At 73.4% G+C, this 108,935-nt stretch carries 101 protein-coding genes, 2 tRNA genes and 2 pseudogenes; 57 read left to right on the forward strand and 48 right to left on the reverse strand.

Annotated elements, in window-relative coordinates:
* Window positions 1–285 (forward strand): annotated as a pseudogene (locus C4T42_RS21830) (ferredoxin--NADP reductase); the annotation flags it as partial.
* Between the two features lie 25 nt (window positions 286–310).
* Here C4T42_RS21830 and C4T42_RS21835 read toward each other — a convergent pair.
* Window positions 311–604: a helix-turn-helix transcriptional regulator gene (locus C4T42_RS21835; protein ID WP_020096444.1), complete on the reverse strand. Its 294-nt coding sequence runs from the start codon at window positions 602–604 to the stop codon at window positions 311–313.
* Between the two features lie 603 nt (window positions 605–1,207).
* Between C4T42_RS21835 and C4T42_RS32030 the strand changes: the two genes are divergently transcribed.
* The 3 genes from C4T42_RS32030 to C4T42_RS21840 all read left to right on the forward strand — a co-directional run bounded on the left by C4T42_RS32030 (window position 1,208) and on the right by C4T42_RS21840 (window position 3,235).
* Window positions 1,208–1,274 (forward strand) — tRNA-OTHER (locus C4T42_RS32030).
* Window positions 1,275–1,406: transfer RNA gene (locus C4T42_RS32035), tRNA-OTHER, on the forward strand.
* A gap of 224 nt (window positions 1,407–1,630) precedes the next feature.
* The gene (locus C4T42_RS21840) at window positions 1,631–3,235 is read left to right on the forward strand and encodes a TROVE domain-containing protein (protein ID WP_042670081.1); all 1,605 of its coding nucleotides are present in this window, start codon (window positions 1,631–1,633) and stop codon (window positions 3,233–3,235) included.
* A 34-nt stretch (window positions 3,236–3,269) separates the two neighbouring features.
* Here the strand turns inward: C4T42_RS21840 and C4T42_RS21845 are convergent, their stop codons facing one another.
* Window positions 3,270–6,650 (reverse strand): DUF3971 domain-containing protein, encoded by a 3,381-nt coding sequence (locus C4T42_RS21845; protein ID WP_103985869.1) that lies wholly within the window; start codon window positions 6,648–6,650, stop codon window positions 3,270–3,272.
* Window positions 6,651–6,902: 252 nt separating this feature from the next.
* Between C4T42_RS21845 and C4T42_RS21850 the strand changes: the two genes are divergently transcribed.
* The 6 genes from C4T42_RS21850 to C4T42_RS21880 all read left to right on the forward strand — a co-directional run bounded on the left by C4T42_RS21850 (window position 6,903) and on the right by C4T42_RS21880 (window position 12,943).
* Window positions 6,903–7,370 (forward strand): peroxiredoxin, encoded by a 468-nt coding sequence (locus C4T42_RS21850; protein WP_012318789.1) that lies wholly within the window; start codon window positions 6,903–6,905, stop codon window positions 7,368–7,370.
* An 89-nt stretch (window positions 7,371–7,459) separates the two neighbouring features.
* The gene (locus C4T42_RS21855; protein WP_042674489.1) at window positions 7,460–8,689 is read left to right on the forward strand and encodes a M23 family metallopeptidase; all 1,230 of its coding nucleotides are present in this window, start codon (window positions 7,460–7,462) and stop codon (window positions 8,687–8,689) included.
* 172 nt (window positions 8,690–8,861) lie between these two features.
* Window positions 8,862–9,425: a Uma2 family endonuclease gene (locus tag C4T42_RS21860; RefSeq protein WP_103985870.1), complete on the forward strand. Its 564-nt coding sequence runs from the start codon at window positions 8,862–8,864 to the stop codon at window positions 9,423–9,425.
* 47 nt (window positions 9,426–9,472) lie between these two features.
* Window positions 9,473–9,814 (forward strand): hypothetical protein, encoded by a 342-nt coding sequence (locus tag C4T42_RS21865; RefSeq protein WP_020096438.1) that lies wholly within the window; start codon window positions 9,473–9,475, stop codon window positions 9,812–9,814.
* Window positions 9,815–9,934: 120 nt separating this feature from the next.
* Window positions 9,935–10,786, forward strand: a complete 852-nt coding sequence (locus C4T42_RS21870; protein ID WP_103985871.1) for a DUF1206 domain-containing protein — start codon at window positions 9,935–9,937, stop codon at window positions 10,784–10,786.
* Between the two features lie 171 nt (window positions 10,787–10,957).
* A complete protein-coding gene (locus C4T42_RS21880; protein ID WP_020096436.1) occupies window positions 10,958–12,943 on the forward strand; it encodes an SDR family NAD(P)-dependent oxidoreductase in 1,986 nt (661 codons plus the stop codon).
* Between the two features lie 43 nt (window positions 12,944–12,986).
* Here the strand turns inward: C4T42_RS21880 and C4T42_RS21885 are convergent, their stop codons facing one another.
* Complete coding sequence (locus C4T42_RS21885; RefSeq protein WP_042674492.1) at window positions 12,987–14,012, reverse strand: cyclase family protein; 1,026 nt, start codon at window positions 14,010–14,012, stop codon at window positions 12,987–12,989.
* A gap of 325 nt (window positions 14,013–14,337) precedes the next feature.
* On the opposite strand from C4T42_RS21885, the gene C4T42_RS21890 reads away from it, so the two are divergent.
* The 9 genes and pseudogenes from C4T42_RS21890 (at window position 14,338) to C4T42_RS21930 (ending at window position 25,179) form a co-directional block, all read left to right on the forward strand.
* Window positions 14,338–15,597, forward strand: coding sequence for an ABC transporter substrate-binding protein (locus tag C4T42_RS21890; protein WP_042674494.1), 1,260 nt, complete (start codon window positions 14,338–14,340; stop codon window positions 15,595–15,597).
* An 18-nt stretch (window positions 15,598–15,615) separates the two neighbouring features.
* A complete protein-coding gene (locus C4T42_RS21895) occupies window positions 15,616–16,491 on the forward strand; it encodes a branched-chain amino acid ABC transporter permease (RefSeq protein ID WP_020095281.1) in 876 nt (291 codons plus the stop codon).
* Between the two features lie 205 nt (window positions 16,492–16,696).
* Window positions 16,697–17,617, forward strand: a complete 921-nt coding sequence (locus C4T42_RS21900; protein WP_020095280.1) for a branched-chain amino acid ABC transporter permease — start codon at window positions 16,697–16,699, stop codon at window positions 17,615–17,617.
* Window positions 17,614–19,119 (forward strand): ATP-binding cassette domain-containing protein, encoded by a 1,506-nt coding sequence (locus tag C4T42_RS21905; protein ID WP_103985872.1) that lies wholly within the window; start codon window positions 17,614–17,616, stop codon window positions 19,117–19,119. The genes C4T42_RS21900 and C4T42_RS21905 overlap by 4 nt, the downstream gene beginning before the upstream one ends.
* Before the next feature lie 297 nt (window positions 19,120–19,416).
* Window positions 19,417–20,658 carry an acyl-CoA dehydrogenase family protein gene (locus C4T42_RS21910; RefSeq protein ID WP_103985873.1) on the forward strand — a complete coding sequence of 414 codons (1,242 nt, stop codon included), beginning with the start codon at window positions 19,417–19,419 and terminating at the stop codon, window positions 20,656–20,658.
* A complete protein-coding gene (locus tag C4T42_RS21915; RefSeq protein WP_042669644.1) occupies window positions 20,655–21,713 on the forward strand; it encodes a phosphotransferase family protein in 1,059 nt (352 codons plus the stop codon). The genes C4T42_RS21910 and C4T42_RS21915 overlap by 4 nt, the downstream gene beginning before the upstream one ends.
* 2 nt (window positions 21,714–21,715) lie before the next feature.
* Window positions 21,716–22,491 (forward strand): annotated as a pseudogene (locus tag C4T42_RS21920) (SDR family NAD(P)-dependent oxidoreductase).
* Window positions 22,492–22,639: 148 nt separating this feature from the next.
* Window positions 22,640–23,410, forward strand: coding sequence for an SDR family oxidoreductase (locus tag C4T42_RS21925; RefSeq protein ID WP_042669643.1), 771 nt, complete (start codon window positions 22,640–22,642; stop codon window positions 23,408–23,410).
* The gene (locus tag C4T42_RS21930; protein ID WP_103985874.1) at window positions 23,407–25,179 is read left to right on the forward strand and encodes a class I adenylate-forming enzyme family protein; all 1,773 of its coding nucleotides are present in this window, start codon (window positions 23,407–23,409) and stop codon (window positions 25,177–25,179) included. The genes C4T42_RS21925 and C4T42_RS21930 overlap by 4 nt, the downstream gene beginning before the upstream one ends.
* On the opposite strand, the gene C4T42_RS21935 is transcribed toward C4T42_RS21930, so the two are convergent.
* On the reverse strand, window positions 25,146–25,760 hold the full coding sequence (locus C4T42_RS21935; protein ID WP_091926024.1) for a hypothetical protein: 615 nt from the start codon (window positions 25,758–25,760) through the stop codon (window positions 25,146–25,148). The genes C4T42_RS21930 and C4T42_RS21935 overlap by 34 nt on opposite strands.
* A gap of 282 nt (window positions 25,761–26,042) precedes the next feature.
* Here C4T42_RS21935 and C4T42_RS21940 point away from each other — a divergent pair, with 282 nt between their 5' ends.
* The 4 genes from C4T42_RS21940 to C4T42_RS21955 all read left to right on the forward strand — a co-directional run bounded on the left by C4T42_RS21940 (window position 26,043) and on the right by C4T42_RS21955 (window position 30,157).
* On the forward strand, window positions 26,043–26,288 hold the full coding sequence (locus C4T42_RS21940; protein WP_020095273.1) for a ferredoxin: 246 nt from the start codon (window positions 26,043–26,045) through the stop codon (window positions 26,286–26,288).
* Window positions 26,288–27,559 (forward strand): FAD-dependent oxidoreductase, encoded by a 1,272-nt coding sequence (locus tag C4T42_RS21945; RefSeq protein ID WP_103985875.1) that lies wholly within the window; start codon window positions 26,288–26,290, stop codon window positions 27,557–27,559. Before C4T42_RS21940 ends, C4T42_RS21945 begins: the two co-directional genes overlap by 1 nt.
* A 105-nt stretch (window positions 27,560–27,664) precedes the next feature.
* The gene (locus tag C4T42_RS21950) at window positions 27,665–28,918 is read left to right on the forward strand and encodes a cytochrome P450 (RefSeq protein ID WP_020095271.1); all 1,254 of its coding nucleotides are present in this window, start codon (window positions 27,665–27,667) and stop codon (window positions 28,916–28,918) included.
* Window positions 28,919–29,068: 150 nt separating this feature from the next.
* Window positions 29,069–30,157: a phytanoyl-CoA dioxygenase family protein gene (locus C4T42_RS21955; protein WP_043713080.1), complete on the forward strand. Its 1,089-nt coding sequence runs from the start codon at window positions 29,069–29,071 to the stop codon at window positions 30,155–30,157.
* A 35-nt stretch (window positions 30,158–30,192) separates the two neighbouring features.
* Here C4T42_RS21955 and C4T42_RS21960 read toward each other — a convergent pair whose 3' ends face one another.
* The 5 genes from C4T42_RS21960 to bchO form a co-directional block, all read right to left on the reverse strand.
* Window positions 30,193–31,932 (reverse strand): methyl-accepting chemotaxis protein, encoded by a 1,740-nt coding sequence (locus C4T42_RS21960; protein WP_103985876.1) that lies wholly within the window; start codon window positions 31,930–31,932, stop codon window positions 30,193–30,195.
* Window positions 31,933–32,149: 217 nt separating this feature from the next.
* The gene (locus tag C4T42_RS21965; protein ID WP_103985877.1) at window positions 32,150–32,761 is read right to left on the reverse strand and encodes an urea carboxylase-associated family protein; all 612 of its coding nucleotides are present in this window, start codon (window positions 32,759–32,761) and stop codon (window positions 32,150–32,152) included.
* A gap of 41 nt (window positions 32,762–32,802) precedes the next feature.
* On the reverse strand, window positions 32,803–33,555 hold the full coding sequence (gntA, locus tag C4T42_RS21970; protein WP_103985878.1) for a guanitoxin biosynthesis heme-dependent pre-guanitoxin N-hydroxylase GntA: 753 nt from the start codon (window positions 33,553–33,555) through the stop codon (window positions 32,803–32,805).
* Window positions 33,556–33,850: 295 nt separating this feature from the next.
* Complete coding sequence (locus C4T42_RS21975; RefSeq protein ID WP_042672392.1) at window positions 33,851–34,636, reverse strand: gamma-glutamyl-gamma-aminobutyrate hydrolase family protein; 786 nt, start codon at window positions 34,634–34,636, stop codon at window positions 33,851–33,853.
* A gap of 83 nt (window positions 34,637–34,719) precedes the next feature.
* Window positions 34,720–35,628 (reverse strand): alpha/beta fold hydrolase BchO, encoded by a 909-nt coding sequence (gene bchO, locus C4T42_RS21980; RefSeq protein ID WP_091926015.1) that lies wholly within the window; start codon window positions 35,626–35,628, stop codon window positions 34,720–34,722.
* Window positions 35,629–35,838: 210 nt separating this feature from the next.
* Between bchO and C4T42_RS32040 the strand changes: the two genes are divergently transcribed.
* Complete coding sequence (locus C4T42_RS32040; RefSeq protein WP_020095264.1) at window positions 35,839–35,985, forward strand: hypothetical protein; 147 nt, start codon at window positions 35,839–35,841, stop codon at window positions 35,983–35,985.
* Window positions 35,986–36,016: 31 nt separating this feature from the next.
* On the opposite strand, the gene C4T42_RS21985 is transcribed toward C4T42_RS32040, so the two are convergent.
* From C4T42_RS21985 to bchF, 16 genes are all read right to left on the reverse strand, one after another.
* A complete protein-coding gene (locus C4T42_RS21985; RefSeq protein ID WP_103985879.1) occupies window positions 36,017–37,705 on the reverse strand; it encodes a magnesium chelatase subunit D in 1,689 nt (562 codons plus the stop codon).
* 318 nt (window positions 37,706–38,023) lie between these two features.
* Entirely contained in the window at window positions 38,024–39,040 is a 1,017-nt protein-coding gene (bchI, locus tag C4T42_RS21990) for a magnesium chelatase ATPase subunit I (RefSeq protein WP_042673186.1), read from the reverse strand.
* A 183-nt stretch (window positions 39,041–39,223) separates the two neighbouring features.
* Window positions 39,224–40,441: a 5-aminolevulinate synthase gene (hemA, locus tag C4T42_RS21995; RefSeq protein ID WP_020095261.1), complete on the reverse strand. Its 1,218-nt coding sequence runs from the start codon at window positions 40,439–40,441 to the stop codon at window positions 39,224–39,226.
* Between the two features lie 112 nt (window positions 40,442–40,553).
* A complete protein-coding gene (gene puhE, locus C4T42_RS22000) occupies window positions 40,554–41,348 on the reverse strand; it encodes a putative photosynthetic complex assembly protein PuhE (protein WP_020095260.1) in 795 nt (264 codons plus the stop codon).
* A 1-nt stretch (window position 41,349) separates the two neighbouring features.
* Window positions 41,350–42,438, reverse strand: a complete 1,089-nt coding sequence (gene acsF / locus C4T42_RS22005; protein ID WP_020095259.1) for a magnesium-protoporphyrin IX monomethyl ester (oxidative) cyclase — start codon at window positions 42,436–42,438, stop codon at window positions 41,350–41,352.
* A complete protein-coding gene (locus C4T42_RS22010; protein WP_020095258.1) occupies window positions 42,435–42,731 on the reverse strand; it encodes a hypothetical protein in 297 nt (98 codons plus the stop codon). Before C4T42_RS22010 ends, acsF begins: the two co-directional genes overlap by 4 nt.
* Window positions 42,731–43,225: a photosynthetic complex assembly protein PuhC gene (gene puhC / locus C4T42_RS22015; protein WP_085986787.1), complete on the reverse strand. Its 495-nt coding sequence runs from the start codon at window positions 43,223–43,225 to the stop codon at window positions 42,731–42,733. The genes C4T42_RS22010 and puhC overlap by 1 nt, the downstream gene beginning before the upstream one ends.
* A gap of 11 nt (window positions 43,226–43,236) precedes the next feature.
* Window positions 43,237–43,887 carry a photosynthetic complex putative assembly protein PuhB gene (puhB, locus tag C4T42_RS22020; RefSeq protein WP_020095256.1) on the reverse strand — a complete coding sequence of 217 codons (651 nt, stop codon included), beginning with the start codon at window positions 43,885–43,887 and terminating at the stop codon, window positions 43,237–43,239.
* Window positions 43,884–44,663: a photosynthetic reaction center subunit H gene (gene puhA, locus C4T42_RS22025; protein ID WP_020095255.1), complete on the reverse strand. Its 780-nt coding sequence runs from the start codon at window positions 44,661–44,663 to the stop codon at window positions 43,884–43,886. The genes puhB and puhA overlap by 4 nt, the downstream gene beginning before the upstream one ends.
* A gap of 18 nt (window positions 44,664–44,681) precedes the next feature.
* Window positions 44,682–46,109 carry a BCD family MFS transporter gene (locus C4T42_RS22030; protein ID WP_020095254.1) on the reverse strand — a complete coding sequence of 476 codons (1,428 nt, stop codon included), beginning with the start codon at window positions 46,107–46,109 and terminating at the stop codon, window positions 44,682–44,684.
* Window positions 46,106–46,855, reverse strand: a complete 750-nt coding sequence (gene bchM / locus C4T42_RS22035; RefSeq protein WP_020095253.1) for a magnesium protoporphyrin IX methyltransferase — start codon at window positions 46,853–46,855, stop codon at window positions 46,106–46,108. Before bchM ends, C4T42_RS22030 begins: the two co-directional genes overlap by 4 nt.
* Before the next feature lie 16 nt (window positions 46,856–46,871).
* Window positions 46,872–47,765, reverse strand: coding sequence for a ferredoxin:protochlorophyllide reductase (ATP-dependent) iron-sulfur ATP-binding protein (gene bchL / locus C4T42_RS22040; RefSeq protein WP_020095252.1), 894 nt, complete (start codon window positions 47,763–47,765; stop codon window positions 46,872–46,874).
* The gene (locus C4T42_RS22045; RefSeq protein ID WP_020095251.1) at window positions 47,762–51,466 is read right to left on the reverse strand and encodes a magnesium chelatase subunit H; all 3,705 of its coding nucleotides are present in this window, start codon (window positions 51,464–51,466) and stop codon (window positions 47,762–47,764) included. Before C4T42_RS22045 ends, bchL begins: the two co-directional genes overlap by 4 nt.
* Complete coding sequence (bchB, locus tag C4T42_RS22050; RefSeq protein WP_020095250.1) at window positions 51,441–53,033, reverse strand: ferredoxin:protochlorophyllide reductase (ATP-dependent) subunit B; 1,593 nt, start codon at window positions 53,031–53,033, stop codon at window positions 51,441–51,443. Before bchB ends, C4T42_RS22045 begins: the two co-directional genes overlap by 26 nt.
* Before the next feature lie 4 nt (window positions 53,034–53,037).
* Window positions 53,038–54,312 (reverse strand): ferredoxin:protochlorophyllide reductase (ATP-dependent) subunit N, encoded by a 1,275-nt coding sequence (locus C4T42_RS22055; protein WP_103985880.1) that lies wholly within the window; start codon window positions 54,310–54,312, stop codon window positions 53,038–53,040.
* The gene (bchF, locus tag C4T42_RS22060) at window positions 54,309–54,815 is read right to left on the reverse strand and encodes a 2-vinyl bacteriochlorophyllide hydratase (RefSeq protein WP_020095248.1); all 507 of its coding nucleotides are present in this window, start codon (window positions 54,813–54,815) and stop codon (window positions 54,309–54,311) included. Before bchF ends, C4T42_RS22055 begins: the two co-directional genes overlap by 4 nt.
* Window positions 54,816–55,132: 317 nt before the next feature.
* Here bchF and C4T42_RS22065 point away from each other — a divergent pair, with 317 nt between their 5' ends.
* From C4T42_RS22065 to C4T42_RS22105, 9 genes are all read left to right on the forward strand, one after another.
* Entirely contained in the window at window positions 55,133–56,023 is an 891-nt protein-coding gene (locus C4T42_RS22065; RefSeq protein WP_103985881.1) for a cobalamin B12-binding domain-containing protein, read from the forward strand.
* A 29-nt stretch (window positions 56,024–56,052) separates the two neighbouring features.
* Window positions 56,053–57,498: a transcriptional regulator PpsR gene (gene ppsR, locus C4T42_RS22070; RefSeq protein WP_020095246.1), complete on the forward strand. Its 1,446-nt coding sequence runs from the start codon at window positions 56,053–56,055 to the stop codon at window positions 57,496–57,498.
* A gap of 354 nt (window positions 57,499–57,852) precedes the next feature.
* Window positions 57,853–58,737, forward strand: a complete 885-nt coding sequence (gene chlG / locus C4T42_RS22075; RefSeq protein WP_103985882.1) for a chlorophyll synthase ChlG — start codon at window positions 57,853–57,855, stop codon at window positions 58,735–58,737.
* Complete coding sequence (locus C4T42_RS22080) at window positions 58,737–60,068, forward strand: BCD family MFS transporter (RefSeq protein ID WP_020095244.1); 1,332 nt, start codon at window positions 58,737–58,739, stop codon at window positions 60,066–60,068. Before chlG ends, C4T42_RS22080 begins: the two co-directional genes overlap by 1 nt.
* Before the next feature lie 4 nt (window positions 60,069–60,072).
* Window positions 60,073–61,299 (forward strand): geranylgeranyl diphosphate reductase, encoded by a 1,227-nt coding sequence (locus tag C4T42_RS22085; protein WP_020095243.1) that lies wholly within the window; start codon window positions 60,073–60,075, stop codon window positions 61,297–61,299.
* Window positions 61,296–61,793 carry a TspO/MBR family protein gene (locus C4T42_RS22090; RefSeq protein WP_020095242.1) on the forward strand — a complete coding sequence of 166 codons (498 nt, stop codon included), beginning with the start codon at window positions 61,296–61,298 and terminating at the stop codon, window positions 61,791–61,793. The genes C4T42_RS22085 and C4T42_RS22090 overlap by 4 nt, the downstream gene beginning before the upstream one ends.
* The gene (locus tag C4T42_RS22095) at window positions 61,793–62,164 is read left to right on the forward strand and encodes a hypothetical protein (RefSeq protein WP_020095241.1); all 372 of its coding nucleotides are present in this window, start codon (window positions 61,793–61,795) and stop codon (window positions 62,162–62,164) included. The genes C4T42_RS22090 and C4T42_RS22095 overlap by 1 nt, the downstream gene beginning before the upstream one ends.
* Before the next feature lie 78 nt (window positions 62,165–62,242).
* Window positions 62,243–63,802, forward strand: a complete 1,560-nt coding sequence (locus C4T42_RS22100) for a c-type cytochrome (RefSeq protein WP_051123779.1) — start codon at window positions 62,243–62,245, stop codon at window positions 63,800–63,802.
* A 125-nt stretch (window positions 63,803–63,927) separates the two neighbouring features.
* The gene (locus tag C4T42_RS22105; protein WP_012318839.1) at window positions 63,928–64,101 is read left to right on the forward strand and encodes a YqaE/Pmp3 family membrane protein; all 174 of its coding nucleotides are present in this window, start codon (window positions 63,928–63,930) and stop codon (window positions 64,099–64,101) included.
* A gap of 4 nt (window positions 64,102–64,105) precedes the next feature.
* Here the strand turns inward: C4T42_RS22105 and C4T42_RS22110 are convergent, their stop codons facing one another.
* Complete coding sequence (locus C4T42_RS22110; protein WP_020095239.1) at window positions 64,106–65,623, reverse strand: murein L,D-transpeptidase family protein; 1,518 nt, start codon at window positions 65,621–65,623, stop codon at window positions 64,106–64,108.
* A gap of 441 nt (window positions 65,624–66,064) precedes the next feature.
* On the opposite strand from C4T42_RS22110, the gene C4T42_RS22115 reads away from it, so the two are divergent.
* Entirely contained in the window at window positions 66,065–66,316 is a 252-nt protein-coding gene (locus C4T42_RS22115; RefSeq protein WP_020095238.1) for a DUF1640 domain-containing protein, read from the forward strand.
* Between the two features lie 57 nt (window positions 66,317–66,373).
* Here C4T42_RS22115 and C4T42_RS22120 read toward each other — a convergent pair whose 3' ends face one another.
* The 5 genes from C4T42_RS22120 to C4T42_RS22140 all read right to left on the reverse strand — a co-directional run bounded on the left by C4T42_RS22120 (window position 66,374) and on the right by C4T42_RS22140 (window position 71,446).
* Window positions 66,374–67,105: a DUF1796 family putative cysteine peptidase gene (locus C4T42_RS22120; RefSeq protein ID WP_020095237.1), complete on the reverse strand. Its 732-nt coding sequence runs from the start codon at window positions 67,103–67,105 to the stop codon at window positions 66,374–66,376.
* The gene (locus C4T42_RS22125) at window positions 67,102–68,064 is read right to left on the reverse strand and encodes an acetyl-CoA carboxylase carboxyltransferase subunit alpha (protein WP_020095236.1); all 963 of its coding nucleotides are present in this window, start codon (window positions 68,062–68,064) and stop codon (window positions 67,102–67,104) included. The genes C4T42_RS22120 and C4T42_RS22125 overlap by 4 nt, the downstream gene beginning before the upstream one ends.
* 127 nt (window positions 68,065–68,191) lie before the next feature.
* Complete coding sequence (locus C4T42_RS22130; RefSeq protein WP_020095235.1) at window positions 68,192–69,400, reverse strand: DUF2252 family protein; 1,209 nt, start codon at window positions 69,398–69,400, stop codon at window positions 68,192–68,194.
* A gap of 130 nt (window positions 69,401–69,530) precedes the next feature.
* Complete coding sequence (locus tag C4T42_RS22135) at window positions 69,531–70,904, reverse strand: PleD family two-component system response regulator (protein WP_020095234.1); 1,374 nt, start codon at window positions 70,902–70,904, stop codon at window positions 69,531–69,533.
* Between the two features lie 170 nt (window positions 70,905–71,074).
* Window positions 71,075–71,446: a response regulator gene (locus C4T42_RS22140; RefSeq protein WP_007560977.1), complete on the reverse strand. Its 372-nt coding sequence runs from the start codon at window positions 71,444–71,446 to the stop codon at window positions 71,075–71,077.
* 80 nt (window positions 71,447–71,526) lie between these two features.
* Between C4T42_RS22140 and C4T42_RS22145 the strand changes: the two genes are divergently transcribed.
* On the forward strand, window positions 71,527–71,823 hold the full coding sequence (locus tag C4T42_RS22145) for a DUF3572 domain-containing protein (RefSeq protein ID WP_026605257.1): 297 nt from the start codon (window positions 71,527–71,529) through the stop codon (window positions 71,821–71,823).
* Between the two features lie 9 nt (window positions 71,824–71,832).
* On the opposite strand, the gene C4T42_RS22150 is transcribed toward C4T42_RS22145, so the two are convergent.
* Both C4T42_RS22150 and C4T42_RS22155 read right to left on the reverse strand, forming a co-directional pair.
* The gene (locus C4T42_RS22150) at window positions 71,833–72,732 is read right to left on the reverse strand and encodes a cell envelope integrity EipB family protein (RefSeq protein ID WP_020095232.1); all 900 of its coding nucleotides are present in this window, start codon (window positions 72,730–72,732) and stop codon (window positions 71,833–71,835) included.
* An 85-nt stretch (window positions 72,733–72,817) separates the two neighbouring features.
* On the reverse strand, window positions 72,818–74,710 hold the full coding sequence (locus C4T42_RS22155) for an ABC transporter ATP-binding protein (RefSeq protein WP_020095231.1): 1,893 nt from the start codon (window positions 74,708–74,710) through the stop codon (window positions 72,818–72,820).
* A gap of 101 nt (window positions 74,711–74,811) precedes the next feature.
* On the opposite strand from C4T42_RS22155, the gene C4T42_RS22160 reads away from it, so the two are divergent.
* From C4T42_RS22160 to C4T42_RS22170, 3 genes are all read left to right on the forward strand, one after another.
* Complete coding sequence (locus C4T42_RS22160) at window positions 74,812–75,414, forward strand: helix-hairpin-helix domain-containing protein (RefSeq protein WP_026605256.1); 603 nt, start codon at window positions 74,812–74,814, stop codon at window positions 75,412–75,414.
* Between the two features lie 117 nt (window positions 75,415–75,531).
* Window positions 75,532–75,774, forward strand: coding sequence for a type II toxin-antitoxin system VapB family antitoxin (locus C4T42_RS22165; RefSeq protein ID WP_020095229.1), 243 nt, complete (start codon window positions 75,532–75,534; stop codon window positions 75,772–75,774).
* A gap of 11 nt (window positions 75,775–75,785) precedes the next feature.
* A complete protein-coding gene (locus tag C4T42_RS22170) occupies window positions 75,786–76,181 on the forward strand; it encodes a type II toxin-antitoxin system VapC family toxin (RefSeq protein ID WP_020095228.1) in 396 nt (131 codons plus the stop codon).
* Window positions 76,182–76,244: 63 nt separating this feature from the next.
* Here the strand turns inward: C4T42_RS22170 and trpB are convergent, their stop codons facing one another.
* Window positions 76,245–77,486 carry a tryptophan synthase subunit beta gene (trpB, locus tag C4T42_RS22175; RefSeq protein WP_020095227.1) on the reverse strand — a complete coding sequence of 414 codons (1,242 nt, stop codon included), beginning with the start codon at window positions 77,484–77,486 and terminating at the stop codon, window positions 76,245–76,247.
* Window positions 77,487–77,628: 142 nt separating this feature from the next.
* Between trpB and msrA the strand changes: the two genes are divergently transcribed.
* Window positions 77,629–78,357, forward strand: a complete 729-nt coding sequence (gene msrA / locus C4T42_RS22180) for a peptide-methionine (S)-S-oxide reductase MsrA (protein ID WP_020095226.1) — start codon at window positions 77,629–77,631, stop codon at window positions 78,355–78,357.
* 147 nt (window positions 78,358–78,504) lie between these two features.
* Here msrA and C4T42_RS22185 read toward each other — a convergent pair whose 3' ends face one another.
* Window positions 78,505–79,464, reverse strand: coding sequence for a prephenate/arogenate dehydrogenase family protein (locus tag C4T42_RS22185; RefSeq protein ID WP_042673722.1), 960 nt, complete (start codon window positions 79,462–79,464; stop codon window positions 78,505–78,507).
* Window positions 79,457–80,572, reverse strand: coding sequence for a histidinol-phosphate transaminase (locus C4T42_RS22190; RefSeq protein ID WP_020095224.1), 1,116 nt, complete (start codon window positions 80,570–80,572; stop codon window positions 79,457–79,459). Before C4T42_RS22190 ends, C4T42_RS22185 begins: the two co-directional genes overlap by 8 nt.
* Window positions 80,573–80,763: 191 nt before the next feature.
* Here C4T42_RS22190 and C4T42_RS22195 point away from each other — a divergent pair, with 191 nt between their 5' ends.
* The 7 genes from C4T42_RS22195 to cysC all read left to right on the forward strand — a co-directional run bounded on the left by C4T42_RS22195 (window position 80,764) and on the right by cysC (window position 86,110).
* Window positions 80,764–81,057 carry a hypothetical protein gene (locus C4T42_RS22195; RefSeq protein ID WP_026605255.1) on the forward strand — a complete coding sequence of 98 codons (294 nt, stop codon included), beginning with the start codon at window positions 80,764–80,766 and terminating at the stop codon, window positions 81,055–81,057.
* Window positions 81,058–81,228: 171 nt separating this feature from the next.
* Window positions 81,229–81,396: a hypothetical protein gene (locus C4T42_RS32045; protein WP_020095222.1), complete on the forward strand. Its 168-nt coding sequence runs from the start codon at window positions 81,229–81,231 to the stop codon at window positions 81,394–81,396.
* Window positions 81,397–81,517: 121 nt separating this feature from the next.
* Window positions 81,518–81,697 carry a hypothetical protein gene (locus C4T42_RS22200; RefSeq protein WP_020095221.1) on the forward strand — a complete coding sequence of 60 codons (180 nt, stop codon included), beginning with the start codon at window positions 81,518–81,520 and terminating at the stop codon, window positions 81,695–81,697.
* Between the two features lie 162 nt (window positions 81,698–81,859).
* Entirely contained in the window at window positions 81,860–83,065 is a 1,206-nt protein-coding gene (locus tag C4T42_RS22205) for a homoserine O-acetyltransferase (RefSeq protein ID WP_020095220.1), read from the forward strand.
* Window positions 83,066–83,094: 29 nt separating this feature from the next.
* A complete protein-coding gene (gene metW / locus C4T42_RS22210; RefSeq protein WP_051123778.1) occupies window positions 83,095–83,814 on the forward strand; it encodes a methionine biosynthesis protein MetW in 720 nt (239 codons plus the stop codon).
* Between the two features lie 462 nt (window positions 83,815–84,276).
* The gene (locus C4T42_RS22215; RefSeq protein WP_083916261.1) at window positions 84,277–85,371 is read left to right on the forward strand and encodes a hypothetical protein; all 1,095 of its coding nucleotides are present in this window, start codon (window positions 84,277–84,279) and stop codon (window positions 85,369–85,371) included.
* Between the two features lie 79 nt (window positions 85,372–85,450).
* A complete protein-coding gene (cysC, locus tag C4T42_RS22220; RefSeq protein ID WP_020095217.1) occupies window positions 85,451–86,110 on the forward strand; it encodes an adenylyl-sulfate kinase in 660 nt (219 codons plus the stop codon).
* Between the two features lie 184 nt (window positions 86,111–86,294).
* Here cysC and C4T42_RS22225 read toward each other — a convergent pair whose 3' ends face one another.
* From C4T42_RS22225 to C4T42_RS22235, 3 genes are read right to left on the reverse strand one after another with little or no spacing between them, the layout of a single operon-like run.
* A complete protein-coding gene (locus tag C4T42_RS22225) occupies window positions 86,295–87,650 on the reverse strand; it encodes a sensor histidine kinase (protein ID WP_020095216.1) in 1,356 nt (451 codons plus the stop codon).
* Window positions 87,647–88,315, reverse strand: coding sequence for a response regulator transcription factor (locus tag C4T42_RS22230; RefSeq protein WP_020095215.1), 669 nt, complete (start codon window positions 88,313–88,315; stop codon window positions 87,647–87,649). Before C4T42_RS22230 ends, C4T42_RS22225 begins: the two co-directional genes overlap by 4 nt.
* A 12-nt stretch (window positions 88,316–88,327) precedes the next feature.
* Window positions 88,328–88,642, reverse strand: coding sequence for a PepSY domain-containing protein (locus tag C4T42_RS22235; RefSeq protein WP_020095214.1), 315 nt, complete (start codon window positions 88,640–88,642; stop codon window positions 88,328–88,330).
* A gap of 112 nt (window positions 88,643–88,754) precedes the next feature.
* Between C4T42_RS22235 and C4T42_RS22240 the strand changes: the two genes are divergently transcribed.
* Window positions 88,755–89,333, forward strand: a complete 579-nt coding sequence (locus tag C4T42_RS22240; RefSeq protein ID WP_020095213.1) for a thermonuclease family protein — start codon at window positions 88,755–88,757, stop codon at window positions 89,331–89,333.
* An 85-nt stretch (window positions 89,334–89,418) separates the two neighbouring features.
* Window positions 89,419–89,667, forward strand: coding sequence for a hypothetical protein (locus C4T42_RS22245; RefSeq protein WP_020095212.1), 249 nt, complete (start codon window positions 89,419–89,421; stop codon window positions 89,665–89,667).
* A gap of 59 nt (window positions 89,668–89,726) precedes the next feature.
* Here C4T42_RS22245 and C4T42_RS22250 read toward each other — a convergent pair whose 3' ends face one another.
* Window positions 89,727–90,713, reverse strand: a complete 987-nt coding sequence (locus C4T42_RS22250; RefSeq protein WP_020095211.1) for a catalase family peroxidase — start codon at window positions 90,711–90,713, stop codon at window positions 89,727–89,729.
* Between the two features lie 197 nt (window positions 90,714–90,910).
* Window positions 90,911–93,259, reverse strand: a complete 2,349-nt coding sequence (locus C4T42_RS22255; protein WP_020095210.1) for a transglycosylase SLT domain-containing protein — start codon at window positions 93,257–93,259, stop codon at window positions 90,911–90,913.
* Window positions 93,260–93,459: 200 nt separating this feature from the next.
* Here C4T42_RS22255 and dapA point away from each other — a divergent pair, with 200 nt between their 5' ends.
* From dapA to C4T42_RS22270, 3 genes are all read left to right on the forward strand, one after another.
* Window positions 93,460–94,359, forward strand: coding sequence for a 4-hydroxy-tetrahydrodipicolinate synthase (dapA, locus tag C4T42_RS22260; protein ID WP_020095209.1), 900 nt, complete (start codon window positions 93,460–93,462; stop codon window positions 94,357–94,359).
* A gap of 15 nt (window positions 94,360–94,374) precedes the next feature.
* On the forward strand, window positions 94,375–94,848 hold the full coding sequence (gene smpB / locus C4T42_RS22265) for an SsrA-binding protein SmpB (RefSeq protein ID WP_020095208.1): 474 nt from the start codon (window positions 94,375–94,377) through the stop codon (window positions 94,846–94,848).
* Between the two features lie 220 nt (window positions 94,849–95,068).
* A complete protein-coding gene (locus tag C4T42_RS22270; RefSeq protein WP_020095207.1) occupies window positions 95,069–95,638 on the forward strand; it encodes a peroxiredoxin in 570 nt (189 codons plus the stop codon).
* Between the two features lie 4 nt (window positions 95,639–95,642).
* Here C4T42_RS22270 and C4T42_RS22275 read toward each other — a convergent pair whose 3' ends face one another.
* The 3 genes from C4T42_RS22275 to rpoZ form a co-directional block, all read right to left on the reverse strand.
* Window positions 95,643–96,284: an NYN domain-containing protein gene (locus C4T42_RS22275; protein WP_020095206.1), complete on the reverse strand. Its 642-nt coding sequence runs from the start codon at window positions 96,282–96,284 to the stop codon at window positions 95,643–95,645.
* Window positions 96,285–96,645: 361 nt separating this feature from the next.
* Entirely contained in the window at window positions 96,646–98,919 is a 2,274-nt protein-coding gene (locus C4T42_RS22280; RefSeq protein ID WP_026605253.1) for a bifunctional (p)ppGpp synthetase/guanosine-3',5'-bis(diphosphate) 3'-pyrophosphohydrolase, read from the reverse strand.
* A 205-nt stretch (window positions 98,920–99,124) separates the two neighbouring features.
* On the reverse strand, window positions 99,125–99,535 hold the full coding sequence (rpoZ, locus tag C4T42_RS22285; protein ID WP_010685409.1) for a DNA-directed RNA polymerase subunit omega: 411 nt from the start codon (window positions 99,533–99,535) through the stop codon (window positions 99,125–99,127).
* A 329-nt stretch (window positions 99,536–99,864) separates the two neighbouring features.
* Between rpoZ and fabD the strand changes: the two genes are divergently transcribed.
* The 4 genes from fabD (at window position 99,865) to fabF (ending at window position 103,594) form a co-directional block, all read left to right on the forward strand.
* A complete protein-coding gene (fabD, locus tag C4T42_RS22290; protein ID WP_020095204.1) occupies window positions 99,865–100,809 on the forward strand; it encodes an ACP S-malonyltransferase in 945 nt (314 codons plus the stop codon).
* A 30-nt stretch (window positions 100,810–100,839) separates the two neighbouring features.
* The gene (gene fabG, locus C4T42_RS22295) at window positions 100,840–101,577 is read left to right on the forward strand and encodes a 3-oxoacyl-[acyl-carrier-protein] reductase (protein WP_020095203.1); all 738 of its coding nucleotides are present in this window, start codon (window positions 100,840–100,842) and stop codon (window positions 101,575–101,577) included.
* Window positions 101,578–101,909: 332 nt separating this feature from the next.
* A complete protein-coding gene (locus tag C4T42_RS22300; RefSeq protein ID WP_007559070.1) occupies window positions 101,910–102,149 on the forward strand; it encodes an acyl carrier protein in 240 nt (79 codons plus the stop codon).
* Window positions 102,150–102,331: 182 nt separating this feature from the next.
* Window positions 102,332–103,594 carry a beta-ketoacyl-ACP synthase II gene (gene fabF / locus C4T42_RS22305; protein WP_020095202.1) on the forward strand — a complete coding sequence of 421 codons (1,263 nt, stop codon included), beginning with the start codon at window positions 102,332–102,334 and terminating at the stop codon, window positions 103,592–103,594.
* Window positions 103,595–103,902: 308 nt separating this feature from the next.
* Here the strand turns inward: fabF and C4T42_RS22310 are convergent, their stop codons facing one another.
* The 4 genes from C4T42_RS22310 to C4T42_RS22325 form a co-directional block, all read right to left on the reverse strand.
* Complete coding sequence (locus tag C4T42_RS22310) at window positions 103,903–104,616, reverse strand: YidB family protein (protein ID WP_020095201.1); 714 nt, start codon at window positions 104,614–104,616, stop codon at window positions 103,903–103,905.
* Window positions 104,617–104,692: 76 nt separating this feature from the next.
* On the reverse strand, window positions 104,693–104,893 hold the full coding sequence (locus C4T42_RS22315; protein ID WP_020095200.1) for a hypothetical protein: 201 nt from the start codon (window positions 104,891–104,893) through the stop codon (window positions 104,693–104,695).
* 84 nt (window positions 104,894–104,977) lie between these two features.
* Window positions 104,978–105,247: a hypothetical protein gene (locus tag C4T42_RS22320; protein WP_020095199.1), complete on the reverse strand. Its 270-nt coding sequence runs from the start codon at window positions 105,245–105,247 to the stop codon at window positions 104,978–104,980.
* 97 nt (window positions 105,248–105,344) lie between these two features.
* On the reverse strand, window positions 105,345–107,372 hold the full coding sequence (locus C4T42_RS22325) for a BON domain-containing protein (RefSeq protein WP_244603257.1): 2,028 nt from the start codon (window positions 107,370–107,372) through the stop codon (window positions 105,345–105,347).
* 199 nt (window positions 107,373–107,571) lie between these two features.
* Between C4T42_RS22325 and C4T42_RS22330 the strand changes: the two genes are divergently transcribed.
* Window positions 107,572–108,594: a hypothetical protein gene (locus C4T42_RS22330; RefSeq protein WP_042672486.1), complete on the forward strand. Its 1,023-nt coding sequence runs from the start codon at window positions 107,572–107,574 to the stop codon at window positions 108,592–108,594.
* 79 nt (window positions 108,595–108,673) lie between these two features.
* On the forward strand, window positions 108,674–108,922 hold the full coding sequence (locus C4T42_RS22335; RefSeq protein WP_020095196.1) for a hypothetical protein: 249 nt from the start codon (window positions 108,674–108,676) through the stop codon (window positions 108,920–108,922).
* Window positions 108,923–108,935: the final 13 nt, after the last annotated feature.

Consider the following 108,935-nt stretch of genomic DNA (forward strand, 5'->3'; position numbering starts at 1 on the left):
GAGTTCCTGGGCGAGATGATCTCGAACCAGCTGGTCTACTACCCGACCGTGACCCGCGAGCCGTTCCGCAACCGCGGCCGGATCACCGACCTGATGGTCTCGGGCAAGCTGTTCGAGGATATCGGCCTGCCGCCGATGGCGATCGAGAACGACCGCTTCATGCTCTGCGGCAGCCCCGACATGATCCGCGACACCCGCGAGCTCCTGACGTCCCGCGGCTACGAGGAGGGCAACCACGGCGAGGCCGCCCACTACGTCATCGAGAAGGCCTTCGTCGAGAAATAGCGCACCCGCGCAGGCCGGTTCGGCTTCAGCCCGGTGCGGTCCGCCGTGCCGGGCTTTTCTGTGCCGGTGCGTCTCCGGACCCGGTCGCGGGGGCGGGGCGCAGGATCGCCCCGTAGCCCTCCTGCGCGTCGCCGACGAAGCGGATGCCCGCCCCTTCGAGGACCGTGCGGATCGCCGCGAGGGTCCGGCTGCGGGGCTGGACCTGCTCGCTCTCGATCATGTTCAGGGTGACGACGGAGACCGCGGCGCGGCTCGCGAGAACCCCTTGCGTCCACTTGAGAAGTCCGCGGCCGGCGCGGATCTGAGCGGCAGTGATCATGGGCCGGAGATCGCCCGAACTGAAAGAATTTTCAAGTTTTCGGTTGACGCAGGCCGAGCGCGACCGTATCCACCGCGCCATCGGCCTGCCGGGCCGGTGATCTGAAGTGACCGCACGCTCCTCGTATCCGCGGCCCGCGCGCCGCGGCGGACGAGTCCGGTTCCCTTCGCAACGGTCGCCGCTGGCAGCCCATCGCAGTTCACCGGCGCGGGCCGGAGACGCTCGGTTATCCCTGTCACGGATCCCCCCGAGCCTCATCGACACGCCCGCGTCACCCGAAGCCCCGTTCGGACGGAGCATGGCATGAAACAGCACGACGGCATCGACGTCGCGGCGTTCGCCCGTTCCGGGCTGATGCGACCGTTACGGTCGTATCGCGGGGCTCTCGGCCCGAGAGGCTGAGCGCGTCTCGAGGACCCTGCGGGCCGGCAGGGGACGGTTATCATCGGTAGAGCGCCGCGGGCTTGTCCCGCGGAGGTTGCGGGTTCGATCCCCGTCGGGGGCCGCGAGGTCGCCGGAGCTCATGCCCGTCTCCGACACCACGACCGCAGGGCCCCGCGAGACGACCGGGGCGCCGACCGTGCGCGGATCCCGGCCGACAATGCGGGCCGGAGAGGAACGGTTATCTTCACCGAAGGGAGGTCGCGGGTTCGAATCCCGCCGGGCCGCGAGGCCCGTAGCTCAGACCGGATAGAGCGCCCGGACACCGTTCCTCACCCCACGCCCGCATCGCCCGGACGCGGGCCGGAAGACGAAGGTTATCGGGATCCGAGGGGTGCGGGTGCGAGTCCCGCCGGGTCGTCAGGCCCGTAGCTCAAGCAGAGCATCGGATAAGCCCCTCGTCGCCGCCACGCCCGCGCCCGGCCGGACGGAACCCCGCCACCGACCATACGAGAGACCGGCCGCGCGCGAGCGGCGGTGGACGACGCGCCGCGGCCGCGTCCCCGCCCGACCGCGCGCGCCGGGACGCGCCACCGGCCGGCGATCGGCCGCGATGGAGAGAGGAGAGACCGAGAGGAGCCCGCCATGACGAAGCTCGCACAGATGTTCCGGCTCCGCGCCACCCCGCAGACGGAGCCGATCCCCGGCACGGTGCCGAACGCCGCCGGAGGCCACGCCTTCGCGGTCGGCGACTGGGCGCGGCTCGACCGCTTCCTGGTGCTCGGCTCCGAGGGCGGCTCGTACTACGCGAGCCCGCGCGCCCTGACCGCCGAGAACGCGGCGGCGGTGCAGCGGTGCATCGCGCAGGACGGCGCCCGCGCGGTCGCCGCCGTCGTGGCGGTGAGCGAGGGCGGCCGGGCTCCGAAGCCGGATCCGGCGATCTTCGCCCTGGCGCTGGCCGCCGCGTCGGCGGACCTCGCGACCCGGCGCGCGGCGCTCGCGGCCCTGCCGCGGGTCTGCCGCACCGGCACGCACCTGTTCCAGTTCGCCGCCTCCGTCGAGGCGATGCGCGGCTGGGGCCGGGGCCTGCGCCGGGCGGTCGGTGACTGGTACTGCGCCAAGCCCGTGGAGGCCCTGGCCTTCCAGGCGGTGAAGTACCGGACCCGCCAGGGCTGGTCGCACCGCGACCTCCTGCGGCTGGCCCATCCGGAGACGGAGGAGCCCGCCCGGAAGGCGCTGTTCGACTGGATCTGCCGCGGCACCGTGACCGAGGCCGCCCCCGGGCTCGTCCACGCCTTCGCGCGGGTGCAGGCGGAGGGCCTCGACGGGGCGGTGGCCGCCGCCCTGGTGCGCTCGCACGGCCTGCCGTGGGAGGCGCTGCCGACCGGGCTGATGGGCAGCCGCGCGGTGAACGAGGCCCTGATCGAGCGGATGCCGGTCGGCGCCCTCGTGCGCCAGCTCGGCCGCCTGACGGCCGCGGGGGTGCTCGCGCCCTTCTCGGAGGGCACCGAGCACGTCCGGGCAGTCCTGTCGGACCGGGAGCGGATCCTCCGGGCGCGCCTGCACCCGATGGCGCTGCTGCTGGCCCTCAAGACCTACGCCTCCGGGCACGGTCAGCGGGGCAAGCTCGCCTGGGAGCCGGTGGCGGCGATCGTCGAGGCGCTGAACGCCGCGTTCTACACGGCGTTCGGCGCGGTCGAGCCCACGGGCCGGCGCCTCGTGCTGGCGCTGGACGTCTCGGGCTCGATGGGCGCCAGCACGGTCGCGGGCTCGACGCTCACGGCCCGGGAGGCGGCCGCCGCGATGGCGCTCGTCACCGCGGCGACCGAGGAGCACTGGCAGGTGCTGGGCTTCACCGCCGAGGCCGGCCGGGCCTGGAGCCAGGGGGCCGCGATGACGCCGCTGCCGATCGGGCCGTCGACGCGGCTCGATCAGGCGGTGCGGGCGACCGCCGACCTGCCGTTCGGCGCCACCGACTGCTCCCTGCCGATGCGCTGGGCGCTGGAGCGGGGCGTCAAGGCCGACGCGTTCGTGGTCTACACGGACTCGGAGACCTGGGCGGGGCCGGTCCACCCGGTCCAGGCGCTGCGGGCGTACCGGGAGAAGACCGGGATCCCGGCGAAGCTGGTGGTCGTTGGGCTGGTCTCCAACGGCTTCAGCATCGCCGACCCGGAGGATCCCGGCATGCTCGACGTGGTCGGCTTCGACACCGCGGCTCCGGCCGTGATCGCGGATTTCATCCGCGCGTGAGACAGGGGCGGGCGGCTCTTCCGGGCCGCCCGCCCTATTGCTGCGGGACGCCCGGCATCCCGTCCGCGAAGGGGCCGCCGCCGGCGCTGAACAGCTTGCGCAGGAAGCCCGGGGCGATCGCCGAGAGCGGGTTCACGCTCACGTCCGGCGAGGCGAGCTTGCCGGAGACGCGGAAATTGACCGCGAACAGGCCCTCGTTGTGGCCGCCGCCCAGCAGCGGCCCGAGCAGCGGCAGCTGCGAGGCCACGTTGTTCAGGCCGTAGAGCGGCACGAAGGTGCCGGTCATGTCGGTGCGCTCGCGGCCGGTATCGAGCCAGCCCGACAGGGTGAAACCCATGGCGGCGTTCGAGATCGCCGCGTCGGTGAAGTCGACGCGGGTGCCGGTGCGCACGAAATTGGCGCGCATGCGGTCGAAGGTGACGTCGCCCGCGCCCCGGCCCGGGGCGACCCGTCGGCCGCGGGCCGTCTCCGCGTCGGACGGCTCCGGGCCCTGCGCCATGATGCTCGACAGCGCGGGCTCGTTGCGCAGGATGAAGTCGCGGATCTGCACGACGCCGGATTGCGGGCCGTCGTTGAGGCCGATCCCGGCCGTGAGCCGGCCGCCATACATCCGCCGGTACACGTCGACGAACCGCAGCGTCGCGCCGGCATCGGCCGATTCCACCGACAGGGTCGGCACGCCGCGCTCGCCGCGGGTCACCGTGGCGGCGAAGGGGGCCGCGCGGAAGCGCCCGGTGATGTTGGCGGCCCGCAGGGTCTTCCCGTGCAGGGAGAGCTTCAGGTTGGCGCCGGTCAGCGCCTCCTCGTTGAAGCCGGTGACGATGGGCACCTGGATGTCGGCGTCGATATCCTTCGGATTCGCGTCCCGCGCCTCTCGGCCTCCCTTCGGGTCGGGGGCGCCCAGCGATTTCAGGAACGGCCGGGCGTCGGCCACCGCGCCCCGGACCACGACCTTGTAGCCGCCGCCGGTCCGGTCGAGGCTCACGCGCAGGTCGTCGCCGGGGGAGAGCTTGACGCTGGTCAGGTCCGCCCGCTCCAGGCCGCCCTCCTGGGTGATCGAGACGGTGCCGCGCGCGCTCGCCGGGGCCGCGTCGAGGGCGAAGTCGCGCAGGTCGAAGGTCTGGCCGCTGTCGACGAGGGTGAAGGTCAGCCGCCCGGGCTTGCCCGGCGGCTTGGTCAGCCCCGGGATCAGCCCGTCGATCCCGGCCTTCGCCAGATCCGCCTCGACCCGGATCGGCGGCTTGCCGGATCCCGGCCGGCCGATCTGCACCACCGCGCGGACCGGGATCGTCCCGGTGAGCTGCGGCGCGGTCGGCAGGCCCTTGCGGCCGCGGACCGCCTCGTCGAGCGACACGTTGACCACCGCCTCGCCGGGCTGCCCGACCTTCGGCTGGCGCAGGTCGACCGACATGGGCGCGCCCGCGACCCGGCCGTCGCCCTTCAGCGTGAAGGCGCCCCGGTCGTAGACGAGGTTGAACCGGCCCGACTCGAGCCGGTCCCGGCCCATCACCTTGTCGACCGCGAGGTCGGCCAGCGAGCCGGTCAGCGTCACCGGCAGGTCCGGCAGGTCGGGGATGTGCTTGAGGTCGAGGGGGAAGTCGACGCGCAGGTCGGCGCTGCCCTTGATCGTGGCGGGGTCGAGGTCGACGCTCATCACGCTCTTGAACAGCTTGGCCTGGAGCACGGAGGCCATGCCGTCGGCGCCGCCGGAGAGCCGCATCCCGATCTGGGCCACGACCCGGTCCGGGGTGATCTGCGGGATGACGAAGCTGCCGTCCGAGATGGCGAGCCCGCGCCCGTCCGGCCCGTGGACCTCGGCGGTCACGTTGCGCACCGTGGTCGAGCGCCCGGTGATCACGCCGACGACGTTGCCCTTGGTCACCGGCGGGGAATCGGCGGTGACGTCGATGGCAGCGTCCGAGACGTGGAAGTCGATGTGGACCGCGTCGTCCGGGGCGGGGTCGCCCCGGGTGGCGGCCGCCAGGACCGCCCCGGACATCTTCACCTTGATGTCGACGGAATCGACCCGGCCGCGCCGGAGCTGGTCCACCAGGTAGGTGCGGGCCGGCGGCGCGATGTGCTCCGGCCAGAGCCGCAGCCCGGTACGGACCTCGCCGTCGTGGCCGGCGAGGTGCAGGGTCAGGCCGCCGTCGTCGGCGCTCGTGCCGATCGTCCCGGTGATGGCGCCCTTCACGCCGGGCCCCGACAGGGTCAGCGCGTCGATGGAGATCCCGCCGTCGCGGCCGGAGAGCTGCGCGTCCAGGGCGTCGATCTTCACCGGCGCGTCCTGCGGGGTCGCCCCGCGTAAGGTGGCGTCGCGGCTCGCCAGCGTCGCGGTCCAGCTCGTGCTCGCCCCCGCGGGGCTGCCCGTCCACGTCCCCGCGAGGTGCACGGCGTTGCCGGCCCCGCGATAGTCCAGGCCGGTCAGCGACATCACGCGGTTGGCCTCGTCCCAGTCCAGGGAGGCGTCGAGGCTCTCGACCGTGACCGGGTTGAAGTCCTTCTCCTCGATCAGGAACGTGCCGTCGCCGGTGTGGAGCTTGGCGTTCATGGTCCGGATGCGGCCGGCCGTCAGGCTCACGTCGGCGCGGGCCGAGACCTTCAGGTCCGTGGTCAGCGGCAGGCCGGACTGGCCCGAGAGCAACAGGAGATCCGTGACCGGCAGGTCGTCGAGGGTGATGACGCCCGAGCGCTCCTGCCCGTCCGCGCCGTCGCGCAGCGTGCCGCCGAAGCGCCACTCGCCGTGCGGCCCGTCGAGCCGCAATTCGAAGTTCCGGGTGCCGTTGACCGGGTCGCGCCCGAACAGGCCGTTGACCCGCGCGAAGACCGCGCGCTCGCGGCCGTCCTCGTCGATCAGCCGCAGCCGCGCGTCGGTGACGCGCGCGCGGTCGAGGGCGCCGACCACGCCGCCCGGATCGAGGACGACCCCGAAGATCGACGCGATCGCGGCCGAGAGCGGCGAGACGGTGCCGCGCACCCCGTCCACGCTCGGCGGCGTGTGCGGCGCGACGTCGACCGGGTGGTTGGCCTCCGAGGCCGCGAAGGCGATGGAGCCGTCCCGGTGCAGCAGCGCGGTGGTCTGCGTCTCGCGGAACTCGATCGAGCGCGGCTGCAGGTTGAGCCGCAGGAGCCCCCAGGGGTCGAGGCTGACGAGCGCCAGGGGGGCGCGCACCACGAGGTCGCCCTGCGGGTTGCGAATGTCGAGGCCGGAGAAGCGCAGGCTGAGCGCGTTCTCGCGGTCGAGCTCGAGGCTGCTGCCGCGCAGCCCGATGCTCCAGCCGGGCCCGATCCTCTCGGCCACGGCGGCGGCGACGCGGCGCGACAGGCCGTCGATCTGGAGCGGCCCGTTCGACAGGCGCAGGGCCACGAGGCCGACACCGGCGCCGACGAGCAGCACCAGCGCGAGGGCGCTCACGAGGCAGACGCCGCCGACGCGTCGCGCCTTCCCCCGAGGCCTGCATGCCGGCGTTGTCTCGTCCGCCATCGGGACCTTTGTTCCGGGGTCTCTGCGCGCGGCGCCCTCGGGCTCCGCGGCCGGTGGATCGAAGCGCACCCGCGCTTTACAGCGGCCGCGACTCCGGGCTTGGCTCGGACGTGCGCGGTGCCATCGCTCGAGCCCGCGCACGAGATCGGTTGCACATCATCAATCGGCCGAAAGGAAGGCACGATGCCGCTGTCAGAGGGGGATCCCGCCCCCGATTTCGACCTTCCCGCCTCGGGCGGAGGGCGTGTCGGACTGTCCGCGCTCCGCGGTCACAAAGTCGTGCTCTACTTCTACCCGAAGGACGACACGAGCGGATGCACGCTGGAGGCGCAGGACTTCAACGGCCTGCTGCCGGCCTTCGCGGAAGCGGACGCCAAGGTCGTCGGCCTGTCGCCGGACCCGGTGAAGAGCCACGACAAGTTCTGCGGCAAGTACGGGCTGACCTTCCCGCTCGCCGCCGACGAGGACAAGACCGTGCTCGAGGCCTACGGCGTCTGGGTCGAGAAGAGCATGTACGGGCGCAAGTACATGGGCGTGGAGCGCACCACCGTCCTGGTCGACCGGGAAGGGCGCGTCGCCAGGATCTGGCCGAAGGTGAAGGTGCCCGGCCACGCCGAGGCCGTCCTGGCGGCCGCGCGCGCCCTGCCCTGACGTCCCCTTGACGTCCCCCTGACGCCCGGCGCGCGACGGATCCTTAACCCTACTGAGGCCTGAATGGCGGCTCCTCCGGTGCCGTCCCGATGCAGCTTCCGAAGTTCCCCGCGCGTCTCAGGCCGCACCGGCCAGCTCCCTGGCTCGCCGCCGGCCTCGCCCTGGCGGTGGCCTGGGCGCTCGGGGCCTCCTGCCTGATCGTGTTCCACGACGAGGTGCTCGCCGGGTTCGTGGCCAGGCAGGCCGCCCTGCGCGACGCCTACGAGGCGCGCATCGGCGAGCTCCAGGACCGCCTCGACCGCGACCGGAGCGACCGGGCGGGGAGCGAGGCGGGTCTGGCCGACCGGGTTGCGGCCGCCCTGGAGCGCCAGGCCGAGCTGGAGCGGCGCACGGCCGCCCTCGCAGACCTGGAGCGGCAGGCCCTACCCGAGCCGTCCACGACCGGCGCCCTGCCCGGGCGGCCCGGCGCTGCGCCCGGTGGGAGCTACGACGATCTCTTCCTGCGTCCGACTGAGGGTGCGGCTCCGGCGCCGCGCTCCGCCCGCGATCCCCTGCCCCGCCGCGGCGCGCGCGAGGCCGAGACCGGCCTGATCCGGCTGGAGGCCCGGCTCGACGGCCTGCAGGCGGCCCAGGGCGAGCGCCTCGCCGGGCTGGCCGCCCGGGCCGGGGACGCGGTGCGGCGGCTGCGCGGGCTGATCGGCCGCACCGGTCTCGACCCCGACCGCCTCGATCCCGACCGCACCGGCGCGGCCGCGCCGGCCGCCGGGCTGGGCGGACCGTTCGTGCCCCTCGACGGCCGCGCCCTGGACGGAACCGGCTTCGCGGAGGGCCTCGCCCTGGCCCGGCGCGCGCTCGACGACGGCGAGCGCCTGCGCCGGCTCGCCGCCACCCTGCCCCTGGCCCGCCCGATCCGGGGAGGCGCGACCGTGTCGAGCCCGTTCGGCACGCGCCTCGACCCCTTCACCCGCGGCCTCGCCCTCCATACCGGGCTGGACCTGAAGGCGGAGTACGGCGAGCCCGCCCGCGCCACCGCGCCGGGCCGGGTGATCGCCGCCGAGGCCGCGGGCGGCTACGGCAACATGGTCGAGATCGACCACGGCCACGGCGTCACCACGCGGTTCGGCCACCTCGCCCGCATCGCGGTCCGCCCCGGGCAGCGCGTGGCCGCGGGCGACGCGGTCGGCGCCGTCGGCTCGACGGGGCGCTCCACCGGGGCGCATCTCCACTACGAGACCCGCATCGACGGCGAGCCGGTGGATCCGCAGCGCTTCCTGGAGGCCGGCGCCACCGTCGCGGCGGCCGGACCCGGCGCCGACTGAGTCCGTCGCTGCGCCGGTCGCCCTGTGCCGGTCGCCCTGTGCCGGCCTCCGAGTCCCCGAGGGAGGCCGGCCTGGCATCGGCCGTGACGCCCGCGCGGGGATGGCCTTCCGGGCCGGACCTGTTGCGGGCGGCCGGCCCGGTGCTACGATCCGGCCGAGGTGGGGATCGGCGATGGCTCTGGCCGCGAAGCGCGACGCGCGGATGGATGTGTCCGAGTTCAGGCTCTGGGTGGAGGGCCGGCCCGCGCACGAGCGCTGGGAGCTGCTCGACGGCGAGCCCGCGCTCATGGCGCCGCCGCGGGAGCGGCATCAGCGAATCGTCATGAACCTGGCGGGACGCCTCGACGCCCTGGCGGAGCCGCGAGGCTGCCGCGCCATGCCGGGTCTGGCGATCCTCAGCGCCGCGATGGACGATTTCGCCCCGATCCCCGACGTGGTGGTGCGGTGCGGGCCGCCGCTGCCGGAGGGCTACGCCGCCGACCCGCTCCTCGTCGCCGAGGTGCTCTCGCCCTCGACCATGAGTCTCGACCGCGGTCGGAAGATCGACTTCTACCGGACCGTGCCGAGCCTCGCGGTCCTGCTGATCGTCTATTCCGACGAGGCGCGGGTCGAGGTCTGGCGACGCGCGGGCGACGACTGGAGCGTCGCGGCCCTCGGTCTCGACGGCACCGTGTCGCTGCCGGAGCTCGACGGCGCCGTGCCGGTGCGCGACCTCTACCGCGGTCTCGCCTTCTGAGCGGCCGCACCCCACCTGATCGAACGGCGAAGCATCAAGGCACCGACTTGCCCCATTTCGAAGATTTCTACGCGGCCAAGCTGCGCGGCTCCCTCGGCGTGACCGACGCCGAGTCGGTGCTCGACCTGCGCGGCACCAACCGGGCGACCGCCGAGGCCTCGCTCAAGGACATGCTGGAGCGCAGCCGCTTCGCCAAGGGCAAGACCGTGGCGATCCGGCTCGATCCGCCCCCGGAGGGCGGCGGCGAGACCCTGTTCCAGCCGGCCGGGCGCCTGCTCCTCGACGCGAAGCGCCGCGGCCTGATCGAGCGCCTGCAGACCCTGCCGGCCCAGGACGGGCTCGGCTTCTACGTGGCGCTCACCGGCCGCGCCGACCGGACGCCCATGTAGGGCGGCCACGGAGGTTGTGCCGGCAACGGATCGGGTGCGCGCCGCCGGGCGTTGAACGCTCCCGCTCCACAGGATGCCGCCCGTGCCCGACACCCGATTCCCCGAAGCCGGGTCCCGCCGATGAGGACCCTTCCCGGCGGCCGCAACGCGATCGAGCGCATCGCCCGCTTCGGCTACGGCGCCCGCGGCGTGGTCTACATCGTGGTCGGCGCCCTGGCCCTGCTGGCGGCCCTGGGGCATGGCGGCCAGGCCGGCGACAGCAAGGACGCGCTCCGCGCCGTCATGGCCGGGCCGTTCGGCGCGGCCGTCGTCGGCCTGATCGCCCTCGGCCTCGCTGGCTTCGCCCTCTGGCGCCTCGTCGAGGGCATCACCGATGCCGACCGGCGGGGCACTTCCGCCAAGGGCCTCGCGGTGCGCGGTGCCCACCTGATCAGCGCCGGGCTCTATCTCGGGCTCGCCGCCAGCGCGGCCTCGCTCAGCCTCGGCCTGGGCATGAGCGGCGGCGACGGCGTGCATGACGGCACCGCGTGGCTCCTGAGCAAGCCCTTCGGCCGCTGGCTCGTGGCCCTCGTCGGCCTCGCGGTCGTCGGCGGCGGGTTCGGCTTCCTCGGCAAGGCGTGGCGCGGGGACGTCACCGACCGGCTCGCCCTCGACGCCCGGGCCCGGGACCGCTGGGCCGGCCCGATCGGCCGCTTCGGCTACGCGGCGCGGGGCCTCGCCTTCCTGATCATCGGCGGGTTCCTCGTGGCCGCCGCGTGGCACCAGCGCTCCTCGGATGCCAAGGGTCTGGCCGAGGCCTTCGCGCTGCTGCGCGCACAACCCTACGGCTGGATCCTCCTCGGGCTCGTGGCGGCCGGCCACGCCGCCTTCGGGGCCTTCGGGCTGATCCAGGCCCGCTACCGGCTCATCGACGCCCCCGACATCGACCGGGTGGACGACGCGGCCGGTGCGGCGGCCCGGGCGCTGGGCTGAGGCCGGCGCCGCCTCCGGCCCCGGCTCCGGCCCCGGCTCCGGCCCCGGCTCCGGCCCCGGCTCCGGCCCCGGCTCCGGCCCCGGCTCCGGCCCCGGCTCCGGCCCTGGGCGGGCCGCGTTGACAGGGCCGGTGCCGCGGCGGATACCCCGCGGCATCCCATCCGGCTCCCGATGCAGCAGCGCCTCTACAAGACCGCGGTGATGGTGACCCACGACCTCGCGGCGACCGCTGCCGCCGTGGTGCTCACCTTCCTGTTCCGCTTCCAGGGCGGCATGCTGGCCGAGCGTCTGCACGCCCTGCCCCTGCTGCTGCCGCCGTTCCTCGTCCTCGCCGGCCTCGTCTACGGCCGCTTCCGGCTCTACCGGACCAAGTGGCGCTTCGCCTCGTTGCAGGACCTCGCCGGCATCGTCCGGGCGGCCAGCGTCCTGGCCCTGGCGCTCCTGGTGATCGACTGGGTGCTGGTCTCGTCCGACCTCTACGGATTCTACTTCTTCGGCAAGATCGCGATCCTGCTCTACTGGGTGCTGCAGATCTTCTTCCTGGGCGGCACGCGCCTGGCGTTCCGCTACCTGAAAGACACCCGCTCCCGGCAGTCGAGCGCGCGGGCCGCCACCGTCCCGACCCTGCTCCTCGGGCGCGGCGCCGACATGGACGTGCTGATCCGCGCCATCGAGGCGGGCTCGGTGCGGAAGCTCGCGCCGCGGGGCATCCTGTCGCCCCGAGCGGACGAGCGCGGCCAGTTCATGCGCGGCGTGCCGGTGCTCGGCGGCTTCCCGGATCTCGAGCGCGTGGTCGCCGACCTCGCCGCCCGCGGCGAGCCGGTGCGGCGGCTCGTGGCCGCCCCGAGCGCCCTCGTGCCGGAGGCGGCGCCGGACGACCTGATCGCCCGCGCCCGGCGCCTCGGCCTGCCCCTCGCTCGGGTCGTCGGCCTCGGTGAGGGCGTGCAGGGTCCGGAACTGGCGCCGCTGGAGATCGAGGACCTGCTGCTGCGGCCGACCGTCGCCATCGACCGGCCGCGTCTGGAGGCGTTCCTCGCCGGCCGCCGGGTCGTGGTGACCGGCGGCGGCGGGTCGATCGGCTCGGAGATCTGCCTGCGGGCCGTGGCCTTCGGGGCCGCCGCCGTGCTGGTGCTCGAATCCTCCGAGCCGGCGCTCCACGGCATCCTCAGCCACCCCGCGATCCTGGCCGCCGAGACCGCCGTGACGGGGGTGCTGGCCGATATCCGCGACCGTGAGCGGACGCACGCGGTGATCGCGGCGTTCCGGCCCGACTACGTGCTCCACGCCGCCGCGCTGAAGCAGGTGCCCTACCTGGAGCGGGACTGGCAGGAGGGCATCAAGACCAACGTGTTCGGCTCGATCAACGTCGCCGAGGCGGCGGTGGCGGCGGGCGCGCGGGCGCTCGTGATGATCTCCACCGACAAGGCGATCGAGCCGGTCTCGCAGCTCGGGGTCACGAAGCGCTTCGCCGAGATGGTCGCCCAGGCCCTCGACGCCGCGCAGTCGGCGCGGCCGGACCACCCGACCCGGCTGATCGCCGTGCGGTTCGGCAACGTGCTGGGCTCCGTGGGCTCGGTCGTGCCGGTCTTCAAGGCGCAGATCGCCCGGGGCGGCCCGGTCACCGTCACCCACCCGGACATGGTCCGCTACTTCATGACCGTGCGCGAGGCCTGCGACCTCGTGCTGACGGCCGCCTCCCACGCCGACGGCGAGGCCCGGGCGGGCGCGGAGCGCGCCGCGGTCTACGTGCTCAAGATGGGGCAGCCGGTGCGGATCGCCGACCTCGCCGAGCGGATGATCCGGCTGGCCGGCTTCGAGCCCGGCACCGAGATCGAGATCGCCTATACCGGCGCCCGGCCCGGCGAGCGGCTCAACGAGATCCTGTTCGCCCGCGAGGAGCCCCGGATCGCCCTGCCGGGCATCGACGGGGTGATGGCGGCGCGGCCGGTCTTCGCCGATCGGGACCGGCTCGACGCCTGGGTGGCGCGGCTGCGCGACGCCGTGGCGGCCGGCGACCGGGCGGCCGCCGAGGCCGTGTTCGAGGCGGCCATCCCGCATTTCCGGGAGCGCGCCGTCCTCCGCCCCGGGCCGCCCCAGGACGCCGCGGAGCCGGTCGGCGACCCGCCGCGCGCCGCCGCACCCGCCGCCCTCGGCTGATCCGGGCGACCCCGGGAGCGCGCCGCGGGGCCGTTCCCGATCGTCACACCGTGGCGATCGGCGTCGTCGGCGAGCCGACGGCGCCGGGCAGGCGCAGCGGCGGGGCGGTGAGCAGGAAGCGGCTGCGGCCGCGGGCCCGCAGCCAGTCGGCCAGCGGCGTCAGGTGCCACAGCTCGCCGAGATTGACCCCGAGCTTGAACAGGCAGTGCTCGTGGAGCGGCAGCGTCGCGCAGCAGGCGGGGCCGGGGCCAGCCGGGTAGGCCTCCACCGCGTAGTTGTCGGCGATCAGCGCGCAGAGCCCGGTGCGGGTGATCCAGTCGAGGAGGCGCGGGTCGCGCCCGTCGAGGCCGGCGCAGAGGGTGTGGACGAGCTTCGGGTCCGGCGCGCCGCCCATGGCGATCAGCCGCTCGGCGAAGCCCGTGTGCAGGCAGACCATGTCGCCCGGCTCCACCACGACGCCGTCGGCCTCCAGGATCCGGGCGAGCTGGTCGTAGCCGACGCGTGTCCTGGCGTCGCCGAGATGGGCGCGCAGGTCGATCATCACGGCCCGGCCCTGCATGCCGGTCTCGGCGAGGCGCTCGATCCCGAGGCGCTTCGCCCGGGACGGCTCATCCGCCGCCTCCGGCGCGCTCGGCCCGACGATGTCGCGGCCGCCGCGGAACCCGTTGTAGAAGGTCGGCGCGGCGCCCGCCCCGTCCGCGTCGAACAGCGAGCCGACATGGGCTAGCGAGTCCCACTGCGTCGAGTATTGCAGGTGGATCAGCGCGCGGTCGTCGCAGATCACGTCGGTGGCGCCGTCGACCTCCTCGCAGACCGGGAAGTTCATGTTCGGCCGGCCGTTGGCGCGCCGCGTCGGGGTGATCTGCGGCGGGTGGCGGCGCGGGTTCAGGACGTTGCCGCCCGGCAGGTCCAGCGGCAGGCTCAGACAGAAGGTCAGCCCTTCGCGCACCTCGGCGACCCCCTGCAGCACCTTCTCGGGGGTGAGCAGGTTCAGCCGGCCCAGCTCGTCGTCGGGGCCGAAATCCCCCCAGGTCGAGCCCTCGGGCCGCCGCGTCCAGCGCAGGGTCATGCCTGTGGTTCCCCTGCCCGTGCCGGCCGCGGAGCGGACCGCTTCCCGAGGCTCCGGGGCCGCGGTCCGGGGCGAACCCCGGCCGCGGCCGAGCGTGCGTTCCTCACCGGACCGTGCCCTTCTTCGAGGCCGCCGGGCCCGCGCTTCGCAGGGCCGCGGCGAGCCTAGGATGCGGCGGCGCGCGGCGATACCCCGGGCGGAAAACGACTCGGTGCAAACGTCACCGGCCGGTCCCGACCGGCCCCTTGTGATCCGTCGGAGCCCGGGTACAGTCCGGGCCAAGCCCGCGAATATAAAATTCGGGCACTGGGATGAGGGAACGCCGATGTCCGAGACCGTGCGCGCCGCCGCCCGGGTTGCCCCGATTCGGCGCACGCTGCCCGCCCTGATCGCCGCGGGGCTGGTCGCCGCCGGGCCCGTCCGGGCCGCGGACCCGATCAAGATCGGGGTGATCGCCGAGGCGCAGTCGGTGGCCGGGGCCTCGATCCCGCAGGCGGTCCAGCTCGCCGCCGACGAGATCAACGCCCAGGGCGGCGTCGATGGCCGCCAGATCCAGGTCGTCACCTACGACGACAAGTCCTCGGCCTCCGACGCGGTCCGCGCCTTCCAGCGGGCGGTCTCCGAGGACAAGGTCAACCTCGTCATCGCCAGCTACATCTCGGAGGTCGTGCTGGCGCTGATGCCCTGGGCGGCCCGGCTCAAGACGCCGATGATCACGCCCGGCGCGGCCTCGAACGAGATCAGCGTCGCGGTCCACAAGGACTACGCGCGCAACAAGTACACCTTCCACGGCTACCTGACCTCGCACGCCCTGGCGCAGGCGGTGTGCGACTCGGCCAAGGAGGTGCTGGTCGAGAAGCTCAAGGCCAAGACCGCCGCGATCATGAGCGAGGACGCGGCCTGGACCCGGCCGCTGGACGCCGCCTACCAGGAATGCCTGCCGAAATCCGGGCTCAAGGTGGTCGAGCACGTCCGCTTCTCGCCGGACACAGGCGACTTCACGCCGATCTACAACAAGATCGAGGCGGCCAAGCCCGACCTGATCGTCACCGGCATCGCCCATGTCGGCGTGCAGCCGACCGTGCAGTGGCAGAACCAGCAGGTGCCGATCGCCATGACGGGGATCAGCGGCCAGGCGACCTCCTCGACCTTCTGGGCCAACACCAACGGCGGCACGCAGGGCGTGCTGTTCGACAGCGTGGCGGTGCCGGGCGTGGCGCTCACCGAGAAGACGATCCCGTTCGCCGAGGCCTTCACCAAGCGCTTCGGCGGCGCGCCGTCCTACGCGGGCTACATGGCGTACGACGCCACGCACTACGCGGCGGAGGCGGTCAAGCGGGCGGGCTCCACGGAGGCCGACAAGCTCGTCGACGCCCTGGAGAAGACCGACTACGTCGGCACCGTCGGGCGCCTGAAATTCTACGGCAAGGACGAGCCGTTCACGCACTCGATCCAGTACGGGCCCGGCCTGATGACCAGCGTCCTCGGGCAGTGGCAGAACGGCAAGCAGGTGGCGATCTGGCCGGCCACCACCGCCAACGGGACCATGATCCTGCCCCCTGCGGTGAAGGCGGCGGGACGGTAACCGGGCGGGGAGAGCGCGATGATCGGCCTCCAGATCCTCGTCGACGGTTTCGCGATCTCGTCCCTCTACGCGCTCGGCGCGATGGGCTTCACCCTGATCTTCGGGGTCTCGGGCGTCCTCAACCTGACCCACGGCGCCCTGATGGTCATGGCCGCGGTGGCGGCCTGGGCGGCCTCGGCGCTGTTCGGGCTCGGCTCCTACGCGGGCGCGGTGATCGGCATCCTGTGCGGGCTCGCGGGCGCACTCGTCACCTACTTCGCGGTGGTCGCGCCGATCGAGCGCAGCCGGGCCATCCCGCGGGAGGAGAAGGAGATCTTCGTGCTCACGGGGACGCTGCTCTGGGGGATCATGATCCAGGAGCTGGTGGCCTACTTCTTCACCGATAACCCGAAGACCGTGCTGCCGATCGTCGAGGGCGTCTTCGAGATCGCCGGGGTGCGGACGCCGAGGAACCAGGTCTTCACCGCGGTGATCTGCTGGGTGGTGATCGGCCTGCTCTGGCTGTTCGTGAACCGGGCGCGGGCCGGCAAGGTCCTGCTCGCCGCCTCCATGAATCCGCGGGGCGTCACGCTGCTCGGCCACGACATGGGCAAGATCTACGTGGCGGTCTGGGCGATCTACGGCCTGCTCGCCGGCACCGCCGGGGTGCTGCTCGGGATGTTCCTCGGGGTGTCGTCGTACTCGGTGGGGCCGCTCACCGCGAGCGCCTTCTCGATCGTGGTGCTCGGGGGCCTCGGGAGCGTCACCGGCTCGCTGATCGCCGCCTACGTGGTGGGCTACCTCGAGACCGCCACCGCCTACCTGATCTCGCCGGCCTACCGGGTGATCCCGGCGCTGCTCCTGCTGGTCGCCGTCATGTACCTGCGCCCGCAAGGTCTGCTGGGGCGGCGGTGATGGTTCTTTTTGCACCCCGGGTGTCCAGCCCGCGCCCTCATCCTGAGGTGCGGCGAAGCCGCCTCGAAGGAGCCCTCCAGCCGGCCGCGCGATCCCTTGAGGCCTCCTTCGAGGCCGCTGGCGCGGCACCTCAGGATGAGGGGCGTGGGTGGGAAAGGCCTCTGCGCCGAACGAGCCGGATCGCTGCCGTGTGCGAGGCCAATCCATGAAGCTCCTCACCACCCCCGGCTTCTGGATCGCGATCCTCGCCGTCCTGGCCGCCGCCACCCTGCCCTGGTGGGTCTCCGGCTACATCCTCGGCCTCCTGACCATCGCCTACTATTTCGGCGTGTTCTCCATGGCCTGGGACCTGCTCTTCGGCTTCGCCGGCGAGGTGAATTTCGGACCGACCTTCCTGATCGGCCTCGGGGCCTACGGCGCCGGCATCCTCAACAACCGCTACGAACTGCCGATCCCCTACTGCCTCGCGGCCGGGACCGTACTCGCCGTGGTCGGCGGCCTTGCCCTGGCGCTGCCGGCGCTGAAGGTCCGCGGCCCCTATTTCGGGCTGATCACCCTGGTGGCGGTCCTGCTCCTGCAGAACATGATCGTGGTCTTCTCCGGCCTCACCGGCGGCGAGATCGGCCTGACCGTGCCCGACGTCATCTCGATCGACGCCGACACCAATTACTGGCTGGCGCTGGGCTTCATGGCGGTCTCGGGCCTGATCCTCACCGCCATCGCCCGCTCGCCCGCCGGGCTGATCCTCCAGGCCGCCGGCCAGGACCCGGTGGTGACCGGGGCGCTCGGCTTCAACGTCGCCAAGCACAAGCTCGCGGCCTTCGCGGTCAGCGCCGCCTTCTCGGGCCTCGCGGGCGGGCTGGTGGTCTTCTACATGGGCACCGCCTCGGTCGGCACGCTGATCAACACGTCGGTGGGCGTGCAGGTGATCATCGCGGCGGTGCTCGGCGGACGGCGCACCATCGTGGGCGCGGCGCTCGGCGCCGTGTTCCTGATCGCGGCGGGCGAGCTGCTGCGGCCGCTCGGCGGGCTCTCGACCTTCGTGGTCTCGGCGGTGGCGCTGCTGGTGATCCTGTTCGTGCCCTCGGGGCTGCTCGGCCTCGGATCGCTCCGGAGAGCCCGATGACCGTCGCCGTCGCGCCCCCGCCGACCGTGTCCCCCGTCCTGGCCGAGCCCTGCCTCTCCGTGCGCGGCCTGACCAAGCGCTACGGCGGCCTCGTCGCCGTCAAGAACATCGACCTCGACCTGCGCCCGGGCGAGATCCTCGGGCTGATCGGCCCCAACGGCTCGGGCAAGTCCACCGTGATGAAGCTGATCATGGGGCTGGAGCGGCCGAGCGCCGGCTCGATCCGCCTCGACGGCACGGAGATCGGCGGCATGCCGGCCCACCGGGTCGCCCGCTCCGGGATCGGCCTCGTGTTCCAGCACGCGCGGCCGCTCCAGCGGCAGACCGTGCTGGAGAATATCAGCCTCGCGCTCCTGCCCGACAGCCTGATCCGGCTGGCGGCCGATCCCCACGTGGCGCGGCGCGCGAGGGAGATCGCCGAGCGCGTCGGCCTCGGCGCGGTCGTCGACCGGCGCCCCGGCACCCTTCCCTTCGCGGATCTCCGCCGGCTGGAGCTCGCCAAGGCCATCGCCCGCGACCCCCGGGTGGTGCTGGTCGACGAGCCCTTCGCGGGCCTGACCGGCGGCGAGGTCGCGGCCTTCTCCGAGCTGATCCGCGGCTTCCGCGACGAGGGCAAGGCCGTGCTCCTCGTCGACCACAACGTGAAGAGCGTCGCGGCCATCGTCGACCGGGTGTTCGCGATGTATCTCGGCGAGCGCATCGCCGAGGGCTCGGCCGAGTCGGTGATGGCCGACCCGACCGTGCGCCGGGTCTATCTCGGCGGCAGCATCGAGACGGCGGCCCGGCCCGAGGCGGCGTTCAAGCCCGACTCGCTGCTCACCGTCGAGGGCGTCGACGTGCTCTACGGCAAGGCGCAGGCCCTGCGCGCCGCCTCGATCCACGTCCACGAGGGTGAGTTCGTCTCGGTGGTCGGCCTGAACGGCGCCGGCAAGACCACGCTGTTCAACGCCATCTCGGGCCTCGTGCCGCACACGGGCACGATCCGGTTCGACGGCCGGGATCTCTCCCGGATGAAGCCCGCCGCCATCGCCCGGGCCGGCATCGTCCAGGTGCCCGAGACCCGGGAGCTGTTCGGCGACCTCAGCGTGCGCGAGAATCTCGACCTCGGCGGCCAGCATTTCCCGAAGGCCGAGAGCGCCAGGCAGCGCGACTGGCTCTACGAGCTGTTCCCGATCCTCAAGGACCGCGAGTCGCAGAGCGCCCGCACCCTGTCGGGCGGCGAGCAGCAGATGCTGACCATCGCCCGGGCGCTGATGATGCGCCCGCGCCTCCTGATCCTCGACGAGCCGACGCTCGGCCTCGCCCCGGTGATCCTGGAGCTGCTGTCGAAGGCGCTGGAGAAGCTGCGGCAGACCACGCCGATCACGGTGCTGCTCGGCGAGCAGAACGTCACCTTCGCACTCCCCCACGCCGACCGGGTCTACGTGCTGGAACAGGCGCGGATCGTCTGGGAAGGCCCGCCGCAGCGCTTCGCCAGCGAGATGGGATCGGCCTATCTGTGAGCGGCGGCGTGATGTGGGTCGATCGAGCGCCACGTTCGATTCGGGTCGGAGCGCGGGTCCCCTCTCCCGTGCGGGAGAGGGACAGGGTGAGGGATCAGGTCTGTCCAGAGAGGGCTCGACCTGACTGCGCGACAAGGGCGGGCTCGATCCTGTGGCTTCTCGTCCCTCACCCCAACCCTCTCCCGCACGGGAGAGGGGGCGCGTCGCGCCGTGGGTGAAGGCAATGGGAAGGCGGGCAGCCCGCGCACGCAAGCTCGGTGCGCTCGCCCGGCAGAGAAACCCTAGGGAGCGGACAAAGTGGACTTCACCCTCTCCCAATCCCAGACCCACTGGCTGACCCGCGTGCGCGCCTTCATCGCCAACGCGATCCTGCCGGCCGCCGCCGCGGTGGCGGCCGAGCGCGCGCAGAGCCGCGAACCCTCCCCCACGATGGAGCGGCTGAAGGAGAAGGCACGTGCCGAGGGCCTGTGGAACCTGTTCCTGCCGCCCTCCGCCGAGCACGACACCGACGCCTATCGCGGCGCCGGCCTGACCAACCTCGACTACGCGCTGTGCGCCGAAGAGATGGGCCGGGTCGGGATCGCCTCGGAGGTGTTCAACTGCGCGGCGCCCGACACCGGCAACATGGAGGTGCTGCACCGCTACGGCACCGCGGCCCAGAAGGACCGGTGGCTGAAGCCCCTGATGGCGGGTGAGATCCGCTCGGCCTTCCTGATGACCGAGCCGGAGGTCGCCTCCTCGGACGCCACCAACATCAGCACGTCGATCCGCCGAGACGGCGACCACTACGTCGTCGACGGCCGCAAATGGTGGTCGACCGGCGTCGGCGACCCGCGCTGCAAGATCGCGATCCTGATGGGCAAGACCGACCCGGAGGCCCCGCGTCACCGCCAGCAATCGCAGATCCTCGTTCCCATGGACACGCCCGGGGTTCGCGTCGAGCGCCTGCTCCCGGTCTTCGGCTACGAGGACGCCCCCAAGGGCCACGGCGAGGTGGTGCTGGAGGAGGTCCGGGTCCCGGCCGGGAACCTGATCCTCGGCGAGGGGCGCGGCTTCGAGATCGCGCAGGGGCGCCTGGGTCCGGGCCGCATCCACCACTGCATGCGCACCATCGGGGCCGCCGAGGTCGCGCTGGAGGCCATGGCGCGCCGTCTCGTCTCCCGGGTCGCCTTCGGCAAGCGGATCAGCGAGCAGTCGGTCTGGGAGCAGCGGGTCGCGGAGGCGCGGATCGACATCGAGATGACCCGCCTCCTCTGCCTGAAGGCGGCCGACATGATGGACAAGGTCGGCAACAAGGGCGCCAAGCTCGAGATCGCCATGATCAAGGTGGCGGCGCCCCGGGTGGCGCTGAAGGTGATCGACGACGCCATCCAGGCCCATGGCGGGGCCGGCGTCTCGGAGGATTTCGGGCTCGCCAGGATGTACGCCCATATCCGCACCCTGCGGCTCGCCGACGGGCCGGACGAGGTGCACAACCGGTCGATCGCCCGGCTGGAATTCGGGCGCTACACCAACAGAAGCGAGGCGGAGCGCGCATGAGCGACGCCGACATCTTCTCCGGCGTGAAGCCGATCGAGCCGCGCCACCGGATCGACGAGGCGCGGCTCGCCGCCTGGATGGAAGCGCATGTGCGCGGCTACGCCGGACCGCTCACCGTGCAGCAGTTCCGCGGTGGCCAGTCGAACCCGACCTACCGGCTCGACACGCCGGGCCAGGCCTACGTGCTGCGGCGCAAGCCCTTCGGCCCGCTCCTGCCCTCGGCCCACGCGGTGGAGCGCGAGTTCCGGGTGATCGGCGCCCTCTACGGCGAGGGGTTCCCGGTGCCGCGCCCCTTCGCGCTGTGCGAGGATCCCGACATCATCGGCGCTGCCTTCTACGTGATGGAGGCGGTGGACGGCGCCGTGCACTGGGACGGGGCGTTGCCCGGCCTCGATCCCCACGCCCGCCACCGGCACTATGCCGGCATGATCGCGACGCTCGCTCGGCTCCACGCCATCGACCCGGAGGCTGCGGGGCTCTCCGATTACGGCCGGCCCGGCAACTACTTCGCCCGGCAGGTCGACCGCTGGACCCGCCAGTACCGCGCCGCCGAGGACGGGCGCCTGGAGGATGTCGAGCGACTGATCGCGTGGCTGCCCCGGACGGTGCCGGAGCAGCAGGGCGCCTGCGTGGTCCACGGCGATTACCGTCTCGACAACCTGATCTTCTCCCGCGACGGCGGCGTCAGCGCGGTGCTCGACTGGGAGCTGTCGACCCTCGGCGATCCGCTGGCCGATTTCAGCTACCTGCTGATGCAGTGGGCACTGCCGGCCGACGGGCGCAGCGGGCTCGGCGGCCTCGACCTGACGGCTCTGGGCATCCCCACCCGGGACGAGGCGGTGGCGCTCTACTGCCGGGCTGCGAACCGGAAAAACCTGCCCGACCTCGACTGGTACTTCGCCTACAACCTGTTCCGGCTGGTCGGCATCCTCCAGGGCGTGGCGGCCCGCGCCAAGGCCGGCAATGCCGCGAGCGAGCACGCCGCCGCCATGGCGGCGCGCGTGCCGAAGCTCGCCGAAGCGGCCTGGCGCTTCGCCGAACGGGCGGGGGCCTGAAGATGGAGCTGTCCGGCCGCGTCGCCGCCGTCACCGGGGCCGCGAGGGGCATCGGCCGGGCGCTCGCGGTCGCGGCCAGGGCCCGGGGCGCGACGGTCGTGGCCCTCGACCGGGACGGGGCCGGGGCGCAGGCCGTGGCGGCGGAACTCGGCGGGCGGGCCTTCGCGCTCGACGTGGGCGACGCCGAAGCGGTCAGTGCGATCCTGGCGCGCATCGAGGCCGAGACCGGGCCGATCGCGCTCTACTGTTCCAACGCGGGCATTTGGAGCGCGACCCCGATCCGGATCTGGCCACCTCCGCCGACCCGGAGAGCTGGGCGCGCGCCTTCGCGGTGAACGTGATGGGTCACGTCCACGCCGCGCGGGTGCTGGTCCCGCTCTGGCGCGCCCGCGGCGATGGCGCGTTCCTCGGAACGGTCTCGGCGGCCGGGCTCTTGAGCCAGATCGGCAGCGCCACCTACGGGGCGACGAAGCACGCGGCGCTCGCCTTCCTGGAGCATCTCGCGATCGCCCACGCCGAGGACGGGATCCGGGTCGCGGCCCTGTGCCCGCAGGGCGTCGACACCGCCATGCTGGGGGAAGCCAGCGCCGCGTCGCGCGACGGCGTGCTGGCGCCGGAGGCCGTGGCCGAGGCCGCGTTCGACGGGCTGGCGGCGGGGCGTTTCCTGATCCTACCGCATCCGCAGGTGGCCGAGTACGCCCGCCGCCGGGCCGAGGACCCCGAGCGCTGGCTCACCGGCATGGCGCGACTGCGCCGCTCGATGCGGGTGGGGGCGTGAGGATGGGCGGCGTCCGGCGACAGCGTCCGCGGCCGGATGCGGCGCGGGTGCCCTCTCCCGCACGGGAGAGGGGGCGCGTCGCGACCTTCCTATCCTGTGGAACGAGGATCGAAGCCGTTCGCCGCTTCATCCAGCGCGGAGCCGTGCCATGTCGCTGTTCGATCTGACCGGCAAGACCGCCCTCATCACCGGCTCGTCGCGGGGCATCGGACGGGCGATCGCCCTGCGGATGGCCGAGCACGGCGCCCGGGTGGTGATCTCGTCGCGCAAGCGCGAGGCCTGCGAGGCGGTCGTGGCCGAGATCGAGGCCGCGCACGGCGCCGGCCGCGCCGTGGCGATTCCGGCCAGCATCTCGGTGAAGGCGGAGCTGGAATCCCTCGTGGCCGAGACCGAGAGCCGGCTCGGCCCGGTTGACGTGCTGGTCTGCAACGCCGCCAGCAATCCCTATTACGGGCCGCTCGCCGGCATCTCCGACGCGCAGTTCCGAAAAATCCTCGAGAACAACGTCCTGTCGAACCACTGGCTGATCCAGATGGTCGCCCCCGGCATGGTGGTGCGGCGGGACGGCGCGATCGTGATCGTCTCCTCGATCGGGGCGCTCAAGGGCTCGCCGGTGATCGGCGCCTACAACGTCTCGAAGGCCGCCGACCTCCAGCTCGCCCGCAACTACGCGGTGGAGTACGGGCCCGCCAACGTGCGGGTGAACTGCCTGTGCCCGGGGCTGATCCGCACCGATTTCGCCCGGGCCCTGTGGGAGGATCCCGAGATGCTCGCCGCCACCACGGACGCCGCGCCGCTCCGCCGGATCGGCGAGCCCGACGAGATCGCGGGCGCGGCCGTGTTCCTGGCCTCGGCGGCCGGCCGGTTCGTGACCGGCCAAGCGCTCGTGATCGATGGCGGCGTGACCATCGCCCGATGAGCCCCGATCCCCGCATCCCCGCCGGCTGGCCGGCCCTGACGTTCCGCGAGGCCGAGGCGCGGCTCACCGCCTCAGGTGGGCCCTTCGCCATCGCCACGGTGCCGATCCGGGGTGTGCCGACCCGGATCTGGGAGAAGGCACCGCCGACGCTGGGCGACCTGTTCCGGATCGCCCGGGGGCACGGGGACAAGACCTTCGTGGTCTACCAGGACGAGCGCGTGACCTTCACGGGCTTCGCCCGCGCCGCCACCGCCCTGGCGCGGGCTCTGGTCGAGGCCGGCGTGCGCAAGGGCGACCGGGTCGCCATCGCGCAGCGCAACCTGCCCGAATGGCCGGTGAGCTATTTCGGCGCGCTGCTCGCCGGCGCCATCGCCACGCCGCTCAACGCGTGGTGGACCGGGCCCGAACTCGCCTACGGCCTGCAGCATTCCGGGGCGCGGGTGCTGATCGCCGACGGCGAGCGCTTCGACCGGATCGCCCCGCACCTGCGCGAATGCCCGGCCCTGGAGCGGGTCCTCACCACCCGGACCGCGCCGGACCTCCGGGCGACGCCGCTCACCGACATCGTCGGCCGGGTCCACGACTGGGGCGCCCTCCCCGACCTGCCCACGCCGGACGTCGCCCTCGACCCGGAGGACGACGCGACCCTGTTCTACACCTCCGGCACCACCGGCAAGCCGAAGGGCGCGGTCGGCACCCACCGGGCGGCCGCTACCACGGTGATGGCCTACCCCTACTCGGCGGCGCGCAGCGCCCTGCGCCGGGGCGAGGCGCCGCCGAAGCCCGACCCGGCCGCGCCGCAGCGGGCGGCGCTGCTGGTAATCCCGCTGTTCCACGTCACCGGCTGCCACGCGAGCCTGGGGGCGGCCCTCTACGGCGGCCACCGGCTGGTGATGATGCACCGCTGGGACGCCGCCGCGGCCCTCGACCTGATCGAGCGGGAGGGCTGCACCAGCGCGGGCGGCGTGCCGACCATCGCGTGGCAGCTCGCCAGCGCGGCCCGGGAGGCCGGCCGGCCGCTGCCGACCCTCGAGGGCGTCACCTACGGCGGCGCCCCGGCCGCCGGCGACCTCGTGCGGGCGCTGGGCGAGGCCCTGCCGCGGGTCGTCCCGGGCACCGGCTGGGGCATGACCGAGACCTCGGCGACCTTCACCCACCACCAGGGCGAGGATTACCTCGCCCACCCGGAATCCTGCGGACCGCCCCTGCCGGTCTGCGAGGTGCGGATCCTCGATCCCCTCGGGCAGGATCTGCCGCCGGGCAGCGTCGGCGAGCTGTGCGTGAAGGGCCCGAACGTGGTCCGCGGCTACTGGGACGACCCGGCCGCCACCGCGGAGGTCCTCTCCGAGGGCTGGCTGCGCACCGGCGACCTCGCCCGCGCCGACGAGGAGGGCTTCCTGACCATCGTCGACCGGATCAAGGACATGCTGATCCGCGGCGGCGAGAACATCTACTGCTGCGAGGTCGAGAACGCCCTTTACGCGCACCCGGACGTGATCGACGCCGTGGTGCTGCCGGTGCCCCACCCGACGCTGGGCGAGGAGCCCGGCGCCATCGTGGTGCTGGCCGAGGGCGCCGAGACCGACCCGGAGGCGATCCGCGCCTTCGCGGCCGAGCGGCTCGCGGCGTTCAAGGTGCCGGTGCGGATCGAGATCTGGGACGGGCTCCTGCCCCGCAATCCCGCCGGGAAGATCCTGCGGGCGCCCCTGCGGGCGGTGTTCGCGGCGGGCTCAGCTCAGAACGGCTCGCCCTCGTCGTCCGGGCGATAGACCCGCAGGGTCCGGCCGTCGGGGAACTGCACCGTCCGGCGGTGGACCACGACGTAGCCGGCGGCCTGGGCGCTGCTCAGGCGGTCGAGGCGGTCGTCGGTGTAGCCCTGGGTGTAGCCCTGGGCGTAACCCGGCTCGTAGCCGTAGCCCGGCCCGTAATTGTAGGCCCGGTAGCGGGCGTAGCCCTCCGGGGGCGGCGGCGCGGCGGCGACGGCCTGCGGGGCGGCCCGGACAGACCGGGCCGGCGCGGCGGCGACGCGGGCCCGGCGCGGCGCGGCGGCGATCCGCTTGGGCGCCACCGCCGCGCGCGCGGCCTTCCGCTCCGGCGCGCGCCGCACCGCCACGGCCTTCCGCCGGGCGGTGGCCGGCCGTGTCTCGGTCGCGGCGGCCGGCGTCCCGGTTGGAGTCGCGGCGGACGGTGCCGGCGGGGCGGCCTTCGTGTCCGTGGCCGGCGCCTTCGGGGACCCGGCCTTGTGGGCCGGCGGATCCGTCCATGTCGTGGCGACGGATTCGGCGGAGGCGCCGCCGATCCCGAGGACCAGCATGAGGGCGGCGAGGCTCGTTCGCGCACCGTGCGGCATGGCGCCCTCCTGTCATCGCGGGGTTTCGGACAGATCCGCGGAGCAGCGCGACAATAGATCGAACCGCTGCGCAGGGGAATCGCGTCGCTGCATTTCCACCAGGATCGCCGAAACACGTTTAATACGGATGACGCTCGGCGCCGGACGCGGCCGAGCCGTCCGACGACCGGTCGCGGGGTACGGCGCGCGACGTGCCCAGCGCCGTCCCCCGCGACGTCCCCCGCGACGTGCCCCGCGACGAGAGCCCGCGGAACCCGCGGCGCCGCGCGCGGTTGCCCCGCCATGTCCGCCCCTGCCGATGCGTCCTCCGGCCCCCCGCCCGGCCTGCGGGTGAGCGTCGATCTCAACCTGTGCCAGGCCTATGCCCAGTGCTGCTACGCGGCGCCGCGGCACTTCCGCATCGAGGGGCACGAGGCCCTGTTCTACGATCCCGCCCCCGCCGCGCGGGACAGGGACGACATCGAGCGGGCGCGCGTCGCCTGCCCGGTCCAGGCGATCCGGGTCGAGGATCCGGAGCGGGGCGCCTGATGGCGCGCGATTCCGAGCGCGTCCTGATCGTCGGCGCCGGCCTCGCGGCCCTGCGCGGGGCCGAGGCCCTGCGCGAAGCGGGCTTCTCCGGCCCGCTGACGATCGTCGGCGACGAGCCGCACCGGCCCTACGACCGGCCGCCGCTCTCGAAGCACGTCCTCACCGGCGCGATCCCCGCGGATGCCACGACCCTGCCGGGGGTCGGCGCCCTCGCGGCGGAGTGGCAGCTCGGCAGCGCGGCGCGGCGCCTCGACCGGCAGGCGCGCACGGTCGGCCTCGCGGACGGGCGGATCCTCCCCTACGACCGCCTGCTCATCGCCACCGGCACCCGCGCCCGGCCCTGGGCGAACCCGCACGAGGGCCGCCTCGCCGGCGTCTTCACCCTGCGCGGGCGGGACGACGCCGCCGCCCTGCGGCGGGCGCTGGCCGCCGGCCCCGACCACGTGCTGGTGATCGGCGCCGGCTTCATCGGCTGCGAGGTCGCGAGCCTGTGCCGGCAGCTCGACCTCCCTGTCACCCTGGTCGAGCCCGGCCTGACGCCGCTGGCCCGCATCCTCGGCAGCACCGTCGGGGCGTTCATTGGCGCGATCCACGAGGGCCACGGGGTCGCGCTGCGCTGCGGCCGCGAGGTCGAGTGGCTGGAGGGTCGGGACGGCCGGCTGGTGCGCGCCCACTTGGTCGACGGCAGCAGCCTCGCGGCCGACGTCGCCGTCATCGCCCTGGGGGCCGTGCGCAACACCGAGTGGCTCGACGGGTCCGGCCTGTCGGCGGATCCGGGCGGGGTCGATTGCGACGCGCGCGGCCACGTCCTCGATACCGAGGGCCGGCCCGACCCGCACATCGCCGCCGCCGGCGACGTGGCGCGCTTTCCCCACCCCCTCTACGACGGCCGGCGCGTCGCCCTGGAGCACTGGAGCCACGCGGTGGCGCAGGGCGTCCATGCCGGCCGTCTGCTCGCCGGCGCGGAGCCTGAAGTCCCTTACGGCGCCCTGCCGACCTTCTGGTCGACGCAGGGCGACCTCGTGGTGAAATCCGTCGGCCTGACCGAGGGCGCCGACGCGGTGGCGATCACACAGGGCGATCCGGCGGCCGGCCGCTTCGTCGCCACCTACGGCCGCGACGGGCGCTGCATCGCGGCGGTCGCGGTGGATTCCGCCCGCTGGCTGCCGGCCCATGCCGAGCTCGTGGAGGCTCGCGCGCCGTTCCCGCCCGAGGACGCCGCGACCGACCGGCCGAAGCGCGTCACGGTCCACGAGCCGGGCTTTCCGTAACGCGTCGGGAAACGGAACCGGCCCATCGGGCGAAGCCTTTGTCGTTGCAGCATCTTTCCCGAGGGCCGGTGGCCGCCATCCGGGTCGATGCGTGAAGGAGACCGCATGCCCGACGCCACCCTCCTCGACCAAGTCAAGGACTTCGCCAACCGGCCGAACCCCTACCCGGTCTACGCGAAGCTGCGGGAGAATCCCGTCTCGCGCCAGGACGACGGCACCGAGGCGGGCACCTGGGTGGCGGCGACCCACGGCACCATCGCGCGCCTGCTGCAGGACCCGCGGGTCAGCTCCGAGACCCTGCCCCCGGCCGACCGGCCGCGCACCGGCAATCCCCTCACCGACCTGATCGTCAAGCCGCTCAAGGACTGGATGATGGACCGGCACCGGGTCTTCATCTTCCGCGACCCGCCGGACCACGACGCCCTGCGCTCGGCGGTGATGCACCAGTTCTCCCGCGAGCGCGTCCAGGCGATGCGCGCCCGCTCCGACCGGCTGGTGGCCGACCTGCTCAACGAGAAGTGCGGTGCCCGGGAGATCGACGCAGTCGACGACCTCGCCTACCCGCTGCCCGTGACGGTGATCTGCGAGCTGTTCGGCGTGCCCCGAGAGGACGAGCCGAAATTCCACGGCTGGGCGACGCAGCTCGCCACCGCGCTGGAGCCCGACAGCCTGTCCGACCCCGAGATCCGCGCCGCGAACAGCCGGACCTTCGACGCGATCGGCGGCTACATGGGCGACCTGATCAGGGAGAAGCGCAGGCACCCGCAGGACGACATGCTGTCGGGCCTCGCCAACCACGCCACCCCGGCCGGCGTGAAGATGGGCGATTACGACCTGATCGCCACCTCGATCCTGATGCTGGTCGCCGGGCACGAGACCACCGTGAACCTGATCACCAACGGCCTGCTGACCCTGCTGCGGCATCCGGACGAGCTGGAGCGCCTGCGTCAGGACCCGCTCCGGGCCCCGCGGCTGATCGAGGAACTGCTCCGCTACGAGCCGCCGGTGCAGTTCCGGACGCGGCGGACGCTGTCGCCCATCGACATCGCCGGGGTCACGATCCCCGAGGGGGCCGATCTCGTGCTGCTGCTGGCCTCCGGCAACCGCGACGCGGCCGTCTTCCCCGATCCCGATCGGTTCGACCCGGACCGCAGCGGGATCCGCCATCTCGGCTTCGGCGGCGGCCTGCACTACTGCGTGGGCGCGCCGCTGGCCCGGTTCGAGGCCGAGGCGGCGCTCACCGCCCTCGCCCGCCGGCTGAAGGCGCCGCGCCTGGTCGAGGACCCGCCACCCTACCGGCCGGGCGCCGCCCTGCGCGGCCCGGAGCACCTGCGGGTGGCGATCGACGGGATCGCCTGAGCCGCGGGCGGACCGGACGGCCAACCCGAGCATCGATGAGACCGCCGACGCGACGAAGACGAAAGTCCGTCGCCGTAAAGTTGTTTGCCTCGCTAAAGTCGCGATCGTCCGGCCTGGTTACGCTGGAGACGGAACCGGCGGGTTGAGACGATGGCTCAGGGGTTTGCGCGCGCTGCATCGCTGGCGCGCACGGTGGGGACCACGGTGCGCAACCTCGCCCTCGGGCGCGACGACGTCCCGCCCCTCGCGCCCCACCTGCCGCCCGCGCCGTCCCACACGGTCGACGCCGACATTCCGGTCGATATCGGCTGCATCAAGGTGTTCCGGGCCGAGAGCTTCCCGGAATCCGGGCCGAGCCCCTGGCTCGATCAGCCCGACGCCCTCGACATCGTCGCGCGCCGCGTCGCGCGCCGGGAGATCACGCCCCGGCAGGCCGAGATCTGCCGGTCCTGGGTGGAGCACGGCTACTACGTCCTGCGCGGCGCGATCGATCCCGACACGATCGACGAGGTCTGGGCCGCCTACGAGGCCGCGATCGCCGGCGGCGACCTGACCCTCGCCCCCGAGAAGGCGGCGCCGGACGATCCCCATCCGGGCCGCTACCTCAACCCGCACCTGAAGGTCGAGGCGATCGACCGGCTGCTGAAGCACCCCGTGCTGATGAACTTCAGCAGCATGGTGCTGGGCCGCCCCGCGATCCCGTTCCAGACCATCGCGTCCCACAAGGGCAGCCAGCAATCCGAGCACTCGGACTCGATCCACATGACGACCTACCCGCTCGGCTACCTGGCCGCCTGCTGGGTCGCCATGGAGGACATCCACGCGGATGCGGGGCCGCTGGTCTACTATCCCGGCACCCACCGCCTGCCGTACCTGTTCAGCCACGACGTCGGCATCACCACGGACGAGTTCCGCGAGCGCGGCTACGGTGCCTATTCCGAGCGCTACGAACCGGCGATCAAGCAGGAGATCCGGGAGCACGGGGCGACGCCGGCCTACTTCACGGCGCGCAAGGGCGACGTGCTGTTCTGGCACGCGAACCTGCTGCACGGCGGTTCCGCGCGGGCCGACATGCAGCGCTCCCGCAAGGCCCTGGTGCACCACTACTTCGCGGAAGGCTGCATCTGCTACCACGACCTCTCGGCGACGACGTCGGCGGTGCACGGCCCCGTCGAGAGCCTGCCGACCTGCGGCGCGTCGAGCCCCGACATCGCGGTGCGCGAGCGGATCAGCCTGTAAGGGCGGGGTCGCCGGGCGGTCCGGCGACCCCGCCCTCAGGCGGCCTTCACGGCGGCCAGGAAGGTCGTGACCTCCTGGCCGAGGCTCGTCGAGTAGCGGGCCAGCTCCTGCGCGGCGCTGAGCACCTGGTCGGAGGCCGCGCCGGTCTCGCGGGCCGCCTGCCGGACGTCGGCGATGTCGGTGCTCACCGCCTGGGTGCCCTGCGCCGCCTGGGTGACGTTGCGGACGATCTCGCTCGTCGCCGCGCCCTGCTCCTCCATGGCGGCGGCCACGCTGAGCGCCACCGTGCGCATCTCGTCGATCGTGCCGCCGATCGTCCGCATCGACTCGACCGCCTGGCGGGTCTCGTTCTGGATGGCGGCGATCTGCGTCGCGATGGTCTCGGTCGCCCGGGCCGTCTGCGAGGCCAGCGCCTTCACCTCGCCCGCCACCACGGCGAAGCCCTTGCCGGCCTCGCCGGCGCGCGCGGCCTCGATGGTGGCGTTGAGGGCCAGCAGGTTGGTCTGCCCGGCGATCCCGGCGATCAGGCCCATCACCTCGCTGATCTGGTCCGTGCCGCGGGCGAGCACCTGCATCAGGGCGTTGGTCTGGGCCACGTCCGTGCCGGCCCGGTCGGCCATCGCGGAAGACTGGGCGACGCGGGACGCGATCTCGTTGATCGAGGCGGCCATCTCCTCGCTGGCCGCCGCCACGGTCTGCACGTTGCTGGAGGTCTGCTCGGAGGTCGCGGCGACGCGCACCGACTGGTCGGTGGTCCGCGCGGCGGTGCGCGTCATCTCCCGGGCCGTGGCCTCCATCTCCACCGCTGCCGCCGACAGGCCCTGCGTCAGCGCGCTGACCTGCGCGTCGAACCGGGCGGTGACCGTGTCGAGCATCTGGGCGCGGCGCATCTTCGCGTCGTTCTCCGCGAAGGCGGCCGCGTCGGCGGCGCGCTTGGCGATCAGGGCGTCCTTGAACACCTGGACGGCGCGCGCCATGGCGCCGACCTCGTCGCCGCGGCGCTGGTCGGCGACCGTCACCGCGAGGTCGCCGTCCGCGAGGCCGCGCATCGCCGCGGTCAGGCGGGTGATCGGGCGCGACAGGCCGTTGCCCACGAGCAGGAGCAGCGCCAGGATCGGCAGGGCGAGGCCGGCGGACCAGAGGCCGATGGTGATCGCGCGGTCGCGCACGGCCGCGTGGACGTCGTCCCGGTACAGGCCGGTGGCGACGATCCAGCCCCACGGCTTGAACATCTGCACGCTCGCGACCTTCTCCACCGGCACGGAGCCGCCGGGGCGCGGCTTCATGTAGTCGACGAAGCCGGAGCCGTCGCGCTTGGCGGTCTCGACCATCTCGGCGAAGTAGCGCTTGCCGCCGGGGACGTCGGTCTGGTCCACCACCTGCTTGCCGACGTTCTTGGCGTTGAAGGCGTTGGCGATCAGGTAGCCCCGGTCGTCGAGGACGAAGAAGTAGTCCTCGCTGCCGAAGCGCAGGGCGGTGATCGCCGCGAGCGCGGCCTTCTGCGCGTCGGCGACGGGCATCTGGCCTGTCCGGGCCTGCGCCTCGTAGTGGACGAGCAGGCTCTGCGCGACCTCGGTCAAGCGCTTGGTCATCAGCGCGCGGTCCTCGAGCGCCGAGCCGCGCATGTCGAGGAAGCTCAGGGCGCTGAGGGCGCCGATGGCCAGGAGCACCAGGGCCATCACGGCCGCGAGCTTGTGGCGAAGCCGGAGATCGGCGAGGCGCTGCCACGGCGCGGCACGGTCGGCGGGCGGGCGGCTGGTCTGCGTGGGGGTCATCCGAGCACCGGAAGAGGGGCCTGCGGCCGGCGGGGACTCGCCGTGGGCGCCGTACGGGCTCAACCTCGTGCATTCGGGTTAGTAAATCGCAAAGACCTGCGGCCGTTCGCCGGCAGTCAGTGGGCGAATATCGATGTCAAGTCATTGAATGCGGTACAGTCTACAGCTTTGCATGGATTAATATCGGGATCGGGCCGGGGCTTTTGAGGGCCCGCAGCTAGGCGCTCACGCTGTAGTGGATCGGCTTGAAGCTGCCGTTGTTCGACTGCAGGGCCGAGCAGGCGGTGAGCCCGATGATCAGGTCGGTCTCGGCCACGAACACGATCCGGTCCCCCGCCCGGCTGAGGGGCGGCGCCACGGAGAGCGCCCCGGTCGCGCCGTCGATCGGCACGTTCATGAAGCAGTTGAACGCCACCGGGATCGCGTCCGGCGCGATGCCGTAGGGTGCGAGCGCCGCCGCGAGGTTGCCGAAGCAGCCGCGATGCGGGTTCGCGTCGCCGTAGATGATGCGGAACGTGTCGGCCGAGCACGGCGTCAGCAGGAAATCGTGCCGGCCGACCGTATCCTCGAGGATCCGCAGCAGGATCTTCGAGCGGTTCGAGTAGAGCGGGTCGCCGGTGGTGAGGTAGATCCGGCTGGCGTAGTCGAGGGTCCGGCCCGACGAGATCACCTCTCCCGTATCGTGGCGGTTGAAGGCGAGGAGGTCGGCCACCTGCTCCCCGCACGGGTCGATCACCGTGAGGCGCTGGCCCCGGTCGAGGGTGAAGGCGACGCCGGAGCGCGGCGCGATCGTCTGCACGTCGGCCTGGCACAGGGTGGGTTGGCACATGGGGGTGGCTCGCTCCGTACTGGGGACCGGATCCGACCGGCTCAGGCGCCGCTGCCCGGCAGCCCGCAATCGAAGGGCAGGGCCGGCGGGTTCCAGTCCCGGGCCTCCGGGGCCGGTGCCGGCCGGCCCTTCATCGGGCAGCGCCAGTCCGCGTCGACCGCGCGGCCGCTGTACTGGCGCGCCTCCGAGGCCTCGCCGTGGCGCGCCAGCATCGGGTTCACGCTGCCGGCGAGGGCCTCGTCGCGCTCCAGGATCGCGGCGCGCAGCTTCTCGTAGCGTCCCTCCGCCCGCAACCGCTCGAACTGCGCGTGCAGGTTGAAGACCAGGACCGGCGACGAGAAGCGCCGCGCCGGCCGGCTCGCCTGCGGGTGCAGCCCGACGACGAAGAACGCCTCGCCGCCGAAGCTCAGGGAGAAGTGCGGGTTGTCGGGATCCTCGGCCACGCGGGCATCGTGGGGCTGGCCGAGCCAGGCGTCCTTGTCGGTCAGGGATTGCGCGCGCGCCCAGAGGTTGTGCTCGAACGCCTCCTCCGAGAGGTCGCTCGGCCCCTCGAACACGACCGCGAAGCTCTGGAACAGGTCGGGCTGCGCGCGGTACTGCGCCACGAAGGCGAGCAGCGCCGGGTAGATCCGCATGTCGTCCCAGCCCGAGGTGATGTCCCGGGCCACCACGATCCGCATCCGCCCGCGGGACAGGGCCGACTTGGCGCCCACGCAGGGGAAGGGCGGGTTCCGGATGAAGTCGCGGAAGGCCTCGGCACGGGGGTGCTCTCGGTCGTCGCGGGGGAGATGCATGCAGGGCCTGCCCGGTCTCTGCGCGGCCGGCCTCCACGCGAGGCGGCCGCTGTTCGGGACTCCGGGAACACCAACGGGAGGCCACTGTTCCGTCCTGCGACAGGTCGTCCGGGGGATAAGGTGAATCCGGCCGCGTGTGGCCAAGATCTGTGCGGATGGGTGGCCAATATTCCGTGGATCAGCGCCAGCGAATAAACATAGGTTAAGTCCGGAAAGACTCCCGGTGTCGGCGGTGTGCCGGCGCTGTGCTGCCGCGCGCGGCCTCTGCACTGGGCCGTCCCAGCGCGCGAGCGGCTCATCCCCGGCCGGCCCGCCGCGCCCGGTGCCGCGTCGCCGCCGCGGCCCCGAAGGCCTCGAACAGCGTGCGGTTGATCGGGTTGGTCGCCGGATCGTGCTCGGCGTGCCACTGGACGCCCAGCGCGAAGCCCGCCGCGTCGCGGACGCGGATCGCCTCGACCGTGTCATCCTCGGCGAGGCCCTCGATCACGATCCGGCCGCCCGGCTCCAAGATGCCCTGGCCGTGCAGGGAGTTCACTCGGATCGTCTCGCGCTCCAGGAGGCGGGCGAAGGCGCCCCCGGGCGTCAGCCGGACCTCGTGACGGTCGGCGAAGATCAATTCCAGGTCCGGGTGGATCTCGCCGTTCGCGAGGCGCGGCATGCGGTGGTTGAGCCGGCCCGGCAGATCGCGGATCTCCGGGTGCAGGCTGCCCCCGAAGGCGACGTTCATCTCCTGGAAGCCGCGGCAGATGCCGAACAGCGGCACGCCCCCCGCCACGCAGGCCTCGATCAGGGGCAGCGCCACGGCGTCGCGATCCTCGTCGTAGGGCTCGTGCGCCGCGCAGGGCTCCGTGTTGAAGCGCGCCGGATGGACGTTGGCGCGGCCCCCCGTGAGCAGGACGCCGTCCACGGTGTCGAGGAGGTCGCCGAGGTCGGTGACCGCCGGGACGGCGGCGAACATGAGCGGCAGGGCGCCGGCCACCGCGGCGACCGCCCGCATGTTGTTCTCGCCGACGATCTGCGCCGGGAAGCGGCTGTCGATCAGGCGCGCGTTGCCGATGACGCCGATCACGGGTCTCGCCATCGTTCCGGCCGCTCCTCGATCCTGCCCTGCCCGCCGCGGCAGGCTCTACGACCCACGCAAGGCCGGCGCCAGTCCCGTCCGGCTCACGGCGGCGACAGAACGCCCGCGTCCGAAGCCTCGGCGCGGAGCACCTCGGCCACGCGCTCCGGCGCCTCCTCGTGGGCGAGGTGGCCCAGCCCCCGGATCAGGCGGACGCGGGCGTCGGGCATGCGGTCGCGCAGGGCGAAGGCGGTGTCCGGCAGGATGGCCTTGTCGTCGCCGCCGACGATCAGCAGGGTCCGGGTGGCGAGGCCGGGCAGCGCCCGGTGCAGCCCGGCGAGATCCCAGTTCGCCATCATGCCCAGCGCCCCGCGGACATGGCCGGCCCGGGCGAAGAGCCGCCGGTAGAGGTCGACCCCCTCCGGGTCGAGGCGCGAGCCGGTCCCCTCGATCAGGCGCTTGGCCGCGGACCGGTCCGCCGTCCAGGCGAAGATCCGGGGGGTGAAGGGGTTGAGGAACAGGAGGCGCGCCATGCTGGGGAACAGCAGGTTCGCCGCCCCCGGCAGCGGCGCGAGAGCGCCGTTGAAGGCCGCCAGCAGCCGGGGCGCGATGGCGCCGTCGAGGCACATCCGCGCGAGGACGGCGGCGCCGGCCGAGTGGCCGGCCGCCAGGACCGGCGGCCGGCCGAGTGCCGCAACGAGGCCCGCCACGGCCCGGGCCATGCCGGGCAGCGACAGGTCGGCGTCGGGCAGCGGGTCCGTGAAGCCGTGGCCCGGCAGGTCCGGGGCGATCACGGAGAAGTCGCGCGCGAGGAGCGGCGCCAGCCCGCGCCACGAATGCGTGGCCGCCCCGGTCCCGTGCAGGAGCAGCAGCGTCGGGGCGTCCGGAGACCCGTATTCCTGGACGTGCCAGCGGAGGCCGGCCGCCTCCACGAAGCGGCTGGCCTCCCGATGGGGCCAGTCCCGGCCCTCCACGGCCCAGTCGGGCCGGTCCGCATCGAAGCCGGTCAGCATGCGCGCGTATCCTGCACTGCGGCATAGCCGGACGATCCGGGGGCGACGGCGGCGCTATCGTTCATAGCCGGAAGTATTTCGTAACACTGAACAATCCTATGCGGCGGCCGCATGCCACCGGTGAGCGGAGACCGATTGCTGCGCTGCAACAGCAACGGCATATCTCGGGCGAGCAAGAACAAGACGCGTCCACCAACTCCGGAGAAGGTCATGATCCTCTTCACCTCCTCGACCCAGAACATCGCCGCTCCGGTCTCCGGCGGCTGGAGCCTCAAGGCCATCGTCCGCGAGATGCTGAGCTCCTGGCTCGCCCACCACCAGCGCCTCGCCGACAGCGGCATCGGCGGCGACCTCTGACACCCTGTCGCGGGGGTGACGGGCGCGGCGCTCAGAGCGCCGCCCGCACCGCCGCGCTGAGCTGGCCGGCCTCGGCCCGGGGCAGCTTCAGGTAGCGGGCGCCCATCGCGTCCGCCACCGAACGGGCCTCGTCGCCCCGCGTGCCGGTATCGACCACGAGGGCCGGCAGCCCGGCCGCACGCAGGGCTCGGGCCGCCTGCAGGGCCTCCGCGCCCGCCCGGGCCCGTCCCCCCTCCCCCGACCGCGCGACGTTGGCGCGCCCGTCGGTCAGCAGCACGATCGCCGGCCGGCTGCCGCCGCGGCGCACGCCCAGAGCCACCGCGACCGCGGCGTCGATCCCCGCCGCGAGCGGCGTCCCGCCCCCGCCCGGCAGTCCCGAGAGCCCGCGCTTGGCCCGGGTGAGCGACCGGGTCGGCGGCAGGACAAGATCCGCGCCGGTGCCGCGGAACGCCACCAGCGCCACCCGGTCCCGCCGGACATAGGCCTCCGCCAGCAGCAGCTCGACCGCGCCCTTGGCCTCCGCCAGCCGCTCCAGGGCGGCCGAGCCCGAGGCGTCCACGCAGAACACCGTGGTGGTCTCGGTCCGCTGCTTGAGGATCCGGATCCGCAGATCGTCCCGCCGCACCACGATGCGGCGCGCCTCCCCCTCTACTCTGCGGACGGCCTGCCAGGGCGCCGCCGCCCGCAGGGTGGCGAGCAGGTCGAGCCGTCCCCGCCGCGGGTCGCCCCGCCGGCTGCCCACGGGGCGGCCGGTGCGGGCCGAGGCCGCCTGCCCGACCCGGCCGGCCTTCGCGGCCGGGAGACGCTGCGCGCCCGCCAGAAGCTGGTCGAGGAGGTTCGGCGGGATCGCGGCGCGCACCGCCTCCAGCACGACGTCGTCGGGTGCCTCTGCGGCCGGACCCGACGCCTCCTCCGCGTCGTTCGGCTCGGGCGGCTCCGCCGGCGCCTCCGCGGTCTCGGGGGCGGGCTGCTCCGGTGCGGGCAGGCGCGTCGCCCGCGGCGCCAGGACGAGGCGCCCGGCCGCCACGATCGCCCCCTGGCCGATCGGCCCGTCTCCCGCGAGGGCGCGCGCCACGCGCGCCGCCAGGATCGGGCCGCGCAGCGACGCGATCCCGAAGGCCTCGGCCAGGGCGCAGAGGCTCCCGACCGGGTCGGGCTCCGGCGCGCCCGGGGCGGGTTCCGGCTCGGCCGCCGCGGCGTCCGCGAGGCCGAGCCCGCTCAGGTCCAGCCGGAAGGCGAGGCGATCGGCCAGCGCCTCGGCGACCGTCTCGTCCGCCACGCCCTCGTCGAGGAGGATCAGGCCGAACCGGGCGCCGCGGTCCGAGACCGTGCCGGTGTCGAGGGCGGCGGCGAGCCGCGACGCGGTGCCCGGAGGCAGACGCTCGGCCATGGGGACGACGACGATCCCGCCATCGGCCTCCGCCAGCAGGCCGGCCCGCGCGACGGGGCGGCCCGCCGCCAGGGTCGCGGCGAGATCCAGGCCGCCGAGCAGGCCGTCGTCGCCGATGCCGGGCGGCAGGCGCCGCCAGGGCGTTCCCGGGGGCAGCGCCGCCCGCACGCTGTCGAGCCAGCGCTCGCGCACGGGCCCGGCGGGGGCCCGCAGCACCGCGCCGCCGAGCCCGTGCGGGTTCGCGGCGAGAAGCCGGGCGGCCAGGCGGGCATCGGCCCAGGCGCAGGTCGGTGTCCCTCCCTGCTCTGCGGGACGGCGATGTTCAGGCATCGGCTCGAGCGGGGCGCGACAGGGCCCCGCTCCCGAGCGGGTGCCGAGGGTCAGACACGTCCATCGGACCCCGACGCGGGCGACGGAGCGCGACCGGCCCCCTCTCCCGGGCGGGAGAGGGTCGGGGTGCGGGATGCGGAGTTCCAGGACTGAGCAGACGCGCGCGACGCGTTCGGGCCGAGCCTCGTCCGGCCGGTCCCCGTCCTCCACCCTGTCCCTCGCCCGCACGGGAGAGGGGCCCCGCGCTCCGTTCCGCGCCGACTCGGCCGGAGCCGCGCGATGAACGCCCTCGCGCTCGGGGCGCGCGCAGCGGCGCCGTCACGCGAAGACCTCCGCCAGCGCCCGCTCCACCCGGGCGGTGGATCCGGATTCGTCGAGCGGGTTGCGCCGCAGCCGGTGGCGCAGGGCGGCCGGGGCGATGCGCCGGAGGTGATCGTCGGTGACCATCGCGGCGCCGTCGAGCGCCGCGAGCGCCCGGGCCGTGCGCATCAGGGTCAGTTCCCCGCGCAAGCCATCCGTCCCGAGGGCGAGGCAGAGCCGCGCGGCGCGCTCCAGGGCGGCATCCGGCACGGTGACCGATGGCAGGCGCTCCCGTGCCAGCAGGATTCTTTTTTGAATCTTTCGCTCTTCGCCTTCACGGGCAGCACAGAACCCCTCCGGGTCGCGCTCGTAGGCGTCGCGGGCGCGCACCACCGCGATGCGGGTGGGGATGTCCCTCGGCGTCGCGACCTCGCAGGCCAGCCCGAACCGGTCGAGGAGCTGCGGCCGCAGCTCCCCCTCCTCCGGGTTGCCGGAGCCGACGAGGACGAACCGCGCCGGGTGGCGGAGCGACAGGCCCTCGCGCTCGACCGTGTTGACGCCGGAGGCCGCCACGTCGAGCAGGAGGTCCACGAGGTGGTCCTCGAGGAGGTTGACCTCGTCGATGTAGAGGAAGCCGCGGTTGGCGCGGGCCAGCAGCCCCGGCTCGAAGGCCTTCACGCCGGCGCCGAGCGCCCGCTCCAGGTCGAGGGTGCCGACCACCCGGTCCTCGGTGGCGCCCAGCGGCAGGTCCACCACCGGCACCGGTTTTTTCTCGGACTTTCTCCGCGCGCCCGGCAGGCTCGCGCAGTGCGGACAGGATTCTGCGGGACTTTCGGGATCGCAATTGTACGGGCAGCCGACCACCGCCCGCATCGGCGGCAGCAGGGCGGCCAGCGCCCGGATCGCCGTGGACTTGCCGGTGCCGCGGTCGCCGAAGACCAGCACGCCGCCGACCGCCGGGTCCACCGCCGCGATCAGCAGCGCCTGGCGCATCTCGTCCTGGCCGACGATGGCCGAGAAGGGGAAGGTGGGCACGCGATGACTCGATGCTGCGGGGGCATCCAACCCACCCCCTCATCCTGAGGTGCCGCAGCGTAGCGGAGGCCTCGAAGGAGGTCTCCAGAAGACGTGCGATGGCTGGAGCCCTCCTTCGAGGCCCGCTGACGCGGGCACCTCAGGATGAGGGCGAAGGTGGGAGAAGGGAACCCCCGCCCGCGCTTACTCCGCCGCCTTCTGCCGGAGCCCGATCCGGCCCCAGATCGTGGTGAGCGCCTCGACCAGATGGGCGATGTCGGCGTCGGTGTGCAGCGGCGACGGGGTGATCCGCAGGCGCTCGGTGCCGCGGGCGACCGTCGGGTAGTTGATCGGCTGCACGTAGATGCCGAACTCGTCGAGCAGGGTGTCGGAGATCCCCTTGCAGAGCACCGGATCGCAGACCATCACCGGCACGATGTGGCTGTCGTTCGGCATGGTCGGGATGTCGGCGGCCTCCAGCGCCTGCCGGACCTTCGCCACCCGCTCCTGATGCCGGGCCCGCTCGACGCCGCTCTCCTTGAGGTGGCGGATCGACGCCGCCGCGCCCGCCGCGACGGCCGGCGGCAGCGAGGTGGTGAAGATGAAGCCCGACGCGAAGCTGCGCACGAAGTCGCAGAGTTTTTCCGACGCCGTGATGTAGCCGCCGTGCACCGCGAAGGCCTTGCCGAGCGTGCCCTCGATCACGTCCAGCCGGTGGGCGACGCCGTCCCGCTCCGAGATGCCGCCGCCGCGTGCGCCGTAGAGGCCGACCGCGTGGACCTCGTCCAGGTAGGTCAGCGCCCCGTGGGCCTCGGCCACGTCGCAGATCTCGGCGATCGGCGCGATGTCGCCGTCCATCGAGTAGACCGACTCGAAGGCCACCAGCTTCGGCCGGGCGGGATCGACCAGCGCGAGCTTGCGGTTCAGGTCCTCCGGGTCGTTGTGGCGGAAGATGTGGCGCTCGGCCCGCGAGAACCGGATCCCCTCGATCATCGAGGCGTGGTTCTCGGAATCGGAGAAGACCGCGCAGTTCGGCAGGCGCGACGCGAGGGTCCCCAGCGCCGCCCAGTTCGACACGTAGCCGGAGGTGAACAGCAGGGCCGCCTCCTTGCCGTGGAGGTCGGCGAGCTCGCGCTCCAGCAGCACGTGGTAGTGGTTGGTGCCCGAGATGTTCCGGGTGCCGCCGGCGCCCGCGCCGCAGCGGTCGATCGCCTCGTGCATCGCCCCGGTGACGGTCGGGTGCTGGCCCATGCCGAGATAGTCGTTGGAGCACCAGACCGTCACGGGCCGGGTGCCGGCCGCGTGGTGGTGGGTGGCGTGCGGGAAGTTGCCCGCGTGGCGCTCGAGGTCGGTGAAGACCCGGTAGCGGCCCTCGCGGTGGAGCCCGGCGATCTCAGCCCCGAAGAAGGTCTCGTAATCCATGTCGCCTCTCCCCGAACAAATCCTGCGGGTTGATCCCGCCTGTGACACCGGACTTCGCACAAGACCAGTTCCAGATTGGTGGACGTGCGTCGCCCGCTCGTGATCCCTCGGCCTACATGTGGTCCGGCGGCCCGGCCGCTTCCCCGGGCGCCCGGGCCGGCAGGCTCCAGCGCCACAGCTCCGCTGAGGGCAGCGGCAGCATCAGGAACCAGTGCTCCAGGGTGGCGAGCGCGGTCAGCGTCGCCAGGACCGTGAAGCCGATCAGCTCGTGCTCCAGCAGGTCGGCACCCAGCGCCGCGCGCCCGAGCAGGGCCGCCGCGATGGTCCCGAGGCTCACCGAGACCGGGAACAGCAGGTTCATCGGCTTCCGGGACAGGTAGCAGGCGAGGTAGCCGAGATGGTCCGGCAGGAACTCGGCGTGGAGGTTGCGCACCCCCAGGAACAGGTTGAGCCGCGCCGACAGGTTCATCACCACCAGCGTGCCGTAGGTCCACAGGGCGAAGCGGTTGGGGCTGCCCCAGACCAGCGCCAGGATCGCGAGGCCGCCGACCACGATGGCGAATTCGTGCCACAGGCTGGTGGCGAGCGCGGCGAAGAACCGGTCGAGCCCGCGCACGCTCGGCGCGCAGGCGACGGGCCGCGGGCCCGACAGGAAGCCCATGTAGTAGCTCATCTCCTGCCAGCCCCAGACGACGAGCGCCGCCGTGAAGGCCGTGTAGGCCCCCGTGGCGCTCGTGTCGGCGGCGCTGGACCGGATCGCCACCAGGGCGCCGGCGAGCAGGAGGGTCGCCCCGGCCATGCTCCACGGATGCGTCCGCCGCGGGGCGTGATCGAGCAGCAGGATCAGCCCGGTGGAGAACCACCAGAGCAGGACCGCATACAGGACCGGGGCGGCGTAGGTCCCCATGCTACCAGACCGGCTGGAGGCGGATGTCGGCCGGCAGGGCGTTGGCCTTGACGGGCAGGAGATAGAGCCGCGCGAAGGTCACGGCCGCCCGGGCGGCGTGGAGGCCCTGCAGGGCCTTGCCGACGAGGCCGCCCCGCGCCTTGGCGTCGGCGATCGCCCGGGAGCAGGCGAGCAGCCGGTCGAGGCCCGCCTTGAACTTCGGGTTGTCGATATCGAGTTCCAGCGGGAAGGTCTGGCGGGAAATCTCCGAGGTGATCCGGAAGACCTTGAAGTCGTAATCGCTGGGATCGACGCCGAGCGCGGCGTGGAAGGCCGGGCGGTGATGGTCGCGCACGTACATCGTGGCGAAGACGGCGAGCAGGAAGAACCGGATCCAGTAGCGGTTCACGCCGCTCGTCAGCTTCGGGTTGGCGCGCATCAGCAGCGCGAAGGCCTCGCCGTGGCGGAACTCGTCGTTGCACCACAGCTCGAACCACTTGAAGATCGGGTGGATGCGCCGCTCCGGGTGCCGCTCCAGCTCGCGGAAGATCGTGATGTAGCGGGCGTAGCCGATCTTCTCGGACAGATAGGTGGCGTAGAAGATGAACTTCGGCCGGAAGAACGTGTACTTCTTGGACTTGGTGAGGAAGCCCAGGTCCACGCCGATGCCGAAATCCTTGAGCGTGTCGTTGATGAAGCCGGCGTGGCGGGCTTCATCCCGGCTCATGAAGCCGAACAGCTCCTTGATGTCCTTGTTCTTCGCCCGCTTGCGCATCTCGGCGTAGAGGACGCAGCCGGAGAACTCGGCGGTGATGGACGACACGAGGAAGTCCAAAAACTCCTTCCGCAGCTCCGGCTCCATCTTCGACAGGTCGCAGTCGAACTCCTCGTTGCGGGTGAAGTGGCGCTTGTTCGGGTCGGAGCGCAGCTCGGCGATCAGGATGTCCCAGTCGCGCCGCACCGGCTCGACGTTCGTGCGGTCGAGCTCGTCGAAATCGGTCGTGTAGAAGCGCGGGCTGAGGAAGGTCGTCTCCTGCGCCGAGCGGGTCGATTCATTGATCGGCGTCTTCGGGACGGGCTGGCCGGAGGGTGGCGGGACGGGTGCGTTCACAGCTTCCTCCTCTCGGAAAAGCTGACCTCGTAGAGTTCGGTCAGCTCGAGATGCGCGATGAGCTTGGTCCAGGCCCGCTCCAGCGCGCCGGCCCGCGTCACGGTGGCGGTGCGCCGCACGGTGAGGCGCTCGCCGTAGGGCACCGAGGTCGGCGCGTCGTGGACCTGGACCTCGTCGCCGGGCTCGATCTCGAAGCCGGCATCGAGGGTCACGTGCGCGTGCAGGCTCTCGGGCGTCTGCTCGATCTCCACCGTGCAGGGCACGGTGACGGTGCGGCTGCCGAACAGGCCCATCACCGCGTCTCCGCGGCGGGGGCGCCCGGCACGGGCATCAGCCGCGCGAAGGCCCCGGCATTGGTCGGCCCGAAGGCCTCCAGGGGCACCCGGCGGCCGGTGGCCTCGTCGGCCAGCGCGAGGCGGCCGTCGTCGTAGCGGGTCAGGCTGAAGGGCTTCTCGGGGCCGAGGCCCTCCCGCTGGCGGGCCTGGGCGAGGCCCCGCAGGGTCCCGCGCAGGAACCCGTCCTCGCCGGGACGGATCCAGGCGACGATGTGCCGGTCGGCGACGTCCCGCAGGGCGATCGAGCCGTCGACCTGATCCTCGGCGCGGAACTCGAGGCGCTCCACCACCTTGGCGGGCGGCAGGGCGACGAGGCCGACCTTCTCGCTCCGGCCGATCAGGACCGCCAGCATGGTGAAGCCCATCAGCGCGCCGGCGCCGATCATCAGCAGCGCCGGTGCCGGTCCCGCGACCGCCATGGCCCGGCTGGCGCCCTCCGCCCGCTCGCCCATCGTGCCCCTCCCTATTCGGCCGCGACGAGGCGGCCGGGATTCTCGTCCGCTCGGCCGAGACGCGCCACCCGAACCGGCGGCGCGGTGCCGTCGGCATGGGCCTCGAGGGCGCGTGCCAGCAGCGCCGCCGCGGCGTCCGCGTCCGGCACCGAGCGCAGCATGGGCTCGGTCCGGGCGAGATGCCAGGGCCGGACATGCGGCCAGATGTGAAGGTAGGCGATCCGGAGGCCCGGCCGCAACCGCAGCGGCAGGTCGCCGCTGCCATCCGTGAAGGCCCGCAGGGCCGCCGTCTCGATCTGCGCGAAGGGCAGGTTGTGGGTCACCGGCAGGGCGATGCCGGCCTGCAGCACGACGCGGCGGTTGGTCACCGTGTAGAGCGTCGTCCGGTGAGTGAGCCAGGCGAGCAGCCAGAGCAGCGCGACGGCGCCGGCGCCGATCACCAGGGTCGGCGCCACCACCTTGATCGCCGCCGCGGGCGAGCCCGCCGCGAGGCCGAAGGCCACGGCGCAGACCGAGAACCACGCGATCACCAAGCGGGCGTGGAACACCCGGACCAGCAGGCCCGCGGTCGTCGGCGCACCCTGCCAGAGGATGCGCTCGCCCGCCGGCAGCGGGCCGGGCAGACCCCGCAGGGTGCCCTCGGGGAGGAAGTCGCCGCTCATATCAGGGGCTCCGCCCGGGCCGGCGTCGCGTAGAGCGTGCCGGCGCCGAAATACGAGATGATCCGCTCCTCCTCGAGGAAGGTCACGCTGTCGGGGTCGCGGGTGCTGGGGATGTCGGCGAACTGGCTCGCGAGCAGAGCCTCGGTCGTCACCGTCTTGGTGAAGCCGCCGGCCCGGCAGAACGTTGTCGGCATCAGCCGGCGCCCGCCCGTCGGGAGCTCGACTTCGTAGTAGCGGATCAGCGACTCGCCGCGGTCGACCCAGACGTCGCTGATCACGCCCGCGACCGCGTTGTCGGTGCCGAACACCGTCATGCCGATCGGGTTCGGGCCGTCCTCGTGGATGACGAAGTTCTTCGCCACCCGCAGGGGCACGATGCGGATCTCGTCGTCCCAGGTCCGGTCGTGCACGTCGTGCCGCAGCACCCAGGAGCCCGGGCCGACGCCGGCCTGGAGCGACGTCTCCGTGCGCTCGTAGGGGGCGCCCGGCCAGGGTTCGACCTTGCGGGCCGGGATCCCGGTCTCGATGTCGTCCCGGCCATGAACCGCCTGCGGCGCGTAGGTCGTCTCGCCGCCCGGCAGATGGAACGCCTTGGACCGGGGGATCAGGATCGGGTCGTCCGCCTTGCGGCGGCCGACCGTCTCGTTCTCCAGCGGGTAGCCCTCGCGCCGGTCCTCCCGGCGCAGCCAGAAGACCAGCCCCGCGAAGAAGAGGAAGAACGCGTAGAGTACGACCTGGGCGACGTCGACGTAACCCGTAAGTGCGCCGGTTGGCATGGCTGTCCTCCCCAAGTCTCAGGCTGTGCGGCCGGCGAGGCCGTCGGTGATGCTGTCTCGAACTCGTATCCGGGCGTCCTCACGCACCAGCGGTCCGAGCGCGAGCAGCGCCGCGAACAGCAGGGCGATCTCGATGTGGTAGACGATGAGGTAGCCGATGGCGGGCTCGTTCATGCCCTCGCCGAGCACCCCCGACTGGGCGATGGCGCCGCCGACGTCGCGCACGAGGCCGCTCGCCGCGATCGACAGCCCGGCCGCGGTCGCCTGCACGGCGCCCCAGGCACCGAGGGCGAGCCCGGTATCCTCGGGGCCGGCGCGGTTCATCGAGGCGGTGAGCGTGCCGTGGGCGAACAGGCCGCCGCCGAGGCCGATCAGGCTCACGCCCGCGGCGAACAGGTCGGCCGAGGCGAGCGGGGCGGCGAAGACCACTGCCGAGAAGGCCAGGATCCCGATCCCGACGCCCACCGCGGAGACGCGGAACGGGTCGCCCCCGCGCCCGAGCCAGCGCGCCGCGACCAGCAGGCCGAGCCCGCCTCCAGCGGCCAGCAGCGCGGTCAGCGCCGTGGTGGCCGCCACCGAGAGGTGCAGGATCTGACCGCCGTAGGGTTCGAGCAGGATGTCCTGCATCGAGAAGCCCGCCGTGCCGAGGCCGATCGCCACGAGGCGTCGCCGGGCGGTGCCCTGCCCCGCATAGGCCTGCCAGGAGGACCGGAAGTCGCGCTGCGGTGCCGTCCGCGTCCGGTTCGGATCGCGGGGCTCCTGCTTCCAGAGGGCGAACCCGTTGAGGATGATCGTGACCAGCGCCGCGCCCTGGATCACCTGGATCAGCCGGACGGGTGAGAAATGGGCGAGGAACAGGCCGAACAGCACCGCGCTCGCCATCATGCCGAACAGGAGCGCCGCGCAGAGCAGCGCCACCACCTTCGGGCGCGCGTGCGCCGGGGCGAGGTCGGTGGCGAGCGCCAGCCCGACGGTCTGGGTCGTGTGCAGGCCCGCGCCGACCAGGAGGAAGGCGAGCGCCGCCGCGAGGTTGCCGACCCAGAGCGGCCCGGTCGTGTCGCCCGACAGGATCAGCAGGGCGAACGGCATGATCGCGAGGCCGCCGAACTGGAGCAGCGTGCCGAACCAGATGTAGGGGACGCGCCGCCAGCCCAGCACCGAGCGGTGGGTGTCCGAGCGGAAGCCGACCAGCGCCCGCAGGGGCGCGAAGACCAGCGGCAGCGCCAGCATCATCGCGACGATCCAGGCCGGAACGCCGAGCTCGACGATCATCACCCGGTTGAGGGTGCCGATCAGCAGCACCGCGGCCATGCCGACGGTGACCTGGAACAGGGCGAGGCGGAGCAGCCGTCCCAGCGGCAGCTCGGCGGTGGCGGCGTCCGCGAAGGGAAGCAGCGCCGGGCCGAGGCGCATCAGGGCCTCGGTGAGCTTGCGGGCGGGGGTCATGGTCGCGCCCCGGGTGTCATTGGCCGACCATCCGCGCGGTGAGGCAGGGCGCGCGTCAGCGCCACCGCGTTCGACAGGTAGAATCCGCTGTTGATCCGGTGCGACCGCGCCCAGGCGAAGCCGTCGAGGGCCCTCTCCGAGGCGATCCGCCGCCGCAGCCCGCCCTCGGTCACCGGCACGATGGCGGGCGAGCGATCGCCGCGCGGGAAGAACTTCCCGGCCGCGTGCATCACCGTCAGGAGCGCCGTGCGCGGCGCTACGGTGAACAGCACCGAGCCGTCCGTGCGCGCGCCTAGCACCGCCAGCGCCCGGGCGATGTCGGCGGCGCGGTAGTGGATCAGCGAATCCATCGCCACGACGTGGTCGAACCGGCCGAGCGCCGGATCGAGCATGTCGCCCACCCGGAAGTCGATGCGCCCCGCGCCCGCGATCGCCGGCAGCCGCTCCTGCGCCAGCCCGATCAGCGTCGGCGAGACGTCGATCGCCACCACCTCGGCGCCCCGCCGCGCCGCCTCGACGCTGAGCGCCCCGGTGCCGCAGCCGGCATCGAGCAGGCGTGAGCCCGTCATGTCGGCCGGGAGCCAGGACAGCAGCGTCGCCCGCATGGCGTCGCGCCCGGCCCGCACGGTGGCGCGGATCCGGCTCACCGGGGCGTCCGAGGTCAGGCGCGACCACGCCTCGACCGCGGTGCGGTCGAAGTAGGTGGTCAGCTCGCCCCGGCGGGCGTCGTAGCTGGCGCTGGCCATCGGTCGAACTCCAGACTCAATCGAAACCGAGGAACTCGAACAGGTCGCGGTCCTTCATGGGGATTGCCTCGCAGGGCTCGCCCCCGGCCCAGAGCGTCTCGGCGAGCCGCATGTACTCGGCGGTCACGGCGTCGAGCTCGGGCGACGAATCCATCTCGAACAGGGTCGACTTCTTGAGCCGCGAGCGCCGGACCACGTCGAGGTCGGGGAAGTGGGCGAGGCGCTTCAGGCCGACCGCGTCGTTGAACCGGTCGATCTCGTCGGTCTTGGCCGAGCGGTTGGCGATGACGCCGCCGAGCCGCACGCCGTAGTTCTTGGACTTGGCGTGGATCGCCGCGACGATCCGGTTCATCGCGAAGATCGAGTCGAAGTCGTTGGCGGTGACGATCAGCGCCCGGTCGGCGTGCTGGAGCGGCGAGGCGAAGCCGCCGCAGACCACGTCGCCGAGCACGTCGAAGACGACGACGTCGGTGTCCTCCAGGAGGTGGTGCTCCTTGAGGAGCTTCACGGTCTGGCCGACCACGTAGCCGCCGCAGCCGGTGCCGGCGGGCGGGCCGCCGGCCTCGACGCACATCACGCCGTTGTAGCCCTCGACCACGAAATCCTCGACCCGCAGCTCCTCCGAGTGGAAGTTCACGGCCTCCAGGGCGTCGATCACCGTGGGGGCGAGGCGCTTGGTCAGCGTGAAGGTCGAGTCGTGCTTCGGGTCGCAGCCGATCTGCAGCACCCGCTTGCCGAGCTTCGAGAAGGCCACCGACAGGTTCGACGAGGTGGTCGACTTGCCGATCCCGCCCTTGCCGTAGACCGCGAAGACCTTGGCGGTCTCGATCTTCAGGTCGGGGTCGAGGGCGACCTGAAGGCTCCCCTCCTCCTTCCGGGCGACGACGGGATTGCGGATCGCGATGTTCATGCGGCCACTCCTGCGGTGACGCCTTCCAGGCGGTCCTCCAGCTCCTCCTCGGCCCGGTCGAGGGCGTCGCGCATCTCTGCGTCGGGGGTCCAGAAGCCGCGGCGGTGCGCCTCGATCAGCCTTTGGGCGACCTTGGCGGAGGCGGTGGGGTTCAAGGCGGCCATGCGCTCGCGCATGTCCTTGTCGAGGACGTAGGTCTCGGTGATCCGCTCGTAGATCCAGGGCTGGACCGCGTTGGCGGTGGCCGACCAGCCGACCGTGTTGGTGAGATGCGTCTCGATCTGGCGGACGCCCTCGTAGCCGTGGCCGAGCAGGCCCTCGTACCATTTCGGGTTGAGCATCCGGGTGCGCGTCTCCAGCGCCACCTGCTCCTCCAGGGAGCGGACGCGCCCCTCCCCGCGGGTCTGGTCGCTGATGTAGATCGGCACCGACTCGCCCTTGGCCCGGGCCACCGCCCGGCCCATGCCGCCGAGCCCGTCGAAGTAGTGATCGACGGAGGTGACGCCGACCTCGACCGAGTCGAGGTTCTGGTAGGCCATGTCGACGGAGGCCAGCACCGCCTGCATCAGGGCGCGCTGCGGCGCCGGGCGGCCGGTGCGGCCATACGCAAAACTCTTGCGGCGCGAGAAGGTCTCGCAGAGTTCCGCGTCGTCGTCCCAGTTCCCCGAATCGACGAGGTGGTTGACGTTGGCCCCGTAGGCGCCCTCGGCGTTGGAGAAGACCCGGAGCGCCGCCGTCTCCAGGTCGCAGCCCTGCTCGGCCTGGATGGCGAGGGCGTGCTTGCGGACGTAGTTCTGCTCGAGCGGCTCGTCGGCGATCGCCGCGAGGTACGAGGCCTCGGCCAGGAGCTTCGTCTGCAGCGGCAGCAGATCCCGGAAGATGCCGGACAGGGTGACCACCGCGTCGATGCGCGGGCGGCCGAGGGTCTCCAGCGGGATCAACTCGGCGCCGCTCAGGCGGCCGTAGCCGTCGAAGCGGGGCGCGGCGCCGATCAGCGCGAGCGCCTGGGCGATCGGGCCGCCCTCGCTCTTGAGGTTGTCGGTGCCCCACAGGACCAGCGCGACGCTCTCCGGGCAGGGCTTTCCGTCGGCGGCGAAGCGCTCGAGGATCCGGGCGACCTGCCGGGCGCCGTCCGCCACCGCGAAGGCCGAGGGCAGGCGGTAGGGGTCGAAGCCGTGGAGGTTGCGGCCGGTCGGCAGCACGGCCGGGTTGCGCAGGATGTCGCCGCCCGCCACCGGCGGCACGAAGCGGCCGTCGAGCGCCCGCAGCAGCGCCGGAACTTCATGGTCGCGGGACAGCAGCCGGTCGGTCTCGGCGAGGTTCTTGAGTGTCTCGCGGTTGGTCTCGTCGGCGGAGAGGCCGGAGGCCTTGAGCGCCGCCTCGATCCCCCGCCCGGCCACCAGGGCCTCGATCCCGGCCCGCTCCGGCTTCACGCCGTGCGCCGACTCGGCGAGCGCCAGGAGCAGATCGACCCGCTCCTCTTCCGGCGTCCCCTGCCCGACCACGTGCAGCCCGTGCGGGATCAGGGTCTGCTCCAGCTCCTGCAGCGCGGTCCAGAGGCCTGAGACCCGCGCCTCCAGATCGCCGCTCCAGCCCGGATCGGCCGCCACGAGGTCGACCGCCGCGCCCTGATCCTGGATCAGGCGGGCCAGGGTCTCGCGCTCGCCCGCCGCCTCGGGGCCGAGGCCGCGCCAGCGCTCGATCGAGCTCTTCAGGTCGATCAGCCCACGGTAGAGCCCGGCAGCCGCGAGGCTCGGGGTGAGGTAGCTCACCAGCGTCGCGGCCGAGCGGCGCTTGGCGAGCGTCCCCTCCGAGGGGTTGTTGGCCGCGTAGAGGTAGACGTTCGGCAGCGCCCCGATCAGACGCTCCGGCCAGCAGGCCTCGGACAGGCCGGTCTGCTTGCCGGGCATGAATTCGAGGGCGCCGTGGGTGCCGAAATGCAGCACGGCGTCGGCAGAAAAATCCTCGCGCAGGTAGCGGTAGAAGGCCGAGAACGCGTGGGTCGGCGCGAAGCCGCGCTCGAACAGCAGCCGCATCGGATCGCCCTCGTAGCCGAAGGCCGGCTGGACCCCGACGAAGACGTTGCCGAACTGCGCGCCGAGGACAAAGATCTCGGCGCCGTTGGTCTGGTGGCGGCCGGGCGCCGGGCCCCACTGGGCCTCGATCTCGGCGAGGTAGGGCTCGCGGCGCAGGTGATCCTCGGCCGGGATGCGGGCGTGGACGTTGGCCTGGGTGCCGTAGCGTTTGGTATTGCCCTCCAAGATCGCCGCGCGCAGGGCATCGACGTCTTCCGGGATCTCGACCGTGTAGCCGTCCGCCGCCAAGCCCTTCAGGGTGTTGAGCAGCGAGGCGTAGACCGACAGGAACGCGGCCGTGCCGGTGGCGCCGGCATTGGGCGGGAAGTTGAACAGCACCACGGCGAGCTTCCGCTCGGCCCTCGCGGTCCGGCGGAGGGAGACCAGACGTGCGACCCGCTCGGCGAGGCGGGCCGCCCGCTCGGGATGGACCCGCATGTCCCGGGCGTTGTCGCTGCCGGAAGCGGAGGACCGTCCGCCGAACACCATCGGGGCGGTGGCGCCGTCGAGTTCGGGGATAGCGACCATCATGGTCGCCTCGACCGGCGACAGGCCGCGGTCGCCTGCCTCCCACTGCTCCAGGGTCTGGAATTCCAGTGCCTGGGCGGCGAGGTAGGGCACGTCGAGGCGGGCCAGCATCGACTCGGCCGCGGCGGCGTCGTTGTAGGCGGGGCCGCCGACCAGCGAGAAGCCGGTGAGCGAGACCAGCGCGTCGATGCAGGCGCGACCGTCCTTCATGAAGAAGGAATCCACCGCCGGGCGGTTGTCGAGGCCGCTGGCGAAGGCCGGCACGACGTCGAGGCCCTGCGCCTCCAGGGCGGCGATCACCCCGTCGTAATGGGCGGTGTTGCCGGCGAGCACGTAGCTGCGCATCACCAAGAGGCCGACGCGGCCCTTCGCGCCCGCGAGGCGGGGCAGCCGTGACGGGTCGGCGCCGATCCGGCCGGGCAGGCGCGGGTGGTAGAGGCCGGTCTCGGGGTAGTCGAGGGGTGCGGGCGCCGCCGGGCCGTCACGCCAGGCGGCCCGCTCGCCGGCCGCGTAGCGGTGCACGAGGAAGCGCACCAGCGCGGCGACGTTCTCGTCCGAGCCCGCGAGCCAGTATTGCAGGGTGAGGAAATAGGCGCGCACGTCCTGGGCCGAGCCCGGGATGAAGCGCAGGATCTTCGGCAGCTTGCGCACCAGGGCCATCTGCCGTCCGGCATTGCCCTGCTGGCCCGGCTTGCCGCGCAGCTTCTTGAGGAAGTCGAGGGCGCTGCGCTTGGTGCCGCTCATGTCGAAGCGGCCGAGCTTCGTGGTCTTCACCACCTCGCCGGCCGAGAGGCAGCCGACCATCGCGTCGCAGGCGTCGCGCCGCGCCGCCAGCGCCGGCAGGATCGCCCGCACGTGCTCGTCCATGAACAGCATGGCCGAGAGCACGATGTCGGCCTGCGCGATGTCGGCCCGGCAGGCCTCCAGGGTCGCGGGGTCGTTGTCCCATTCGGCCGCCGCGTGGAAGCCCAGAACCAGCCCGGGCATCTCGGTCCGGAGGCGCAGGCGCGCCCGTTCCACCGCGCTCGCCAAGTGATTGTCGAGCGTGACGATGACGATGCGGATCGGCGGCCTATCGGCCGAAATGCGCTTTGGCATCGTAGAGGGTCTCGACGGTGATGAGCGGCAGATGCCGCTCCCGGGCGAAGGTCTCGGTGTTGGTGCGCGCCTTGCCCCGCACGAAGAACGGGATCTTCTTGAGTTCCTTCTCGGCCTCGGGCGACCACGCTGCGGCCCGGTCCAGAAGAATCGGAACGGGCGCCGGCGTCGGAGGGGTGTCGGCCGGCGCCCGTTCCGCGGCCTCGAACGCCCCGTCCGCCGGAGTCCCGTAGGACTTGCCGCCGAGATGCGAGGGGCCGACGCCGTCGTGGAATTCGGGATCCTCCCGGAACATGCCGAGGAGGTGCTCTTCGAGGCCCATCATCAGCGGATGGACCAGGGTGTCGAACAGGACGTTGGCGCCCTCGAACCCCATCTGCGGGGCGTAGCGGGCCGGGAAGTCCTGGACGTGCACCGGCGCGGAGATCACCGCGCAGGGGATGCCGAGCCGCTTCGCGACGTGGCGCTCCATCTGGGTGCCGAGCACCAGTTCCGGCGCGGCCGCGCGGATCGCCGCCTCGACGTCGAGGTAATCGTCGGTGATCAGCGCCTCGATGCCGTGCTCGGCCGCCTCGGCGCGAACCTCGCGGGCGAATTCGCGGCCGTAGGTGCCCAGTCCCACGACGGTGAAGCCGAGTTCCTTGGCGGCGACCCGGGCGATACCGATGGCGTGGGTCGCGTCGCCGAAGACGAAGACGCGCTTGGCCGTGAGATACGTCGAATCGACCGAGCGGGAGTACCAGGGCAGCCGCGAGCCGGGGCCGTCGAGCACCGGTGCCGGGTCGATCCCGGCGAGGCTCGCAACCTCCTCGACGAACCGGCGGGTGCCGCCGACGCCGATCGGGACGGTCTGCGTGAACGGCTGCCCGAAACTCTTCTTCAGGTAGTCCGCGGCCGACCGGGCGGTCTCGGGGTAGAGCACGACGTTGAAATCGGCCTCGCGCAGCCGGCCCAGATCGGCGGGCGAGGCGCCTAGCGGTGCCACGACGTTGACCGCGATGCCGAGGGTGTCGAGCAGCCGGCGGATCTCGATCAGGTCGTCCCGGTGGCGGAAGCCCAGCGCCGTCGGTCCCAGGATGTTGCAGAGCGGGCGCTGCCTGGGTTCCCGCGCCGGATGCGGGGCGGGCGGACCGGCGAGCGCCCGGACGAGGCGGTAGAAGGTCTCCGACGCGCCCCAGTTCTCCTTCTTCTGGTAGGCGGGCAATTCCAGCGGAATCACCGGGATCGGCAGGTCGAGCGCCTTGGCGAGGCCGCCCGGATCGTCCTGAATCAGCTCGGCGGTGCAGGAGGCGCCGACGATCATCGCCTGGGGCTGAAACCGCGCGTGGGCGGCCGAGACCGCCTGCTTGAACAGCTCGGCGGTGTCGCGGCCGAGATCCTGGGCGCGGAAGGTCGTGTAGGTGACGGGCGGGCGGGCGTCCCGCCGCTCGATCATCGTGAACAGCAGGTCGGCGTAGGTGTCGCCCTGCGGCGCGTGCAGCACGTAGTGCAGCCCGGACATCGCCGTGGCGACGCGCATCGCGCCGATGTGAGGAGGTCCCTCGTAGGTCCAGAGCGTGAGCTGCATGGCTCTACACCTCCAGCAGGGCGCGGCGGCGGAGCGGGCGCACGAACAGCTCCGCGAGGTCGCCGGCCTGCTCGTAGCCCTGCACGGGCGTGAACAGCAGCTCGATCGACCACTTGGTCGTCAGCCCCTCCGCCTCCAGCGGATTGGCGAGGCCGAGGCCGCAGACCGTGAGATCCGGCCGTTCCGCCCGGCAGCGGTCCATCTGGTCGTCGAGGCTCTGGCCCTCCGTCACCCGCGTGCCCGCGGGCAGCAGCTCGATCTCGGCGGCGAGATGCCCCCGGTGCAGGTACGGCGTCCCGACCTCCACGAGGTCCGCGCCGAGCTCCCGGGCGAGGAAGCGGGCGAGCGGAACCTCCAGCTGCGAATCGGGGAAGAAGAACACGCGCTTGCCGCCGAGCCTCTCGCGGTGGGGGGCGAGCGCGGTCTCGGCGCGGGCGCGGCCCGCTTCCGTGGCCTGTTCGAAGGCGGCCTCGGAGACGCCAAACGCCTCGGCGGCTGCCCGAAGCCAGCCGGTAGTGCCTTCGGCGCCTAGAGGGAACGGCGCGGGCAGCCGGCGGGCGCCACGCTCGTCGAGGGCCCGGGCCGTGTCGGTCAGGAAGGGCTGGGCCAGCAGATAGCGGGTGTTGCGCCCAACAGCCGGCATCGCGTTCGCCCGGCGGGCGGGCAGGAACCGGACATCCGCGATCCCCATCGCGGCGAAGAGCCGGAGAAACTGATCCTCCACCACGTCGGCCAGCGCCCCGACCACGAGGAGCGAAGGGACCGCCGTCTCGGCCTCGCGGGGCAGGTCGGGCACGAGGGCGGCGAGGCAGGCATCCTCCCCTTGCGTGAAGGTCGTCTCGATGCCGGAACCCGAGTAGTTCAGCACGCGTACGGGGGCGAGCCGTCCCGACAGGCGCTGGGCCGCCCGGGACAGGTCGAGCTTGATCACTTCCGACGGGCATGAGCCCACGAGGAACAGGAGCTTGATGTCCGGCCGGCGCTCGATCAGCCGGGTCACCACCCGGTCGAGCTCCTCGTTGGCGTCGGCGAGGCCGGCGAGGTCGCGCTCGTCGATGATCGCCGTGGCGAAGCGCGGCTCGGCGAAGATCATCACGCCGGCGGCGGACTGGATCAGGTGCGCGCAGGTGCGCGAGCCGACCACCAGGAAGAAGGCATCCTGGATCTTCCGGTGCAGCCAGACGATGCCGGTCAGCCCGCAGAACACGGCCCGCTGACCCTGCTCCTGGCGGAGCTCGATGCCGCCGCAGGGTGGCTGATGGACCAGGGGAGCGTTCACGGCAGCGCCTCCGCGAGGCGCGGCGCGCGACTTCCGGCACTCTCCATGCGCGCGGCCCGGAGCTTCAGGAGGAACTGGGCCGCGTTGATCACGTAGGTCGCGTAGGCCGCCAGCGCGAGGAGCAGCAGCGCCTGACCCCTGAGCGCGCCCGTGGCGAGGGCCGCGAGGTAGGCGGTGTGGAGAGCCAGCACCAGCATGCTGACCACGTCTTCCCAGAAGAAGGCAGGCGCGAAGAGCCACCGCCCGAACACGACCTTCTCCCAGATCGAGCCGGTGACCATGATCGCGTAGAGGGCCAGGGTCTTCACGACGACCGAGATCTCGGCCGCGCGCAGGCCGTCGTCGGTGGCCAGGGCGCGCAGCACCAGGACGAGGCTCACCAGGAAGATCGCGAACTGGAGGGGCGCCAGCACTCCCTGGACCACGGTCCAGAGCGACGAATCGCGCCGGCGCCGTTCGGCGGGCGTGTAGAGCGGTCGTGCCGGCCGGTCCTCGGGACCCATGCATCCGCTCCCTGGTCGTCGGCGGCGCCTCAGGCTCCGTCGTGGACAGAGGCTAGGGCGGGGGTCCGGGAAGTGTCAAGTGCGCTTGACGCTTCCACGACATGACAGTGGCAGGGATATTTTTTCTTCGAATAAGATCATTGCCAAGATCGTCAGGAAGCGTATCGTCGGCCGTGGCGGCAGAGATTGCTGCCGTTCGGCTTGTCAGACTCAGGAACTGACGGACACGAAGAATAGACGGGCGAGCAACGCCACACCGAGCGCGCGAGCGGATCCGCCGGCCCTTCCGGGACGGGGCCGTCTCAGGGAGGATGCCGATGGGAAACTGGAGGCATTTCGGTGGCCGTCTGGATCACGGTCCGTCCGCGGCCGGCTGCAGCCCCGTGAGCGACGGGCTCCCCGTGTTCCGCGAGGCGGCCCTCGGCTGGCCCGACCTGCACAGGCCTGTGCCCGACGCGCTCGCCAAGGTCGTCGAGGCGGAGATCCTGCCCCGCCTGATGCTGGCCTACCGGCCCGCCGGCCGCGCCGTCCCGGCGGACCGGGCGCCGAGCGCGCGGGAGATCGCCGACTTCAGCGCCCTGCTCCTGGCCTCCGGCCCGGTCGACCTCGACGCCCGCGTGGACGCCCTGCGCGACGGCGGCCTGCCGCTCCCGCGCCTGCTCCTCGACCTGCTCGCCCCGGCCGCCCGGCACCTCGGCGCCCTCTGGGAGGAGGATGCCTGCGACTTCCTGGCGGTGACCGAGGCCCTCGGGCGGCTCCACACCGTGAGCCGCCGCCTCTGCGCCGAGCTGGAGAGCGAATCGGTCCCGGCCAACGGGCGCAGCGTCCTGCTGCTGCCCTGCCCGGGCGAGACCCACGTCTTCGGCCTGTCGCTGGTCGCGAGCTTCTTCCGGGAGGCCGGCTGGGACGTGACCACCGCGGTGCCCGGGCCGGGGGTCGACCCCCTGGACCTGCTCCGGTCCGACTGGTTCGACGTGGTCGGCCTGTCGCTCTCCTGCGACGTCCTGCTGCCGGTCCTGACGGCGACGGTGGCGGAGGTGCGCCGCGATTCGCGCAACCGGGACGTCCGGGTGCTGGTCGGCGGCCCCTTCTTCGCGCGCCACGGCGGCGAGGCGGGGATCGTCGGGGCGGATGCCTGCGCGTCGGACGCGTGCCTCGCGCCCGCCGCGGCCGAAGCTTTGCTGGACAGACAGGCCTTGGCCTGCTGAAAGGGCCTCCAACCGACTATCACATTGCGGTGACCGTGACCCCTCAGCCCCGCCCCTCCCCGCAGTCGCCGCCCGCGGCCCTGCAGCAGGTGGCCGGCCTCCTCCAGGGTGAGGCGGTCGGGCGCATCGTCGCGGCGTCCGCGGACCTCTCCCTGGTGATCGACGCGGACGGGGTGATTCGGGACGCCACGGTCGGCGCCGATCTCGCGGCCGAGACCGTGGCGGGCTGGCTGGGCCGGCGCTGGATCGACACCGTCACGGTGGAGAGCCGCCCGAAGGTCGACGCCCTGCTGCGGGACGCTGGGGCCGACGGCATCACCCGCTGGCGCCAGGTGAACCACCCCTCGCCCGACGGCGCCGACCTGCCGATCCGCTACGCGTCGATCCGGCCCTCGGAGGGCGGCCCGATCCTCGTGCTCGGGCGCGACATGCGGGCGGTGGCCGCCCTGCAGCGCCGGCTGGTGGAGACCCAGCAGGCCCTGGAGCGGGACTACGACCGGCTCCGCGCCGCCGAGACCCGCTACCGGCTCCTGTTCCAGATCTCCGGCGAGCCGGTGCTGGTGGTCGATGCCGGCACGCGCCGGGTGGCCGAGGCCAACCCGGCCGCGGCGCGCCTCCTCGGGCGCCCGGCCAAGCGCATCGCCGGGCAGGACGCCGTCGAGCTGTTCGACCCCGCCAGCACCCGGGCCCTGGAGGCGCAGTTCGCCGCCCTGCGGGCGACCGGGCAGGCGGGCGAGATCCGGGCGGCGCTGCAGCACGGGCGCGGGGAGGTCACGGTCTCGGCCTCGCTGTTCCGGGGCGAGGGCGGCGCGAGCGCGCTGCTGCAGCTGGTCGCCGACCCGGCGACGGCGGCGCCCGGGCCCGACCAGGAGGCGCCCACCGCCGCGGTGATCGAGGCGATGCCGGAGGGCTTCGTGGTCACCGATTCGGCGCGGCGGATCCTCATGGCCAACGCCGCCTTCCTGGAACTGGCGCAGCTCGCCACGGTGGGCCAGGCCCGCGGGCGCACCCTCGACCACTGGCTCGGCCGCGACGAGACCGAGGCGCAGGCGCTGTTCGCGACCCTCGTCGACCACGGCGCCGTGCGCCGCTTCGCCACCGTCGTCCGCGGCGCCTACGGCGGCATGGAGGACGTGGAGGTCGCCGCCGTGTCGGTGGCTGGCGCCCGCCCCTGCCTGGGCTTCGCCATCCGGTCGGGCCCGCGGCGGATCGCCGAAGGGCGCCCCGGGGTCGGGCGGGAGGTGCCCCGCTCGGTGGAGCAGATGACCGAGCTGGTCGGCCGGGTCTCGATGAAGACCCTGGTGCGCGAGACGACCGACCTGATCGAGAAGCTCTGCATCGAGGCGGCGCTGCGGATCACCCGGGACAACCGGGCCTCGGCGGCCGAGATGCTCGGCCTGAGCCGGCAGGGCCTCTACGCCAAGATGCGGCGCTACGGCGTCGGCGACCTGGACGGCCCGGTCGAGGACATCTGAGGATCCGGGCGCGGCCTCCGGGCGCGGCGGGACCCGTCCCATCCCATCCCATCCCATCCTTTCCCATCCCCCGAAGGTGCGCGCGGCGGGGCGCCGGACCCCCTCGGATCCTGGCACCGAAGGCCTCGAAGATCCCGGAATCGTCCTCGCGGACGGGGGTCGCCGGGAACGCCCGGGGCGCCGCCGGAGCGCCGGAAAGCGCCCGCGCGGGCGGTCCCGCCGGCACGGTTTCTCGGTGTTTCGGATAATGTATTTCTGGTCCGCCGCTGTATTTATTCGACAAACGTCGCGCACATGCTGGCGCGCGGTGTAAATCTGGCTTGACACCCCGCCGGGCGCCGGTAGCCTCCCGTCATGACCGCTACGCCCGCCCCGAGCGCAGTCATCGAGCTGCTGAAGCCGCTCACGTGGTTCGCCCCGATGTGGGCCTTCGCCTGCGGGGTGATCTCCTCGGGCCAGCCGGCCAGCGGCCAGTGGCCGGTGATCGCCGCCGGCATCCTGCTGGCCGGCCCGCTGGTCTGCGCCACCAGCCAGGCCGCCAACGACTGGTTCGACCGCCACGTCGACGCGATCAACGAGCCGAACCGGCCGATCCCCTCCGGGCGGATCCCGGGCCGCTGGGGGCTCTACCTCGCGCTTGCCTGGACGGCGCTGTCGCTGGCGGTGGCCGCCGCGCTCGGGCCCTGGATCCTCGGGGCCGCGATGTTCGGGCTGGTCCTGGCCTGGATCTACTCGGCGCCGCCGGTGCGGCTGAAGCGGAACGGCTGGTGGGGCAACGCCGCGGTGGCGCTCTGCTACGAGGGGCTGCCCTGGTTCACCGGCGCCGCCGTCATGGCCGCCGCCCTGCCCGACCGGCGGGTGCTCCTGGTGGCGCTGCTCTACGCGGCCGGGGCCCACGGCATCATGACCCTCAACGACTTCAAGTCCGTGGAGGGCGACCGCCGGATGGGGCTGCTGTCGCTGCCGGTGCAGATGGGCTCCGAGCGCGCCGCGCGCTTCGCCTGCCTGGTCATGGCCCTGCCGCAGGTGGCGGTGATCGCGCTCCTCGTCGGCTGGGAGCGCTACTGGCACGCCGGCCTCGTCGCCGCGCTGCTCGCCGGGCAGTTCGCCCTGATGGCCCGGTTCCTGGAGAATCCCCGGGAGCGGGCGATCTGGTACAACGGCACCGGCACCACCCTCTACGTCCTCGGCATGCTGGTCGCGGCCTTCGCGCTGCGCCCGCTGGTGGGAGGGGCGTGATGGCACCGGACCCCGGCACGGGCCTCGGCTGGCCCCAGATCGTCCGCCTCGGCCTCGTCCAGACCGCGCTGGGCAGCGTCGTCGTGCTGATGACCGCCACCCTCAACCGGGTCATGGTGGTGGAATTGGCGCTGCCCGCCCTCGTGCCGGGCCTGCTGGTCGCCCTGCACTACGCCGTGCAGGTCCTGCGCCCGCGCTGGGGCTACGGCTCCGACCGCAGCGGCCGGCGCACCCCCTGGATCGTCGGCGGCATGGCGGCCCTCTGCCTCGGCGGGTTCGGCGCCGCCTGCGGCACCGCGCTGGCGGCCGAGAGCCTCGCCCTGGGGCTGGCGCTCGCCGCCCTCTCGTTCCTGTGCGTCGGCATGGGCGTCGGCGCGGCCGGGACCTCGCTCCTCGTCCTGCTGTCGGGCGGCGTCGCGCCGGCCCGGCGGGGCGCGGCCGCCACCGTCGTCTGGGTGATGATGATCGTCGGCTTCGCCGTCACGGCGCCGCTCGCCGGGCACTTCCTCGATCCGTTCTCCGGCCCGCGCCTCGCGGCGGTGTCGGGCACGGTCTCGCTCGTCGCCTTCTGCGTGGCGGCGCTCGCGGTCGCCGGCGTCGAGCGCCGCCTGCCGGTCCGGGCGCCCGAGCCCGCGGAGGCGCGCCGCCCGTTCTTCACCGTGCTGGCCCACGTGCTGGCCGACCCCGTGAGTCGGACCTTCACGATCTTCGTCTTCGTGTCGATGCTGGCCTACAGCGCCCAGGAGCTGATCCTGGAGCCCTATGCCGGCCTCGTCTTCGCGATGAGCCCCGGCGCCACCACCAAGCTCGCCGGCCTCCAGCACGGCGGCGTGCTCGCCGGCATGCTGCTGGTGGCGGCGGTGACGCTCCTCGCCCGCGGCACCGTCCTCGCCTCCCTGCGGCTCTGGATCGGGATCGGCTGCGCCGGCTCGGCCGCCGCCCTCTTCGCCCTGGCGAGCGGCGCGGCGGCGGGATCGGACTTCCCCCTGCGCGCGACGGTCTTCGCCCTCGGGGTGGCCAACGGCGCCTACGCGGTCGCCGCCATCGGCTCGATGATGGCGCTCGCCGGCCGCGGCGACGCGCGGGAGCGCGGAACCCGCATGGGCGTCTGGGGCGCCGCGCAGGGCGTCGCCTTCGGGGCCGGCGGCTTCCTCGGGGCCGTGGCGGTCGACGCCGTCCGGCTGGTCACCGCCGAACCCGTCCAGGCCTACGCGGCGGTCTTCGCCGCGGAAGGGCTGCTGTTCCTCGTCGCGGTCGTCCTGGCGGCGCGGCTCGAACCCGCTCCGGCACCGGACACGGTGCCGCTCGATCCTGCCTTCAGCGCGAGGTGAGGCCATGGCCCGGTTGGATGATGGCGGCCCCGGCCGCGACAGCTACGACGTCGTCGTGGTCGGCGGCGGGCCGGCGGGCGCCACGGCGGCGACCGACCTCGCCCGGGCCGGCCACGCGGTGCTGCTCCTCGACAAGCCCGGCCGGATCAAGCCCTGCGGCGGCGCGATCCCGCCCCGGCTGATCCGGGACTTCGCGATCCCGGACGCGCTCCTGGTGGCGAAGATCCGGTCCGCCCGGATGGTGGCGCCGAGCGGCAAGGCCGTCGACATGCCGGTGGGCGAGGGCTTCGTCGGCATGGTCGACCGCGAGCACTTCGACCCGTGGCTGCGCGAGCGGGCCGCGGCGGCCGGCGCCGACCTGCGCGCGGCGGCCTACGACCGGATCACCCGGCCCGACGACGGGCCGCCGCTGGTCCACTTCACCACCGGCGCGGGGGCCGGCCTCGCCCGCCACGCCGTCCGGGCCCGCCTCGTCCTCGGCGCCGACGGCGCCTGCTCGCCGGTCGGCCGCGCGGAGGTGCCGGGCCACGCCAGGATGCGGCAGGTCTTCGCCTATCACGAGATCCTGCGGGTCCCGGAGGCCGGCGCCCCCGGGGCCGGGTCGGTCGACGCCACCCGCTGCGACGTCTACTACCAGGGTCGCCACTCGCCGGACTTCTACAGCTGGATCTTCCCCCACGGGGACACGCTGAGCATCGGCACCGGCAGCGCGCGGAAGGGGTTCTCGCTGCGCTCCTCGATCCGGGCCCTGCGCGCCGCCACCGGCCTCGACCACGCCGAGACCGTCCGCCGCGAGGGGGCGCCGCTGCCGCTGAAGCCCCTGAAGCGCTGGGACAACGGCCGGGACGTGCTGCTCGCGGGCGACGCCGCGGGCGTCGTCGCGCCGGCCTCCGGCGAGGGGATCTACTACGCGATGCTCGGCGGCCGGCTGTCGGCCGAGGCCGCCGCCGCCTTCCTGCGGACCGGGGACGCGCGCGCCCTCGCGGGCGCGCGGAAGCAGTTCATGAAGCTGCACGGGCGCGTGTTCTGGATCCTCGGGATGATGCAGTGGGTCTGGTACCGCAGCGACGGCCTGCGCGAGCGCTTCGTCTCGATCTGCCGGGACAAGGACGTCCAGCAGCTTACCTGGGACAGCTACATGAACAAGGAGCTGGTCCGCGCGAAGCCCGCCGCCCACGCGCGGATCTTCTTCAAGGACCTCGCGCACCTGTTCCGCTGGGTCTCGCCGTGAGCCTCGCCGCCGCCGATCTGGGGCCGCCCGCGGTGGCGGCGGTCGCGGCCGTGCTGGTGGCCGTGGCCGGCGGCCTCGCGACCACGACGGACACGTGGTACCGGCGCCTGCGGGTCCCGGCCTGGAAGCCGCCGGACTGGGCCTTCGGCCCGGTCTGGGCGGTGATCTTCGCGCTCACCACCACGGCCGGCGTGCTGGCCTGGAACGGCGACGCCGACCCCGTCGCCCGGGGCGTCCTGCTGGCCGCCTACGCGGTGAACGGGGTGCTCAACATCGCCTGGAGCGTGCTGTTCTTCCGGTTCCGCCGGCCCGACTGGGCGCTGGCCGAGGTCGCGGTCCTGTGGCTGTCCATCGCCGTGCTGGTGCTGGTGACCGGCCGGGTCTCGGGCGCGGCGGGGCTCATGAACCTGCCCTACCTCGCCTGGGTCAGCGTCGCCGCCTGCCTGAACCTGCGGATCGTCCGCCTCAACGGGCCGTTCGCGGAGCCCGCCTGATGGGGGCGCTCCTCGACCCGGTCCTCGGCCCCGCCTTCGCGTCGGGCCGGATCGTCGACGGGATCCTGCTGCTCGTCGCCCTGGAGGCGCTCGCCCTCGCGTGGCTCGCCCGCCGGGGCGGCCCGCCGCTGCCGTCCCTGCTGGCCAACCTCGCCTCCGGCGCCGCGCTGATGCTGGCCCTGCGGGCGGCGCTCGTGGGGGCCGGCTGGGTCGCGGTCGCCGGGTGGATGCTCGCCGGGCTCGTCGCCCATCTCGCCGACCTCGGCCTGCGGGTCCGGGCGGCCACGGCACAACGCCGCAGCGCGGCGCCGGCCGGAACAACGCCCGCGACGGCCGCGTTCACGCGCGTCACAAGTTTCAAACAGCTCTAAAATCGGGATGGGAGACGCGGCATGCAGCGCACGAGAGCCCTCTCCTCCGGCCGCGCGGCCCCGGCGCGGCTGGCCCCGATGCGGGCCGCCCCCTTCCTCGCGGGCCTGCTCCTGGCCGCGCCGGCGCTGGCGCAGGACGGGTCGGCCGACCAGATCGAGCGCGGCAAGTACCTCGTGACGATGGGCGACTGCGCGGCCTGCCACACGGCGCCGGGCGGCAAGTACCTCGCCGGCAACTACGCGCTGAACATGCCCTTCGGCGTGATCATGACCCCCAACCTCACCCCCGACAAGGAGACGGGCCTCGGCAACTGGAGCTACGCCGACTTCGACCAGGCGTTCCGGCACGGCTACAGCAAGAACGTCGGCTACCTGTACCCGGCCTTCCCGTTCGCGTGGTTCACCAAGGTCACCGACGAGGACACCAAGGCGATCTGGGCCTACCTCCAGTCGGTCCCGGCCGTGAACGAGAAGCGGAAGGAGAGCCAGATCCCGTTCCCGTTCAGCGTCCGCACGGCGCTGGTGACGTGGCGGACGGCCTTCTTCACCGAGGAGCGCTTCAAGCCCGACCCGAAGGCCAGCGCCGAGGTGAACCGCGGCGGCTACCTCGTGGAGGGGCTCGGCCACTGCGCCATGTGCCACAACGAGAACAAGCTCGTCGGCAACTCGAGCTTCGCGGGCCGGTTCGGCGGCGGCGTGATCGACGGCTGGTACGCCCCCAACATCACCCCGGACGGCCACCAGGGCATCGGCGCCTGGACCGACGAGCAGGTGGTGACCTACCTCAAGACCGGCACCGCCCCGGGCGACCGGCCGGGCGTCGCCGCCGGGCCGATGCGCCAGACCATCATGGAATCCCTCTCCAAGGTGAAGGAGGAGGACCTGAAGGCCATGGTGGCGTACCTGCGCACCGTGCCGGCCAAGCAGACCTACAAGCCGAAGGACCTCACGGCCTTCGACACGCCCGACGCGCCCGGCGCCTCCACCTACCTGACCTACTGCTCCTCCTGCCACCAGCCCGACGGCAAGGGCATCGAGGGCGCGGTCCCGGCGCTCGCCGGCAACACCTCGGTCCAGTCCGAGGGCCCCGAGACGGTGCTGCGGGTGATCTACGGCGGGCTCGGCGCCCAGAGTGGGCTCGCCCCGATGGTGGCGATCGGCCAGCAGATGACCGACGTCGAGGTGAAGAACGTCACCGACTACATCCGCAATTCCTGGGGCAACAAGGCGCCGGTCGTGACCGGCGAGAAGGCCTCGGAGGCGCGCGCCGCCACCAAGACCATGCTGGCCGGCACGGCGCCCTGCGCGGAGATCGAGCAGGACAAGCTCAAGGCCGCCTTCGACAAGATCGGCCTGCAGGCGAGCCTGAAGGGCCTGAAGCAGCAGGACTTCGTCCCGACCCTCGCCCGGCTGGTGCAGCAGGTGAAGGCGGAGCCGACCGGGGTCACCGACGACGACATCGTCAACGGCCTGACCACGGCCTTCTGCAAGGTCGGCCGCGACGACCCGCAATACGGCAACCCGAGCTGGCCCGCGGTGATCGGCACCTTCGCGAACGTCGCCTACAGCCAGGTGAAGCACCCGGAGAAGCAGGCCGCCAACGTCCCCTCGGCCACCACGCCGCCGGCGAAGAACTGAGGCGCCGCCCCCGCGGCCCCGGCCTGCCGGGGTCTTCGGGGCCGGTTCGGGGTCAGATCGGGCGGAACGGATAAAACCGTGTTTCGTTGGAGCCGGGACGTGCCGACCTCACGCCCGGAGTCCCCGTGTCCAGCCTCGTCCGCATCCTGCTCGCGATCTTCTTCCCGCCGATCGCCGTGCTCGTCACCACGGGCTTCGGCCTTCAGTTCCTGCTGAACATCCTGCTGTGGATCCTGGGCTGGCTGCCCGGCACGGTCCACGCCCTGTGGCTGATGAACCGCGACCGGCCGCTGGTCTGAACCGTCAGGGCTTCCGGCCCTCGGGCTCGCCCTTCCGGAGGGCGGGCTTCTCCGCCTTCGCGTCGGCCTTCGACTCACCCTTGCCCTCGACCTTCGCGGTCTTCACCGCGTGGGCCCTGGCGGCCTTCGGCGCGACCGTCTCGGCGGCGTGGGCGACCTTCGCCGGCTCCGGCGCCGCCGCGGGCACGACCGCGGCGGCGACCGCCGGGGCCGCGGGCGCCGCCGGGGCCGGCTTGTCCTTGGCGAAGAGCTGGCCGAACAGCTTCTGGTAGCTGCTCGCATCGCCGTCCGCGTCCGCCACCGCGATGCGAGCGGGCTTGTCGGGCAGGGCCGCCGTGGTCTCGACCTGCGCGTCGGGATCGGCGCGGTTCGCCATGAGCGTCGTGGGCGTCGTGGGCGCCGCTGGCTCCCGCCCGTGCCCCTTGCCGCCGGCCTTCGCGGCGCGGGTCGCGGCCGCCGGCTCGGCGCCGGCCAGCATCGTGGGCTGGCCCTTCGGCGCGAGCTCGATCTCCTGCGGGCCGGCCGCCAGGGTCTCGGGTCGGCTCACGTCGCCGAGATTGTGCCGGCCGTACTCCTTGGCGTCGTAGGGCAGGACCGTCTCGGTGCCGCCGAGGCTCGCGAAGGCGCTGGCGTTCTGCGGGCGGAAGACCGGGTTCTGGCCGCCGTCCTGGTAGACGACCCGCACCGCCGGCGTGCCCTTGGCGACGAGGTCGGCGACCGCGTGCGTGTCGCGCGCGCTCTTCTCGGCCACCAGCGGGTCGACCCGCGGCTTGCACGAGCCGGCGGCCGCGTCGGCCCCGCCGAACACGTACTTGGTCCCGCACTGGCCGACCTTCGGCTCCTCGTGCAGGGCCTCGAAATAGTCGGAGCCCTCCTTGAGGTTCTGCCAGAAGGCGATGTTCGGATCGTTGCGGAACTTGGCCATGTTCTCGGCCGTCATCCGGAACGGGTAGGACTGGAACTGGAAGCTGCGCTGGCCGCCGATGAACGCGTCGCGGGCGACGGCGTAGATCTCCGCGATGGTGGCGTCGGTCATGGCGAAGCAGCCCGCCGACGAGCAGGTGCCGTGCACCATCAGGTACTTGCCGGTGCGGCCGTTGGCCCGGTCGACGGCGTTCGGGAAGCCCGTGTCGAACGAGAGATAGTACGACGAGTTCGGGTTCATCAGGCCCGGGGTGATCGTGTAGAAGCCCTCGGGCGCCTGCCGGTCGCCCTCGCGGGTCTTCGGCCCGAGCTGGCCGGACCAGCGGCAGATCGGGTAGGTCTTCAGGAGGGCGTAGCGGCCGTCGCTCCCCCGCTTCCAGATCTCCATCTCCGCCTCCTTCTTGAAGGTGCGGATCAGGATCGGGTCGGAGGGCTGCATCCCCTTGGACTGCATCAACGCGACGGTCTGGGGGGCGATCGGCGCGAGGCTGCGCGCGCTCGGGCCGTTGATCCCGGAACCGTCCTGGCAGGCGGCGAGCGACAGGGCCAGCAGGGACGCCGCCGCCAGCAGTCGCGCGGTCGCGAGACGCGCCGTCATGGGGAACCTCGATCGTCTTACGCGCGCCCGCGGGCCTTGCTGGCCGCGTCGGGTGCCACTCCCCAACCCAATAGGCTCGTTAAGCTTGCGCCTTCCTTACCGCAAGGACCCGGCTGCAACACTGGATTGTTCTCGGGTGTGGAGAGCCCGCGCATGCGCGCTATCCACAGCGCGCCGCGGCGGGGTCGCGGGACGGCGCCGTTCGAGCCGCAGGGCCGCGCGGCGATCCATGCTGTGCTCGTGCGCGGTCCCGCCCGCGGTCCGGCCTGCCGGCCCGGTGCGCGGACCGGTGGGCTCCCTGGCGGAGCGGACGCGTGCGACCGCGCCGGGCGCCCAACTTTGAGCTGCTTGCCTCGGCGGGATGAAGGCGCCACGTTCGCGGAGGCTGCCATCCGGATTCGGCCGATCGACCCGGACGGCTCGAACACGCGAACGTCGCCCATGACGGCCCTCTCGCTCGACACGCACGCCCTCGTCCGTCGCCTGCGGGCGACCGGCCTGTCAGAGGATCAGGCCGAGGCGATCACCGCGGCGATCCGCGAGAGTCGGGATTCCGATCTGACGAACCTCGTCACCAAGACCGATCTGGCCGAAGCGAAGTTCGACATCATGAAATGGGTGATCGGCTCGATCGGCTTCCAGACGATCGTCATCGTCGGCGCGATCGTTGCCCTGTCGCGCGCCGCGCATTGACGGCCGCCCCGGGAGCCGACCGTCCGCCGCCCCGCAACGTCGCCCCCGGGCGCCCGCTCAGGCGAACAGAGCCGGCCGCCGCGCCGCCTCGGCGCGGATGATCGCCACCAGCGCCGCGTCGTCGGCCGGGTCGGCGAGCCGCAGGCCGACCGGCTCCGAGGGCGTCTGCACGGTGAGCCAGCGCAGGGTGGGCCGGAGGTCGAGCGCCTCGACCACCGCCATGCGCGGGTGCCCGGTCTCGAGCTGCACGAAGGTCAGGTGGTTGCGGCTGGCGCGCTGCCCGAGCAGGTCGTCGATCGCCTCGACCACGTCGCGGGGCGTGTGCAGATGGGTCATCATCCAGAGGCGGTTGTCGGTGCCCGGCGTGTCGAGGGCCCGGCGCAGCCGGCGCACGCCCTCGGTGAGGAAGGCGTAGTCCGCCTCGCTCGTCGCCGGGTCGTGGTGGTTGAACACGCACTCGAGGCCGTGCCGCTCCCGGTAGAGGCGGTGGCGTCCCCGCCAGATGCCGGGGCCGCGCCGCTCGGCCTCCGGGATGCTCTCCAGCTGGCCCCGGTCGACGAGCGCCGCGAAGTCGTCGGCGAGGCAGTCCCGGGCCATGCCGGGCATGGAGAAGATCCAGTCGAGGGGCCCCGACCACTGGCGCAGGTCGAGCGTCTTGAGGACGTGCGCCATCTGGCAATTGCAGCCCAGGGAGGCGTGGTTGTGCCGGCCCGGCTCCCGCGCGTCGCGCCGGCCGAGCAGCCGGCCGAGCGCGCCGAACAGGCCCCCCGTCGCCCCGGGCTCGCTCACAGGGTCCGGCCGATCGCCAGGAACTTCTCGGCGCGCCGGTCGCGGACCTCGACGGGCGAGAGGCCGTCGAACTGCGCGAGGGCGTCGGCGATGGCGTCGCCCGCGGCCCGGATCGCCGCCTCGCGGTCGCGGTGCGCCCCGCCGGTGGCCTCCGGGATGATCGCGTCGATGACGCCGAGCCGCAGCAGGTCCTGGGCGGTGATCTTCATGGCGGTCGCGGCGTCCGACGCGCGGCCCTGGTCGCGCCACAGGATCGAGGCGGCGCCCTCCGGCGAGATCACCCCGTAGATCGCGTGCTCCAGCATCAGCACCCGGTTGGCGGTGGCGAGCGCGATCGCGCCGCCCGAGCCGCCCTCCCCGATCACCACGGCGACGTTGGGCACGCCGAGCGCGAGGCAGGCCTCGGTCGAGCGGGCGATGGCCTCGGCCTGGCCGCGCTCCTCCGCCTCGATGCCCGGATAGGCGCCGGCGGTGTCCACGAAGGCGAGGACCGGCAGACCGAACCGGTCGGCGGTCTCCATGAGCCGGACCGCCTTGCGGTAGCCCTCGGGCCGGGCCATCCCGAAATTGTGGCGCAGCCGCGCCTCGGTCGTCGCGCCCTTCTCCTGGCCGAGCACCAGGACCGGCCGGCCGCGGAACCGGCCGAATCCGCCCAGGATCGCCTCGTCCTCGCCGAAGCTGCGGTCGCCGGCCAGCGGCGTGAACTCGGTGATGAGCCCGTCGCGGTAGTCCACGAAGTGCGGCCGCTGCGGGTGGCGGGCCACCTGGGTCTTCTGCCAGGGGGTCAGATTCGCGTAGATCTCGGCGAGCGCCTGGCCGGCCTTGGCCTCGAGCCGGCCGACCTCCTCGGCGATGGAGACCGCGCCGTCGCGCGCGCTCACGGCGCGCAGCTCCTCGAGCTTGGCCTCCAGCTCGGCCACCGGCTTCTCGAAGTCGAGGTAGGTGCGCGTCACCGCCATCGTATCACAGGTCTTCCCGGGGTCCGCCGCGCGAGAGGCGGCGGGCGGGAGGTGTTGGCGATGGCGGGGATGGTGTCAACCGGCGGCGTGGCGGAAGCGCCCCGGGTCCGGGTCGGTCCGGGCCGCGTCAGGCCGCGTCCAGCGCCTCCCGGGCGATCCGGCGGCAATGCTCTAGGTAGCCGCGCTGGTGCGCGCCCATCAGGTCGGTGACCACCGACCAGAGCCAGCCGGGGGCGTCGGGGCCCGGGCCCGGCGCCCGCACGGCGTCGATCCAGGCCCGGCGGTCGGCCGCGCCCATCTGGCGGCCGTGGGCCCGGCCCAGGATGGCGGCGAGGTGCCGGGAGACGCGGACCGCCTCGCCGCGGGAGAACTGCTCGGCGTCGATCTTGAGATCCTGCGGCAGCAGCTCGCGGACCGTGACGGGCGTGCCGCCGATGTGGCCGGCGACCATCCGGTCGCCGAGGTTGGGCGACAGCGCCCGCGCGCCCGCGACGACGCGTTCGGCGTGGTCCGACGGCACCGCGATCCCGGCGGCGGCCGGCGCGAGGTGCGGCACCGCCTCCTTGACGTCGAGGAGGGCGAGGTTCGGACGGTCGCCGCCCAGCACCTCCACCAGGGCGGCGTAGCGCAGGCGCCCGAGGGAGCTGCAGCCCTTGATCCAGTAGGCGGCGTCGAGCAGCCGGATCTCGGCGTCGTCGGCCGCGCTGCCGAGCGCCAGGACGAGGCGGCGGATCTCCGGATCGCGGATCAGCGCCGTCAGCGAGTCTTGCTCGTCGGCGTCGAGGTCGAAGAACCGGCTGCCCCGTGGGAGCCGGGCGGCCTTGCCCTTCAGGCGCTCGCGCGAGAGGTGGCGCCAGCGCCGGCCGAGCGCCCGCCGCTTCGTCGTGACGACGATCTCGGACGGGTCGACGCCCCGCTCGGCCCCCTCGGGATCGGCGATCCCGTCGGCGTAGCCGTCCGCCATGGCGTCCATCATCCGGGCGGTGACGATGCCCGGCAGGGTCGCGTTGAGCGCCGCGGTGACCAGGGAGAGCGCGAGCCGGACGAGGTCGAAGGCCGGGTTCGCCACCACGGTCTGGTCGAGGTCGCGGATCTGGATGTCGATCCCGCCGTCCGGGCCGGCGAGCGCGCCGAGATTGCCGAGATGCGCGTCGCCGCAGATCCAGACGGGCGGCCCCTCGGGCAGGGTGCCGGCCGGCATCCCGGCGAGCAGCTCGTAGAACCGCGCCGTGCTGCCGCGGACGTAGGCGTGCGGCGAGGACGCGATCTTGCACAGGCGGCGGTGGTTCAGCACGCTCGCGTCGCGGCCGGATCGGGCCGGTACCTGCATGTCCATGGGTTCGGTCCCGCGCGCCGCTCCGCCGGCCTCGACGGGCCGGCCGAATCCGATAACACGGCGAGGCCGGCCTTTTCATCCGCGCGCGCGGGCGCGCGTATTGACGCGGGGACGCCTGTCAGGCCGCCGGTCAGGCCGCCTGCGACTCGACCCGGTTCCGGCCCGCCGCCTTGGCCCGGTAGAGGGCGAGGTCGGCCCGGCGGAGCATGTCGGCGGGGCCGAGATCCTCGCCGCGGCGCACGGCGACGCCGATCGAGACCGTCACCGACACGGTCCGGGTCGCCCCCTGCACGGTGAACGGCACCGCCTCGACGCGCTCGCGGATGCGCTCGGCGATGCCCTGCGCCTCGACGAGGCCCGCCTCCGGCAGGATCACCACCACCTCCTCGCCGCCGTAGCGCGCCACGATGTCGATCGGCCGCGTGTGATGGCGGACCCGCTCGGCGAAGCCGCGCAGCACCTCGTCGCCGGCCTCGTGGCCGAAGCTGTCGTTGATCCCCTTGAAGTGGTCGATGTCGAGGATCAGCGCGGCGAGGCTCGCCCGGCGGGCGGCCTCGTCGCCGAACAGGGTGCCGAGGTGGCTGTCGAGGTAGCGCCGGTTGTGCAGGCCGGTGAGCGCGTCGGTCACGGCCATCTGCAGGGAGGCCTGCATCGCCCCCCGGAGCGCGTCGGTGAAGCGCTTGCGCTTCACCTGGGTGCGGACCCGGGCCATCAGCTCGTTGCGGTCGACCGGCCGCATCAGGAAGTCGTGCACGCCGAAATCGAGCCCGCGGACCACCCGGGCGCGGTCATACTCCTCGGCGAGCATGATCAGCGGCATCGCCCGGGTCCGGTCGAGGGACCGGAGCTGGCTGCACAGGCGCAGGCCGTCGAAGCCGGTGAGGTCGAGGCTCACGAGGGCGAGGTCGAAGGACTCCTCGGCGGCGAGGCGCAGGGCCTCCTGCGGGTCGGGCTCGACCGTGACCACGTGGTGCTGGCGCAGGGCCCCGGCGAGGCGCTCGGCCGAGCCGGGCCGGTCCTCGATCAGCAGGATCCGGGCGTCGAGGCCGGTCTCGGCGGTGGCGAGCGCCAGGGGATCGCCGATCCCGAACTCCCGGGAGGCGAGCGCGCGCTGGCGCAGCTCGTCCGTCACGGCCTTGAGCCGCACGAGGCTGCGCACCCGGGTGAACAGGGCGGTGTCGTCCACCGGCTTGGTCAGGAAGTCGTCGGCCCCGGCGTCGAGGCCGCGCAGGCGGTCCGCGGGCTGGTCGAGGGCCGTGACCATCACCACCGGGATGTGGGCCGTGAGCGGGTTGTTCTTGAGATGCCGGCAGACCTCGAACCCGTCCATGCCGGGCATCATCACGTCGAGCAGGACGAGGTCGCAGAGGCCCTTCTCGCAGATCGCGATCGCGTCCCGGCCGTTCATGGCCGCGAGCGTGTCGAAATATTCCAGGCCGAGCTTCGTCTCCAGAAGCCTGACGTTCGGGAACAGATCGTCGACGATCAGGACACGGGCCGACATGGTTCCTCGTGCGGGCGCGGGTGAGCGGCCCGGACCGGGCGCCGTGTGCCGTGGGGGCGCGCCGCCGGTCGGCCGCCGGGGCCGGGGCGGACACGACGGGACGGACGGTTGAACCGGTCACCCGGCCCGGCGCGGCCGGGGGTCCGGTTCAACGGCACGCCTCGCCGGCGTCAACGCGGTTCAAGATAGGCCCGAACCGTTGCCAAAAACTTCGCGACCGAGATCGGCTTCGACAGGTAGGCCTCGCAGCCGCCCTCGCGGATCCGCTCCTCGTCGCCCTTCATGGCGAAAGCCGTGATGGCGATCACCGGGATGCTCTTGAGGTCGTCGTCCTCCTTGAGCCACTTCGTCACCTCGAGGCCGGAGACCTCGGGGAGCTGGATGTCCATGAGGATCAGGTCGGGGTGATGGGCGCGCGCCAGCTCGATCGCCTCGATGCCGTGGGCGGTCTTGAGCGTCGCGTAGCCGTTCGCCTCCAGGAGATCGTTGAACAGCTTCATGTTCAACTCGTTGTCCTCGACGATCAGCACCGTCTTCTTCATGATCCGTTGTCCCGGTGCGCGCCGATCATGATTAGCGGGCCGTGAAGCCCCTCCGTCACCTTTGTAGCGTTCACATGTTGATGAATGGCAAACCTCTTCAAGGGCATGAGTCGGCCGAACGGCTCGCCCTGGACGTTCTGTTGTGGATCGCTGGGGACGACGACCGTCTCCTGCCCTTCCTGGCGGCGAGCGGCCTGAGCCCCGACACGCTCCGCGCGAGCGCCCGGGAGCCGGCCTTCTTGGTCGGCGTCCTCGACCACGTGATGGGCGACGAGAACGTGCTGGTCGCCTGCGCGAACGGCCTCGGGATCAAGCCGGAGCGGATCGCCGCGGCCTGGCAGGCGCTCTCGCCGCGGCCGGACGACGCATGGGCGTGAGGCGGGGCCTCAGGGCGTGCAGCCCTTGCCCGCCTCCCTGTCGGCCCGCCCCGCCTTGGCGTCGATGTCGAGGGCGGTCATGTCGCCCAGGATGGCGAAGTCGCCGTAATCGAGCTTGAGCGCGCCGCTGACGCCGTTCTCGTAGAGGTCGAAGCCGAGGGTGTAGATCGGCGTCCGCTCCCCGGCGCCCTCGGTGTAGTAGCTGAGGCGGACCGGCCAGCGCGGCATGGTGGCCAGCGACCCGTCGCGCAGGGGCTTGTCGCGGGTCGAGCCGGAGGCCGGGGCCGGGCCGGTCGCGGCGTGGCCGATCACCGCGAAGGTGTCGTAGACCTTCCGGCCGTCGTCCGAGCCGTCGAAGACCTTGACCGCGAGGGTCGACTGGCCGGCCCGCGCTGCCTCGATCAGACGGCGCATGTGCTCGCTCGGGAACAGGACCGGCCCCTCCACGGTGAACGGCTTGGGGCCGCCCTTCAGCTTCACCGTCAGGGCGTCGCCCTGCTCGGAGGCGGTCCCGTCCACGGGGGCGGCGGGCTTGTTGTTGGTGAGCGTCGTCGTCTTGAACCGGAACTCGCGCCCCTGCCCGCCCTCGAAGGTGGTGCTGCGCATGTCGGACAGGCGCGCGCCGGTCTCGCCGGAGGACAGCTCCGTCACCTGGCGGGTCTGCATCGTGTAGCCGCGGCAGGCGTCGCCCCGGAAATCGATGACGATGCGCCCGCGGGCGCTCTCCACCGAGCGGGTGCCGCCGCCCTCGGCCAGCGACAGGTCGTAGACCGCGCGGTGGTTGGCGAGCACGATCTCGGGCGCCGGCGGCTTGGCCTCCGGTTCGGGCGCGGCGGGCGGGGCCGCGCGGGTGGGCCCGGCGCAGACGAGAAGACCGGCCGTCAGCAGTGGGAAGAGGCGCAGGCGCATGGACAACCCCGGTTCGGTCCGCCGCAGATAGCAGGCTCAGGGAATCGGGCAATGCTTGGGCCGCCCCGGCGACGCGCCGGCCGGCCTACCGGTAGCCCTCGGCCTGGAGGGCGAACAGCTCGGCGTAGCGGCCGCCCCGCGCCATGAGGGCGGCGTGGCTGCCCTCCTCCAAGACCCGGCCGCCCTCCAGGACGAGGATGCGGTCGGCCATGCGCACGGTGGAGAAGCGGTGCGAGATCAGCACCGTCGTCCGCCCGGCCGACAATTCCCGGAACCGGGCGAAGACGTCGTGCTCGGCCCGGGCGTCGAGGGCGGCGGTCGGCTCGTCCAGGATCAGGATCTCGGCCTCGCGCATGTAGGCCCGGGACAGCGCGACCTTCTGCCACTCGCCCCCGGAGAGGTCGAGGCCGCCGGCGAAGCGCTTGCCCAGCGGCTGGGCGTAGCCCGCGGGCAGGCGCTCGATCACCGGGGCCGCGAGCCCGCGGGCCGCCGCGGCGGCGATGCGGTCCGCGTCGTCGGCGGCCGCGATCCGGCCGACCGCGACGTTCTCCCCGGCGGTGAGGTCGAAGCGGACGAAGTCCTGGAAGATCGCCCCGATCCGCGCCCGCAGGTCGTCGAGGTCGTAGGCGGGCAGCGGCACGCCGTCGAGGAGCACGCGGCCCTCGTGCGGCTCGTACAGCCGGGTCATCAGCTTGACGATCGTGGTCTTGCCGGCGCCGTTGCCGCCGACCAGCGCCACCGTCTCCCCGGCCCGGACCGCGAAGGAGAGGTGGCGCAGGGCCCAGCCCTGCGCGCCCGGGTAGCGGTAGCCGACATCCTCGAAGACCAGCCCCTCCCGGATCGGGCTCGGCACCGGCACGGGCCGGGCGGGCGAGCGGATCTGCGGCCGGATCGCGAAGAAGGCGTAGAAATCCTCGAGATACTGCGCCTGGCCGGTGATCTGGGTCAGCCCGAGGAGCAGCCCCTCCAGGCCGCCGCGCAGCCGCTGGAACGCGCCGGCCAGGAAGGCGAGGTCGCCCACCGAGAAGGCGCCCGCCACCGTGCGCCAGACGATCACCGCGTAGGCGGCGTAGTAGGCGAGCGTCCCGAGGCTCGCGAAGGCGAAGCCCCAGCCGGCCCGGGCGACCGCGAGGCCGCGGTTCTCGGCGAGCAGCCGCCCCGCCACCGCGGCGTAGAGCCCGGTGACGTAGCCCGCGAGGCCGAAGAGCTTGATCTCCTTGGCGGTCTCGACGCTGGCGCCGAGGTAGCGCAGGTAGTCGATCCGCCGCCGCTCGGGGCTGCGGATCCAGGCGAGGCGGTAGCCGGCCTTGGTGAAGTGCCACTCGTTGAGCACCGCCGGGACCAGGGCGGCGGCGATCAGCACGACGAGCCAGGGCGTGAAGGCCGCGACCCCGACCGCCAGGGTCGCGAGGGTCAGGAGGCCCTGCAGCTGGCCGAACACCGTGCCGATGAGGCCGGTGCGGCCGCTGACCTGCCGGCGGGCCCGCTCCAGCCGGTCCTGCTGGGCGCTGTCCTCGAACTGGGCGAGGTCGAGCTCGGCGGCGTGCGCCATCAGCCGCAGGGAGGCCGCGTTGGCGTAGAGGTCGCCGATCAGGGTCTCGACGAGGCTCGAGAGCCGGCCGGTCAGGTCCGAGAGCAGGGCGAGGCCGAACTCGGCGGCGACGAGGCCGGCGAGCCGCGCCCGGCCGGGATCGGCGAGCCACGAAGCGAGCCCCGCCTCCGGCGCCGGCCGGGCGTGCTCGGCCACGATCCCGTCGAGGATGAGCTTAGCGAGGTAGAGGGTCAGGACCGGCAGGCAGGCCGCCACGAGGCGCAGCGACAGGCTCGCCGCCAGCAGGCGCGGGCTCGCGGCGGCGATCTCCCGGAACAGGGTCGGCAGGTAGCGCAGGGCGCCGACGCGCGCGCCCAGGCGCTTGCCGAGTCGCTCACCCAGCCGCCGACGCAGTCCCGCCCCCGGCCGCGGTACGGGCCCGCTCATACCCTGGGGATGACCCGCCGGGTTTGGGGCGTGGATTGGACGACGTGCAAGGATATCATTAACTGTAGATGCATATAGTTTTAATCCTCGTCGAGTGGTGCGTGCTCAGCGGTCCTGCAATCCTCAGAGTTTCGGTTCTCCTCATCATTGCCGGCATCCTCGCGGCGGTGGTGCAGGCCCTGCTGCCGAGCCCCGCACCCGGACCGGCGATTCCGCCCGCGTCCGCTCCGGAAACACCGGCGGCCCCCCAGCCCTCGGCCACGGTCCGGCGCGTCGAGCCGCCTCCCGCGGCTCCTGCGGCGCCGCCCGCCCCGGCCGCTCCGTCCGCCCCGCCCGCGGCGGCGGTCGAGCCTGCCCCCGCCCCGCCCGGCGGCGCTCCGGCGCCGACGCAGATGCCCTCCGACGCGACGGCCTTCCCCGCCGAGCCGCTCCCGCGGGAGGCGCAGCCCGATCCGTCGGCGCAGGAGGCGGCCGGTCAGGCCGAGGTCGACCGGGCGGAGGACAGCGCCGGTCCCCGGGCCCTGGCCATCCTCGATCTCAACACCGCCTCGGTGGCGGATCTCAATCACCTGCGCGGCGGCGGCGCCATCGGCCGGGCGATCGTCGCCAAGCGGCCCTACACGTCGGTGGAGCAGCTGCTGTCGAAGCGCGTGCTCAGCCGGTCGGTCTACGAGAAGATCAAGGATCAGGTGACTGTGCGGTGACCGTGCGGTGACCGTGCGGTGAGCGGCCGCGGCCCGGCGACCCGCTCCGGCCCGCTCCGCCTTGCGGCGTCCGAGGATATAAATTAGCGCTGTGCGGGATATCCCAGGGGTCCGCGCATGCCGCTCTACGTCAAGGATCCGCAGGTCGACGCCCTCGCGGCCCAGCTCATGGCGTTGCTGGGCACGAGCAAGACCGACGCGGTGCGCCGCGCGCTTCAGAACGAGATCGCCCGCCAGACGAACCGGCCCGATCTCGTCGAGCGGACGGCCGACTTCGTCCGTGCCCTGCACGAGCGTGCCGGTCCGGACCGGAAGCCCGCCGACGCGGCGTTCATCGACGGTCTGTACGAGCGCACCTGAGGCGGGACCCGATGTTCGTGGATGCGTCGGCCCTCACGGCGATCCTCACCGACGAGACGGATGCGGCCGCCCTGGCGGCCCGGCTTCAGCGGGCGCTGCGCCGCGTGACGTCGCCCCTGGCGGTCTGGGAAACCGGCGTGGCCTTGGCGCGCCACCTCGATCTCCCGGTCCCGGCCGCCCGCGAGGCGGTGCACGCCTATCTCGACCTCGCCGGCATCGAGATCGTGGCCGTCCCGCCGGAGGCCGAAGCGGGCGCGCTGGACGCCTACGACCGCTTCGGCAAGGGCCGGCACCCGGCCGGCCTGAACTTCGGCGACTGCTTCGCCTACGCCTGTGCCCGCGCCCACGGCATCCCGCTGCTCCACAAGGGCAACGACTTCCCGCTCACGGACATCGAGACCGCCTGAGGCCGACGGTCCGCGCGCGGGACAGGCGGGGCGCGGCGGGCGGAGGACTGCCGCCGCGCGCCCTCAGATCTTCGTGCCGAAGATCTCGGCCACCTGCGGGATGTCCTTGTCGCCGCGGCCCGACATGTTGAGCACCATGAGGTGCTCGGCCGGGCGCTGCGGCGCGAGCTCCAGGATCTTGGACAGGGCGTGGGCCGGCTCCAGGGCCGGGATGATCCCCTCCAGCATCGAGCAGAGCTTGAACGCCTCCAGCGTCTCGGAATCGGTCGCCGACAGGTACGTGACCCGGCCCATCTCGTGCAGCCACGCGTGCTCGGGGCCGATGCCCGGATAGTCGAGGCCCGCCGAGATCGAGTGCGCGTCGGCGATCTGGCCGTCCCCGTCCATCAGCAGGTAGGTGCGGTTGCCGTGCAGCACGCCCGGCTTGCCGCCGGTGAGCGAGGCCGCGTGCAGGCCCGACTGGACGCCGTGGCCCGCGGCCTCGACGCCGAAGATCTCGACCTCGCGGTCGTCCAGGAACGGGTGGAACAGCCCCATGGCGTTCGAGCCGCCGCCGATGCAGGCGACGAGGGAATCCGGGATCCGGCCCTCCTGGGCGATCATCTGCTCGCGGGTCTCGCGGCCGATCACCGACTGGAAGTCGCGGACCATGGCCGGGTACGGGTGCGGGCCCGCCACCGTGCCGATGCAGTAGAACGTGTCGGCGACGTTGGTGACCCAGTCGCGCAGCGCCTCGTTCATGGCGTCCTTGAGGGTCTTGGTGCCGGATTCCACCGGGATCACCTCGGCGCCGAGCATCTTCATGCGGAAGACGTTGGGCGCCTGCCGGGCGACGTCGACCGCGCCCATGTAGACGACGCACTTGAGGCCGAAGCGCGCGCAGAGCGTGGCGGTGGCGACGCCGTGCTGGCCGGCGCCGGTCTCGGCGATGATCCGCGGCTTGCCCATGCGGCGGGCCAGCAGGATCTGGCCCAGCACGTTGTTCACCTTGTGGGAGCCGGTATGGTTCAGTTCCTCGCGCTTGAAATAGACCTTGGCGCCCTGCCCCGCCGGCGCCTTGGCGCGCAGGTGCTCGGTGAGGCGCTCGGCGTAGTAGAGCGGGCTCGGCCGGCCGATATAGTGGGTGCCGTAGCTCTCCATCTCGGCCTGGAAGGTCGGGTCCTGCTTGGCCGCGTCGTAGGCCGCCTCCAGCTCGAGGATCAGCGGCATCAGCGTCTCGGCGACGAAGCGGCCGCCGAAGATGCCGAAGCGGCCGCGCTCGTCGGGGCCGGTGCGGAAGGAGTTGGGCTCGGGGGCGATGGTCACGGGACGGATCCTGCGCGCGCGTGTCGATCTGTTGCCGGGTGCCTAGACCCATGTCGCCGTCACCGCAATGCGGCCAGCCGCGCGCGTAACCGGATCGGGCGCCGGCGCGAACGGGCTGTCAGCATCCGGCAGGAGGTTGACCATGGCCCTTCGCGACACGTTCCGCACCCTCTCCCGCCCGGTCCTCGGGGCGGGGCTCGGGCTCGGGCTCGCGGGCGCCGTCCTGCTCCCCCGGCTCCCGGCCTTCGCCGAGGAGGCGCCCCGGCGCCTGCCGGAGGCCGTGACCCGCTCCGCCGAGCCGCCGGGGCCGCGCGTGGCCGTCTTCGCCGGCGGCTGCTTCTGGGGCGTGCAGGGGGTGTTCCAGCACGTGCGCGGGGTGAGCGGCGCGGTGTCGGGCTACGCCGGCGGCACCCGCGCGGAGGCCGATTACCGCACCGTGAGCGGCGGCGGGACCGGCCACGCCGAGGCCGTGTCGGTCACCTACGACCCGTCGGTCATCCGCTACGACGAGCTGCTGCGGATCTTCTTCTCGGTGGCCCTCGACCCGACCCAGGTGGATCGCCAGGGACCCGATGCCGGGCGCCAGTACCGCTCGGCCCTGTTCCCGCAGGACGCCGACCAGGCGCGGGTGGCCGGGGCCTACATCGCCCAGCTCGACGCGGCCCAGGCCTACGCGCGGCCGGTCGCCACCCGGATCGAGCCGGGCGCCGCGTTCTACCCGGCGGAAGGCTACCACCAGGACTTCATGGCCCTGCACCCCGGCCACCCGTACATCGCCGCCAACGACGCGCCGAAGCTCGAGGCCCTGAAGCAGCTGTTCCCGGAGCGGACGGCCGCGCAGCCGGTGCTGGTCAACCGCCCGCCGGCTTGAGCGCTCCCCGTCATCGCGAGCGCAGCGAAGCGACCCAGGGCAGCGCGACATCCCCCACAGCGTAGAGCCACCCTGGATTGCTTCGCTGCGCTCGCAAAGACGGCGCTGAGGGACCCAGTCCGTGTGAGGGTCGGTCCGCTGCCTTCCCTATTCCTCCGGCGGACGCGGCCGGCCGAAATCCGGGGCCGCGGTCTCCTGGCCCTGCGCCACGATGCTGCGCCGGATCGCCCGGGTGCGGGTGAACATCGCGTGGAGCGCGTCGCCGTCGCCCCAGCGCACCGCCTTGGCGAGCGCCGACAGGTCCTCGTTGAACCGGCCGAGCATCTCCAGCACCGCCTCGCGGTTGTTGAGGAAGATGTCCCGCCACATGGTCGGGTCCGACGCCGCGATGCGGGTGAAGTCGCGGAACCCGCTCGCCGAGAACTTGATCACCTCGGACTGCGTCGCCGCCTCGAGGTCGGCCGCGGTGCCGACGATGTTGTAGGCGATCAGGTGCGGCAGGTGGCTGGTGATGGCGAGCACGTGGTCGTGGTGCTCGGCGCTCATCGTCTCGACGTCGGCGCCCATCCCCGCCCACAGGGCGCGGACGGTCTCGATCGCCGCCGGATCGGTGCCCTCGGGCGGGGTCAGGATGCACCAGCGGCCCTGGAACAGGGTCGCGAAGCCCGCGTCCGGCCCCGAGAACTCGGTCCCGGCGATCGGGTGCCCGGGGACCAGCGCGACGCCCTCGGGCAGGTGCGGCCGGACCGCCGCCACCACGGCGCCCTTCACCGAGCCGACATCCGACACGATCGCGCCGGGCTTGAGATGCGGCGCCATCTCGGCCGCCGCCGCCCCGATCGCGCCCACCGGCACGCACAGGATGACGAGGTCGGTGCCGGCGGCGCCCTCCGCCGGGTCGCCCGTGACGACGTCGGCGATGCCGAGCTCGCGCACCCGGGCGCGCACGGCCGCGTCGCGGTCCACCGCCACGATGGTCCGGGCGAGGCCGTAGCGGCGCGCCGCCCGGGCGATCGAGGAGCCGATCAGCCCGAGGCCGACGATGGCGAGGCGGCCGATAGCGGGCGCCTCGGTCCCGGGCGCCCCGGCCACGGACGTCTCAGCCATGCCGGCCCCGCACGAAGTCGCCGAGCGCGGCCAGGAAGGCTTTGTTCGCCTCGGCCCCGGCGACCGTCACCCGCAGGGCGTTGGGCAGGCCGTAGGCGGTGACCCGCCGGGTGATGAGGCCGCGCTCGGTCAGGAACGCGTCCGCGTCCTCCGCCGAGCGGCCCGGCGCGTCGGGGAAGTGGATCAGCAGGAAGTTCGCGACGCTCGGCGTGACCTCCAGGCCGAGCGCGCGGGCGCCCTCGGTGAGCTTCGGCAGCCACTCGGCATTGTGGGCGGCGGCGGCAGCCATGTGCGCCTCGTCGGCGATGGCGGCCGAGCCCGCGGCGATCGCCGGGCCCGAGACGTTGAACGGGCCCCGGATCCGGTTGACCGCGTCCGCCACGTGCGCCGGCGCGACCATCCAGCCGATCCGCACGGAGGCGAGGCCGTGGATCTTCGAGAAGGTGCGGGTCATCACGACGTTCTCGGCCTCGAGGGCCAGCTCGAGCCCGGCCGAGTAGTCGTTCGCGCGGACGTACTCGGCGTAGGCGCCGTCGATCACCAGCAGCACGTGCGGCGGCAGGCCGGCGTGGAGGCGGCGGATCTCGTCGAAGGGCAGGTAGGTGCCGGTCGGGTTGTTGGGGTTCGTGACGTAGACGATCCGGGTCCGGTCGGTGACCCGGGCCAGGATCGCGTCGACGTCGACGGTGAGGTCGCGCTCGGGCGCGACCACGGGCTCGCCGCCCGAGGCCAGGATGGCGATCCGGTAGACGAGGAATCCGTGCTCCGAGTAGATCCCCTCGGTGCCCGGCCCGCCATACGCGTAGGCCAGCAGCGACAGGAGCTCGTCCGAGCCCGCGCCGCAGACGATCCGCTCGGGGTCGAGCCCGTAGCGCCGGGCGATGGCGGTGCGCAGCACCGTGGCGCGCCCGTCCGGGTAGGTCTCGAGCTTGGAAGTCGCCGCGTGGAGGGCGGCCAGCGCCGCCGGGCTCGGGCCGAGGGGCGTCTCGTTGGAGGACAGCTTGTAGACCTTGCCGCCCCCGGGCCGCCCGCTCTTGCCGGGCACGTAGGTGTCGATCGCCAGGACGCCGGGACGCGGTTCCGGACGGGCGGGTCGGGGGGCGGACATTGCGGTGCGACTCGGGATGCGCGGGGTTCGGTCGGTTCCGCGCCCGTCTACAGCATTTCCTCGGCCGGTGAACCCGGGGCCGACTCCGGAGGTGGCGGCCCGACCCTGCCGGGGCGACTTGTCCGGCCCCACGGAGTCGTGCCTGTATGCCGGCGCTCCGCCGAAAGGCGCCCAACACGAAGGATCCCCGCATGCCCCTCGAACGCTACCTGGACGGCGGCGCCCACATCCTCCCCGCCGACGACTCGCTGATCCGCTTCGCCATGACGAACGGCCAGCGGGTGATCGCGGTCGAGGTCCCGGTTCCCGTGCTGCGCCAGCAGTTCGGCGGCGCCGACCTCGCCCCCCTGGAGCTGTTCGCCCGCAATCAGCCGGTGATCGAGGCCGCGGCGAGCCAGGCCTACGACCGCACCGAGACCCCCAACGACCTCCTCGATCTGGGCCCGGAGGATTTCGACACCCGGCCGGCCTCGGCCAGGACCTGATCGGCGGGACTTCATCGGCGGGACTTCAACCAGCGCGATCCATCCGGGGCGCCGCGGCAAATCGGCGACGCGCAAATGCCGCGGGGCACTCGCCACGTTTCGGCCTGTTGAACCGGGAGAACAGGGGCGCGTCGGGCGTGCCCCGACCCGCAACCCCTGGATGGATCGACGATGCCCGGTGACCTGATCCCCTGCAGCCTCTTCCTGATCGGGATCCTCGTTTCGGTCGCCGCGGATTGCCGCCTGCGGCGCGCCGAGGCGGCGCCCTGGGCCAACGGCTGCATCACGGCCGCCGGCGCCGCCCTGGTCTTCGCGGCCTGCGCGGCCGCCATGCGCTGAGGCGCCGGCTGAGGCGTCGGCGAGGAACCGTCAGACACCGGACGGACTTTCCCAGCGGCAACCGGGGGCGCGCCGAGACGCGCGGCGCCCCCGGTCGCGCGGCTGTCCGGGCGAGGTTCCCATGGTTTCGATGCAGGCCCTGATCGGCTGCGGTCTCGTGCTCGCCGGCATGCTGATCGAGAGCGCGGCGAGCCGGCACTGGCGGGCGGGCGTCCGCGCGGACCGTCTGGATGCCCGGGCCGCCCTCGCGCTCGGCCTGCCCGCCCTGGGGCTCGCCGTGATGGCCGCCCCGATCGCGTGAGCGACCCGACCGGGCCTGACCGTCCGGCCCGCCCGCGTTGACGCTCGGCCCCCCGCGCATTACCTCGGCGGGGCTGGCCGCGTCGGGCGAGTGCGGCGCGTCAGGCGATCCCGTGCTCTCCCGGTTCGGATCCGAACCGATACACGGTCGTCAAGACCCGCCATGGACACCCAAACGGACACGGCCCTGAGGCCGGACCCGATCGACGAGCCGGCGCGGCGCGCGTCCGAGCGCTCGCAGGCGCTCGACCCGAGGAGCCCGGTGGCGCGCTTCGCCGCCGACACGCCCCTGCTCACCGACGCGGGCGTCGAGCTCGCGCCCTTCCAGATCGCCTACCAGACCGCCGGCACGCTCAACGCCGCGCGCTCGAACGCGGTCCTGATCTGCCACGCGCTGACCGGCGACCAGTACTTCGCCCACACCCACCCGGTGACCGGCAAGCCCGGCTGGTGGGAGACGCTGGTCGGCCCCGGCAAGCCGATCGACACGGACCGCTACTTCGTCGTCTGCTCGAACGTCATCGGCTCGTGCATGGGCTCCACCGGCCCGGCCTCGATCGACCCGGCGACGGGGCGGCCCTACGGGCTGAACTTCCCGCTGGTGACGATCCGCGACATGGTCCGGGCCCAGGCAATGCTGCTGGAGCATCTCGGCATCCGGGACCTGTTCCTGTGCATCGGCGGCTCGATGGGCGGGATGCAGGTGCTGCAATGGGCGGCGCTCTATCCCGAGCGCGTCTTCGCCGCGATGCCGATCGCCACCGGCGCCCGCCACTCGGCGCAGAACATCGCCTTCCACGAGGTCGGCCGGCAGGCGATCATGGCCGACCCCGCCTGGGCGGACGGGCGCTACCTCGAGGCGGGCACCCGGCCCGCCAAGGGGCTCGGCGTCGCCCGGATGGGCGCGCACATCACCTACCTGTCCGAGCCGGCGCTGCACCGGAAGTTCGGCCGGCGCTTCCAGGGCGGCACGGCGCCGACCTTCTCGTTCAACGCCGATTTCCAGATCGAGAGCTACCTGCGCCACCAGGGCCTGAGCTTCGTCGAGCGGTTCGACGCCAACGCTTACCTCTACCTGACCCGGGCGATGGACTATTTCGACCTCGCCGAGGACCACGGCGGCGTGCTCGCCAACGCCTTCCGGGGCACCAAGACCCGCTTCTGCGTGATCTCGTTCACCTCGGACTGGCTGTTCCCGACCCGCGACTCCCGGGCGATCGTCCACGCGCTCAACGCCGCTGCGGCGCCGGTGGCCTTCGTGGAGGTCGAGAGCGACAAGGGCCACGACGCCTTCCTGCTCGACGAGCCGGCGATGTTCTCCGCGGCCCGCGGCTTCATCGACGCCGCCGCCCGGGCGCGCGGGCTGTGACGCGGATGGCGAGCGGCGGGCCCGGCAAGATGACCTTCGGCAAGCTGCCCCTGGGCAAGATCTCCTTGGGCAAGGTCCGCCACGGCGCCCCCTGGGAGGGCGCGGACGCCCTGCCCCACGCGGCCGAGGGCGGCGGCGCCCGCGTCGACCACCTCGTCGTGCTCGGCCTCGTCCCGGCCGGCGCCCGGGTGCTCGACATCGGCTGCGGCGACGGCTCGCTGCTGGCGCTGCTGCGCGACCGCCGCGCCATCGACGGGCGCGGGATCGAGCTGTCCCGCGAGGGCGTGAACGCCTGCCTCGCCCGGGGCCTGTCGGTGATCCAGGGCGACGCCGACACCGACCTCGCCAACTACCCGGACGGGGCCTTCGACGTCGTGGTCCTGTCCCAGACCATCCAGGCGACCCGCAATCCCCGGGTGGTGCTGGAGCACCTGCTGCGCATCGGCCGGCAGGTGATCATCTCGTTCCCGAATTTCGGGCACTGGCGGGTGCGCTCCGAGCTGGCCTTCCGCGGGCGGATGCCGGTCACCGAGATCATGCCGGACGCGTGGTGGGAGACGCCCAACATCCACCACTGCACGATCCGCGACTTCGTCGGCCTGTGCCGCCTGATCGGCGCGCGGATCGAGCACGCCACGGCGCTGGACGCCCGCGGCCGGCCGATGCGGTTCTCCATGCCCTGGTGGGTCTGGAACCTGTTCGGCGCGCAGGGCGTGTTCCTGCTCCGGCGCGAGGATGCCGGGCCCTAGAACCGCTCCCGAGCAAGGCGAGGCGGTGGCGCGTCGAGCCCGTGCCGGACGAGGCGCGGGTCCCCTCTCCCGTGCGGGAGAGGGGGCGTGGCGCGGATGTCTCGACCGGGGTCGTCGTCCTTCCCAACCGTTGCAACACGATCGGAAGCGGCCCCAGCATCGCGCCGCTGTTGTCCGGCGCTCGAGGGTCGCCGCGCGGCGCTGTCTCTCCCGGGCGCACCCGCGGCGCCCCGGCCCGGCGATTCCGCAATCCGTCTGAAATAGAGCAGAAACGGAGCTTGGCTATTTCTGGTCGCGTTCCCGTGATCGGACCGTGATTACGGATTCGTCCGGCGTTCATCCCGAGACGTGCGCGTCCACGAGGGGTCGTGGACTGTGCCCGGCTGCGCGGAAGACTTGCCGCAACCGCGAATTCCAGCAGGGTCGACAGGACACGTGCGCCGCGCGATCGTTCACATCGGGATGCCCCGAACCGGCTCCACCGCGTTCCAGGAGGTGCTGGCCCGCCTGCGCCCCCGCCTCGCCGCGGCCGGGATCTGCTACCCGAACCTCGCCCCGCCGGGCGCCCCCGGCAGCGACGACGTCAACCACTACCGGCTCGGCCAGGCGCTGGACCGGCGCCGCGGCGCCGCGGAGCGCCGCGAGGCCCTCGCGCGGCTCGACGCGATCCTGGCCGCCACGCCGGCCGACACGGTCCTGCTCTCCTACGAGGACTTCTCCGTCCAGCGCCCGTTCTGGCGCGTTCCCGAGATCCTGTCCGACCTGTTCGCGCGCCGCGGCTTCGCCCTGGAGGCGGCGCTCGTGGTCAAGCCGCAGGCCGAGCAGGTGGCCTCGGCCTACGCCCTGCGGGCGCAGGTCGTCGCCGAGGGCCGCACGTTCCGCGGCTTCCTGCGTTCCGAGGGCGGGTCCCGGCGCTACGACTACGCGGACCGGCTCGAGCCCTGGCGCCGCGCCGCCGCGGGGCGCGTCACCGCCCTGCCGTACCGCGACCGGCGGTCCGACGCGCCGCTGCTGGCGCGGCTGGTCGACGGGCTCGGGCTGGGCGAGCGCCTCGCGCCGCTCCTCGGCCCGGCCGACCTCGCCTACCGTACCAACCGGAGTTCCGGGCCGGTCGCGGTCGAGGCGTCGCGCCGCCTGTACCGGCTCGGCGTGCACCGTCAGGTGACCGGGCATCGCCGGCTGCTCGGCCACGTCCTCGACGACTGGGCCTGGGCGCGGGGGCTCGACGCGGAGCGGTTCCGCGGCGCCGCCCCGGAGGGGCTGGCCCGCGTCGCGGCGCGCTACGCGGCCGGGAACGCGCGCTTCGCCGCCGCCTGCTGGGGGCAGAGCTGGGACGCGGTGATCGCGGCCGCGCCCGCCGCCCCGCCGAACGAGCTCGCCGCCGGGCCGGTCGCGCCCGAGACGGAGGCCGCGGTCGAGGCGCTGGTGCGGGCGGCGGCGGCGCGGGCCGCCTTCCGGTCCCCGCCCGCGTGGCGGCGGCGGACGGCCCACATCCTGGAGGAGTGCCGGGAGCGCCTCGGCGAGGCCGTCGGCTACCCGGTCTGGCGCGTGCCGTAGGGGCCCGCGCGTGTCGATGTCCGAGAACCGGCGGCCGCCCGCGCGGACGCCGCCCCAGGCGTGTGACCAGGCGGTGGATATGTGCGTCGTGCAGAAGATCCCGCAGACGGTTCCGGCCGGCCTCCCTCCGGGCCCCGTGACCTGGCACCCCCTCCAGGCGCGGGAGGCGCGCTGGGCGCGCCTCGGCCAGGTGCCGGTGATCGCGTGGCTGACCGGCCTGTCGGGGGCCGGGAAGTCGACGCTGGCGGCGGAGGCCGACCGGACCCTGGTGGCGGGCGGCCGGCACAGCGCCGTCCTCGACGGCGACAACCTGCGCCACGGGCTCAACGCCGACCTCGCCTTCTCGCCGGAGGACCGCGCCGAGAACGTCCGGCGCACCGCCGAGGTGGCGCGGCTGATGGCCGAGGCGGGGACGGTGGTGATCGTCTCGCTGATCTCGCCCTACCGGGCCGACCGGGCGCTGGCGCGCCGGATCGCCGGCGACATCCCGTTCCTGGAGGTGTTCGTCGACACGCCGCTGGGCCTGTGCGAGGCCCGGGACCCGAAGGGCCTCTACCGGCTGGCCCGCGCCGGCCGCATCCCGGGCTTCACCGGCATCTCGGCGCCCTACGAGGCGCCGGAGCGGCCGGACCTGACGATCGCCACCGAGGGCCGCGGCACCGCGGCCTGCGCCCGCGCCCTGAGCGCGCGGCTGATGCGGCTGAGCCGGGCGGGCGCGGGTGCGGAGCGGGGGCGGTGAGCGTGTGGTTCCCGACGCGCACACCGGGTCCTCCCAGCCATCCCCTCATCCTGAGGTGACCGCGAAGCGGGGCTCGAAGGAGGGGTCCAGCCGGCCGCGCGATCCCTGGAGCCCGCCTTCGAGGCCTGCGCTTCGCTCCAGCATCTCAGGATGAGGGCGCGAATTGGGAGGCGCCTGGCTCGCCCTACCCGCCCGGCCAGCGCAGCTCCGCTCGCAGGCCGCCCAGCGCCGAGCGGCCGAAATCGAGCCGGGCGCCGGCGGCCTCGGCGACGTCGCGGGCGATGGCGATGCCGAACCCGGTGCCCGGCCGGCTCTCGTCCCAGCGCTGGCCGCGCCCGATCCCCGCGATGGCCGCGGCGCTCATGCCGGGGCCGTCATCCTCGACGGCGAGGCCCGGCTGGCCGGCGTCCGTCCCGGCTTCCGTCCCGGTGATCCGGACCCGCCGGTGCGCCCACTTCCGGGCATTGTCGAGGAGGTTGCCCAGCACCTCCATCAGCTCGCCCTCCTCGCCCGGATAGGCGAGGGTCCCGGGCACCGCCACGGCCCAGTCGAGGGACCCGCCCTCCGGCAGCCGCCGCAGGGTCGCGACGAGGCGTTCCGCCACCGGGGCGACCGGGCAGGACCGCCGCCGCAGGTCGCCCCCGGCCGCGACCCGCGCCCGGGCCAGCGCCCGCTCCACCTGCCCGCCCATGGCCCGCGCCTGCTCGGCGATCTCGGCCGCCAGCGCCGGGTCGGCCGACCCGGTCCGGCGCGCCAGCGCGTCCAGCACCGCCAGCGGCGTCTTGAGGCCGTGGGCCATGTCGGCGGCGGCGTCGCGGGCGCGGATCAGGGCGCGCTCCTGCGCGTCGAGCAGCCGGTTGAGATCGGTGACCAGCGGCCGGACCTCGTCGGGGAACTGCTCCGGAAGCCGCGCCCGCCGCCCGGCATGGACCGCCAGGAGCTCCGCCTGCAGCACCCGGAACGGGCCGAGCGCCCGGTGCACGAACAGGCCCATCGCCAGGGTCAGGACGACGAACAGGGCGACGAGCGCCGGGACGAGCAGGCGCAGGAACGTGGTCCGGCTCGCCGCGAGGCCGCGCCGGTCCTCCGCCACCGCGACCCGCAGCGCGGTCTCGGCGCCCGGCGCGCCGATCTGCAGCGGCCGCACCACCGCGATGAGCCGGCCGCCGTCGGGCCCGGTCGTGTCGAGGGTCGCGGGGGCCTGCGCGCCCGCCCCGGCCGGTCCCAGATCGAGGCTCCTGTCCCAGAGGGAGCGCGAGCGCAGCGCGCGCGATCCCGCCTCGACCTGCCAGTACAGGCCGCCGTAGGGCGTGGCGAAGCGCGGGTCCGGCAGGTCCCGGGACAGGGTCGGCGTCCCGTCCGGCGCGAGGCCCACCCGGCCGGCGATGAGCTTGGCGGTCCGGTCCAGATCCGCGACGGTGCGGGCGTCGAGCACCCGGTCGAGGATCACCGTGAGGCCGATCCCGGCGAGCACCAGCGCCAGCGCGATCAGCGCGGCCGCCGCGAGGCCGAGCCGCAGGCGGAGGGAGTCGCGCCTCACGGTCCGTCCGGTCCGGCAATCAGGTAGCCCTGGCCGCGGCGGGTCTCGATCACCCCCGGCCCGATCTTGCGCCGCAGGCGCGTCAGGAGCGCCTCCAGGGCGTTGGCCTCGCGCTCGGTCCCGACGCCGTGAAGGTGGTCGAGCAGCTCGCCCGCCGGCACGACCTGCCCCTGCCGGTGCAGCAGGAAGGCCAGCAGCCGGTATTCCAGGGCGGTCAGCTCCGTGGGCCTGCCGTCGACGCTGACCGCGCGGGTGCGGGTGTCGAGCTCGACCGTGCCGGCGCGCAGCACCGGCGCGGCGTGGCCGGCGGTGCGCCGCAGGATCGCCCGCAGCCGCGCGACCAGCTCCTCCATGCGGAACGGCTTGGCGAGGTAGTCGTCGGCGCCGGCGTCGATGCCCTCGACGCGCTCGCGCCAGCCGTCGCGGGCGGTCAGGATCAGGACAGGCAGGGTGATGTCGGCGGCGCGCAGGCGGCGCAGCACGCCGAGCCCGTCGAGGCGCGGCAGGCCGAGATCCAGCACCATGGCGTCGTACGTCTCGGTCTCGGCGCGGAACCACGCCGCCTCGCCGTCCGCCACCACGTCGGCGACGTAGCCGGCCCTCTCCAGGCCCTGCCGGATGTCCGCCGCGATGCGCGGCTCGTCCTCGACGATCAGGACGCGCACGGGCCGGCCTCCTCAATCATCGTCGTCCTCGTCCAGGATCTTGAGCGTGCCGGCATCGACCTTCACGGTCCGGCGCTTCCCGTCGGGCCCGAGGATGCGCAGCTTGTACAGCCAGTGCCCGTCGTCGTGCTTGAGGTCGACCGACACGACGTCCCCCGGCACCGCCGCCCGGGCCGCCGCCAGCACCGCGTCGAGGGGGCGGATCTCGCCGCTCTCCAGGGCCCGGCGGGCCCGGTCGGCATCCTCGGAGGCGTGCAGGGGCCCGCCCGCGAGGGTGGCCAGCAGGCCGAGGGCGAGAACGAGGCGGCGGGGCGGGAACGGGCTCATGCGGGCGCAGGCTAGGCCGCGCCGCCTGACGGGACGCTGACAGCCGGCGTCAGGGTCGCGGGGCGGGGCTTCGGCACAAGGGCCGCCATAGCCCTTCCGGAGACCTGAGACCATGTCGCTCTACGTCGGTATCCTCCTCGCCTGCGCGGCCGGCCTCGCCGGCACCCTCCTCTGCCCGGACGACAGGGGCGACCGCTCGCGCCTGCCGCTCCTCGCCGCGCTCGTGGCGGGCGGCCTCGGCTGGCACGGCCCCGCGCGGGCCGGCGAGATCCTGCGCGGCCCCGCCCAGGTGATCGACGGCGGGACGCTGCGCGTCGGCGGACGGCCGGTGAGCCTGTTCGGGATCGCCGCGCCGGAGGCCGACGCGACCTGCGCGGACGCCCGGGACCGGCCCTACCCGTGCGGCCGCGACGCCGCCCGGGCGCTCGCCGACCGGATCGGCGGGGCGGCCGTCACCTGCGAGCCGCGGGGCGAGGCGGGCGCGGCGCTCTGCCGGGTCGGCGAGGCGGATCTCGGGGCCTGGATGGTGGCGCAGGGCCTCGCCCTGCCCGACCGGGACCTCGCGCCGGACTACGCGCCCGCGGCGGACCGGGCCTGGGGGCGCCGCCTCGGCCTGTGGTCGGGGGTGTTCCAGGATCCCGCCGAGCGGCGGGGCCGCCGCGCCGCCGCGGGCCTGCGCGCCGCCGGGTGACGCCCCGTCCTCACGGGAACGCTCCCGGGCGCGCCCGGTTGGACCGGAGAGCCCGCCCGGGCGGCGGTGGACCCGCGGAGGCCCCATGAGGATCCTGACCCGTACGACGCTGCTCGCCGTCCTCCTCGCCGGCGCGACGGGGACCGTTCACGCCGCCGAGGGCCGGGGCAAGGCCGGCCAGGATGCCGGCGCCCGCACGACCAGCATGGGCGCGGGCGGCCTCAGCGGCACCGGCGCCACCCGGGACGGCGCCCGCACGGGCCCGGTCGAGAGCAAGGGGCAGCCGGGCGGCGCGAAGCCGCCCTCCGCCCCGAAGGCCGGGACGGGCCGCTGATCCGCTCCGGCACCTCGGGATGAGGCGACGGGTCGGAGACTCCGTCCGGCCGGGCCGCGCTACTGCGAGCGGCGGCTGAACGAGACCGCGTAGGCCTGGACGCGGGCGTCGATCAGCGGGTCGTCCGAAACCTCGATCCCGTCGGTCAGGTTGTTCGGCATGAACAGCAGCGCCTTCTCGGCCTCGGCGCTGTCGGGCACGACCTTGCTCACCGTCACGGTGCCGAGATCGACCGTCTTCCGGTCGTCCGGCCAGGGCTTGGTGGCGTCGTTGGTGGGGTCACCCGGCTCGGCGAGCTGGGCCAGCATCCGGAACCTCGCCGGAGTCTTGGCGACCCGCGGGCCGATCTCGGCCATCAGGAAGTTCGGATCGCGCTTGGCCGCCTCCTCGGGGGCGAGGATTTCCTCGCCCTCCACCGGCACGAAGCGGAACCGGAACGGCTGCCGCTTGCCGGCCGCGTCCACCAGGATGAAGGCGTTGACGCCGTTGTAGGTCTGCCGTGCGAGGCTCGACGGGGTCCTGGCGGTCCCGCCCGCGGTGGCGGCGGCCGGGTGGGCGGCGGCGAAGCGCTCCAGCGCGGTCGGATGGGCCGCGTTCGGGCCGCTCTCGGCGGCGGCCTTCAGGAGGTCGCGGAACTCCTCGCCCGTGGCGACCGGGAAGTACTTCAGCGAGTTCGTGACGACGTCCATCTCGGAGCCGTCGCTCAGCTTGAACTTGAGGGCGAGGCCGTGCGGGTTGGCGTCGGCCGCGCCGTCCGGGATGGTCGGGACGCCGGTGGCGTCCGAGAACCGGATCGTCACCGGCACCGCCGGCCCCTGGAACAGGGAGGCCTTGCTGATCTTCGCCGCCTCGGGCGACGGGGTGAAGCTGCCCTCGGCGACCACGCCCTTGGCGTGGTTGGCCCGGGCGCCCGGATGCTTGCCGAACAGCGTGTTCATCACGTCGATCGTCTGCTCGGCGGTGGAGGCCTCCTGGGCCAGGGCCGGGGCGGCGGCCGCGAGCGCGGTGCTCAGCAGGAGGGCGAAACCCGATCTCGAACGCAGCATGGGAACCTCTCGGCAGCGCGGGCTCTCGGGAGCCGGTCAATGCGGACCGGACCATCTTCTAGGGAGCGAGGCAGCGAGGGCACAACCAAAAGCTATGCCGCGGCGGAGCTGGGGTGTGGGTTACGTCGCGGCGGCAGGCCGCAGATCGAGAACTTCGTCTCTGCTTCGCTCCGCTCGCAAAGACGGTGAGGAGCCCGCTACCGCGCGCCGCGGTGGAGGTCGCCCTCGATCAGCAGGGCGCTGCGGCTGTCGAGCCGCGAGCGGTAGACCTGCAGGTTCTCCATGACCCGCTGCACGTAGTTGCGCGTCTCCGTGAAGGGGATGCGCTCCACCCAGTCGATCACGTCGACGTCGCCCTTGCGCGGGTCGCCGTAGGCGTCGATCCACTTCTTCACGTTGCCGCCGCCCGCGTTGTAGGAGGCGAAGGCGAGCACGTAGGAGCCGCGCCAATCCTCCATCAGCTCGCCGAGATGGGCCTGGCCGAGCCTCGCGCAGTAGGCGGGATCGCTGGTCAGGCGGTCGACGTCGAAGGCGGTCGAGACCCGGCGGGCGGTGCGCTGGGCGGTGGCCGGCATCATCTGCATCAGCCCCCTGGCGCCGACGCCCGACTGGGCGCGCGGGTCGAACTGGCTCTCCTGGCGGGCGATGGCGTAGACCATGGCCCGCTCGACCTGCGGGACCGCCGTGAAGGTCTCGTAGGTGGGGATCCCGATCGTCGGGTAGGCGTGGGCGTCGAGCGGCAGGCCGCGCTGGACCGCGAGCTTGCCGATCGCCACCAGGGCGCGGGCGTCCTTCATGTCGGTGGCGAGGTCGCCGAGCGCCTGGAGCTCGCGCGGGTCCGAGAGGTCCCGGGCGGCGTCGATGTAGAGCGGCAGGGCCAGCTCCTTGATCCCGGCCTCGCCGAGCAGGCGCAGGGCGCGGATGGAGAGCCGCCCGTCGAAGGCCTGGCGCTCCGCGCCCTCGAGGTCGGCCGGCGCCCGCAGGGGCAGGCTGGTCTGGCCGAGCCGGGCCCGGGCCACCTGGCCGTAATAGGCGATCGGCTGCAGGGCGGCGCGCTCGTAGAAGCGCTTCGCCTCCTCCGACTGGCCGAGCGCCTCGGCCGCCCGTCCCTGCCAGTAGGCGGCCCGCGCCACCGAGATCGGGCTCTCGGCGATCGCCGCCACCCGGGCGAAATGCTGCGCGGCGGCGGCGGGATCGCCGGCGAAGCGGAGCGCGATCCAGCCGGCGTGGAACTCGGCCTCGATGCGCTTCTCGGGCGAGCGCGCCGCCGGCTGGCTCGCCACCGCGTAGGCGGTCTTGGCATCGCCGAGGTCGAGGAGCTTGCGCGCCACGATCCGGCGCTCGATCCACCACTCGTCGCCGTCGACCAGCACGTCCGGGTTGCTCGGCGCCGTCGCGAGCACGGCGGCGGCGGCTTCGGGCTTGTCGGCCCGGCGGAAATACTGCGCCCGGGAGAAGATGTAGGACGCGTCGCTGCGCAGCGACGGCGGCACCGCGGCGAGCGCGGAAGCGGCGCCGGAGGACTTGTCCTCCACGGCCCGGCGGGCGCGCACGAGGCTGGCATAGGCGCCGCCCGCGTAGCCGGCGGCCCGGCCGGCGCTCTCCCAGTCGTCCTTCAGGAGCGCCCGCTCCATCCGGTAGCGGTGGTCGACCCGGGTCAGCGCGTCCGGGAAGGCGTCGAGCACCTTCGCTTCCAGGCTCCGCCCGAAGCTCTCGGTGCGCCAGAGGTCTCGGACCATCTCGGCGGCGTCGGCGTCGCAGCCGTCGGCGCGCAGGGCCAGCGCCAAGGCGAACTTGCCCGGCGCGCTCACCGGCTTCGCCGTGGCGAAGTAGGCCCGGACCGTCGCGGGCGCCTTCTTCTCGGAGAGCAGCGCCTCCTCGGCCCGGCGGCGCAGCAGCGGGCCGGCCGGCCAGTCCGGATTGGCCCGGACGAAGGCCACGGTGCGGTTGAAGCCGATCCCGGCGCCCGCGCGGATCGCCACCCATTCGAGCAGCGCCTTCGCGGCCGGGTCGGTGAAGCCGTCGCGCATCCGGTCGCCGTCGGCGACGCGGCCCTTGCGGTAGAGGTCGATGGCGCCGCGCAGCAGCGTCGGGTCGGTGTCGCCGGAGATCTTCGGGCGCGCGGGATCCGGCACCTCGGGCACCGGGGCCGCCGGGGTGACCGCGGCGTCCGGCAGCGGGAAGGCCACCGGGGCGTCGGGGTCGGCGGAGGCGTAGGCCGAGGCCGCGGCCGGCAGCGTCCGGGCGGGCTCCTCGCCCTTGTCGTCGCCGCTCGAGGCGTGGACCGGATCGAGCTTCAGGGCGTCGGCCGCGACAGGGTCGCTCGCCTTCACGGCCTGCGCGCCCCGGACCTGGGCGGTCGAGAGGGCGGCGTCGCTCGCCGGCGGCGCGGGCTGCGTGGCCGGCGGCGTCGTGGGCGCGTCGATGCCGGCTTGGCCGGCTTGGCCGGCCGGGCCGGCGAGCGCCACGCCGACGGTGGCGACGAGCGCGGCGGCGGTGAGGGACGTGCGCTTCGGGGCCGGATGCGAGGCCGCGGGTCGGATCACGATTCCCCCCTACTGATCACCGGAGCGGGAAAGGTCGAGGATCGGTCCGTGACCATTAAGATCGCGTTAACCGTCCCCACGATCTGTTTGCGCGCCGTGACGCGACCGCCTATGTCTGCCGGTCCGTGCCCGTACGATGCGGACCACGCGCGGCGCCGAGACCGCCGAAATCCCAGCTGGGACCCTTTGGGACGCCTGAGATGACCGAGATGACCGGGAGCCGCCTGCGGGGCTCGCTCACCGCGCTTGTGACGCCCTTCCGCGACGGGGCCTTCGACGAGGCCGCCTTCCGGAAGTTCGTGCGCTGGCAGATCGAGCAGGGCAGCCACGGCCTCGTGCCCACCGGCACCACCGGCGAGAGCCCGACCCTGACCCATTCCGAGCACGACCGGGTGGTCGAGGCCTGCATCGACGAGGCGGGCGGGCGCGTGCCGGTCGTGGCGGGCGCGGGCTCCAACTCCACCGCCGAGGCGGTCGAGCGGGCGCAGCACGCCGAGCGCGCGGGCGCCGACGCCGTCCTGGTGGTGACGCCGTACTACAACAAGCCGACGCAGGCGGGCCTCTACGCCCACTTCAAGGCCGTCAACGACGCGGTCGGCATCCCGATCATCATCTACAACATCCCGCCGCGCTCCGTCGTCGACATGAGCGTCGAGACGATGGCCCGGCTCTTCGAGCTGAAGAACATCGCCGGCGTGAAGGACGCGACCGCCAAGATCGACCGCGTCAGCCAGCAGCGTCAGGCCATGGGCGCGAGCTTCGTCCAGCTTTCGGGCGAAGATGCGACGGCGCTCGGCTACAACGCCCACGGCGGCCACGGCTGCATCTCGGTGGTGGCGAACGTCGCCCCGCGCCTCTGCGCCGACCTACAGGAAGCGACGCTCGCGGGCGACTACGCCAAGGCGCTGGCCCTCCAGGACAGGCTGTTCCCCCTGCAGACCGGCCTGTTCGCCGAGGCTAACCCGGCGCCGGTGAAGTACGCGCTGTCGCGGCTCGGCCACATGACCGACGAGCTGCGCCTGCCGCTGGTGCCGGTGACCGAGCCCACCAAGCGCATCGTCGACGACGCCCTGCGCCACGCCGGCCTGCTGGTCGACTGAGGGAAGTCACGCATCATGGCCCCGAAACCGGAGCCCAGTCGGCGCATCGTCGCCGACAACCGCGCCGCGCGCTATCACTACACGATCGAGGACACGCTCGAGGCCGGCATCGCGCTGACCGGCACCGAGGTGAAATCCCTGCGCGGCGGCAAGGCGACGATCGGCGAGGCCTATGCCGGACCCTCCGGCAACGACCTGATGCTGTTCAACGCCTACATCCCGGAATACCTGGAGGCGAACCGCTTCAACCACGACACCAAGCGCCCGCGCCGCCTGCTGCTGCACCGCCGCCAGATCAACAAGCTGATCGGCGCGACCCAGCGCCAGGGCTACACGGTGGTGCCGCTGAAGATCTACTTCAACGACAAAGGGCGGGCGAAGGTCGAGCTCGGCCTCGGCAAGGGCAAGCAGGCCCACGACAAGCGCGAGGCGGTCAAGGAGCGCGACTGGCAGCGCGACCGGGCGCGGCTGCTGCGCGACCGGGGCTGAGGCCGGGCCGTCATCGCGAGCGCAGCGAAGCGACCCAGGGCAGCGCGACGTCCGCGGGCGTGGTGCCGCTGGATTGCTTCGCTCCGCTCGCAAAGACGATCGTTCCTACAGGGGGCGCGCGCAGGCCGTGATGCGCTCGCCTTGCGCTGACCGCGCGATGTCACAAGATCCCGGATTAGCCGGTGCGGCGTCCCGAGCCTGCGATCCTGCGGAGCGACCCATGCCCTCCACCCACGATACCCTGCCCGACGACCTGCCGGTCCCCGTCGACGACGGCGCGGCCGATCACCTGCGCGGGATGCGCCTGCCCGACGTGGCGCTCACCGCCACCAACGGCCGCACGGTCTCGCTGGCGCGGCTGCCGGGCCGCACCGTGGCCTACGCCTACCCGCGCACCGGCGAGCCGGGCCAGCCGGGCCTGACGCCCGACTGGGACGCCATTCCCGGCGCCCGGGGCTGCACGCCGCAGGCCTGCGATTTCCGCGATCACCACGCCGCGCTGACGGCCCGAGGCGTCGCCCAGGTCTTCGGCCTCTCGACCCAGACGAGCGCCTACCAGCGGGAGGCGGCCGAGCGCCTGCGCCTGCCCTTCCCGCTGCTGGCCGATCCGCACCGGGCCTTCGCGATGGCGGCGCGCCTGCCCACCTTCGAGGCCGGCGGCCAGGTGCTGCTGCGCCGCCTCACCCTGGTGATCGACGACGGCGTCGTGAGCGAGCTGTTCTATCCGGTCTTCCCGCCGGACCGGAGCGCCAGGCAGGTCCTCGACTGGCTCGACGGGGGCAGCGCCTGAGGCGCTACTCCTCCTCGGCCTCCGGCTGGCGGATGCCGTAGCGGTTCTCCAGGCCCGGATTGGCCCTTCCCTCCCCGCGGTAGCGGGTCGGCGCCTCGCCGGAGGCCCGCGCCGGGCGCTCGCCGGGCTCGCGCCCGATCCGGCCCGCGAGGCTCGCGAGGTCGACGAACTCGTCGGCCTGCCGCCGCAACTCGTCGGAGATCATCGCCGGCTGGGTCTGGATCGTGGAGATCACCGTCACCTTCACGCCGCGCCGCTGCATCGCCTCGACGAGCGAGCGGAAATCGCCGTCGCCGGAGAACAGGATCATGTGGTCGATGTGCGGGCTGAGCTCGAGGGCGTCGATCGCCAGCTCGATGTCCATGTTGCCCTTGTACTTCCGCCGCCCCATCGAGTCCGTGAACTCCTTCACGGGCTTGGTCACGACGCGGTAGCCGTTGTAGTCGAGCCAGTCGATCAGCGGCCGGATCGAGGAGTATTCCTGATCCTCGATCATGGCCGTGTAGTAGAATGCCCGCAGGAGGTTCTCCCGCGACTGAAATTCCTTGAGCAGCTTCTTGTAGTCGATGTCGAAACCGAGGGCCTTGGTGGTGGCGTAGAGGTTGGCGCCGTCGATGAAGATGGCGCTGCGCTGGGTGACTGGCATGAACAGGTCAGGTCCCGAAAAATCGTGGGTGACAGGAAATCGTCTGAACAATCGGTCAGGGTTCGCCCGAGGCGAAAGGCCGGGGCGCGTGGCCGGGACGGTGCGCCGCGATCGCGGCCGCCGCGCTCTGCAAACCGGGGTGGACCGGCGCGGTCGATGACCCGCGCCACCGACGCCCCGTCCGCCGGACCATTCGTTTCAAACGGGTCCGTGTCAAGCAGAGCACGGGATTGTGCGGTCGTGAAAAACTGAACTCTCGGGGCGGATTAATTGACCACGACAGGGCTTCGTCGTGAAAATGGTGGTTTACGTAAGTTGATCCTGTAAACCTCAGATGCGCCGCGCGCCCCGCCCCTCGACCTCAGCCGTTCACGCGCTCGACGCTGTTGACCGGGCGCTTGCCGCGCAGTTCGGCGATGATCGCGTTGAGATGCTGGAGATCCCAGACCGACAGGTCGATGGTGATGTCGGTGAAGTCCTGGGTTCGCCGCTTCATCGAGATGTTGTCGATGTTGCCGTCGTGGTCGGCGATCACCTGGGCGATCTGGGCGAACACCCCGGGCTCGTTGATCGACTTGAGCGCCAACCGGGCGGGGAATCGCTCGCCGCCGAGCGCCTCCGTGTCCCAGCGGACGTCGAGCCAGCGCTCCGGCTCGTTGTCGAAGGCCGCGAGTGCCGCCGACTGGATCGGGTAGACCGTCACGCCGACGCCGGGGGTCAGGATGCCGACGATCCGGTCGCCCGGGACCGCGCCGCCGTTCGGCGCGAAGGTCACCGGCAGGTCGCCCGCGAGGCCGCGGATCGGGATGGCGTCGCTGCGATCCGCGCCCTCCCCCTCCTTGCCGCCTTCCTTGCCGCCCTCGGCGCCCGGGAAGGTCAGCCGCATGGTCTGGTCGGAGGAGCGCACGAGCCGGCCGGCGCCGCTGGCGGCGCCCTGCGCGGCGGAGGGCCGGCGCTCGTCGCGGTGGTCGGGATAGACGGCGCGGACGACGTCGCCCGAGAACATCTCGCCCCGCCCCACGGCGGCGAACACGTCCTCGGTCGTCGCGCGGGCGAGCCGCGGCAGGGCGCCCCGGAGCTTGTCCTCCGAGAAGGTCTTGGCGGCGCGCTCGAAGGCCCGGTCCAGGATCTGCCGTCCGAGGCCGGCATATTGCCGCCGCACGGCGGTGCGGGTCGCCCGCCGGATCGCCGCGCGGGCCTTGCCGGTCACCACGAGGGATTCCCAGGCCGCCGGGGGCGAGGCCCCGTCGGAGCGGCTGATCTCGACCTCGTCGCCGTTGGCGAGTTCGTGCAGCAGCGGCGCCATCCGGCCGTTGATCTTGGCGCCCACCGCGGTGTTGCCGACGTCGGTGTGGACCGCGTAGGCGAAGTCGATCGGCGTCGCGCCGCGCGGAAGGGCGATCAGCCGGCCCTTCGGGGTGAAGCAGAACACCTGGTCCTGGAACAGCTCCAGCTTGGTGTGCTCCAGGAACTCCTCGGGGCTGTCGCCCTCGGCGAGGAGCTCGATGGTCCGGCGCAGCCACTGGTAGGCGCCGCTCTCCGCGGCGAGCCGCGGATGCACGCTGCCCTCGGCGCGGGCCGGGTCCTTCACCAGCTCGGTGCCGATCTCCTTGTAGTGGGCATGCGCGGCGATGCCGTACTCGGCGATGTCGTCCATGGCGCGGGTGCGGATCTGCAACTCGACGCGCTGGCTCTTCGGCCCGATCACCGTGGTGTGGATCGAGCGGTAATCGTTCTGCTTCGGGGTCGAGACGTAGTCCTTGTACCGGCCCGGAACCATCGGCCAGCTGGTGTGGACGATGCCGAGCGCCGCGTAGCAATCCTGCACGGTGTCGACGACCACGCGGAAGCCGAAGATGTCGGAGAGCTGTTCGAAGGCGACGGACTTGCGCTCCATCTTCGACCAGATCGAGAACGGGCGCTTCTGCCGGCCGCTGACCTCGGCGGTGATCCCCTGCGCGCCGAGCTTCTCGGTCAGCACCTGCGCGATGGTCTCGACGACGCTCTCGGACTTGGCGGAGAGCCGCGTCAGGCGCTGGGTGATGGTGGCGTAGACCTCCGGCTCCAGGTTGCGGAAGGCCAGGTCCTCCAGCTCCTCGCGCAGCTCCTGCATGCCCATGCGGCCGGCGAGCGGCGCGTAGATGTCCAGGGTCTCCTGCGCGATGCGGTGGCGCTTGTCCTCCCGCATGTGCTGGAGGGTGCGCATGTTGTGCAGGCGGTCGGCGAGCTTGACCAGCAGCACCCGGACATCCGCCGCGACCGCGAGCAGCAGCTTGCGGAAGTTCTCGCCCTGCGCGGCCTGCTTGGAGACGAGGTCGAGGCGCTTGAGCTTGGTCAGGCCGTCGACCAAGGCGCCGATCTCCGGCCCGAACAGCCGGCGGATCTCCTCGAGCGTCGCCTCGGTGTCCTCGACGGTGTCGTGCAGCACCGCGGCCACGATGGTGGCGTCGTCGAGGTGAAGGTCCGTGAGGATCGCCGCCACCTCGAGGGGGTGGGCGAAGAACGGATCGCCCGAGGCGCGCTTCTGCGTGCCGTGCGCCTGCATGGCGTACACGTAGGCGCGGTTGAGCAGCGCCTCGTCGGCGGCCGGGTTGTAGCGCTTGACCCGCTCGACGAGCTCGTACTGGCGCATCATCCGCCGGGACGGGGCCGGCGCGTCCGGGGTCGTGCGCGGGGTCTGGATCACGCGCGATTGTTCCGCAACCGCCGGGACGGCGCCAGCCCCCGGCGGCGGGGCCGCGCCGGATGCCGGCGGGCCGGCCACGGAACGAGAGAACCCGGCGTCTCCGCCGGGTCCGGTCTCTGTCAGGTCGCGCCCATCCAGGCCCACGTGTCCAGGCTCACTCGCCCTCGTCGTCGGTCTCGACCGGCGGGGCGAGGTTCTCGAGGCCGCGCAGCAGGTCCTCCTCGCTCATGCGGTCGAACTGGACCGCCGCGTCGTCGCTGGAGGATTGCGGCGCCACCGCGGCGGCGGCCGGCGAGCTCGACAGCAGCGGCACGGTCTCGGCCTCGGGCTCGTCCACCTCGACGTACTTCTGCATCGAGTGGATCAGCTGCTCCTTGAGGTCGTCGGCCGTGATGGTCTCGTCGCCGATCTCGCGCAGGGCCACGACCGGGTTCTTGTCGCGGTCGCGGTCGATGGTCAGCGGGGCGCCGGCGGCCAGGAGGCGGGCCCGGTGGCTCGCCAGCAGCACCAGCTCGAAGCGGTTCTCGACCTTCTCGATGCAGTCTTCGACGGTGACGCGCGCCATGCGGGGCGGCTCCTTGGGCTTGAGCGACGGGTGATGTCGGGTATGGCGCCACTCTACACCGGATGCCGTTGTGCAACAAGCACAGCGGGTTGCGCGGGGCGCGCGTCCGGCGCGAACCCGGCGCGCGTCCGGCGGGCGTGCCGGTCCGGTCGGGCCGGACGCCGAGGGGCCGAACGCCGAGGAGCCGGAGGACCGCGTCGCTGCGGCATCATGGTGCGGCGCATTGTTGACACCCAGCGCCGCGGGTGCGAGTGCGCGCGCCATTCCAGAGTTTCGGCCGACACGGGCGGCGCTCGCGCGCCGCGCGGCGCCGGCGACCAGGACGCAACATGCGCGCACTCATCTTTCCGGGCCAGGGCAGCCAGGCGGTCGGCATGGCGCGGGACCTCGCCGAGGCCTTCCCGCAGGCCCGGGCCGTGCTCGACGAGGTCGACGCCGCCCTGGGCGAGAACCTGTCGCGGCTGATGTTCGAGGGGCCGGTCGAGGCGCTGACCCTCACGACCAACGCCCAGCCGGCCCTGATGGCGGCGAGCCTCGCGGTGCTGCGCGTGCTGGAGGCCGAGCGCGGCCTCGACCTCGGGCGCGACGTCGCCTGCGTGGCCGGCCACTCGCTCGGCGAGTACGCCGCGCTCGCGGCCGCGGGCAGCCTCACCGTCGCAGACGCCGCCAGGCTGCTGCGCCTGCGCGGCGAGGCCATGCAGGCGGCCGTCGCACCGGGCGCCGGCGCCATGGCGGCGCTGATCGGCACCGATCTCGAGGCCGCCCGGTCCGTCGCCGAGGCGGCGGCCGACGAGGCCGGCGACGGCGCCGTCTGCGACGTCGCCAACGACAACGGCGGCGGCCAGGTGGTGCTCTCCGGCGACCGCGCGGCCGTGGAGCGCGCCGTCGGCATCGCCACCGGCCGCGGGATCAAGCGCGCCGTGATGCTCAACGTCTCGGCGCCGTTCCACTGCCGCCTGATGGCCCCGGCCGCCGAGGCCATGGCCCGGGCGCTCGCCGCCGTCGCGCTGGCGGCCCCGCGCGTCACCCTCTACGCCAACGTCGCGGCCGCCCCGGTCACCGATCCGGAGGCGATCCGCGCGGCCCTGGTCGAGCAGGTCACCGGCACCGTGCGCTGGCGCGAGAGCGTCGCCGCCATGGCGGCCTCCGGCGTCGACCGGTTCTACGAGCTCGGCGCCGGGAAGGTGCTGACCGGCCTCGTCAAGCGCGTCGCCCCCCAGGCGAGCGCCGCCGCAATCGGCACCCCCGCCGACGTCGCCGCCTTCGCGCTCTGACCCGCGCGCTCTGATCCGACGGAGTCCCGCATGTTCGATCTCACCGGCCGCAAGGCCCTCGTCACCGGCGCGACCGGCGGCCTCGGCCAGGCGATCGCCCGGGCCCTGCACGCGCAGGGCGCCACCGTGGCGCTCTCGGGCACGCGGCCCGCGGCCCTGGAGGCGCTCGCCGCCGAGCTCGGCGAGCGCGCGAGCCCCGTCGCGGCCGACCTCTCCGACAAGGACTCGGTCGAGGGCCTCGTCCCGGCCGCCGAGGCCGCGATCGGCCCGCTGGACATCCTCGTGAACAATGCCGGCATCACCCGCGACAACCTCTTCATGCGGATGAAGGACGAGGAGTGGGAGCAGGTGATCGCCGTCAACCTCACGGCCGCCTTCCGCCTGTCGCGGGCCGCCGTGAAGGGCATGATGCGCCGCCGCTCCGGGCGGATCGTCAACATCGGCTCGGTGGTCGGCAGCACCGGCAATCCCGGCCAGGGCAACTACGCCGCCGCCAAGGCGGGGCTCGTGGGCATGACCAAGGCGCTCGCCGCCGAGGTCGCCTCGCGGGGAATCACCGTCAACTGCATCGCCCCGGGCTTCATCAGCTCGCCCATGACCGACGCCCTCAACGAGAAGCAGCGCGAGGGCATCCTCGCCCGCGTGCCCGCCGGGCGGCTCGGCGAGGGGTCGGAGGTCGCGGCGGCCTGCCTCTACCTCGCCTCCGCGGAGGCGGGCTACGTCACCGGCCACACGCTGCACGTGAATGGCGGGATGGCCATGTACTAAGGCGCGTATACCGGTTCCCGGCCGGCGGGAACGGCGCGCGAATCACCCCCGCCGACACGCAAGTGCCACACCCATGAAGGCTTTCTGAACGGGCCCTCGCCAGGGCTGGAACCCTGTGCTACCACGCCCCGCAGCCGTACAGGGGGTTGACGGTTCAGCGGGTTTTCAGTCCAAGGCCCTCCGGCGGGGGCGTCCCGGCTCACGCGCCGGTTCACCTCAGAAGCACGCGCGATCGGACACCGGCCCGTCACAACAAGCCCGCAGGGGCGCGACGCGGCCACGGCACCACCCCGAGAAGACTGACAGACCAGAAGGACGAGGACGGAAGACCGATGAGCGATATCGCTGAGCGCGTGAAGAAGATCGTCGTCGAGCACCTGGGCGTGGAGCCCGAGAAGGTGGTCGAGAGCGCCAACTTCATCGACGACCTCGGTGCCGACAGCCTCGACACGGTCGAGCTGGTCATGGCCTTCGAGGAGGAATTCAACGTCGAGATCCCGGACGACGCTGCCGAGACCATCCAGACGGTCGGCGACGCCGTGAAGTTCCTGGAGAAGAACTCCGCCGCCTGAGGCGCCGGGGACCGGGTTTGACGCGGCGCGGGTGAGGCGAAACAGCCCCCGCGCCGTTATGCGTTTCAAGGCTCGGAGTCGTGACGGGGCCCGCGGGGACCGATTCTGCCTCCGAGCGAGTTAGGACGATGCGCGACCGCGGCGGTGCCGGCGGGACGGCGCCTCAAGACGGGACAGGGCACATGCGGCGGGTGGTGGTCACGGGTCTGGGGATGGTCACGCCGCTGGGCAGCGGGGTGGAGCACACCTGGAGCCGGCTGATCGCGGGCGACAGCGGCGCCGGCCCGATCCGCGGCTTCGAATCCGCCGACCTGCCCTGCCGGATCGCCGCGCAGGTCCCGTTCGGCGACGGCACCGACGGCACCTTCAACCCCGACCTCGTGATGGAGGTGAAGGAGCAGCGCAAGGTCGACCCGTTCATCGTCTACGCAATGGCGGCGGCCGACGAGGCGCTGAAGGATGCCGGCTGGGCGCCGAAGAGCCACGAGGACCAGTGCGCCACCGGCGTGCTGATCGGCTCCGGCATCGGCGGCATCGGCGGCATCTACGACGCCTCCGTGACCCTGCACGAGAAGGGCCCGCGCCGGATCTCGCCGTTCTTCATCCCGGGCCGGATCATCAACCTCGCCTCCGGCCAGGTCTCGATCGCCCACGGCCTGAAGGGCCCGAACAACGCGGTCGTGACGGCCTGCTCCACGGGTGCCCACGCCATCGGCGACGCGAGCCGCCTGATCGCGCTCGGGGACGCCGACGTGATGGTGGCGGGCGGCGCCGAATCGCCGGTGAACCGCCTCTCGATCGCGGGCTTCTCCGCCTGCCGGGCGCTGACCACGGGCTTCAACGACACGCCCGAGAAGGCCTCCCGCCCCTACGACCGCGACCGCGACGGCTTCCTCATGGGCGAGGGTGCCGGCATCGTGGTGCTGGAGGAGTACGAGCACGCCAAGGCCCGCGGCGCGAAGATCTACGCCGAGGTGGTGGGCTACGGCCTCTCGGGCGACGCCTACCACATCACCTCCCCCTCCCCGGACGGCGACGGCGCCTTCCGCTGCATGACCGCCGCGGTGAAGCGCGCCGGAATCGCGCCGTCCGAGATCGGCTACATCAACGCCCACGGCACCTCGACGCCCATGGGCGACGAGCTGGAGCTGAAGGCCGTGGAGCGCCTCCTGGGCGACGCCGCCGCGAACGCCACCATGTCGTCCACCAAGAGCTCGGTCGGCCACCTGCTGGGCGCCGCCGGCTCGGTCGAGGCGATTTTTTCCATCCTCGTCCTGCGGGACAACGTCATCCCGCCGACGCTCAACCTCGACAATCCCTCCGTCCAGACCAAGATCGACCTCGTGCCGTTCGAGGCGAAGCGGAAGCAGGTCGACGTGGTGCTGTCGAACTCCTTCGGGTTCGGCGGGACGAACGCGTCGCTGGTGATGCGGCGGGTCGCGTAGGCGCGTCGCCGTCCGACCGCGACACCGGCCGCACCTCGTCCCGACGCTCCGACTTCCGTCCGACATGCGGAATGCGGCCTCCGAACGGGCGATCGTGCCCGCCGAGGCTGCTCCCGAAACCCGCGTCGCTGGGTCCGGATCCGTGCGCGCTGCGGGCGAGAGCCCGCGCGCACCGAGATCCTGACCTCCCGCGCGGCATCCGCGACGGCGGGCGTCTTCGAGCGCGCGCGGCGCCCGGGCCCTTCAGGATGCCGTCGTGATCGGGATCCGCGGCGGGCGCGCCGCGCGGCCCCTGACCCCGTGCCCGGCTACCATCCCCGCCGCTCCGCCTCCCCCGGCACCCGCCCCTCAGGCGTGAGCGCGTGCACCACCTCCGGCAGGGCCTGGGCGAGCTGCGACAGCAGCGTCTCGCGGTCCATCCCGGTCTGCTGCTGGAGGGTGTCCACCGTGTCGGGGCCGAGCGCCCGGGCGAGCTGGTCCGGGGCCACCGGGCGGTTGGTGCCGTGGCCGATCCAGGACTCGATCACGTCGCCGAGGCCGCCCTGGCGGAACCGGTCGACCAGCCCGTCGAGGCCGCCGAGATCCCCCTGCCCGTCCGGGGTGGCGCGGCTCGGCGGCGGGGCGTCGCCGGGGCCGTCGAGCATGCCGGAGAGGTCCGAGAAGTCGCCGGGCGGCAGGGACGGGTCCGACGGCCCGCCCGGGCCGCCGTCGCGGCGGCCGCCGTACTGGTCCCAGCCGCCGATGTCGCCGCCCTCTTCCGGAGGACGGCGCCCGCCGGCATCGGCGGGGTGCTGGCCGGGATCGCGCCCGTAGGGTCCGGCGCCGCCGGAGCGGTCGGCCTCGGGGCCGGGCTCGCCCTGGCGCCCGCGGCCGAAGATGTCGCCGAAGCCGCCGCTGGCGCCCTTGGCCAGCAGGAGCATCAGGAGTGCCTTGACCAGGGGCGACATGCCCCCGGACCCCTGCTTCTGCCCGCCGAACACCTGACCGAGCACGCCGCCGATCGCCGATTCGAGCAGTCCCATGCGCGTCTCCCCCCGTAGGCCCGGGCCGGACGGGCCCGGGCGAACAACATTCCGGGGCGGGCGCGGGTTGCCTCGCTCAGCGGGCCGGCGTCGCGAGCGCCGCCTGCGCGGTGCCGCCACCGGTCGTGGCGTCGGCGGGCTCGACCAGCGGCACCGTCGCGGCCGAGAGGATCAGTCCGGCCAGGAACAGGCCGGTGGCGGCGGCGCCGGCGCGGGGGCGCGGCAGGCGAACGGCGCGGCGTCGCGCGGGATGGGGACGGTCGACGGTCCTGGGCATCGCGGCCTCTCCGGGTTCGGGGCGGGCCCTGGGGCCCTTTCTGCCGGAAAAACGCCGTCGGGGGGCGGAGAGGTTCCCGCGCCGTCAGGTCCGGCCGGCGAGGCGGCGTCCCAGCGCCCCGAGCAGGCAGGCCGCGCAGTAGACCGGCAGCATCAGGGCCGCGCCGTCGAGCCACAGGCCGGGCAGGCCCGGCACGAACCCGGCGATCGCCGCCGCGGCCACGAGCCCCGCGACCACGCAGAGCCCCAGCGAGGCGGCGAGGCGGTCCGGCCAGCCGACCAGCGCGCCGACCACGAGGCCGAGCGCGGCCGCCCCGGCGAGCCCGGGCCAGAATCCGGCGAGCAGCAGCGTCACGGCCGTCCGGCCTCCCTGCGGGCGCGATGGTGGCGCGCGGCCGGGCGCGCGGATGGGCGCGGCCCGGCTGGCGGGCGCGCGGCGGAGCGGATCTCCCTCACGGCAGCAGCGCGAAGACGACGGGGCCGGCCGGCCCGTCCGGCCCGGCCGTGACCTGCTCCGGCCGGGCTCCGGCCTGGAGGAGGTACTCCACCACCGCCTGGGCGCGCAGGCGCGGCAGGTCGGCCGGCGGCTCGTCGGGGGCCTCGGCGGGCTTCTTCGCCGCCGCCTTGCCGGGTGCGGCCGGCTCCTTCCTGGCCGCGCCCGCCTTGCTCCGATCCTTCGTCGCGTCCTTGGCCGCGTCCTTGGCCGCGATTTTGGCCGCGTGCATCACGGCTTCCTTGGGCGCCGGGGCCGGCGGCGCGGCTGTGGCCGGCTTGGCGGCGTCGGCGACCCGGGTCGGCTCGGCGGTCGCGCCCTCCCCCGGTGCCGGTCCGGCGGTCGGGGTCGCGGCCGGGGTCGCGGGCGGCTTCGCCGGGTCGGCGGGGCCGGAGACCGCGACGCGCAGCGACGGGCAGGTCTTCGCCAGGGCGGCCAGCGCGTCGAGGGTCGGGTAGAAGGCGGGCGTCAGCACGGCGCCGCCCGCGGGGAAGTGCAGGTCCGCCCCCGCCAGGGCGGCGGTGAAGTCGGCGCGGCAGGTGGCGGGGTCGCGCCGCTCCGCCGCGTCCCGCGCCGTGACGCTGGCCTGCCCGGTCCAGCCGGGGGGCAGCGCCTCGGCGAGCCGGTCGGGGGTGCGCGCGGCGCCCTCCCGGTAGAGGCTCTCGCCGGTGAGCGTCACGGCGCGGTCCGAGACCGCGACGGTCCCGTCCGCGAGGTTCGTCACCAGCGGGGCGGCGGCGGCCAGCGCGTCCCCGAGATCCGGCGGGGCGCCGTCGGCGAGGCGGGTGCGGTCGATGACCGGCTCCCGGAACAGGCGCGGGCGCAGGGCGGCCAGTACCCGCTCCCGGGTCGCGGCGTCCGGCAGGTGGCCGGTGAGGGTCACGGCGTCGGCGGTCCGGCGGATCGCCACCCGGTAGGGCGAGAGCGGCCGCGCCGTGAGCGCCACCCGCCCGGCCGCCACGCCGGCGGGCCGGCCGTCGCGCATCAGCGCCTCGGCGTCGGGGAGCGCCTGCCCGTCGATGGCGTCGCCGGTCACCGAGACCGCCCCGTCCCGGAACACGACCTGCCCGGACTGGATCAGCTCGGCGAGCTTGAACGCGAAGGCGATGAGGCTCTTCGGGTCGATCGCCGGGTCGAGCCCTCGGGCGGCCAGGAGCCGGTCCTCCACGGTGCCGCCCGCGGCGGCCTCGGTGGCGGCGCGCAGGGCGGCCTCGCGGTCGGCCGCCGAGGGGGCGAAGCCGTCGAGGACGATGCCCCGGCCCGATTTCTCCACGGCGAACCGGTACGCGGCCACCTTCGGGGGCAGGATCTCGACCCGCCCGACGCTGAACCCCTCCGGCGGGTCCGACAGGGCGGCCCGCAGGGCCTCGTAGGCCGGCACGTCGAGGGCCTCGCCCGACAGGCTGAGCACGGTGTCGCTGAGCGCCGCCCGCCCGCCCTTGGCGAGGCCGGAGAGCCGGGCCGCGAGGAACGCGGCCGCGCCGGCGAAATCCGGCGGCGCGCCCCGGGCGGCCCGGGCGGTGTCGTCGAGGCCGGTGCCGGGATCGAGGGCGCCGGCGATCCGCGCCTCCAGGGCCCGCCGGCCGATCTCCACCGGGCGGCTGCCTTCGAGGGCGATCCGGTTCTGACCCGTGCGGATCGCCGCCCACTGGAAGGGCGCGGCGGTCTCCACGATGCCGAGTTCGGAGACGATGCGGCGCGGGCCGTCGAGGGCCGCGAGGCGGGACAGCACGGTGGCGCGCTCGGCGACGTCCGGCGCCTCGCCGGCGGCCACGAGGTCGCGCCCGACGGCCTCCACGCGCAGCCACGGCTCGCCGGTGGCTGTGGCCGTGCCGGCGGCGATCGCCGCGCCCTGCGCCGCGAGGCCGTCGGCGATCCGCGGGGCGGCGTAGAGGGTCGCGCTCGCCCAGATCAGCGCGAGGGCCGGGAGGCCGGCGAGCCAGCCGGCGCCGCGCAGGCCTTGGGCGAGAGTTTCGGGCAACGGCACGGTCGCAGGTTCGGGCGCGGGTCGGGACGTGGGGGCAGGCGGATCCGGTGCCGAGAGCACACCGTCTTTCCGGCAGCATGAAGGCCGGCGGCCTCCTTTCTCCCACGGGTCAGCGCCGCGCCGCGTCCCCGCGCCGCCGGAACCGGCCGGACGCCCTCCGGTTTCCGAGCCAGACCCCGTCCCCGCTGAGGAGCGTGCCATGCGATCCATCCTCGCCGCCGCCCTGCTGCCGGCGATCGCCGTCCCGGCCGGGGCCCAGAGCCTGTCGGCATCGCTTGAGCCGATCACCCCTGTCGCCAATCCGGGCCAGCTGAGCCTCGGCGGCAGTTCCACCACCGGGCAGTTCCCGACCGTCTCGGCGCAGACCGGCGGCCTCGTGAATGCCGGCCAGCTGAGCTTCGGCGGGGGCGGCGGCGGTGGCGGCGGCCGCATCGGCGCGTCGGGCGGCCTCTCGGCCGGGACGACGCTCGGCGCCACGACCGCCGGTTCGGGCGCGACGGGCCAGCTCGGCGGCCTGGGATCCACCGCGACCGGCGGTGCCGGCGTCACCGGCACGACCCTCGGGACCGGCGGGACGATCGGCGCCACCGGTGCCCGCAGCGGCCTCAGCGGCGCGTCCCGCACGGGCCTGGGCTCGACCGCGGGGAGCCTCCTGACACCGACCCTCGGAACGGGCGGTCTCGGGGGTGGGTCGGGCCTGTCCCCCGGCCTGGGCACCGGACTCTCGGGAGCCGGCCTCGGCGCAGGTGTCGGCGCAGGTGTCGGCGCAGGTGTCGGCGCAGGCGTTGGAGTAGGTGTCGGCACGGGCCTCAACGCTGCCGGAAGCCTCGGCTCCTCGCTCGCGACCGGCTCGTCCGGCGTCGCGTCGGCCGGTCTCGGCAGCGGCGTGGCCGCGTCGGGCATCGGCGCGACAGGCGCCACCCTGTCCCCCGGCGGTCTGTTCGGGCTGTTCGGACTGTTCGGGCTCGGGACCGGAACGGCCGCGAGCGGGGCCACGGCCGCGACGGTTTCCGGGACGGGCGGCGCCGGCACGGGCGGCGCCGGGATCCCCGGGACGCCCGGGCTGCCCGCGGACGATCCCGCCCAGGCGGCCCGCACCCTGCCGACCGGCGGCGGGGCGATCGGCGGTGCCGGCATCGGCGGCGCGGCGGCCGCGCCGGTCCGGACCGGCGACCTCTGCGGCGGGCCCTTCGCCGAAGCCTGCCTCGGCCAGGGGTTCTGAGCGGCCTCAGGGGCCGGAACCGCGCCGAACCGCTGCCGTTCCTTCTGTGCCGGCACCTCGGCCGGGACAGGAGACAGAGATGAACGTCATGCTGGGCCGCGTCTCGCTCGCGGCCGCTCTCGTGATCGGCGTCTCGGGCGCTGCCCTGGCGCGCGATGCCGGGCCGAAGGCTCACGGCGCCAAGGGCACGGCCGGCCTGCACGGGATCGGCTTCAACGAGCCGAAATTCCGCTCGGACCTGCGCACCGGCAAGGAGCAGCCCTACACGTGGCCGGTGAGCGACCGCTATCGCCCAGTCTCGCAGCCCTTCTACGGTCGGGCCTACTGAGCCGCCCGGCGCA

The organism is Methylobacterium sp. 190mf, from assembly GCF_900107945.1.
Taxonomy (GTDB): Bacteria; Pseudomonadota; Alphaproteobacteria; order Rhizobiales; family Beijerinckiaceae; genus Methylobacterium.

What these genes read in the sequence shown, in the direction of transcription:
- C4T42_RS21835 (WP_020096444.1), bottom strand. Translation starts at nt 604, where the DNA reads ATGATCACTGCCGCTCAGATCCGCGCCGGCCGCGGACTTCTCAAGTGG.
- C4T42_RS21840 (WP_042670081.1), top strand. Translation starts at nt 1,631, where the DNA reads ATGACGAAGCTCGCACAGATGTTCCGGCTCCGCGCCACCCCGCAGACG.
- C4T42_RS21850 (WP_012318789.1), top strand. Translation starts at nt 6,903, where the DNA reads ATGCCGCTGTCAGAGGGGGATCCCGCCCCCGATTTCGACCTTCCCGCC.
- C4T42_RS21855 (WP_042674489.1), top strand. Translation starts at nt 7,460, where the DNA reads ATGCAGCTTCCGAAGTTCCCCGCGCGTCTCAGGCCGCACCGGCCAGCT.
- C4T42_RS21860 (WP_103985870.1), top strand. Translation starts at nt 8,862, where the DNA reads ATGGCTCTGGCCGCGAAGCGCGACGCGCGGATGGATGTGTCCGAGTTC.
- C4T42_RS21870 (WP_103985871.1), top strand. Translation starts at nt 9,935, where the DNA reads ATGAGGACCCTTCCCGGCGGCCGCAACGCGATCGAGCGCATCGCCCGC.
- C4T42_RS21880 (WP_020096436.1), top strand. Translation starts at nt 10,958, where the DNA reads ATGCAGCAGCGCCTCTACAAGACCGCGGTGATGGTGACCCACGACCTC.
- C4T42_RS21885 (WP_042674492.1), bottom strand. Translation starts at nt 14,012, where the DNA reads ATGACCCTGCGCTGGACGCGGCGGCCCGAGGGCTCGACCTGGGGGGAT.
- C4T42_RS21890 (WP_042674494.1), top strand. Translation starts at nt 14,338, where the DNA reads ATGTCCGAGACCGTGCGCGCCGCCGCCCGGGTTGCCCCGATTCGGCGC.
- C4T42_RS21895 (WP_020095281.1), top strand. Translation starts at nt 15,616, where the DNA reads ATGATCGGCCTCCAGATCCTCGTCGACGGTTTCGCGATCTCGTCCCTC.
- C4T42_RS21900 (WP_020095280.1), top strand. Translation starts at nt 16,697, where the DNA reads ATGAAGCTCCTCACCACCCCCGGCTTCTGGATCGCGATCCTCGCCGTC.
- C4T42_RS21905 (WP_103985872.1), top strand. Translation starts at nt 17,614, where the DNA reads ATGACCGTCGCCGTCGCGCCCCCGCCGACCGTGTCCCCCGTCCTGGCC.
- C4T42_RS21915 (WP_042669644.1), top strand. Translation starts at nt 20,655, where the DNA reads ATGAGCGACGCCGACATCTTCTCCGGCGTGAAGCCGATCGAGCCGCGC.
- C4T42_RS21925 (WP_042669643.1), top strand. Translation starts at nt 22,640, where the DNA reads ATGTCGCTGTTCGATCTGACCGGCAAGACCGCCCTCATCACCGGCTCG.
- C4T42_RS21930 (WP_103985874.1), top strand. Translation starts at nt 23,407, where the DNA reads ATGAGCCCCGATCCCCGCATCCCCGCCGGCTGGCCGGCCCTGACGTTC.
- C4T42_RS21935 (WP_091926024.1), bottom strand. Translation starts at nt 25,760, where the DNA reads ATGCCGCACGGTGCGCGAACGAGCCTCGCCGCCCTCATGCTGGTCCTC.
- C4T42_RS21940 (WP_020095273.1), top strand. Translation starts at nt 26,043, where the DNA reads ATGTCCGCCCCTGCCGATGCGTCCTCCGGCCCCCCGCCCGGCCTGCGG.
- C4T42_RS21945 (WP_103985875.1), top strand. Translation starts at nt 26,288, where the DNA reads ATGGCGCGCGATTCCGAGCGCGTCCTGATCGTCGGCGCCGGCCTCGCG.
- C4T42_RS21950 (WP_020095271.1), top strand. Translation starts at nt 27,665, where the DNA reads ATGCCCGACGCCACCCTCCTCGACCAAGTCAAGGACTTCGCCAACCGG.
- C4T42_RS21955 (WP_043713080.1), top strand. Translation starts at nt 29,069, where the DNA reads ATGGCTCAGGGGTTTGCGCGCGCTGCATCGCTGGCGCGCACGGTGGGG.
- C4T42_RS21960 (WP_103985876.1), bottom strand. Translation starts at nt 31,932, where the DNA reads ATGACCCCCACGCAGACCAGCCGCCCGCCCGCCGACCGTGCCGCGCCG.
- C4T42_RS21965 (WP_103985877.1), bottom strand. Translation starts at nt 32,761, where the DNA reads ATGTGCCAACCCACCCTGTGCCAGGCCGACGTGCAGACGATCGCGCCG.
- gntA (WP_103985878.1), bottom strand. Translation starts at nt 33,555, where the DNA reads ATGCATCTCCCCCGCGACGACCGAGAGCACCCCCGTGCCGAGGCCTTC.
- C4T42_RS21975 (WP_042672392.1), bottom strand. Translation starts at nt 34,636, where the DNA reads ATGGCGAGACCCGTGATCGGCGTCATCGGCAACGCGCGCCTGATCGAC.
- bchO (WP_091926015.1), bottom strand. Translation starts at nt 35,628, where the DNA reads ATGCTGACCGGCTTCGATGCGGACCGGCCCGACTGGGCCGTGGAGGGC.
- C4T42_RS32040 (WP_020095264.1), top strand. Translation starts at nt 35,839, where the DNA reads ATGATCCTCTTCACCTCCTCGACCCAGAACATCGCCGCTCCGGTCTCC.
- C4T42_RS21985 (WP_103985879.1), bottom strand. Translation starts at nt 37,705, where the DNA reads ATGCCTGAACATCGCCGTCCCGCAGAGCAGGGAGGGACACCGACCTGC.
- hemA (WP_020095261.1), bottom strand. Translation starts at nt 40,441, where the DNA reads ATGGATTACGAGACCTTCTTCGGGGCTGAGATCGCCGGGCTCCACCGC.
- puhE (WP_020095260.1), bottom strand. Translation starts at nt 41,348, where the DNA reads ATGGGGACCTACGCCGCCCCGGTCCTGTATGCGGTCCTGCTCTGGTGG.
- C4T42_RS22010 (WP_020095258.1), bottom strand. Translation starts at nt 42,731, where the DNA reads ATGGGCCTGTTCGGCAGCCGCACCGTCACCGTGCCCTGCACGGTGGAG.
- puhC (WP_085986787.1), bottom strand. Translation starts at nt 43,225, where the DNA reads ATGGGCGAGCGGGCGGAGGGCGCCAGCCGGGCCATGGCGGTCGCGGGA.
- puhB (WP_020095256.1), bottom strand. Translation starts at nt 43,887, where the DNA reads ATGAGCGGCGACTTCCTCCCCGAGGGCACCCTGCGGGGTCTGCCCGGC.
- puhA (WP_020095255.1), bottom strand. Translation starts at nt 44,663, where the DNA reads ATGCCAACCGGCGCACTTACGGGTTACGTCGACGTCGCCCAGGTCGTA.
- C4T42_RS22030 (WP_020095254.1), bottom strand. Translation starts at nt 46,109, where the DNA reads ATGACCCCCGCCCGCAAGCTCACCGAGGCCCTGATGCGCCTCGGCCCG.
- bchM (WP_020095253.1), bottom strand. Translation starts at nt 46,855, where the DNA reads ATGGCCAGCGCCAGCTACGACGCCCGCCGGGGCGAGCTGACCACCTAC.
- bchL (WP_020095252.1), bottom strand. Translation starts at nt 47,765, where the DNA reads ATGAACATCGCGATCCGCAATCCCGTCGTCGCCCGGAAGGAGGAGGGG.
- C4T42_RS22045 (WP_020095251.1), bottom strand. Translation starts at nt 51,466, where the DNA reads ATGCCAAAGCGCATTTCGGCCGATAGGCCGCCGATCCGCATCGTCATC.
- bchB (WP_020095250.1), bottom strand. Translation starts at nt 53,033, where the DNA reads ATGCAGCTCACGCTCTGGACCTACGAGGGACCTCCTCACATCGGCGCG.
- bchF (WP_020095248.1), bottom strand. Translation starts at nt 54,815, where the DNA reads ATGGGTCCCGAGGACCGGCCGGCACGACCGCTCTACACGCCCGCCGAA.
- C4T42_RS22065 (WP_103985881.1), top strand. Translation starts at nt 55,133, where the DNA reads ATGGGAAACTGGAGGCATTTCGGTGGCCGTCTGGATCACGGTCCGTCC.
- chlG (WP_103985882.1), top strand. Translation starts at nt 57,853, where the DNA reads ATGACCGCTACGCCCGCCCCGAGCGCAGTCATCGAGCTGCTGAAGCCG.
- C4T42_RS22080 (WP_020095244.1), top strand. Translation starts at nt 58,737, where the DNA reads ATGGCACCGGACCCCGGCACGGGCCTCGGCTGGCCCCAGATCGTCCGC.
- C4T42_RS22085 (WP_020095243.1), top strand. Translation starts at nt 60,073, where the DNA reads ATGGCCCGGTTGGATGATGGCGGCCCCGGCCGCGACAGCTACGACGTC.
- C4T42_RS22095 (WP_020095241.1), top strand. Translation starts at nt 61,793, where the DNA reads ATGGGGGCGCTCCTCGACCCGGTCCTCGGCCCCGCCTTCGCGTCGGGC.
- C4T42_RS22100 (WP_051123779.1), top strand. Translation starts at nt 62,243, where the DNA reads ATGCGGGCCGCCCCCTTCCTCGCGGGCCTGCTCCTGGCCGCGCCGGCG.
- C4T42_RS22110 (WP_020095239.1), bottom strand. Translation starts at nt 65,623, where the DNA reads ATGACGGCGCGTCTCGCGACCGCGCGACTGCTGGCGGCGGCGTCCCTG.
- C4T42_RS22115 (WP_020095238.1), top strand. Translation starts at nt 66,065, where the DNA reads ATGACGGCCCTCTCGCTCGACACGCACGCCCTCGTCCGTCGCCTGCGG.
- C4T42_RS22125 (WP_020095236.1), bottom strand. Translation starts at nt 68,064, where the DNA reads ATGGCGGTGACGCGCACCTACCTCGACTTCGAGAAGCCGGTGGCCGAG.
- C4T42_RS22130 (WP_020095235.1), bottom strand. Translation starts at nt 69,400, where the DNA reads ATGGACATGCAGGTACCGGCCCGATCCGGCCGCGACGCGAGCGTGCTG.
- C4T42_RS22135 (WP_020095234.1), bottom strand. Translation starts at nt 70,904, where the DNA reads ATGTCGGCCCGTGTCCTGATCGTCGACGATCTGTTCCCGAACGTCAGG.
- C4T42_RS22140 (WP_007560977.1), bottom strand. Translation starts at nt 71,446, where the DNA reads ATGAAGAAGACGGTGCTGATCGTCGAGGACAACGAGTTGAACATGAAG.
- C4T42_RS22145 (WP_026605257.1), top strand. Translation starts at nt 71,527, where the DNA reads ATGAATGGCAAACCTCTTCAAGGGCATGAGTCGGCCGAACGGCTCGCC.
- C4T42_RS22150 (WP_020095232.1), bottom strand. Translation starts at nt 72,732, where the DNA reads ATGCGCCTGCGCCTCTTCCCACTGCTGACGGCCGGTCTTCTCGTCTGC.
- C4T42_RS22155 (WP_020095231.1), bottom strand. Translation starts at nt 74,710, where the DNA reads ATGAGCGGGCCCGTACCGCGGCCGGGGGCGGGACTGCGTCGGCGGCTG.
- C4T42_RS22165 (WP_020095229.1), top strand. Translation starts at nt 75,532, where the DNA reads ATGCCGCTCTACGTCAAGGATCCGCAGGTCGACGCCCTCGCGGCCCAG.
- C4T42_RS22170 (WP_020095228.1), top strand. Translation starts at nt 75,786, where the DNA reads ATGTTCGTGGATGCGTCGGCCCTCACGGCGATCCTCACCGACGAGACG.
- msrA (WP_020095226.1), top strand. Translation starts at nt 77,629, where the DNA reads ATGGCCCTTCGCGACACGTTCCGCACCCTCTCCCGCCCGGTCCTCGGG.
- C4T42_RS22185 (WP_042673722.1), bottom strand. Translation starts at nt 79,464, where the DNA reads ATGGCTGAGACGTCCGTGGCCGGGGCGCCCGGGACCGAGGCGCCCGCT.
- C4T42_RS22190 (WP_020095224.1), bottom strand. Translation starts at nt 80,572, where the DNA reads ATGTCCGCCCCCCGACCCGCCCGTCCGGAACCGCGTCCCGGCGTCCTG.
- C4T42_RS22195 (WP_026605255.1), top strand. Translation starts at nt 80,764, where the DNA reads ATGCCCCTCGAACGCTACCTGGACGGCGGCGCCCACATCCTCCCCGCC.
- C4T42_RS32045 (WP_020095222.1), top strand. Translation starts at nt 81,229, where the DNA reads ATGCCCGGTGACCTGATCCCCTGCAGCCTCTTCCTGATCGGGATCCTC.
- C4T42_RS22200 (WP_020095221.1), top strand. Translation starts at nt 81,518, where the DNA reads ATGGTTTCGATGCAGGCCCTGATCGGCTGCGGTCTCGTGCTCGCCGGC.
- C4T42_RS22205 (WP_020095220.1), top strand. Translation starts at nt 81,860, where the DNA reads ATGGACACCCAAACGGACACGGCCCTGAGGCCGGACCCGATCGACGAG.
- metW (WP_051123778.1), top strand. Translation starts at nt 83,095, where the DNA reads ATGACCTTCGGCAAGCTGCCCCTGGGCAAGATCTCCTTGGGCAAGGTC.
- C4T42_RS22215 (WP_083916261.1), top strand. Translation starts at nt 84,277, where the DNA reads ATGCCCCGAACCGGCTCCACCGCGTTCCAGGAGGTGCTGGCCCGCCTG.
- cysC (WP_020095217.1), top strand. Translation starts at nt 85,451, where the DNA reads ATGTGCGTCGTGCAGAAGATCCCGCAGACGGTTCCGGCCGGCCTCCCT.
- C4T42_RS22235 (WP_020095214.1), bottom strand. Translation starts at nt 88,642, where the DNA reads ATGAGCCCGTTCCCGCCCCGCCGCCTCGTTCTCGCCCTCGGCCTGCTG.
- C4T42_RS22240 (WP_020095213.1), top strand. Translation starts at nt 88,755, where the DNA reads ATGTCGCTCTACGTCGGTATCCTCCTCGCCTGCGCGGCCGGCCTCGCC.
- C4T42_RS22245 (WP_020095212.1), top strand. Translation starts at nt 89,419, where the DNA reads ATGAGGATCCTGACCCGTACGACGCTGCTCGCCGTCCTCCTCGCCGGC.
- C4T42_RS22250 (WP_020095211.1), bottom strand. Translation starts at nt 90,713, where the DNA reads ATGCTGCGTTCGAGATCGGGTTTCGCCCTCCTGCTGAGCACCGCGCTC.
- dapA (WP_020095209.1), top strand. Translation starts at nt 93,460, where the DNA reads ATGACCGAGATGACCGGGAGCCGCCTGCGGGGCTCGCTCACCGCGCTT.
- smpB (WP_020095208.1), top strand. Translation starts at nt 94,375, where the DNA reads ATGGCCCCGAAACCGGAGCCCAGTCGGCGCATCGTCGCCGACAACCGC.
- C4T42_RS22270 (WP_020095207.1), top strand. Translation starts at nt 95,069, where the DNA reads ATGCCCTCCACCCACGATACCCTGCCCGACGACCTGCCGGTCCCCGTC.
- C4T42_RS22275 (WP_020095206.1), bottom strand. Translation starts at nt 96,284, where the DNA reads ATGCCAGTCACCCAGCGCAGCGCCATCTTCATCGACGGCGCCAACCTC.
- C4T42_RS22280 (WP_026605253.1), bottom strand. Translation starts at nt 98,919, where the DNA reads ATGATGCGCCAGTACGAGCTCGTCGAGCGGGTCAAGCGCTACAACCCG.
- rpoZ (WP_010685409.1), bottom strand. Translation starts at nt 99,535, where the DNA reads ATGGCGCGCGTCACCGTCGAAGACTGCATCGAGAAGGTCGAGAACCGC.
- fabD (WP_020095204.1), top strand. Translation starts at nt 99,865, where the DNA reads ATGCGCGCACTCATCTTTCCGGGCCAGGGCAGCCAGGCGGTCGGCATG.
- fabG (WP_020095203.1), top strand. Translation starts at nt 100,840, where the DNA reads ATGTTCGATCTCACCGGCCGCAAGGCCCTCGTCACCGGCGCGACCGGC.
- C4T42_RS22300 (WP_007559070.1), top strand. Translation starts at nt 101,910, where the DNA reads ATGAGCGATATCGCTGAGCGCGTGAAGAAGATCGTCGTCGAGCACCTG.
- fabF (WP_020095202.1), top strand. Translation starts at nt 102,332, where the DNA reads ATGCGGCGGGTGGTGGTCACGGGTCTGGGGATGGTCACGCCGCTGGGC.
- C4T42_RS22310 (WP_020095201.1), bottom strand. Translation starts at nt 104,616, where the DNA reads ATGGGACTGCTCGAATCGGCGATCGGCGGCGTGCTCGGTCAGGTGTTC.
- C4T42_RS22315 (WP_020095200.1), bottom strand. Translation starts at nt 104,893, where the DNA reads ATGCCCAGGACCGTCGACCGTCCCCATCCCGCGCGACGCCGCGCCGTT.
- C4T42_RS22330 (WP_042672486.1), top strand. Translation starts at nt 107,572, where the DNA reads ATGCGATCCATCCTCGCCGCCGCCCTGCTGCCGGCGATCGCCGTCCCG.
- C4T42_RS22335 (WP_020095196.1), top strand. Translation starts at nt 108,674, where the DNA reads ATGAACGTCATGCTGGGCCGCGTCTCGCTCGCGGCCGCTCTCGTGATC.